At 74.8% G+C, this 114,560-nt stretch carries 96 protein-coding genes and 3 pseudogenes (1 of these 99 only partly in view); 53 read left to right on the forward strand and 46 right to left on the reverse strand.

Annotated elements, in window-relative coordinates; genetic code table 11:
- Window positions 1–191 precede the first annotated feature (191 nt).
- Entirely contained in the window at window positions 192–845 is a 654-nt protein-coding gene (locus tag IE225_RS21000) for a Tat pathway signal sequence domain protein (RefSeq protein WP_190059135.1), read from the forward strand.
- 18 nt (window positions 846–863) lie between these two features.
- Here IE225_RS21000 and IE225_RS21005 read toward each other — a convergent pair whose 3' ends face one another.
- The 3 genes from IE225_RS21005 to IE225_RS21015 all read right to left on the reverse strand — a co-directional run bounded on the left by IE225_RS21005 (window position 864) and on the right by IE225_RS21015 (window position 3,607).
- Complete coding sequence (locus IE225_RS21005) at window positions 864–1,880, reverse strand: lytic polysaccharide monooxygenase auxiliary activity family 9 protein (RefSeq protein ID WP_190059136.1); 1,017 nt, start codon at window positions 1,878–1,880, stop codon at window positions 864–866.
- Between the two features lie 222 nt (window positions 1,881–2,102).
- Complete coding sequence (locus IE225_RS21010) at window positions 2,103–2,963, reverse strand: SDR family oxidoreductase (protein WP_190059137.1); 861 nt, start codon at window positions 2,961–2,963, stop codon at window positions 2,103–2,105.
- Window positions 2,960–3,607: a ScbR family autoregulator-binding transcription factor gene (locus IE225_RS21015; RefSeq protein ID WP_190059138.1), complete on the reverse strand. Its 648-nt coding sequence runs from the start codon at window positions 3,605–3,607 to the stop codon at window positions 2,960–2,962. The genes IE225_RS21010 and IE225_RS21015 overlap by 4 nt, the downstream gene beginning before the upstream one ends.
- A gap of 176 nt (window positions 3,608–3,783) precedes the next feature.
- Between IE225_RS21015 and IE225_RS21020 the strand changes: the two genes are divergently transcribed.
- The 8 genes from IE225_RS21020 (at window position 3,784) to IE225_RS21055 (ending at window position 14,716) form a co-directional block, all read left to right on the forward strand.
- On the forward strand, window positions 3,784–4,680 hold the full coding sequence (locus IE225_RS21020) for a ScbA/BarX family gamma-butyrolactone biosynthesis protein (protein ID WP_190059139.1): 897 nt from the start codon (window positions 3,784–3,786) through the stop codon (window positions 4,678–4,680).
- Window positions 4,681–4,753: 73 nt separating this feature from the next.
- The gene (locus tag IE225_RS21025) at window positions 4,754–5,404 is read left to right on the forward strand and encodes a ScbR family autoregulator-binding transcription factor (RefSeq protein ID WP_190059140.1); all 651 of its coding nucleotides are present in this window, start codon (window positions 4,754–4,756) and stop codon (window positions 5,402–5,404) included.
- Between the two features lie 156 nt (window positions 5,405–5,560).
- Entirely contained in the window at window positions 5,561–6,736 is a 1,176-nt protein-coding gene (locus tag IE225_RS21030) for a damage-control phosphatase ARMT1 family protein (protein ID WP_190059141.1), read from the forward strand.
- Window positions 6,737–7,238: 502 nt separating this feature from the next.
- A complete protein-coding gene (cyc2, locus tag IE225_RS21035) occupies window positions 7,239–9,476 on the forward strand; it encodes a germacradienol/geosmin synthase Cyc2 (protein WP_229879849.1) in 2,238 nt (745 codons plus the stop codon).
- A 53-nt stretch (window positions 9,477–9,529) separates the two neighbouring features.
- Window positions 9,530–11,395, forward strand: coding sequence for an O-aminophenol oxidase PhsA (phsA, locus tag IE225_RS21040; protein WP_229879872.1), 1,866 nt, complete (start codon window positions 9,530–9,532; stop codon window positions 11,393–11,395).
- Window positions 11,396–11,657: 262 nt separating this feature from the next.
- Window positions 11,658–12,227, forward strand: coding sequence for a PDZ domain-containing protein (locus tag IE225_RS21045; protein WP_190059143.1), 570 nt, complete (start codon window positions 11,658–11,660; stop codon window positions 12,225–12,227).
- A gap of 299 nt (window positions 12,228–12,526) precedes the next feature.
- Complete coding sequence (locus tag IE225_RS21050; protein WP_190059144.1) at window positions 12,527–13,654, forward strand: aminopeptidase P family protein; 1,128 nt, start codon at window positions 12,527–12,529, stop codon at window positions 13,652–13,654.
- A gap of 78 nt (window positions 13,655–13,732) precedes the next feature.
- Window positions 13,733–14,716 carry an aminoglycoside phosphotransferase family protein gene (locus IE225_RS21055; RefSeq protein WP_190059238.1) on the forward strand — a complete coding sequence of 328 codons (984 nt, stop codon included), beginning with the start codon at window positions 13,733–13,735 and terminating at the stop codon, window positions 14,714–14,716.
- Between the two features lie 60 nt (window positions 14,717–14,776).
- On the opposite strand, the gene treZ is transcribed toward IE225_RS21055, so the two are convergent.
- Window positions 14,777–16,528 (reverse strand): malto-oligosyltrehalose trehalohydrolase, encoded by a 1,752-nt coding sequence (gene treZ / locus IE225_RS21060; protein ID WP_190059145.1) that lies wholly within the window; start codon window positions 16,526–16,528, stop codon window positions 14,777–14,779.
- Window positions 16,529–16,832: 304 nt separating this feature from the next.
- Here treZ and IE225_RS21065 point away from each other — a divergent pair, with 304 nt between their 5' ends.
- The 3 genes from IE225_RS21065 to IE225_RS21075 all read left to right on the forward strand — a co-directional run bounded on the left by IE225_RS21065 (window position 16,833) and on the right by IE225_RS21075 (window position 19,613).
- Entirely contained in the window at window positions 16,833–17,384 is a 552-nt protein-coding gene (locus tag IE225_RS21065; protein WP_190059146.1) for an FHA domain-containing protein, read from the forward strand.
- Between the two features lie 274 nt (window positions 17,385–17,658).
- Window positions 17,659–19,008 (forward strand): M14 family zinc carboxypeptidase, encoded by a 1,350-nt coding sequence (locus IE225_RS21070; protein WP_190059147.1) that lies wholly within the window; start codon window positions 17,659–17,661, stop codon window positions 19,006–19,008.
- Window positions 19,009–19,076: 68 nt separating this feature from the next.
- A complete protein-coding gene (locus tag IE225_RS21075) occupies window positions 19,077–19,613 on the forward strand; it encodes an SSI family serine proteinase inhibitor (RefSeq protein WP_190059148.1) in 537 nt (178 codons plus the stop codon).
- Window positions 19,614–19,896: 283 nt separating this feature from the next.
- Here the strand turns inward: IE225_RS21075 and treY are convergent, their stop codons facing one another.
- Both treY and glgX read right to left on the reverse strand, forming a co-directional pair.
- Entirely contained in the window at window positions 19,897–22,284 is a 2,388-nt protein-coding gene (gene treY / locus IE225_RS21080) for a malto-oligosyltrehalose synthase (RefSeq protein ID WP_190059149.1), read from the reverse strand.
- 235 nt (window positions 22,285–22,519) lie between these two features.
- Complete coding sequence (gene glgX / locus IE225_RS21085) at window positions 22,520–24,637, reverse strand: glycogen debranching protein GlgX (RefSeq protein ID WP_190059150.1); 2,118 nt, start codon at window positions 24,635–24,637, stop codon at window positions 22,520–22,522.
- Between the two features lie 182 nt (window positions 24,638–24,819).
- Between glgX and IE225_RS21090 the strand changes: the two genes are divergently transcribed.
- The 4 genes from IE225_RS21090 to IE225_RS21105 all read left to right on the forward strand — a co-directional run bounded on the left by IE225_RS21090 (window position 24,820) and on the right by IE225_RS21105 (window position 29,430).
- The gene (locus IE225_RS21090) at window positions 24,820–25,641 is read left to right on the forward strand and encodes a Tat pathway signal sequence domain protein (RefSeq protein ID WP_190059151.1); all 822 of its coding nucleotides are present in this window, start codon (window positions 24,820–24,822) and stop codon (window positions 25,639–25,641) included.
- Window positions 25,642–25,904: 263 nt separating this feature from the next.
- Complete coding sequence (locus IE225_RS21095; RefSeq protein ID WP_190059152.1) at window positions 25,905–27,218, forward strand: copper amine oxidase; 1,314 nt, start codon at window positions 25,905–25,907, stop codon at window positions 27,216–27,218.
- Window positions 27,219–27,321: 103 nt separating this feature from the next.
- The gene (locus IE225_RS21100; protein WP_190059153.1) at window positions 27,322–28,560 is read left to right on the forward strand and encodes a DUF5919 domain-containing protein; all 1,239 of its coding nucleotides are present in this window, start codon (window positions 27,322–27,324) and stop codon (window positions 28,558–28,560) included.
- A gap of 147 nt (window positions 28,561–28,707) precedes the next feature.
- Window positions 28,708–29,430: a 3'-5' exonuclease gene (locus tag IE225_RS21105; protein ID WP_190059154.1), complete on the forward strand. Its 723-nt coding sequence runs from the start codon at window positions 28,708–28,710 to the stop codon at window positions 29,428–29,430.
- Between the two features lie 161 nt (window positions 29,431–29,591).
- Here the strand turns inward: IE225_RS21105 and IE225_RS21110 are convergent, their stop codons facing one another.
- Together IE225_RS21110 and IE225_RS21115 are read right to left on the reverse strand one after the other, a co-directional pair.
- Window positions 29,592–30,455 carry a phosphotransferase enzyme family protein gene (locus IE225_RS21110; protein WP_190059155.1) on the reverse strand — a complete coding sequence of 288 codons (864 nt, stop codon included), beginning with the start codon at window positions 30,453–30,455 and terminating at the stop codon, window positions 29,592–29,594.
- 402 nt (window positions 30,456–30,857) lie between these two features.
- Window positions 30,858–33,113: an MMPL family transporter gene (locus IE225_RS21115; protein ID WP_190059156.1), complete on the reverse strand. Its 2,256-nt coding sequence runs from the start codon at window positions 33,111–33,113 to the stop codon at window positions 30,858–30,860.
- Window positions 33,114–33,351: 238 nt separating this feature from the next.
- Here IE225_RS21115 and IE225_RS21120 point away from each other — a divergent pair, with 238 nt between their 5' ends.
- Together IE225_RS21120 and IE225_RS21125 are read left to right on the forward strand one after the other, a co-directional pair.
- On the forward strand, window positions 33,352–33,897 hold the full coding sequence (locus IE225_RS21120) for a DUF1697 domain-containing protein (protein ID WP_190059157.1): 546 nt from the start codon (window positions 33,352–33,354) through the stop codon (window positions 33,895–33,897).
- 86 nt (window positions 33,898–33,983) lie between these two features.
- Window positions 33,984–34,616, forward strand: a complete 633-nt coding sequence (locus IE225_RS21125; RefSeq protein ID WP_190059158.1) for a TIGR03086 family metal-binding protein — start codon at window positions 33,984–33,986, stop codon at window positions 34,614–34,616.
- A 229-nt stretch (window positions 34,617–34,845) separates the two neighbouring features.
- Here IE225_RS21125 and IE225_RS21130 read toward each other — a convergent pair whose 3' ends face one another.
- From IE225_RS21130 to IE225_RS21200, 16 genes are all read right to left on the reverse strand, one after another.
- Window positions 34,846–35,586, reverse strand: coding sequence for a sirohydrochlorin chelatase (locus IE225_RS21130; protein ID WP_190059159.1), 741 nt, complete (start codon window positions 35,584–35,586; stop codon window positions 34,846–34,848).
- A gap of 6 nt (window positions 35,587–35,592) precedes the next feature.
- Window positions 35,593–36,498 (reverse strand): ABC transporter permease, encoded by a 906-nt coding sequence (locus IE225_RS21135; protein ID WP_190059160.1) that lies wholly within the window; start codon window positions 36,496–36,498, stop codon window positions 35,593–35,595.
- Window positions 36,485–37,270, reverse strand: a complete 786-nt coding sequence (locus IE225_RS21140) for an ABC transporter ATP-binding protein (protein WP_190059161.1) — start codon at window positions 37,268–37,270, stop codon at window positions 36,485–36,487. The genes IE225_RS21135 and IE225_RS21140 overlap by 14 nt, the downstream gene beginning before the upstream one ends.
- Window positions 37,271–37,306: 36 nt before the next feature.
- The gene (locus IE225_RS21145; protein WP_373303244.1) at window positions 37,307–38,455 is read right to left on the reverse strand and encodes an aliphatic sulfonate ABC transporter substrate-binding protein; all 1,149 of its coding nucleotides are present in this window, start codon (window positions 38,453–38,455) and stop codon (window positions 37,307–37,309) included.
- Between the two features lie 206 nt (window positions 38,456–38,661).
- Window positions 38,662–38,793, reverse strand: a complete 132-nt coding sequence (locus tag IE225_RS21150) for a hypothetical protein (RefSeq protein ID WP_190059162.1) — start codon at window positions 38,791–38,793, stop codon at window positions 38,662–38,664.
- Window positions 38,794–38,804: 11 nt separating this feature from the next.
- Window positions 38,805–40,160 carry a sulfate adenylyltransferase subunit 1 gene (locus IE225_RS21155; protein ID WP_190059163.1) on the reverse strand — a complete coding sequence of 452 codons (1,356 nt, stop codon included), beginning with the start codon at window positions 40,158–40,160 and terminating at the stop codon, window positions 38,805–38,807.
- Window positions 40,161–40,162: 2 nt separating this feature from the next.
- Window positions 40,163–41,098 (reverse strand): sulfate adenylyltransferase subunit CysD, encoded by a 936-nt coding sequence (cysD, locus tag IE225_RS21160; RefSeq protein WP_190059164.1) that lies wholly within the window; start codon window positions 41,096–41,098, stop codon window positions 40,163–40,165.
- On the reverse strand, window positions 41,095–41,631 hold the full coding sequence (gene cysC / locus IE225_RS21165; RefSeq protein ID WP_190059165.1) for an adenylyl-sulfate kinase: 537 nt from the start codon (window positions 41,629–41,631) through the stop codon (window positions 41,095–41,097). The genes cysD and cysC overlap by 4 nt, the downstream gene beginning before the upstream one ends.
- Before the next feature lie 110 nt (window positions 41,632–41,741).
- Window positions 41,742–42,452 (reverse strand): phosphoadenylyl-sulfate reductase, encoded by a 711-nt coding sequence (locus IE225_RS21170; RefSeq protein ID WP_190059166.1) that lies wholly within the window; start codon window positions 42,450–42,452, stop codon window positions 41,742–41,744.
- The gene (locus tag IE225_RS21175; protein ID WP_190059167.1) at window positions 42,449–42,628 is read right to left on the reverse strand and encodes a hypothetical protein; all 180 of its coding nucleotides are present in this window, start codon (window positions 42,626–42,628) and stop codon (window positions 42,449–42,451) included. The genes IE225_RS21170 and IE225_RS21175 overlap by 4 nt, the downstream gene beginning before the upstream one ends.
- The gene (locus IE225_RS21180) at window positions 42,625–44,322 is read right to left on the reverse strand and encodes a nitrite/sulfite reductase (protein WP_190059168.1); all 1,698 of its coding nucleotides are present in this window, start codon (window positions 44,320–44,322) and stop codon (window positions 42,625–42,627) included. The genes IE225_RS21175 and IE225_RS21180 overlap by 4 nt, the downstream gene beginning before the upstream one ends.
- A 126-nt stretch (window positions 44,323–44,448) precedes the next feature.
- Window positions 44,449–44,532 (reverse strand): putative leader peptide, encoded by an 84-nt coding sequence (locus IE225_RS34090; RefSeq protein ID WP_373303250.1) that lies wholly within the window; start codon window positions 44,530–44,532, stop codon window positions 44,449–44,451.
- Window positions 44,533–44,668: 136 nt separating this feature from the next.
- Window positions 44,669–45,241 (reverse strand): GNAT family N-acetyltransferase, encoded by a 573-nt coding sequence (locus IE225_RS21185; protein WP_190059240.1) that lies wholly within the window; start codon window positions 45,239–45,241, stop codon window positions 44,669–44,671.
- A gap of 150 nt (window positions 45,242–45,391) precedes the next feature.
- On the reverse strand, window positions 45,392–46,759 hold the full coding sequence (locus IE225_RS21190) for a hypothetical protein (protein ID WP_190059169.1): 1,368 nt from the start codon (window positions 46,757–46,759) through the stop codon (window positions 45,392–45,394).
- Between the two features lie 159 nt (window positions 46,760–46,918).
- Window positions 46,919–48,199 carry a GAF domain-containing protein gene (locus IE225_RS21195; RefSeq protein WP_190059241.1) on the reverse strand — a complete coding sequence of 427 codons (1,281 nt, stop codon included), beginning with the start codon at window positions 48,197–48,199 and terminating at the stop codon, window positions 46,919–46,921.
- 452 nt (window positions 48,200–48,651) lie between these two features.
- Window positions 48,652–50,286: an acyl-CoA dehydrogenase family protein gene (locus tag IE225_RS21200; RefSeq protein ID WP_190059170.1), complete on the reverse strand. Its 1,635-nt coding sequence runs from the start codon at window positions 50,284–50,286 to the stop codon at window positions 48,652–48,654.
- A 224-nt stretch (window positions 50,287–50,510) separates the two neighbouring features.
- On the opposite strand from IE225_RS21200, the gene IE225_RS21205 reads away from it, so the two are divergent.
- Window positions 50,511–51,662 (forward strand): YihY/virulence factor BrkB family protein, encoded by a 1,152-nt coding sequence (locus tag IE225_RS21205; RefSeq protein ID WP_190059171.1) that lies wholly within the window; start codon window positions 50,511–50,513, stop codon window positions 51,660–51,662.
- A 134-nt stretch (window positions 51,663–51,796) separates the two neighbouring features.
- Entirely contained in the window at window positions 51,797–52,522 is a 726-nt protein-coding gene (locus IE225_RS21210) for a helix-turn-helix transcriptional regulator (RefSeq protein WP_190059172.1), read from the forward strand.
- On the opposite strand, the gene IE225_RS21215 is transcribed toward IE225_RS21210, so the two are convergent.
- Together IE225_RS21215 and IE225_RS21220 are read right to left on the reverse strand one after the other, a co-directional pair.
- The gene (locus IE225_RS21215; RefSeq protein ID WP_268250009.1) at window positions 52,508–52,903 is read right to left on the reverse strand and encodes a VOC family protein; all 396 of its coding nucleotides are present in this window, start codon (window positions 52,901–52,903) and stop codon (window positions 52,508–52,510) included. The genes IE225_RS21210 and IE225_RS21215 overlap by 15 nt on opposite strands.
- 261 nt (window positions 52,904–53,164) lie before the next feature.
- A complete protein-coding gene (locus IE225_RS21220) occupies window positions 53,165–53,713 on the reverse strand; it encodes a hypothetical protein (RefSeq protein ID WP_229879859.1) in 549 nt (182 codons plus the stop codon).
- Between the two features lie 161 nt (window positions 53,714–53,874).
- Between IE225_RS21220 and IE225_RS21225 the strand changes: the two genes are divergently transcribed.
- A complete protein-coding gene (locus IE225_RS21225; protein WP_190059174.1) occupies window positions 53,875–54,579 on the forward strand; it encodes a ThuA domain-containing protein in 705 nt (234 codons plus the stop codon).
- Here the strand turns inward: IE225_RS21225 and IE225_RS21230 are convergent.
- Entirely contained in the window at window positions 54,522–55,184 is a 663-nt protein-coding gene (locus tag IE225_RS21230; protein ID WP_190059175.1) for an O-methyltransferase, read from the reverse strand. The genes IE225_RS21225 and IE225_RS21230 overlap by 58 nt on opposite strands.
- 75 nt (window positions 55,185–55,259) lie before the next feature.
- Between IE225_RS21230 and IE225_RS21235 the strand changes: the two genes are divergently transcribed.
- Entirely contained in the window at window positions 55,260–55,895 is a 636-nt protein-coding gene (locus IE225_RS21235; protein ID WP_190059176.1) for a TetR/AcrR family transcriptional regulator, read from the forward strand.
- A 74-nt stretch (window positions 55,896–55,969) separates the two neighbouring features.
- On the opposite strand, the gene IE225_RS21240 is transcribed toward IE225_RS21235, so the two are convergent.
- Complete coding sequence (locus tag IE225_RS21240; protein WP_190059177.1) at window positions 55,970–56,749, reverse strand: SDR family NAD(P)-dependent oxidoreductase; 780 nt, start codon at window positions 56,747–56,749, stop codon at window positions 55,970–55,972.
- A 288-nt stretch (window positions 56,750–57,037) separates the two neighbouring features.
- Between IE225_RS21240 and IE225_RS21245 the strand changes: the two genes are divergently transcribed.
- Window positions 57,038–58,618 carry a carboxylesterase/lipase family protein gene (locus IE225_RS21245; protein WP_190059178.1) on the forward strand — a complete coding sequence of 527 codons (1,581 nt, stop codon included), beginning with the start codon at window positions 57,038–57,040 and terminating at the stop codon, window positions 58,616–58,618.
- 65 nt (window positions 58,619–58,683) lie between these two features.
- Here IE225_RS21245 and mmuM read toward each other — a convergent pair whose 3' ends face one another.
- Both mmuM and IE225_RS21255 read right to left on the reverse strand, forming a co-directional pair.
- Window positions 58,684–59,628 (reverse strand): homocysteine S-methyltransferase, encoded by a 945-nt coding sequence (gene mmuM, locus IE225_RS21250; protein WP_190059179.1) that lies wholly within the window; start codon window positions 59,626–59,628, stop codon window positions 58,684–58,686.
- Between the two features lie 237 nt (window positions 59,629–59,865).
- Entirely contained in the window at window positions 59,866–60,477 is a 612-nt protein-coding gene (locus IE225_RS21255) for a dihydrofolate reductase family protein (protein ID WP_190059180.1), read from the reverse strand.
- 317 nt (window positions 60,478–60,794) lie between these two features.
- Between IE225_RS21255 and IE225_RS21260 the strand changes: the two genes are divergently transcribed.
- Window positions 60,795–61,229: a VOC family protein gene (locus tag IE225_RS21260; RefSeq protein WP_190059181.1), complete on the forward strand. Its 435-nt coding sequence runs from the start codon at window positions 60,795–60,797 to the stop codon at window positions 61,227–61,229.
- Window positions 61,230–61,358: 129 nt separating this feature from the next.
- Here IE225_RS21260 and IE225_RS21265 read toward each other — a convergent pair whose 3' ends face one another.
- From IE225_RS21265 to IE225_RS21295, 7 genes are all read right to left on the reverse strand, one after another.
- On the reverse strand, window positions 61,359–61,649 hold the full coding sequence (locus IE225_RS21265) for a hypothetical protein (RefSeq protein WP_190059182.1): 291 nt from the start codon (window positions 61,647–61,649) through the stop codon (window positions 61,359–61,361).
- The gene (locus tag IE225_RS21270; RefSeq protein WP_190059183.1) at window positions 61,637–62,050 is read right to left on the reverse strand and encodes an MFS transporter; all 414 of its coding nucleotides are present in this window, start codon (window positions 62,048–62,050) and stop codon (window positions 61,637–61,639) included. Before IE225_RS21270 ends, IE225_RS21265 begins: the two co-directional genes overlap by 13 nt.
- A gap of 141 nt (window positions 62,051–62,191) precedes the next feature.
- Entirely contained in the window at window positions 62,192–63,301 is a 1,110-nt protein-coding gene (locus IE225_RS21275; RefSeq protein WP_229879861.1) for a glycosyltransferase family 4 protein, read from the reverse strand.
- Between the two features lie 443 nt (window positions 63,302–63,744).
- Window positions 63,745–65,880 carry an amylo-alpha-1,6-glucosidase gene (locus IE225_RS21280; protein ID WP_190059184.1) on the reverse strand — a complete coding sequence of 712 codons (2,136 nt, stop codon included), beginning with the start codon at window positions 65,878–65,880 and terminating at the stop codon, window positions 63,745–63,747.
- A 230-nt stretch (window positions 65,881–66,110) separates the two neighbouring features.
- The gene (locus IE225_RS21285; protein WP_190059185.1) at window positions 66,111–66,701 is read right to left on the reverse strand and encodes a TetR/AcrR family transcriptional regulator; all 591 of its coding nucleotides are present in this window, start codon (window positions 66,699–66,701) and stop codon (window positions 66,111–66,113) included.
- A 77-nt stretch (window positions 66,702–66,778) separates the two neighbouring features.
- A complete protein-coding gene (locus IE225_RS21290; RefSeq protein WP_190059186.1) occupies window positions 66,779–67,030 on the reverse strand; it encodes a DUF397 domain-containing protein in 252 nt (83 codons plus the stop codon).
- On the reverse strand, window positions 67,027–67,872 hold the full coding sequence (locus IE225_RS21295) for a helix-turn-helix domain-containing protein (RefSeq protein ID WP_190059187.1): 846 nt from the start codon (window positions 67,870–67,872) through the stop codon (window positions 67,027–67,029). Before IE225_RS21295 ends, IE225_RS21290 begins: the two co-directional genes overlap by 4 nt.
- A gap of 161 nt (window positions 67,873–68,033) precedes the next feature.
- Here IE225_RS21295 and IE225_RS21300 point away from each other — a divergent pair, with 161 nt between their 5' ends.
- On the forward strand, window positions 68,034–68,504 hold the full coding sequence (locus IE225_RS21300; protein ID WP_190059188.1) for an ATP-binding protein: 471 nt from the start codon (window positions 68,034–68,036) through the stop codon (window positions 68,502–68,504).
- A 146-nt stretch (window positions 68,505–68,650) separates the two neighbouring features.
- Here IE225_RS21300 and IE225_RS21305 read toward each other — a convergent pair whose 3' ends face one another.
- Window positions 68,651–69,286, reverse strand: coding sequence for a TetR/AcrR family transcriptional regulator (locus IE225_RS21305; protein WP_190059189.1), 636 nt, complete (start codon window positions 69,284–69,286; stop codon window positions 68,651–68,653).
- 88 nt (window positions 69,287–69,374) lie between these two features.
- On the opposite strand from IE225_RS21305, the gene IE225_RS21310 reads away from it, so the two are divergent.
- Together IE225_RS21310 and IE225_RS21315 are read left to right on the forward strand one after the other, a co-directional pair.
- Entirely contained in the window at window positions 69,375–70,907 is a 1,533-nt protein-coding gene (locus tag IE225_RS21310) for an FAD-dependent oxidoreductase (protein WP_268250010.1), read from the forward strand.
- A 342-nt stretch (window positions 70,908–71,249) separates the two neighbouring features.
- Window positions 71,250–72,017 carry a DUF6585 family protein gene (locus tag IE225_RS21315; RefSeq protein WP_190059190.1) on the forward strand — a complete coding sequence of 256 codons (768 nt, stop codon included), beginning with the start codon at window positions 71,250–71,252 and terminating at the stop codon, window positions 72,015–72,017.
- A gap of 66 nt (window positions 72,018–72,083) precedes the next feature.
- Here the strand turns inward: IE225_RS21315 and IE225_RS21320 are convergent, their stop codons facing one another.
- Together IE225_RS21320 and IE225_RS21325 are read right to left on the reverse strand one after the other, a co-directional pair.
- Window positions 72,084–74,993, reverse strand: coding sequence for a glycoside hydrolase family 2 TIM barrel-domain containing protein (locus IE225_RS21320; protein ID WP_190059191.1), 2,910 nt, complete (start codon window positions 74,991–74,993; stop codon window positions 72,084–72,086).
- A gap of 207 nt (window positions 74,994–75,200) precedes the next feature.
- Window positions 75,201–76,445, reverse strand: a complete 1,245-nt coding sequence (locus tag IE225_RS21325; protein WP_190059192.1) for an FAD-binding protein — start codon at window positions 76,443–76,445, stop codon at window positions 75,201–75,203.
- Window positions 76,446–76,819: 374 nt separating this feature from the next.
- Between IE225_RS21325 and IE225_RS21330 the strand changes: the two genes are divergently transcribed.
- The 4 genes from IE225_RS21330 (at window position 76,820) to IE225_RS21345 (ending at window position 83,234) form a co-directional block, all read left to right on the forward strand.
- On the forward strand, window positions 76,820–78,139 hold the full coding sequence (locus IE225_RS21330; RefSeq protein WP_190059193.1) for a radical SAM protein: 1,320 nt from the start codon (window positions 76,820–76,822) through the stop codon (window positions 78,137–78,139).
- 414 nt (window positions 78,140–78,553) lie between these two features.
- Window positions 78,554–80,086: a cellulose binding domain-containing protein gene (locus IE225_RS21335; protein WP_190059194.1), complete on the forward strand. Its 1,533-nt coding sequence runs from the start codon at window positions 78,554–78,556 to the stop codon at window positions 80,084–80,086.
- A 260-nt stretch (window positions 80,087–80,346) separates the two neighbouring features.
- Window positions 80,347–81,465 (forward strand): ribosome small subunit-dependent GTPase A, encoded by a 1,119-nt coding sequence (gene rsgA, locus IE225_RS21340; RefSeq protein ID WP_373303252.1) that lies wholly within the window; start codon window positions 80,347–80,349, stop codon window positions 81,463–81,465.
- 359 nt (window positions 81,466–81,824) lie between these two features.
- Complete coding sequence (locus IE225_RS21345; RefSeq protein ID WP_190059246.1) at window positions 81,825–83,234, forward strand: DNA-3-methyladenine glycosylase 2 family protein; 1,410 nt, start codon at window positions 81,825–81,827, stop codon at window positions 83,232–83,234.
- Window positions 83,235–83,254: 20 nt separating this feature from the next.
- Here the strand turns inward: IE225_RS21345 and IE225_RS21350 are convergent.
- Window positions 83,255–83,620, reverse strand: a pseudogene (locus IE225_RS21350) (PPOX class F420-dependent oxidoreductase); the annotation flags it as partial.
- A gap of 185 nt (window positions 83,621–83,805) precedes the next feature.
- On the opposite strand from IE225_RS21350, the gene IE225_RS21355 reads away from it, so the two are divergent.
- Window positions 83,806–85,209, forward strand: coding sequence for an SGNH/GDSL hydrolase family protein (locus tag IE225_RS21355; protein WP_190059195.1), 1,404 nt, complete (start codon window positions 83,806–83,808; stop codon window positions 85,207–85,209).
- 10 nt (window positions 85,210–85,219) lie between these two features.
- Here the strand turns inward: IE225_RS21355 and IE225_RS21360 are convergent.
- Window positions 85,220–85,671: pseudogene (locus IE225_RS21360) on the reverse strand (DUF456 domain-containing protein).
- A 253-nt stretch (window positions 85,672–85,924) separates the two neighbouring features.
- On the opposite strand from IE225_RS21360, the gene IE225_RS21365 reads away from it, so the two are divergent.
- Together IE225_RS21365 and IE225_RS21370 are read left to right on the forward strand one after the other, a co-directional pair.
- Window positions 85,925–87,307: a protein phosphatase 2C domain-containing protein gene (locus IE225_RS21365; protein ID WP_190059196.1), complete on the forward strand. Its 1,383-nt coding sequence runs from the start codon at window positions 85,925–85,927 to the stop codon at window positions 87,305–87,307.
- Between the two features lie 1,101 nt (window positions 87,308–88,408).
- Window positions 88,409–88,792: an ATP-binding protein gene (locus IE225_RS21370; protein WP_373303246.1), complete on the forward strand. Its 384-nt coding sequence runs from the start codon at window positions 88,409–88,411 to the stop codon at window positions 88,790–88,792.
- Window positions 88,793–88,917: 125 nt separating this feature from the next.
- On the opposite strand, the gene IE225_RS21375 is transcribed toward IE225_RS21370, so the two are convergent.
- Entirely contained in the window at window positions 88,918–89,958 is a 1,041-nt protein-coding gene (locus IE225_RS21375; protein WP_190059198.1) for a DUF2637 domain-containing protein, read from the reverse strand.
- A 582-nt stretch (window positions 89,959–90,540) separates the two neighbouring features.
- On the opposite strand from IE225_RS21375, the gene IE225_RS21380 reads away from it, so the two are divergent.
- Window positions 90,541–91,401 carry an FCD domain-containing protein gene (locus IE225_RS21380; protein ID WP_229879864.1) on the forward strand — a complete coding sequence of 287 codons (861 nt, stop codon included), beginning with the start codon at window positions 90,541–90,543 and terminating at the stop codon, window positions 91,399–91,401.
- A 249-nt stretch (window positions 91,402–91,650) separates the two neighbouring features.
- Here IE225_RS21380 and IE225_RS21385 read toward each other — a convergent pair whose 3' ends face one another.
- Window positions 91,651–92,418, reverse strand: a complete 768-nt coding sequence (locus tag IE225_RS21385; RefSeq protein WP_190059199.1) for a hypothetical protein — start codon at window positions 92,416–92,418, stop codon at window positions 91,651–91,653.
- A gap of 141 nt (window positions 92,419–92,559) precedes the next feature.
- Complete coding sequence (locus IE225_RS21390) at window positions 92,560–94,308, reverse strand: PucR family transcriptional regulator (protein WP_190059200.1); 1,749 nt, start codon at window positions 94,306–94,308, stop codon at window positions 92,560–92,562.
- Between the two features lie 281 nt (window positions 94,309–94,589).
- On the opposite strand from IE225_RS21390, the gene IE225_RS21395 reads away from it, so the two are divergent.
- The 6 genes from IE225_RS21395 (at window position 94,590) to IE225_RS21420 (ending at window position 101,400) form a co-directional block, all read left to right on the forward strand.
- Window positions 94,590–95,489 (forward strand): FAD binding domain-containing protein, encoded by a 900-nt coding sequence (locus tag IE225_RS21395; RefSeq protein WP_190059201.1) that lies wholly within the window; start codon window positions 94,590–94,592, stop codon window positions 95,487–95,489.
- A complete protein-coding gene (locus IE225_RS21400) occupies window positions 95,489–96,136 on the forward strand; it encodes a (2Fe-2S)-binding protein (RefSeq protein ID WP_190059202.1) in 648 nt (215 codons plus the stop codon). Before IE225_RS21395 ends, IE225_RS21400 begins: the two co-directional genes overlap by 1 nt.
- Before the next feature lie 2 nt (window positions 96,137–96,138).
- Window positions 96,139–98,520, forward strand: a complete 2,382-nt coding sequence (locus IE225_RS21405; protein WP_190059203.1) for a xanthine dehydrogenase family protein molybdopterin-binding subunit — start codon at window positions 96,139–96,141, stop codon at window positions 98,518–98,520.
- A 77-nt stretch (window positions 98,521–98,597) separates the two neighbouring features.
- Window positions 98,598–99,731, forward strand: coding sequence for an XdhC family protein (locus tag IE225_RS21410; protein ID WP_190059204.1), 1,134 nt, complete (start codon window positions 98,598–98,600; stop codon window positions 99,729–99,731).
- 273 nt (window positions 99,732–100,004) lie between these two features.
- The gene (locus IE225_RS21415) at window positions 100,005–100,466 is read left to right on the forward strand and encodes a pyridoxamine 5'-phosphate oxidase family protein (RefSeq protein ID WP_190059205.1); all 462 of its coding nucleotides are present in this window, start codon (window positions 100,005–100,007) and stop codon (window positions 100,464–100,466) included.
- Window positions 100,467–100,755: 289 nt separating this feature from the next.
- Window positions 100,756–101,400, forward strand: coding sequence for a LysE family translocator (locus IE225_RS21420; RefSeq protein ID WP_190059206.1), 645 nt, complete (start codon window positions 100,756–100,758; stop codon window positions 101,398–101,400).
- Window positions 101,401–101,553: 153 nt separating this feature from the next.
- Here IE225_RS21420 and IE225_RS21425 read toward each other — a convergent pair whose 3' ends face one another.
- Entirely contained in the window at window positions 101,554–101,994 is a 441-nt protein-coding gene (locus IE225_RS21425) for an SRPBCC family protein (protein ID WP_190059207.1), read from the reverse strand.
- A gap of 231 nt (window positions 101,995–102,225) precedes the next feature.
- Between IE225_RS21425 and IE225_RS21430 the strand changes: the two genes are divergently transcribed.
- The 12 genes and pseudogenes from IE225_RS21430 to IE225_RS21485 form a co-directional block, all read left to right on the forward strand.
- Complete coding sequence (locus tag IE225_RS21430) at window positions 102,226–103,194, forward strand: UDP-glucuronic acid decarboxylase family protein (RefSeq protein ID WP_190059208.1); 969 nt, start codon at window positions 102,226–102,228, stop codon at window positions 103,192–103,194.
- Between the two features lie 120 nt (window positions 103,195–103,314).
- Window positions 103,315–104,952: a carbamoyltransferase family protein gene (locus tag IE225_RS21435; RefSeq protein ID WP_190059209.1), complete on the forward strand. Its 1,638-nt coding sequence runs from the start codon at window positions 103,315–103,317 to the stop codon at window positions 104,950–104,952.
- Window positions 104,949–105,950, forward strand: a complete 1,002-nt coding sequence (locus IE225_RS21440) for a glycosyltransferase family 2 protein (protein ID WP_190059210.1) — start codon at window positions 104,949–104,951, stop codon at window positions 105,948–105,950. The genes IE225_RS21435 and IE225_RS21440 overlap by 4 nt, the downstream gene beginning before the upstream one ends.
- Window positions 105,947–106,870 carry a D-glycero-alpha-D-manno-heptose-1,7-bisphosphate 7-phosphatase gene (locus IE225_RS34095; RefSeq protein ID WP_373303248.1) on the forward strand — a complete coding sequence of 308 codons (924 nt, stop codon included), beginning with the start codon at window positions 105,947–105,949 and terminating at the stop codon, window positions 106,868–106,870. Before IE225_RS21440 ends, IE225_RS34095 begins: the two co-directional genes overlap by 4 nt.
- Window positions 106,867–107,847 (forward strand): annotated as a pseudogene (locus tag IE225_RS21450) (glycosyltransferase family 9 protein); the annotation flags it as partial. The gene IE225_RS34095 and the pseudogene IE225_RS21450, both read left to right, overlap by 4 nt.
- A gap of 212 nt (window positions 107,848–108,059) precedes the next feature.
- Window positions 108,060–109,022, forward strand: coding sequence for a glycosyltransferase (locus IE225_RS21455; RefSeq protein ID WP_190059211.1), 963 nt, complete (start codon window positions 108,060–108,062; stop codon window positions 109,020–109,022).
- Window positions 109,019–110,236 (forward strand): glycosyltransferase, encoded by a 1,218-nt coding sequence (locus tag IE225_RS21460; RefSeq protein WP_190059212.1) that lies wholly within the window; start codon window positions 109,019–109,021, stop codon window positions 110,234–110,236. The genes IE225_RS21455 and IE225_RS21460 overlap by 4 nt, the downstream gene beginning before the upstream one ends.
- On the forward strand, window positions 110,236–110,904 hold the full coding sequence (locus IE225_RS21465) for a D-sedoheptulose-7-phosphate isomerase (protein WP_190059213.1): 669 nt from the start codon (window positions 110,236–110,238) through the stop codon (window positions 110,902–110,904). Before IE225_RS21460 ends, IE225_RS21465 begins: the two co-directional genes overlap by 1 nt.
- 2 nt (window positions 110,905–110,906) lie before the next feature.
- Window positions 110,907–112,415 (forward strand): D-glycero-beta-D-manno-heptose 1-phosphate adenylyltransferase, encoded by a 1,509-nt coding sequence (gene rfaE2 / locus IE225_RS21470; protein WP_190059214.1) that lies wholly within the window; start codon window positions 110,907–110,909, stop codon window positions 112,413–112,415.
- Window positions 112,416–112,483: 68 nt separating this feature from the next.
- Window positions 112,484–113,521, forward strand: a complete 1,038-nt coding sequence (locus IE225_RS21475) for a glycosyltransferase family 9 protein (RefSeq protein ID WP_190059215.1) — start codon at window positions 112,484–112,486, stop codon at window positions 113,519–113,521.
- A gap of 4 nt (window positions 113,522–113,525) precedes the next feature.
- On the forward strand, window positions 113,526–114,401 hold the full coding sequence (locus tag IE225_RS21480) for a glycosyltransferase family 2 protein (RefSeq protein WP_190059216.1): 876 nt from the start codon (window positions 113,526–113,528) through the stop codon (window positions 114,399–114,401).
- Window positions 114,398–114,560: the 5' portion of a glycosyltransferase family 2 protein gene (locus IE225_RS21485; protein ID WP_190059217.1), read on the forward strand. Its footprint extends 821 nt past the window's final position; the window shows 163 of its 984 coding nt (coding positions 1–163); its start codon is at window positions 114,398–114,400; the stop codon falls past the right edge of the window. The genes IE225_RS21480 and IE225_RS21485 overlap by 4 nt, the downstream gene beginning before the upstream one ends.

The following is a 114,560-nucleotide window of genomic DNA, read 5'->3' on the forward strand; positions in this document are numbered from 1 at the left end:
CCACGACGTGCGGAGAAGACGTCGTGACCGGTGCCGGCGGACGCCCGACGGCCCACTCCCTTCCGCTCCGCGGAGTCTCCGCTCCGCGGAGCCTCAGCTCCAGCGAGTCCCCGCTCCGTCGAGTCCGACGGGCACCCACCCCACCTCACCCCCACCAACGGCGCACCCCCACCCGAGAAAGAGGCACCCGCATGCGTACGCGCACTCTCCTCACCCTCGCAGCCGCCGTCGCCGCGCTCGCCCTTCCGGCAGCCGGCTCCGCCTACGCCGACGGCGCGGCCGTCCTCACCACGGGCGCCGCCGGCGGCACGCCCGTCGCGGTCGGCGACGTCCTCACCGCGCCCCTGGCGAGCGGCACCAGCGCCACCTTCTACTCCAGCGCGACCGGCACCAGCGGCGTCTCCTGCACCTCGTCGCAGTTCACGGCGACCGTCACCGACAACCCCGCCGCGCCGGGCACCGCCACCGAGTCGCTGACCGGGCACAGCTTCGACAGCGGCTCCTGCACCAGCAACGTCACCGGCGTGCTCGGCGTCAGCGGCATCACGGTGGACAACCTCCCCTACACCACCACCGTCACCTCGGACGGCACCCTGTCCGTGGCCCCGGCCGCGGGCTCCGCCATCCAGTCCACGGTCAAGCTGCGCACCCTGCTCGGCACCATCACCTGCGTCTACCGGGCGTCCGGCCTGTCCGGCACGGCGAACAACGCCGACAACAGCATCACCTTCACCAACCAGCAGTTCACCAAGGCGTCCGGCCCCTCGCTGTGCTTCAACAACGCCTACTTCACGGCCAAGTACGCCCCGGTGACCGACGCGGGTGCCAACGTCTTCGTCAACTGACGGACGCAGGAAGGAGGTTCACCGGCGCCGCAGCCGCAGCACCAGGGCGGTGCCCCCGGTGAGCACCAGCACCGCGGCGGCGCCGCCCACGAGCAGCGGGGCGGAGGGCCCCGGCGCGGCGGCGTCCCCGGACGCCGCCACCGGCGTGCTCGCCGGCCGGGCGGGCGCGGACCGGTCCTGCGCAGCGGCGGTTCCGGCGGCCGGAGAAGCGGCCCGTGCCGCGTGCGACGCGGGGCCGTGCGAACCGGGGTTGCGCGAACCGGGGTTGTGCGAACCGCCGGACGGCGCGGCCGGGGCGGGGCCGCCGGACGGCGCGGCGGTGACGGAGCCGCCGAACCGCTTCGGGAACACCACGTCCGAGCAGGAGTAGTAGGTGTCCGGCGTACTGCTGTTCTGCCACACGGTGAACAGCACATGCCGCCCGGTGCGGTCGGCCGGCAGCGTGGCCCGGATGCGGTAGGCGCCGTCGGTCAGGGGCGGGTCCGTGACCTCGGCGAACGGCCGTGCGGGCAGGTCGGACCAGGTCAGCGGCTTCGCGGGGTCGTAGCCGGGCTTGGTCAGGTAGAGCCGGAAGGTCCCGGTGTGCGGGATGGTCGAGGCGTACGTCATCGTCAGCCTCGCGCCCGGGGAGAGCCGGGTGGCCGGCCAGTCGGTGCGGGCCAGGTCGAGGCCCCGGTAGGCGGAGAGGCCTCCGCTGCACAGGTGCCCGTCGGGAATCACCTGCCGGTCGCGGCCGTTCACGCCCGCCACCCGCAGGTTGTCCCAGGCGGTGAAGGGCGCGCCGTTCGCGGCGACGGCCGCCCGGCAGGCGGCCGTCGCGGCCCGGCTGCCGCCCTCCGGCGAGCAGGCCACCACCCGGCTGACCGGATCGGTCGGGGCACCGTGCGCCCGGGCGGTGCCCGCCGTTCCCACGGTGAGCAGGCCGGACGCCGCGACGGCGGCTCCTGCCGCGGCCAGAGCCCTGCGGATCCTCCCGCTCGTCCATGCCCTCCGGGCCGTCCATGTCCTCCGGGTCGTCCGTACTCTCCGGGTCATCCGTGTCCTGCGGGCCATCCGGGCCATCCGGAACGCCTCCTCGGCCGGCGCGTCGATACTGCTGCGCCCAGCAGTACGCACCGGCGGCCGGGCGCGTTCACGCACCGCCGGGCCGTCGCCCCGCGTCCGACGCCGTCCCCCGCGGACCGGGCTCGCGCCGGACCTGCGCCGGACCTGCGCCGGATCTGGGCCGCGCCGGGGCAGGACAGTGGGCCTGCCCCGTCACCTCCCCCGGAACTGCTCCAGATGGTCCCGCGCCCACTCCCGGTAGCCGCGTGCGGGCCGCCCCAGCAGCCTCTCCACCGTCGGTTCCACCCGCGCCTTCGCCCCGGTGCGCCCGTGTGCGGCGCTCTCCAGCAGGGCCCGGGCCACCGGCTCGGGGTACCGGGCCCGCAGCCCGCGCAGCGCCTGTTCCTCCGTCAGCTCCACGAATTTCAGTGGTCGGCCGAGCAACTCGGCGAGCATGTCGGTCTGTTCGAGGGCCGTGACGGCCACCGGCCCGGTCAGCGGGTACACCCGGCCGGCGTGGGTGTCCGGGGCGGTCAGCGCGCGGACCGCCACGTCCGCGATGTCGCGCGGATCGACGACCGCGTTCGCCGCGTCGCCGTACGGGGCGCGCACCACACCCTCCGCGCGGATCGAGGCCGCCCAGCCGAGGGTGTTGGACATGAAGGCCCGGGGCCGCAGCAGCGTCCACGACAGGCCGGAGGCGCGCAGCAGGCGCTCGTTCTCCCGCTGCCACTCGGTGACCAGGTCGGTGGCCCCGGGATCGGCGACCGCCTGGGCGGACAGCTTCACCACATGGCGGACTCCCGCCGAGCGCGCGGCCGTCAGGAAATTCGCGTCGTGGGTGTGGGTGAGCGGGTCCACGGTGACGAGCAGCGCGGCGCGCACACCGGTGAGAGCCGTGCGCAGACCGGCCGGATCGGCGAGGTCGCCGGCCCGCACCTCGGCGTCCGGCGGCAGGGCGAGGGCGGCGGCGCGGCGCGGATCACGGGTGAGCAGGCGCAGGGGCGCGACCGCGCGGAGGCGTTCGGCCACCAGCCGGCCGACGGTGCCGGTCGCCCCGGTCAGCAGGATCACGACTCGGACAGCTCCAGCGAGGAAAGGACGCGGACGCCGCGGTCGGCCTTGCTGTCCAGGCCGAGCAGCAGACCCGGCACCGCGATGCTGGGCAGGATGTGCGCCCACAGCACCGAGACCCGGTGGGCGAGGTCCTCCCGGTTGGTCAGCGCACGGGACATCAGCTGGATGCCGGCGAACCCGCCGACCAGCAGCTCCACCGTGTCCCGCGGCTCCACCGTGGGCAGCAACTCGCCCTGCTCACGGGCCTGTTCCATGAGCGTCATGAGCCGTTCCGCCCACTGCCGGAACGGTCCGGCGTGATCGACGCCGACCGGTGTCGCCTGATCGACCGTCAGCCGCACGCTGCCCCGCAGCAGAGGGTTGGTCAGCAGCCGTTGCGCGACCACGAAGGTCATGTCGATGATCTCCTGCAGCTTGCAGGGCTGCGGGGGAACGGCGCCGAACGGCACCTGCTCGTCGAGCACCGCCTGGGCCAGGGACTCCTTGGAGGGGAAGTGGAAGTAGAGGGCACCTTTGGTGACTTCGGCTCGTTCGAGCACCATGGAGATGGTCGTGGAGGCGTAGCCGTACTCGTCGAAGACGGCCCCCGCTGCTTCCAGGATCGCCCTGCGCGTCCTGATGGCGCGTTCCTGTTTCGCCATAAGAGCCCTTCCACCGCGCCGACTTGGCCGGTCCGCGATCGTCTGCCGGAACGCCCCGATCATAGAGCGCGGCAGTTTGATCTCATTGAAAACAAACCGGACGCCTCGTACTCTAGCGCTCACTCGGGCGGGCGCATCCCGTCTGCCGTGGCCTTCGGGACTCCGTGGGGAGAGAGATGACTCAACTGCGGCAGCTCGCAGAAACCGCCACCATGACGGCGACCGTTCCCCGTCAACTGGTGCACCGGGCGGCGATCGCCGAAACCTTTCTCACCGGTTGGCGCAGGACCGGCGACGACCGGTTCTGCGTCACGGCGCAGTGGCCGCGCGGCCACGCCTTACACGTGTCGCCGGAGCGGTCCCACTACGAGCCGCTGCTTGTCGTGGAAACGATTCGCCAGGCCGGCACGCTGATCTCGCACACCGAGTACGACGTGCCGCTCGGGCACCACTTCGTGCTCCAGCGCTTCGACGTCGAGACCCGCCCCGAACTCCTGGCCGTGGGCGCGCTGCCGGCCGAACCGGTCGTCGAACTCGCCTTCCCCGACGTGCAGTATCGCGCCGGCCGCCCGGCCGGGGCCCGCTACGAGGCGGAGGTCCTGCTCGGCGGGGAACGCGTCGCGCACGCGTCCCACGTCGCCTACACCTGCGTCGCCGAGCCGGTCTACCGGCGGCTGCGCGGCGGCCGCACCCCGGGCCGGGTCACCGCCGTGCCCACCCCGCCGGGCCTGCCGCCCGCCGCCGTCGGCCGGGTGCTGCCGGAGGACGTCGTGCTGGCCGCCACAACCCGCGCCGATCGCTGGCAGGTGCGAGTAGATACCGCACATCCCGTTTTCTTCGACCATCCCCTGGACCACATACCCGGCATGCTTCTGCTGGAGGCCGCCCGCCAGGCCGCGTGGGCGCGCGGCCGCCGCCCGGTTTCCTTCCACGCTCTCTTCCACCGGTACGCGGAGCTGGACCAGCCCACATGGATCGACCTGACCAGTGAGAACGGCCGCGAGTTGCGCGTGGTCGGGACCCAGGGCGACGCCCCGGTCTTCGAGTGCACGGTAGGGATCTCCGGGAAGTGAGTTATGGTGTACGGGGATTGAAAAACAAACGGCGTGTCCCGTTCTTTTTCCGGCCCCGGGGAGCGACCAGTCGATGCCCAGGCAGTTACGAGCCGAACAGACCCGTGCGACGATCGTCGTCGCCGCCGCCGATCTGTTCGACCGCTATGGGTATGAACGGACCAGCCTGAGCGACATCGTCGAGCACGCCCGTGTCACCAAGGGCGCTCTCTACTTCCACTTCGCGGCCAAGGAGGATCTCGCCCACGCCATCATGGAGTTGCAGGCAAGGGCGGTCCGTCAGGTGACCCGCGCGGCCGAGGAGTGCGGCGGCTCCTCCCTGGAGTCGCTCATGCGCATCACCTTCGGCCTGGCCCGGCTGGCCGTCGAGGGGCCCGTGGCGCGGGCCGGGATGCGGCTGGCCCTGTCGGGTGTGGAGCTGCGGCCCCCGCTGCGGCACCCGTTCACCGAGTGGCGGGAGATCGCCACGCGCAAACTCGTCGGCGCGGTCAAGGAGGCCGACCTCCACCCGGACATCGATGTGGACGCCGCCGCCCACTCCCTGGTCAGCTTCTTCATCGGCACCCGGGTGGCGGTGCGGTCCCTCGATCCCGTGGCCCGGCTCCCGCGCCGCATGGCGGAGATGTGGCACATCCTCATACGGGGCCTGGTGCCGGTCCCGCGCCGCCCGCGCTACCTGGCGCTGGCCAAGCAACTGGAGCGGGAGGCCATGGCCGCGGTGTGAGACCGGCACACGGGGTGAGGCCGACGCGCGGGGTGAAGTCGGTGCGCGGGATGAGACCGGCGTACGGGGATGAGGCGCGGCGCGGGCCGTACGGGCGCGGCGGCGCCCCCCCCCGCCCGGCCGGTGCCGTACCGGACGCGCGGTACGGTGAGCCGCATGCCCGAGACCCCCTCCGCGCCCGTGCTCCTCGCCGACCGGCCCGGCTCGTTCCCGCACGGCGTGCTGGCCGAACGGCACCCGGCGATCATCCGGCAGGTGCGGGAGGCGTTCCCCTACGGACCCGACCGGCGGCGGGCCCTGGACGCGCTGCTGGAAAGCTGCACCGAGGGCGTGATCGAGCCGCTGCCCGCCGACGCCCCCGACCGCGGGCGCTGGCTCGCGTGGGGACTGGCCGAGTACGCGGGCCGGTCCTGGTTCGAGGTGCCGTGGCTGTGGTCCGAGAGCTACTTCTACCGCCGCCTCCTCGACGCCGTCGGCCACTTCGGACCGGGGCCCTGGCAGGGCGTCGACCCGTTCCGCCCGGTCAAGCTCGCCGAGCTCGACGCGTCCGAGACGGACGAGGAACTCGCCGCGCTGGACGCGCTGGAGGACCGCCCCGCCGAGGAACGCGCGCAGGCCCTGCTGCACGGCTCGCTGTGGGGCAACCGCGCCGACCTCGGCTTCCGGCTGTCCGCCGGCGGCGATCCGGCGGACCCCGCCCCCGGCCTGGTCGCCGACGACAGCGCGCTGCTGTGGAAGCTGCTGCCGCCCTCCGGCGGCGGCACCCTGGCCCTGGTCGCCGACAACGCCGGCCGCGAACTCGTCCCCGACCTGCTGCTGGTCTCCCACCTCCTCGCCCACGGGCACGCCGAGCGGGCCGTGCTGTACGTCAAGCCGTACCCGTACTACGTCTCCGACGCCACCACCGCCGACGTGGTGGACGCCCTGCGCCGGCTCGTCCGGGCACCCGGGGCCGCCCGGGCCCACGGCCGGCGCCTGTGGGCCGCGGCGACCGACGGCCGCCTGTCGATCCGCACCCACCCCTTCTTCTGCGCGCCGCTGCCCTACGCGCGGATGCCCGACGACCTGCGCGCCGAGTTCGCCGCGGCCACGCTGACCGTGCTCAAGGGCGACCTCAACTACCGCCGCCTGGTGGACGACCGGCTGTGGCCGCCGACGACGCCGTTCGCGGACCTCACCGCCCACTTCCCCGGCCCGGTCGCCGCACTGCGCACCCTGAAGTCCGACGTGGTCTGCGGCCTCGACCCCGCCACGGTGGAGCGGCTGACCGCCGCCGAGCAGCAGCGCTGGCGCACCAGCGGCACCCACGCGCTCATCCACGTCCGGCGCTGACACGCGCCGCCGCCGACGGGCCGGCGAGGCGCGCACCGGCGGTGCCGGGCGACGGCCCGGGACAAGGTGGCCGCTCCCGCGCCGGCGAGGCGCGCATCGCTCCCCAAGAGGGGAGCCGGTGGCCGGTCGGCCCGGCCGCGGCGCGGCCGGTGCGCGGGACCGGGCACTCGGTCCAGGCGCACGCCCTGCCGCACCGGCCGGCGGTCCGGCGCCGGCCCCGCCCTGGCGGCGCGCCGCCTTTGCACCCCGGCACCGGTGGGCGGCGGCCGTATCAGGTGGCGCGGCCGTCGGCAGGAAGGCGGGAACGGCACGGCGGGAGAAGGCGGTTGGCTGGTGCATGGGGGCCTCCGGAGCGGAACGGGACACGGCGGAACGGTCTGCGTGTGCAGGGATGAACGCCGCAAGGGCCGCGGGTTCTCCCGGTTCGCCGTCGGTTCACGCGATGGTGTGGTCACGTCCGGGCCCGCGGATGGCACGCGGAGCCCGCGGGTAGGGCCCGGCCATGACGCAGCCCTTCGAACTGCCGCACTTCTACATGCCGTATCCCGCGCGGCTGAACCCGCACCTGGACGAGGCCCGCGCGCACTCGACGCGCTGGGCGCGCGAGATGGGCATGCTGGAGGGCTCCGGGGTCTGGGAGCAGACCGACCTGGAGGCGCACGACTACGGCCTGCTGTGCGCCCACACCCACCCGGACTGCGACGCCGAGGCCCTCTGCCTGATCACCGACTGGTACGTGTGGGTCTTCTTCTTCGACGACCACTTCCTGGAGAAGTACAAGCGCACCCAGGACCGCGCCGCCGGCAAGGCCCACCTGGACCGGCTGCCGCTGTTCATGCCGCCGGACCCGGCGACCCCCGTGCCCGAGCCCGGGAACCCGGTCGAGGCGGGCCTGGCCGACCTGTGGGCGCGCACGGTGCCGGCCATGTCGGCCGACTGGCGCCGCCGGTTCGCGGTCGCCACCGAGCACCTGCTCAACGAGTCCCTCTGGGAGCTGTCCAACATCAACGAGGGGCGCGTCGCCAACCCGGTCGAGTACATCGAGATGCGCCGCAAGGTCGGCGGCGCCCCCTGGTCGGCGGGTCTGGTGGAGTACGCCACCGCCGAGGTGCCGGCCGCCGTCGCCGGCACCCGGCCGCTCAGGGTGCTGACGGAGACGTTCTCCGACGCCGTGCACCTGCGCAACGACCTGTTCTCCTACCAGCGGGAGGTGGAGGAGGAGGGTGAACTCAGCAACGGCGTACTGGTGCTGGAGAAGTTCTTCGGCTGCACCGCCCAGGAGGCCGCCGACCTCCTCAACGACGTGCTGACCTCCCGCATGCAGCAGTTCGAGCACACCGCGCTCACCGAAGTGCCCGCGCTGGCCGTGGACCAGGGGCTGACCCCCGGCCAGGTCGCCGCGGTGGCCGCGTACACCAAGGGCCTGCAGGACTGGCAGTCCGGTGGCCACGCCTGGCACCTGCGCTCCAGCCGCTACATGAACGGCAACGCCCGCGCCTCGTCCCCCTGGCGGCCGCCCACCGGGCCCGGCACCTCCGCCGCCGACGTCCGCACGCTCCTGGCCGCCGCGGGCGCCGGGAGACTGCGCGCGCACACGCACGTGCCCTACCGGAAGGTCGGCCCGTCCCTCCTGCCCGACTTCCACATGCCTTTCCAGGTGCGGCTCAGCCCGCACCTGGAGGGCGCCCGGCGCCGCCTGTCCGACTGGTCCCACCGCATGGGCCTGCTGCGGGAGGGCGTCTGGGACGAGGACAAGCTCGCCGCCTTCGACCTGCCGCTGTGCGCCGCGGGCCTCGATCCGGACGCGACCCCGGAGGAGCTCGACCTCGCCTCCCGGTGGCTCGCCTGGGGCACCTACGGCGACGACTACTACCCCCTGGTCTTCGGCCACCGCCGCGACCTGGCCGCCGCGCGCCTGACCACGGCGCGCCTCTCGGCGTGCATGCCGCTGGACGGCGGGACGCCCCCGCCGCCGGCCAACGGCATGGAGCGCGCCCTGATCGACCTGTGGACGTGCACCACGGCCGGCATGACCGCCGAGCAGCGCCGGCCGCTCAGGGCGGCCGTGGACACCATGACCGAGGCTTGGGTGTGGGAGCTGTTCAACCAGCTCCAGCACCGCATCCCCGACCCGGTGGACTACCTGGAGATGCGGCGCGCCACCTTCGGCTCCGACCTGACCCTGAGCCTGTGCCGCGCCGGCCACGGCCCGGCCGTTCCGCCCGAGGTCTACCGCAGCGGCCCCGTGCGCTCCCTGGAGAACGCGGCCGTCGACTACGCGTGCCTGCTCAACGACGTCTTCTCCTACCAGAAGGAGATCGAGTACGAGGGGGAGATCCACAACGCGATCCTCGTCGTGCAGAACTTCTTCGGCGTCGACTACCCGGCGGCCCTCGCCGTCGTGCACGACCTGATGACCCGGCGTATGCACCAGTTCGAGCACGTCGTCGCGCACGAACTGCCGGTCGTGTACGACGACTTCGGGCTGTCGGAGGAGGCCCGCGCGATCATGCGGGGCTATGTGGACGACCTGCGCAACTGGCTGGCCGGGATCCTCAACTGGCACCGGAACGTGGACCGGTACAAGGCCGAGTACCTCGCACGCCGGGCCCACGGCTTCCTGCCGGACCGGCCTCCGGCCCTGCCGATCGACCGAACCGGGGCGTCCGCACCGTTGTGCGAAACAAGCCGCGGAATGCGGCATTCCGGGAACTTTGCCGGTGCGTCGGGAGTCCTTTGATGTGAGAGCACGGCAATCCGGAAGACTCACGGGGGAGTTCCACGTTGACCGACATCATCGACCGGGCCGCCGACGCCGGGACGCAGCAGCGGAAATCGACCGAGGGGGAGCTGAGGCCGTACGTCGCACCGCTGCCCGTCCCGCCCGTCCTGCGCCCCGCGTCCGACGACGTCCTGCACGAGACCGAGATCGCCCTGCGCCCCACCTGGGTGCGCCTGCACCCCCAGCTGCCGCCGACCCTGATGTGGGGCTACGACGGCCGGGTGCCGGGCCCGACCATCGAGGTGCGCCGCGGGCAGCGCGTCCGCATCGCCTGGACCAACCGCATCCCCAGGGAGAGCGAGCACCCGGTCACCTCCGTCGAGGTGCCCGCCCGCGACCGCAGCCTGCCGCCCGCCACCACCGAGCCCGGCCGGGGCGGCGCCGAGCCGAACAAGGACGTGGCCGCCCTGCCCGCCTGGTCGGTGACCCACCTGCACGGCGCCCAGACCGGCGGCGGCAACGACGGCTGGGCGGACAACGCGGTGGGCTCCGGCGACGCCCAGCTGTCGGAGTACCCCAACGACCACCAGGCGGTTCAGTGGTGGTACCACGACCACGCCATGAACATCACGCGGTGGAACGTGATGGCGGGCCTGTACGGCACCTACCTCGTCCGCGACGACGAGGAGGACGCCCTGCGCCTCCCCTCCGGGGAGCGGGAGATCCCGCTGCTGCTGGCCGACCGCAACCTGGACACCGACGAGGACGGGCGCCTCAACGGCCGGCTGCTGCACAAGACCGTGATCGTCCAGAATCCCAACCCGGAGACCGGCCGCCCGGTCACCCTGCCCTTCACCGGGCCCTACACCACGGTCAACGGCCGCATCTGGCCGTACGCGGAGGTGGACGACGCCTGGTACCGCTTCCGCCTGGTCAACGCCTCCAACGCCCGCATCTACGACCTGGTCCTGCTCGACGAGGACGACAACCCGGTCCCGGGCATCGTCCACCAGATCGGCAGCGACGGCGGGCTGCTGCCGCGCCCGGTGCCGATCGACTTCGACGCCGTCATGCCGACGCTCACCGCGGCCCCGGCCGAGCGCTTCGACCTGCTCGTCGACTTCCGCGGTCTGGCCGGCCGCCGGCTCCGCCTGGTCAACAAGGGGCGGGGAGCGGAGCCGGGCGTCCCCGACCCGGTCAACGACGTGCGCTACCCGGCGGTCATGGAGTTCCGCGTCCGGGAGTCCTGCACGGCGGACACTTTCGAACTGCCCGAGGTGCTCTCCGGCTCCTTCCGCCGCCTTACGCACGACACGCCGCACGGCCACCGCCTGATCGTGCTGACCCCGCCCGCCACCAAGGGCGCCGGCGGCCACCCCGAGATATGGGAGATGACCGAGGTCGGCGACCCCGGCGGGCTGCACCTGCCGGCCGACGGCGTCATCCAGGTCACCGGCCCGGACGGCACGACCAAGACGTACCGGCGCACGGCACGGACGTTCAACGACGGCCTCGGCTTCACCATCGCCGAGGGCAGCCACGAACAGTGGAGCTTCCTCAACCTGGCACCCATCGTCCACCCCATGCACATCCACCTGGCCGACTTCCAGATACTCGGCCGGGACGCCTACGACGTCTCCGGCTTCGACCCGGCGGTGGGCGGCACCCGCACCCCGATCGCCTTCGACGCGGGCACGCGGATACCGCCGGCACCCAACGAGGGCGGCCTGAAGGACGTGTTCCGGGTGCCCGGGAGCCAGATGCTGCGCGTCATGGGCCGGTTCGACGGCGCCTACGGGCGGTTCATGTACCACTGCCACCTGCTGGAGCACGAGGACATGGGCATGATGCGGCCCTTCGTCGTCATGCCGCCCGAGGCCCTGAAGTTCGACCACGGGGGCGGCCACGGGGAGCACGGGGAGGGCCACACGGGCTGACACGGGCCGCACAGGGCTGACACGGGCCGCACGGCGGCGCTCCCGCCGCTCCGGGGCGGCGGGAGCGGGATCCAGGGGCCACCGGCAGCGGAGGCCGATCAGCCCCAGTCGGTCCCGGCCGGTTCCGGTCAGCCCCAGTCGGTCCCGGCCGGTTCCGGTCAGCCCCGTCGGGCCCGGCCGGTCCCGTGAGGCCGGGCAGTCTCACTCTTTCGTGGCTCGTCGCGGGCCGGTGCGCAGGGTAGGCACCCGCCGGGGGTGAACCATGGATCAGACTGCGTTGCGGCCCAGGCCGCTGCCGGGCCGGGGGCCGGGCGGCGGCACGCGCGGCTCCGCCCGGCGCCCGCACGCCGCGCACCGGCGCGGCCGGCGCCTCGGCACCCTGCTGTTCGCACTGTCGGTCGGCACCGCCCTGGTGCTGACCGGGGTGGGGCTGGGCACGATGGGCGCCGCGGTGATCGGCACGAGCCGGGTGGCCCAACTCCAGCGAGAGACGGGCCGGCACCCCGGCCCGCCCCCCTCGGCCCCGGCAAGCCCCGCCACGCCCCCGCCCGGCCCCGCGGGGTTCCCCGCCGCCGGCCTCGGCGTGGAAGTGGCGGACACCGGGAGACCCGGGGCCCTGGTCGTCGGTGTCCACGTGCCCGGACCGGGCTGCACCGCCGGGCTGGTCCGCGGCGACCTCCTGCTCGCGTTCGGCGGCACCCGCATCGACCGCGCCGCCGACCGCGCCGCGGCCGTCGCCCGCACCCGCCCCGGCACCCGGGTCACCCTGACCGTGCGGCACGCGACCGGCGGCTACCAGCAGCTCACGGCCGTGGCGTCCGTCCTGACCTGAGCCCGCCCGCCACGCTCCGCACGGTCTCCGGCGTGTCCGACTCGCACCCGTGTGCCGCGCGGCCTCCCGCGGCAGCCCGGAAACCGCTGGTCGTACGCCGCCGCACCGGCCGCGAGGGCCCGCCGCGTGCGGGTGCCGGGACGGCGCCGGTGCGGAAGATCCGGTGACCGGCTCGCGCCGGCCTGTGCATGGGGGCAGGATGCTGCCCGTAGTTCCCTCATCGGTGGTCCCCTCACCGGCACACGGATCACTGGCACATGGATCACTGGCACACGGATCACTGGCACACGGAGGCCCGGATGACCGGCACGACGCCCGCGTTGTTCACCGTCGACGACTACCGGGCCCGGATGGAGCGCGCCGTACGGGCGGCCGCGGACGCCGGGCTGGCCGGGCTGCTGGTGGCGCCGGGCCCGGACCTGGTGTGGCTGACCGGCTACGAGCCGCCCGCGGCCACCGAACGGCTGACCCTGCTGGTCCTGACCGCCGGGCACGACCCCGTCCTCGTCGTCCCCGCGCTGGAGGCACCCGACGCCGCGGCGGCCCCGGGCGCGCCCGCGCTGGACCTGCGGGACTGGACCGACGGCAAGGACCCCTACGCGCTCACCGCGGCCCTGCTGGAGGACCGTGCCGGCTACGGCATCAGCGACAACGCCTGGGCGCTGCACCTGCTGGCGCTGCAGAGGAAGCTGCCGGACGCCTCCTTCGCCTCCCTCACCGACGCCCTGCCGATGCTGCGCGCCGTCAAGGACGAGGCGGAACTGAAGCTCCTGGCGGCCGCGGGTGCCGCCGCCGACGCGACGTTCGAGGAGATCCGCAAGGTCCCCTTCGGCGGGCGCCGCGAGGCCGACGTCGCCGCCGACCTCGCCGACCTGCTGCGCCGCTTCGGGCACTCCCGGGTCGACTTCACGATCGTCGCGGCCGGCCCCAACGGCGCCAACCCGCACCACGAGGCCGGCGACCGCGTCATCGAGCGCGGCGACATGGTCGTCCTCGACTTCGGCGGCCTGAAGCAGGGCTACGGCTCCGACACCACCCGCACCGTGCACGTCGGCGAGCCCACCGGGGAGGAGCGGCGCGTGCACGCGGTCGTGCGCGAAGCCCAGGAGGCGGGCTTCCGGGCGGTGCGGCCCGGCGTCGCCTGCCAGGACGTCGACCGCGCCGCCCGTGCGGTCATCGCGGACGCCGGGTACGGCGAGTACTTCATCCACCGCACCGGCCACGGCATCGGCGTCACCACCCACGAGCCGCCCTACGTCGTGGAGGGCGAGGAACAGCCCCTGGTGCCCGGGATGTGCTTCTCCGTGGAGCCCGGGATCTACCTGCCCGGCCGCTTCGGCGTGCGCATCGAGGACATCGTCACCGTGACCGGGGACGGTGGCCGGCGCCTCAACGACACCACCAGGGAACTGGTCGTGGTGGACTGACCCGGCGCGGCCCACCGCCCCGCCCCGCCCCGTCCCGAGTCCCGACATCCCCCGTACCCGAACGACGACGGCATGACGATGACCCAGGCACCGACACCCACGGCGGACACCGTCCGCCAACTGGTCAGCTCCCTGGCGCGGGACGGCCTCCACAAGGCCGTGAGCGGCCGGGGCGGCCGCGGCCGCACGGACACCGAGGCCGCCCCGGAAGTGCGGCCCGTGGCCGTGGGCGGCGGGCACTCCACCTGGTGGGTCGGTGCCCGCCACGTGCTGCGCCTGGCGCCCGACCGGGAGGCGGCGCTGCGACAGCGCCGTGAACTGCGGCTGCGCGACCTGGTCCGCCCCCACCTGCGCGTCGCCGTCCCCCGGAGCGTCGCGCACGGCGAGTGGGCGCCGGGACTGACGTACACGCTGGACACCCGGATCCCGGGCGGCACGGCCGCCGAGCACGAGGTCTCCGCCGTCGGCGAGGACGACCTGGCGGGCCTGCTCGCCGGGCTGCGCGAGGTGCCCGCCCGCCAGGCGGAGGCGCTCGGTGTGCCCCGCCTCGCCCCGCGCCCCCTGGAGGCGCTGCGGCAGACCGCCGTACGCGCCGCCGAACACCTGGCCGCCGCCGACGAGTTCGACCCGGCGCGCCTGAGGCAGCTCACCCCGTCGGCCACCGCCCAGCTCGCCGCGCAGCCCGGTGCCGCCGTCCTGGTCCACCACGCCCTGACCGCCGAGCACCTCGTGGTGAGCGCCGACGGGCGGGTGCGCGGCGTCCTGGACTGGACCGGCGCGGTCCTCGGCGACCCGGCCGAGGACATCGCCGGACTGGCCCTGGCCGTCGGCGCGCCCGCCGCCGTACGCGCCGCCACCCTCGCCGGCTACGGCGCCCGCCCCTGCCTGCGCGGCCTGTGGCTCGCCCGCTGCGACACCGTCGTCCGCCTCGCCGGCCGCCTCCGGGGCCGCGGCGACACGCCCCCGCCGCTGCTGCGCGACCACCTGCGCAACGCCTGGGAGCCGATCCTCCTGGAGAGGGTGACGGATCTCGGGGGCGCCGGCCCGGACGACGAACCGTAGGCGACGCGGCCGGCGGGGACACGCCCCCTCACCCCGTCCGGCCGGCGCCCGGGCCGCCGGTCACGGCTGCAGCAGTACCACGCTCGTCTCCCCGGGCAGGTGCAGCATCCCGTCCGCCCCCGGCGCCCGCACCGGCTCCCAGGCGGCCAGCACCTCGGCCCGGCGGGCGCCCAGCGGAATCGCGGCGGGCTCCTTGCCGAGGTTGACGGCGACACACACGTCCCCGCGCCGGAAGGCGAGCCAGCGGGCCTGCTCGTCGTAGGCCACCCTGGTGTCGGACAGGTCGGGGTCGGTCAGGTCGGGCTGCTCGTGGCGCAGGGCGATCAGCCGGCGGTACCAGGCGAGCATGCGCGCGTGGGGCTCCCGCTCCGGCTCGGACCAGTCGAGGCAGGAGCGGTCGCGGGTCGCCGGGTCCTGCGGGTCCGGCACGTCCTCCTCGGCCCAGCCGTGCGCGGTGAACTCCCGCCGCCGGCCCTGCCGCACCGCCTCCGCCAGCTCCGGGTCGGTGTGGTCGGTGAAGAACTGCCACGGCGTGCCCGCCGCCCATTCCTCCCCCATGAACAGCATCGGCGTGAACGGCGCGGTCAGCGTCAGCGTGGCCGCGCAGGCCAGCAGGCCCGGCGCGCCGGACAGGAGCGCCGCGAGGCGGTCGCCGACGGCGCGGTTGCCGACCTGGTCGTGGGTCTGGCTGTAGCCGAGCAGCCGGTATCCGGGCACCCGGGTGCGGTCCAGCGGGCGGCCGTGGCGGCGGCCCCGGAAGCTGGAGTAGGTGCCGTCGTGGAAGTAGCCGCCCTTGAGGGTCTTGGCGAGGGCGGCCAGCGGGGCGCGCGCGAAGTCGGCGTAGTAGCCCTGGGACTCGCCGGTCAGCGCGGTGTGCAGGGCGTGGTGGAAGTCGTCGTTCCACTGGGCGTGCAGACCCAGGCCGTGCTCCTCGCGCGGGCTGATGAGGCGCGGGTCGTTCAGGTCCGACTCGGCGATCAGGAACAGCGGCCGCTCCACCTCGGCGGCGAGCGCGTCCACGGCCGCCGACAGCTCCTCCAGGAAGTGGCACGCGCGCGTGTCCCACAGCGCGTGCACCGCGTCCAGGCGCAGCCCGTCCAGCCGGTAGTCGCGCAGCCACGCCAGCGCGCTGCCGATCAGGTAGGCGCGCACCTCGTCCGAGCCGGGCGCGTCCAGGTTGACGGCGGCGCCCCAGGGGGTGTGGTGGGTGTCGGTGAAGTACGGGCCGAACATCGGCAGGTAGTTTCCGGACGGGCCGAGGTGGTTGTGCACCACGTCCAGCACCACGCCCAGGCCCAGCTCGTGCGCCCGGTCGACGAAGCGCTTCAGCGCCTCCGGTCCGCCGTACGGTTCGTGCACCGCCCACAGCGAGACGCCCTCGTACCCCCAGCCGTGCCGGCCGGGGAAGGGGCACAGCGGCATCAGCTCGACGTGGGTCACGCCCAGCGCGGCCAGGTGATCCAGGCGCGCGGCGGCCGCGTCCAGGGTGCCCTCGGGGGTGTACGTGCCCACGTGCAGCTCGTACAGGACGGCGCCGCGCAGCGGGCGGCCCGCCCACTCGGTGCGCCAGGCGTACCGGCCGTGGTCGACGACGGCGCTCAGGCCGTCCGGCCCGTCCGGCTGACGGCGGGAGCGCGGGTCGGGCAGGACGGGGCCGCCGTCCAGCGCGAACCCGTAGCGGGAGCCGTCCTGCGCCTCCGCCTCGCCCGTCCACCACCCCTCGCGCTCCGTGTCGCGCTCCAACGCGCGCGTGGTGCCGTCGCAATGGAGCGTCACGCGGCCGGCCTGCGGTGCCCACACCTCGAACTGCACGGACGGTTCCCCTTCGTCTGCTCACCGTGATCTAGCCCCGTCCATGGTGCTTCAAACGTGATCCGGTCGCTGCCGGATGAGCTGCCGGATGCGTTTTCGATGAACTGCCGGGTGAATTGCCGGATGAGCTGTCGGATGAGCTGTCGGATGCGCCGTCGGTGAGCCGCCGGGTGCGCCGCCGGGCGCCCTGCCGGATCCCCGCCCGGTTTCTTCCCCGCGGCGCACGGCACCGGCTGTACGCGCGCGTGGCCGGTGTTCCCGGGTTTTCTGGACACCCGCCGTCCGCTGACCGACAATCACCTGCGTGACGTCGTCCTTCGAGTTCCACACCTACCCCGCGCGGCTGTCGGACGCGGAGCGCGACAAGGCGCTGAGGGTGCTGCGGGACGGCGTGGCGGCGGGACGGCTGTCCCATGACACGTTCATCCGCCGCATGGAGCTGGCGCTGGCGGCCCGCCGCGCGGACGAGCTCGCCGCGCTCACCGCCGACCTGCGCACCGAGGGCCGCCTGGCACGCGCGGTGTTCGGCGCCGTGGAGGCGGTCTCCGGCTTCACCGTACGGCTGCGCCGCGCCTGGCAGGCCGAACGGCTGCCCAAGCTGCTGCTGCCCCACCCGGACACCGGCCACCCGCTGCGCATAGGCCGCGACCCCGCCAACGGGCTCAGGCTGACCCACGAGACCGTCTCGCGGGTGCACGCCGAACTGAGCCGCCGCGGCGGCGTGTGGATCCTGCGCGATCTGGGCTCGACCAACGGCACCACCGTCAACGGGCGGCGCGTGGTCGGCGCGACCGTGGTGCGCGAGGGCGACCAGGTGGCCTTCGGGCAGGTGGCCTTCCGGCTCGCCTCCGGCTGAACGGCGGCCGCACGCGCCGTCTGAGCGGCGGCCGCACGCGGGGCGGGGATGACGTAGGCGGGACGGGGAGACGGGCGCGGACCGGGGACGACGCAGCCCGCCCTCACCTCTGGCCTGGGCCTTACCCAGTGAGATGGGTGAAGTGCCTTTCCATCCAACGGTGTTGACGTACCACCGAAGTCGTGACTGACTGTCGTAGACCGTGCACATAAGGTGAAGCTACGGCTCCGGATCGTGGAGGTGTGTCCTGCCGCCACTCCTCCGCTACCCGTCCGTGGACGAGCTGGGCGCCCGGGCGGCCGCGCTCGTCGCCCGCCACCCCGGCCGGGCCCGGCTGCGCCGGATCGGCACCTCCCGCGCGGGCACCCCGCTGTGGCTGCTGTCCGTCGGGCACGGCGGCCGCCAGGCCCTCGTCGTCGCCGGACCGCACGCCAACGAGCCCGTGGGCGGCGTGACCGCGCTGTGCCTGGCCGAACGGGTCCTGGCCGACCCGTCCCTCGGCGACGGCGCCGACACCACCTGGAACCTGCTGCTGTGCCTCGACCCCGACGGCTCGCGCCGCAACGAGGGCTGGCTCGGCGGCCCGTACACCCTCGGCCGCTACTTCCGGAACTTCTTCCGGCCCGGCTTCCTGGAGCAGCCCGAGTGGCTGCCCGACGGCGCGGAGGCCGCCGCGCTGCCCGAGACCCGCGCCCTGCTCGCCCTCCAGGACGAACTGCGGCCCTTCCTCCAGTGCTCCCTGCACGGCGTGGACGTCGGCGGCGGCTTCGTGGAGCTCACCCGCGACCTGCCGGGCCTGCCCGAACGCCTCGCGCACACCGCGGCCCTCCTCGGCATCCCGCGCGAACTGGGCGCCTACGACGCGCTGTACTGGCCGGGCCTGGGACCGGCCGTGTACCGGATACCGCCGCCGCACCGGGGCGACCTGGCCGCCGCCATCACCGAGGCCGCGGTGGAGTCGACGTGGGTCCACCCGCAGCGGCACGGCACCGTCACCGCCGTCGTCGAGGCGCCCATGTGGGGCGTGGCGGCCGTGGAGGACGGCTCGGCGCCCGCGGACCGGGACGACCGGGACGCCGCGTTGCGCGCCGTCAGCCGCGCCCTGCGCCACGACATGGGGCTGCTGGAGCACCTCCTGGCCGGTCTCCGGCCGCATCTGGCCGCCACGGCCGACACCGCCCGCCTCCTCGCGCCCGTCGGCGACTACCTGTTGGTCTGCCCCGGCCTCGCCGACGCCTGGGACCCCGGCACCGCGCGCGGCTCCGGACGGTCGCTGCCACCGCTGAGCAGCGGGCACCTCGCCGCGCTGCGCATCGCCGGACGGCGGCTGGCGCTGCGCACGGCCGGGCTGCTGCACCAGCTCGCGCGTGGCGCCGGCCACGACCCGGCCGGCGCCCTGCCCGACCTGGAGCGGCTCATCGACCTGTGGTGCGCCGACTACCGCGACGGCTGCCGGGCGCGCTGGATCCCGGTGGCGCGGCAGGCCGAGTACCAGGCGCGCGTGGTGCTCGCCGCGTTCGAACTCGCCGTACGGCACGCGCCCGCGCGCCCCGGTCCGAGTGCGTCCCGTTCGGGTGAGCCGGACTGGAGAGCCCGGGCCGCCGTGCCGATGCACCAGGAGTGACACACACCAGGAACACCAGAAGCGCCAGAAGTACCAGAACCACCAGGGACATCGAAAACACAGGGCACATGAGGCACCCGGTCGCGGCCGCGGTGCGCGGCGCGGCCCGGCGCGCGCTGGTGGCCGCCGCCGCCCTCCTCGCCGCGGGCACGGCCCCGGCCCAGGCCGCCGCCGCGCACACCGCCCCCGGCGACTGGCTCTACCTCACCGTCACCCGCGCCGACACCCGGCCTCCCCTCGACCACGCCGGCACCCGGCCCCCCTTCGGCCACGGCGACGCCCGGTCCGCCCCCACCCGCGCCACCCTGCTGCTGTGCGACCCGCCGCAGGGTCACCGCCACGCGGCCGAGGCCTGCGCGCAGCTCGCCGCGGCCGGCGGGGACATCGCCCGCATCCCGCACCGGGACATGTTCTGCTCCATGGTCTACGCCCCGGTGACCGTGCACGCGCGCGGCGAGTGGTCGGGCCGGCCCGTCGACTTCACCAGGACCTACGCCAACCCGTGCGTCATGATCGCCCGGACCGGCGACGTCTTCCGCCTCGACGGCACCGAGCACGACCGCCGGGGCCAGGGCGCCGCGCGTCCCCCGCGTCTCCGGCCGTAGGGGTAGGGACGTCCCCGCGCGCGTGCCTCCGCCTCGCCCGGTCCCACGGACGCCGCCTGCGGCGACCTGCTGCGCGGGGCGTGGCCCGCACCGGGAGCGCACGGGCCGCGACCGGCACCGGCCGACCGCACGCGGCCCGCGACGGCCGACCGCGCGCGGCCCGCGACGGCCGACCGCGCGCGGTCCGCTCCCGCCCCCGCGGCCGCGGCGGGTGCCTGATCGCGGCGCCCCGGGCCTTCCCGGCTCAGTCCTCCCGGCTCAGTCCTCGCCCACCCGTTCCGGCTCAGTCCTCGCTCACCCGTTCCAGCAGGGCCACCGGCAGCGTCTCGAACAGTTCCGCCACGCGCACTTCCCCCGTGAACGCGCGGTCCGGCGCCAGCACGTCGGTCCAGCGCCCCGGCGGCAGCGGCAGGCGGGTGTCGCGCCAGCCGCCCGCCTCCGCGAGGCGCAGCGACAGGCGGGTGACGGCCGTGACGACCTCGCCGGAGCGGACGAAGGCCGTGCAGTGGGCGCCGGCCGGGCCCCGCGCGGCCAGCGGCTGGTACGTCGCCCGCGCGCCGAACACCTCGGGCCGCCGCCGGCGCAGCCGCAGCGCCGCCGCCGTCACCGCGCCCTTCTCACCGGGTTCCGGGGGCGGGAAGGGGACCGGGCGGCGGTTGTCGGGGTCCACCAGGGCCCGGTACTCGGCCTCGGTGCCCTGGTAGACGTCGGGGACGCCCGGCATGGTCAGGTGCAGCAGGGCCGTGCCGAGCACGTTGGCCCGCACGTACGGCTCCAGGCTCGCGCGGAAGGCGGTCACCCGGGCGCCGGGCGGTCCGCAGGGGCCGGCCGCGACGAAGCGGGCCACGGCCTCTTCGTAGGACGGGTTCTGCTCGGTCCAGCTGGTGTGCAGGCCCGCCTCGCGCACATGCTTCAGCAGGGCCTGCCGGACGCGGTCCTCGGGCGCCTCGCCGAGCCCGAACACCGTCTGCCAGGCCGCCCACGCCAACTGGCCGTCGGGCCCGTCCCCGCTGTCGGGCCCGTCCCCGCCGTCGCGTACGGCCGCCGCCAGCACCTCGGCCCAGCGGTGCGGGCACTCGGTGAGCACGGCCAGGGCCGCGCGCACGTCGGCGCTGCGCTTGGTGTCGTGGGTGGAGGCGACCGTGCCGGTGAGCGGCCAGTCGCGCTGCACGCGCGCGCAGTGGGCGTGGAACTCCTCCGGGGCGAGGGCCGGGCGCCCCGGGTTCCCGCCGACCTCGGTGGCCGACAGCAGCGGCACGTAGCGGTAGAACGCGGTGTCCTCGACCGACTTGGCGCGCAGCGCGGACGCGGTCTGCGCGAACCGGGTGCGGAACTCCGTCTGTTCCGGCCCCTCGCCGCCGCGCCGCCCGAGCAGCAGGTCGCGCACCACGTCGACCGCGCCCGCCTCCTCCGGCACCACGAACGCCCGCCGGGCCTGCGCGGCGGCCTCCTCGCTCACCACCGCGGCGACGTCCCCGGCGGCGTAGTACGGCCGGTACACCTCCAGGCGCACCAGGAGTTCCCGCAGGGCCGTGCGCAGCGCCCAGGGCGCGCGGTCGCGCAGCCCCGGGTCGGGCGAGGCGGCGCACAGGCGGCTCACCACCCGGGTCAGCCGCTCCATCTCGGCCGCCAGCTCGTGGTCCAGGACGAGGTACGCCGCCCGCCGCGCCGTCGCCGCCCACTGCCCGCCCCCGTCCGCCCGCGGCGCCGCGAACCGCCGGTACGCGGCGAGCAGCTCCGCCGCCCCCTCCGGGTCCGTGAACAGCCCGTCCACGTGGCGCAGGGCGTCGTAGCCGGTGGTGCCGGCGACCGGCCAGGCGGCGGGCAGCCGCTCGCCGTCGGAGAGGATCTTCTCCACGACCGTCCAGCGCCCGCCCGTCGCCTCGTGCAGCCGCGCGAGGTACGCGCCGGGGTCGGCGAGCCCGTCGGGGTGGTCGACGCGCAGCCCGTCGATCACGCCCTCGTGCAGCAGCCGCAGGATCGTGGCGTGGGTGGCGTCGAACACCTCCGGATCCTCCACCCGCACCCCGATCAGCTCCGAGATGCTGAAGAACCGCCGGTAGTTCAGCTCGGTGCGGGCCAGCCGCCACCACACCGGGCGGTACCACTGCGCGTCCAGCACCTGCGGCAGCGGCAGCTCCCCGGTGCCCTCGCGCAGCGGGAAGACGTGGTCGTGGTAGCGCAGCACGTCCCCGTCGACGCGCAGGTCGCCGAGCACGTCGCCGAGCGGGCCGCCGAGCACCGGCAGCAGCACCTGGCCGCCCTGCGCCTCCCAGTCGATGTCGAACCAGCGCGCGTACGGCGACTTCGGGCCCTCCCGCAGCACCTCCCACAGGGCGCGGTTGTGCCGCGGGGAGGCCGCCATGTGGTTGGGCACGATGTCCACCACCAGCCCCAGGCCGTGCTCCCGCGCGGTGCGCGCCAGCGCCCGCAGGCCCTCCTCGCCGCCCAGCTCCTCGCGCACGCGTGCGTGGTCGACGACGTCGTAGCCGTGCGCGGAGCCCGGCACGGCCTCCAGGACGGGGGACAGGTGCAGGTGGGAGACGCCCAGCGACGCCAGGTACGGCACGGCCGCCGCGGCGGCCGCGAACGGGAACGAGGGCTGCAGCTGCAGCCGGTAGGTGGCCGTGGGGGCCGTGGGGGCCTCCGGGGCGGGGGGCTCAGGTGTCATGGTGAGCTACGTACCCGCCTGGCGGTCTTTCGTGTCAGCGACTCCCCCACGCGCGGGCCCCCACGCGCGGGCCCCCGTGCGCGGCTCCCCACGCGCGGCCCCCTACGCGCCCCCACGCGCCCTCCACGCACGGCCTGGCGCGGATTCCGCCACGCGCGCGGGGGCCTTCCCCCGCGCCCCAGGGGCCTTCCCACCGCGCCTCGGAACCCCTGGAACCCTCTCCGCTGGGTTGTGCCTAGGCGGGCCGCTGCAGCACCGTCAGGCTGCGGTCCGGCAGCGTCAGCCGGTCCCCGGCCTGCACCTTGGGGCCGGTGCCGGGCGGTACGGCGTCCGCGCGGGAGGTGTCGACGACCACCTGCCACTGCCGGCCGTGGTTGACCGGGACGACGAAGTCCAGCGGCTCGGGGGAGGCGTTGAACATCAGCAGGAAGGAGTCGTCGACGATGCGCTCCCCGCGCGGACCCGGCTCGGAGATCGCGTTGCCGTTGAGGAACACCGCCAGGGCCGACACGTGCGCCGATTCCCAGTCCCGCTGCGTCATCTCCCGGCCGTCCGGCCTGAACCAGGCGATGTCCGACAGCTCGTCGTGGGTGCCCTCCACCGGCCGCCCGTGGAAGAAGCGCCGGCGCCGGAAGACGGGGTGCTCCTTGCGCAGCGCCACCACCGCCCGCACGAACTCCAGCAGCTCGCCGCCGTCCTCGCCGGGGTCGGGCCAGTCCACCCAGGAGATCTCGTTGTCCTGGCAGTAGGCGTTGTTGTTGCCGTGCTGGGTGCGGGCGAACTCGTCGCCGTGGCTGATCATGGGCACGCCCTGGGACAGCATCAGGGTGGCGAAGAAGTTGCGCATCTGCCGCAGGCGCAGCTCCAGCACCGCGGGGTCGTCGGTGTCGCCCTCCACGCCGCAGTTCCACGACCGGTTGTGGCTCTCGCCGTCGCGGTTGTCCTCGCCGTTGGCCTCGTTGTGCTTCTCGTTGTAGGCGACCAGGTCGTGCAGCGTGAAGCCGTCGTGGCAGGTCACGAAGTTGATGGAGGCGAGCGGCCGGCGTCCGTCGTCCTGGTACAGGTCGGAGGAGCCGGTCAGCCGGGAGGCGAACTCCGCCAGGGTGCGCGGCTCGCCGCGCCACAGGTCGCGGACGGTGTCGCGGTACTTGCCGTTCCACTCCGTCCACAGCGGCGGGAAGTTGCCCACCTGGTAGCCGCCCTCGCCCACGTCCCACGGTTCGGCGATCAGCTTCACCTGGGAGACCACCGGGTCCTGCTGGATCAGGTCGAAGAACGCCGACAGCCGGTCCACCTCGTGGAACTGGCGGGCCAGGGTCGCGGCGAGGTCGAAGCGGAAGCCGTCGACGTGCATCTCGGTGACCCAGTAGCGCAGCGAGTCCATGATCAGTTGGAGCACGTGCGGGGACCGCATGAGCAGCGAGTTGCCGGTGCCCGTGGTGTCCATGTAATAGCGCGGGTCGTCGGTGAGCCGGTAGTACGACGGGTTGTCGATGCCCTTGAAGGACAGCGTCGGGCCCAGGTGGTTGCCCTCGGCGGTGTGGTTGTAGACCACGTCGAGGATGACCTCGATGCCGGCCTCGTGCAGCGCCCGCACCGCCGACTTGAACTCCAGCACCTGCTGGCCGCGGTCGCCCCAGGAGGCGTAGGCGTTGTGCGGGGCGAAGAACCCGATCGTGTTGTAGCCCCAGTAGTTGTTCAGGCCCATGTCCACCAGGCGGTGGTCGTTGACGAACTGGTGGACGGGCATCAGCTCCAGCGCCGTCACCCCCAGCTCCACCAGGTGTTCGATGATCACCGGGTGGGCCAGGCCCGCATAGGTGCCGCGCAGCTCCTCGGGCAGCCCCGGGTGGCGCATGGTGAGGCCCTTGACGTGCGCCTCGTAGATCACCGTCTCGTGGTAGCCGTGCCGGGGCGGGCGGTCGTCGCCCCAGTCGAAGTACGGGTTGACCACGACGGACGTCATCGTGTGCGGCGCCGAGTCGAGGTCGTTGCGCCGGTCGGGGTCGTCGAAATGGTAGCCGTAGACCTCCTCGCCCCACCGGACCGAGCCGCTGATCGCCTTCGCGTAGGGGTCCAGGAGCAGCTTCGCCGAGTTGCAGCGCAGCCCGCGCTCGGGGGCGTACGGACCGTGCACGCGGTAGCCGTACCGCTGTCCGGGCATGACGCCGGGCACGTACGCGTGCCGTACGAAGGCGTCGCTCTCCCGCAGCTCGATCGCCGTCTCGGAGCCGTCGTCGTGCAGCAGACACAGCTCGACTCGGTGCGCGGCCTCCGTGAAGAGCGCGAAGTTGGTGCCGGCGCCGTCGTACGTGGCGCCCAGTGGATATGCCTCTCCGGGCCAGACCTGCATGGATACGACTCTTCCAGGTGTCGGACGGCGCGGGGAGCGCCTGAACCTTGAGTCTCCCCAAAAGTGAGGGAACCACGTATGACATACGTCCCTCTTACCGGGCGACCAGTGCACACCTCGGTGTGCCGAACCTAGTGGGGCAAACGAATACTCCCGGGACTGAGGGGGAGTAGGGGGAAAATGTGCGCACGATAGTGCACCGCCATCTGGGGAAGGTGGTGGCCGGTGCGGCCCTGGCGGTCGCCGGCACCGCCGTGATGGTGGGGATCACCCTGCCCGGTACGGCCGGGGCCGACGACACGGGAGGGGCGGCGGGCGGCGGTGCCGGCCGGGCCGCCCGGCAGGCGGCCGGGCAGGACGTGGCCGGGGCCGTCGCGCCGGGCGTCGTCGAGCGGGCGCCCGCGGAGGGCGACCGGGGCACCGGCAGCGATCCGCTGACCGACGACGAGATACGGCGGGCCGAGAAGATCGCCCTGAACCGGCAGATGCTCGCCTCCGGCGAGAACGTCGAGGGCGAGCGCGGGCCGCAGCGCCTCGGCGTCGAGCTCGCCGCGCCGGACGCGGCCGAACTGGACGACCCCGGCGCGCCGCGCCGCGCCGACGTGACGTTCTACGACTACAAGGAGGACCGGCTCGTCACCCGCACCGTCGATCTGGACAGCGGCAAGGTCGAGCACACCGGCACCCAGCGCGGTGTCCAGCCGCCGCTCAGCCGTGCCGAGACCGCCGAGGCCGCCCGGCTGCTGATCGCCGATCCGCTGGGCGCCGGCCTGCGCGCCGACTACCGGGACGCCACCGGCCGAACGCTCATCTCGCCGGACCAGCTCGAGCTGGACAGCATGATCTACAAGGCCGTGCCGGGGGCCCAGCCCGCCGTCCTCGACCGGTGCGGCGAGCACCGCTGCGTCCGGCTCTTCCCGAAGGTGCGCAACGGCCCGTGGATCGACGCCCGCGCCTTCGTGATCGACCTCAGTGCCCGCAAGGTGGGCCGGCTGGCCCACTGAGGGGCGCGGGCGCGCCGGCCGTCCGGTTTTCCTGAGCCTTCCGGCTCACCCGGCCGTCCGGGGTTCCCTGGGCGCTTCGGCTCGCCCGGTCGCCGGTCTCCTGAGTCCCGGCCCGCCGGTCGGCCGTCACCTCTTCGCAGGCGCTTCCGCAGGCACTTCAGGCACTACCGCAGGCGCTTTCGCAGGTGCTTTCGCAGTGCGCGGGCCCTGCTTCCGCGCAGGCATCCTTTCGGTCTTCCTTCCCGCACAGGAGTCAATAAGTCATGCCCATGGCAAGAAAGGGGCGCGCTCGCAGGCGCGCCGCCCTCGGCCTGTCCCTGGCCGCCCTCGCCGCCGCCGGCGCGGCCACCGGCACCGGCCCGGCCGCCGCCCAGCCCAAGGCGGCCTCCGCCGCGGCCGCCGAGTGCAGCGCCGCCTACCGGATCGAGCAGAAGCTCTCCACCGGCACCACCTGGCGGATGTGCTGGCACTACGAGCGCGAGGCCGGCCTCGTCCTGGAGCACGTCTCCTACCAGCCGCCCGGCGAGTCCCACCCGATCAAGGTCCTGGCCACCGCCAAGCTCGCCCAGATCCACGTTCCCTACGACGACGGCTCCGTCGAGTACAGCGACCTGACGGAGGCCGGCTTCGGCGAGGGCGTGCAGAACCTCTCACCCGCCGAGTGCCCCGGCGGCACCATCAAGACCGTCCGCGTCCCCGGCGCCGAAGGACAGGCCGACGCCAAGGGCCTGTGCACCACCACACGCGCGCGCGGGCACGCCTACCGCATGCAGAGCGACTCCGGCCGGGTCTACCAGGAGCAGGGCAAGGACCTGCTGGTCTACACCGTCAACAAGGTCGGCTGGTACGAGTACATCACCGAGTGGCGCTTCCAGGACGACGGCACCATCGGCATGAACGTCGGCGCCACCGGCAGCCTCTCGCCCTACGACTACGACGCCGGCGACGGCCGCGGCTGGCCGCTGGGCAACGGCGCCCGCGCCTACGCCACCAGCCACAGTCACAACGTCTTCTGGCGGCTCAACTTCGACCTCGACGGCTCCGCCAAGGCGAAGGTCGAGCAGTACGACTCCACCGTCAGCGCACCCGCGCACGGGCAGCAGGCCCCCAGCAACAAGACCACCCGCACGAAGATCACCAAGGAGCTCGCCGGCGACGCGAAGAACATGCGCTGGTGGCGGATCGTCAGCGCGACCGGCCGGAACAAGGACCAGCACCCGCGCTCCTACGAGATCGTCCCCGGCGCCGGCGCCAAGTACCCCGCCCGCGGCTACACCCGGCACGACGTGTACTTCACCGAGTACAACAAGTGCGAGCAGTTCGCCAGCGACAACCTGCGCGACTGCGGCGCCGGGCACGGCAAGTCCGTCGACACGTGGGTCAACGGCCAGACCCTCACCCACCCGGTGGTGTGGGTGAACGTCGGCTTCCACCACGTCGCGCGCGACGAGGACCAGCAGCCCATGCCCGTCCACTGGCAGGGCTTCTCCCTGGTCCCGCGCGACGTCACCGCTATGAATCCGCTCACTCCGGCGGATCTCGCGGACCAGAACGGGCGCCCCCGCGAAGGAAGTTGAGAAACATCCCGGCCCATCCGGCTGCAACGCCACCCCCATGCGGAGTACTCTTCCTTGATCGTTGAGACGGGGAGAGCCCGGGGGAGCGGAAGGCGGTGCACGGGTGGGCTCGGGAGGGCTGGAGCTGCCCCCTGGTGACGAGGGTCACGAGGGAAACTCCGCGGACGTCCCGCCCGGCGCGGTGTCCCTGGCCCGGCCGATGGACGCGGGGTCCATCGGTCCGGAGCTGGAGTGGGACGCCGACGCCTGGCGCGAGGTGCGGACGCGCGCCCAGCGGGCCGGCCGGGCCTACATCTGGCTGAACCTCGTCGAGCAGCGGATGCGCGCCGTCGTCGCCGCCGTGCTGCGCCCGGTCTACGAACCCGTGCACGGCGGCGACTGGGTGGTCGCCGCGGCCGGCCCCAGCGGCCAGGAGTGGGTGCAGCGCGCGGCCGCCGTCCGCGAGGTCAGCCGCCGCAAGGGCTACCTGCTCGACCCGGCCGACGACAACGTGCTCAGCTTCCTGACGCTGCCGCAGCTGCGCGAGCTGATGGTGCAGCACTGGCCGTGCTTCGAGCCGTACATCGACGACCGCCGGGACGTCGAACTCGCCCTGGACGAACTCGAGGTCACCCGCAACGTCGTCTCCCGCAACCGCGCCCTGTCCGAGGCCGTCCTCGCCCAGGCGGAGCGGGCCTCGGCCCGGCTGCTGGAGCTGCTCGGCGCCGGCGGCGACGTGCCCTCCGCGCGCCGGCTGCCCGTGGACGCCGTCGAGGACCTGGTCGGCGACCGGTATGCCGACGTGGTCGCCGTGCACCCGGACCGGGTGCGGCTGCTGCGGCAGTTCCCCGCCGAGGACATCTTCGGCGGTGCCCGCCGGCTGGACGCCATGGGCATCGGCCTCAACCTGCTCGTGCAGAACTTCTCCGGCCGCCGCCTGGTACGGGTCGCCGAGGCCGGCTGCCGGGTGCGGCTGCTGTTCCTCAACCCGGCCTCCAGCGCGGTCAAGCGGCGCGAACGCGAACTCGGCATCAAACGCGGGGAGCTGGCGCGCGCCGTGGAGACCAACATCCTGCACATGCGCCGCGTGCGCTCCCGGCTGCGCGACCCGGGCGCCTTCGAGATCCAGGTCTACGACGAGACGCCGCGCTGCACCGCCTACCTCGTGGACGGCGACGGCCCCGACGGCATCGCGGTCGTCCAGTCCTACCTGCGCCGGGCCCGGGGCATGGAGGCGCCCGTGCTGGTGCTGCGCAACGGGACCAGGGTGGTGAAGTCGGGCCAGCCGGACGAAGGCGGTCTTTTCTCCGCATACCGCGAGGAGTTCGAGCTGATGTGGGCGGATTCGCGGCCGGTGTCCTGACGATGGTTCGTCGCGGGCCGATCACTGCTCGGGGGGCGGTGCGCCGGCGCGGGGCGCGGCGGGGCGGGAGGCGGCCCTTCGAATGTCAGTGGCGCGTGCGATCGTGGAGGCCACCGGGGGAGAGCACCACCGAGGAGGGGGACCGCCATGGGCTGGCACCGTGAGCTGCTGATCGGCTTCGACCTGGAGACGACCGGCACGGATCCGCGCGAGGCGCGCATCGTCACCGGCGCGGTCGTCGAGGTCAGGGCGGGCGAGCCGGTCGGGCGCCGGGAGTGGCTGGCGGACCCGGGCGTGGAGATCCCCGCGGACGCCCAGGCCGTGCACGGCATCAGCACCCAGCGCGCCACTGCCGAGGGCCGGCCCGCCGACCGGGTCGCCGACGCCATCGCCGACGTCCTGACGGGCTACTGGAAGAAGGGCGTGCCGGTGGTCGTCTACAACGCCGCCTTCGACCTGACGCTGCTGTCGGCCGAGCTGCGCCGCCACGGCCTGCCGTCCCTGAGCGACCGCCTCGGCGGCGCGGCCCCCGCCCCGGTCGTCGACCCGTACACCATCGACCGCTGGGCCGACCGCTACCGCCGCGGCAAGCGCACCCTGGAAGCGGTCTGCGCCCACTACGGCGTCCCCCTCGACGCCGCCCACGACGCCACCGCCGACGCCCTGGCCGCCGCCCGCCTCGCCCACGCCCTCGCCGTCCACCACCCCGGGATCGCCGCGCTCGGCCTCGCCGAACTGCACCGGCGCCAGATGGTGTGGCACGCGGAGTGGGCCGCCGGCCTGCAGTCCTTCCTGCGCCGCAAGGGCGACGCGACGGCGGTCGTCGACGGGGGGTGGCCGGTGCGGGAGACGGCGGACGAGAGGGTGTGACGGTGGACGAGAGGGTGGGACGGCGGTCCGGGCACGGGCGGGCGTCCAGGTCCATGCGCCGGTCGCCGGGGACGTGCCTGCCACCGGAGACATGCCTGCCGCCGGGGACGGCCGCGGGGACGTGCCGCGCGGCGCGCCGGTCCGGCTCCGGCAGGCGGGGTTCAGAACGGGTACCAGCGCACCGTCTCGTCCCCGTCCCGCAGCGACGCCACCCGGCGGCGGAACTCGGCCAGCGCCTTCGGGTTGGCGGGGGCGTGCTGGGCGACCCACGCGCAACTGGCGGTCTCGCGGGCGCCGCGCAGGACGGAGCAGCCCTCCCACGCGCGCACGTCCCAGCCGTAGGCGCCGGTGAAGGCGTCGTACGCCTCGGTGGACAGGCCGTAGCGGTCGTGGGAGAGGGCCATGACCACCAGGTCGTGCTCGCGCAGGTCGGCGGAGAAGGTCTCCAGGTCGACCAGGACGGGCCCGTCGGGGCCGACGTGCACGTTGCGCGGGAGGGCGTCGCCGTGGATGGGGCCGGGCGGCAGGTGCGGGGTGAGCGCGGCGGCCTGCGCGGCGTAGGCGTCGCGGCGCTCGCGCAGGTAGGCGGCGTCCCCCGGGTCGATCGCGTCGCCCGCGAGCCGCAGCCAGCGCTCGACCCCACCCAGCAGGTCGCGGGCCGGCAGCGGGAACGGAGGGGCGGGCAGGGCGTGCACGACGCGCAGCAGCTCGGCAAGGTCATCGGGGCCGGCGGGCCGCACCGCGTCGGGCAGGCGGTGCCACACGGTCACCGGGTGCCCGTCGACCAGCAGCGCCTCCGGCTCGGCCGCCCGCACCGCGGGGACGCCCGCCTCGGCGAGCCAGAGCGCGACGGCGAGTTCGCGGCGCGCCCGGTCCAGGAGCTCCGCGTCGCGGCCCACCTTGACCACGAGGTCGTCCGCGGCGAACACCGCGTTCTCGCCCAGGGCGAGCAGCCGGGCCTGTGCCGTCCGGCCCGGCAGCACCCCCGCCGCGGCCAGGACGTCCCGCGCCCGTGCCTCGTCCATCGTCCGCCTCCCCGTGTCCCCTGTCGGTGGCCTGTCCGTGCCTGTCGACGCCTGTCCGTGTCTGTCCGTCGTCGTACGGCCCCGTCGTCGTACGGCCCCGTCGTCGTACGGCCCTGTCCGCCGCCGTCCGGCATCCGGGCGGCGCACCCGTCGCGGCGGCGGCCCGCCGGAAAGTGTCGCATTCGGGGCGGGGCGCGGCGCACGGCGGTACCCGGCGGACGGACGGTGGGCGGGCGGCGCGGCGTCGCAGGAAGCCGCAGGAAGCCGCAGGAAGCCGCAGGAAGTCGCAGGAACAGCAACCGGGCGTGACCGGACGGAAAGCGGGGTCCGTCGGCTCCCCCGTGACCGACGGGCCCCGCGCGGGCGGCGGGCGGCGTCCGGATGCCGCCCACCGCCCCGGTATCACACCGGCAGCCGCTCCCCCTCCCGCCGGTCCGCCGCGGCGGCGAGCGCCGCGGGCGACTCGTCGTGGGTGAGGTCGGGCAGGCGGTGCAGCCAGCGCGGCAGGTACCAGTTGCGCTCGCCGAGGAGGGCCATCACCGCGGGCAGCAGCACACCGCGGATGACGGTGGCGTCGATGAGGACGGCGGCGGCGAGACCCACGCCCATCTGCTTCATCGACTGCATGGACAGCGTGCCGAAGATCGCGAACACCGCGACCATGATCACGGCGGCGCTGGTGACCACCCCGGCCGTGGTGACCACGCCGTGCCGGATGGCGTCCCGGGTGGTACGGCCCTGCAGTCGTGCCTCGCGGATGCGGGAGACGACGAACACGTGGTAGTCCATCGACAGGCCGAACAGGATCACGAACAGGAACAGCGGCAGCCAGGTGATGATGGCGCCCACGCCCTGCGCGCCCACCAGCGAGGCGCCCCAGCCGTGCTGGAAGACGGCGACGAGGATGCCGTAGGCGGCCGCCACCGACAGCAGGTTGAGCAGGATCGACGTGATCGCCACGGTCAGCGAGCGGAACGACAGCAGCATCAGCAGGAAGGCGAACACCACGACGAACACGAACACCGGGGCCACGGAGCCGACCAGCTGGTCGTTGAAGTCGTGCGAGCCGGCGACCTCCCCGGTGATGGGCGCCTGGACGCCCGGCACCCTGCCCAGCGTGGCGGGCCGCACCTCGTCGCGCAGTTTCTCCAGGCCGGTGCCGGCCTTGTCCAGGTCGGAGCCGCCGACCAGCGGGACGTCGACGACGGCGACGTTCTGCGCCGCGTGCACCTTGATCTCCACCGGGCCGCGGGAGGCGCCGGAGCTGACGGCCGCCTCCTGGAAGCGGGCCAGTGCGCCGCGCACCTCGGGGGCCTGGATGTCCTTCGCCCTGACGACGACCTCGGCCGGCTGCGACCCGCCGGGGAAGGCCGCGTTGACCCGCTGGTAGGTCGCGACGATCGGCAGGGAGTCGCCGAACTCCTGGTCCAGGGTGAGGTTCTGCGTCTTCATGCCGACCGCGGGCGCGGCCACGGCCAGCAGCGCGCCGGCCGCGACGAGCACCGACACCAGGGGGCGGGCGAGCACCCCGCGCAGCACGGTGTTCCAGAAGCGGCTGCCCTCACCGCGCGCGGTCCGCCGCCGCTGCGCCCGGTGCAGGAACGGCACGCGGCCCTTCTCCACCCGCTCGCCCAGCAGGGACAGCAGCGCCGGCAGCACGGTCACCGAGCCCACCATGGCCACCGCGACCACGATCAGCGAGGCCAGGCCCATCGCCTCGAAGTCGGCGAGCCCGGTGAAGAGCATGCCCGCCATGGCCACGCACACCGTGACACCGGAGACGACGATCGCGCGGCCGCTGGTGGCGGCGGCGATCCGCAGGGCGGTGCGCGCGTCCCGGCCGGCGGCGCGCTCCTCGCGCTCGCGGCGCAGGTAGAACAGGCAGTAGTCGACGCCGACGGCCATGCCGACCAGCAGCATCACCGAGTTGGCCACGTCGCTCATCGGCATCAGGTGGCTGACGACGCCCATCAGGCCCATCGTGGCCATGATCGCGGTGAGGGCGAGCGCCACCGGCAGCAGCGCCGCCACCAGGGCGCCGAACGCGATCAGCAGGATGCCGAGGGCGACCGGCACCGCCGAGTACTCGGCCTTCTGGAAGTCGTCGCCGAAGGCGTCGTCGAAGGTCTTCTGCATGCTCGCGCCGCCGATCTCCTCGATCCGCACCGAGGAGTGGTCCCGCTGCACCCCGGCGACGGCGTCGAGGACGGGCTCCACCCGCTCCCCGGCGGTGTCCGCGTCGCCCTTCACGTCGAACTGCACCAGCGCGCTGCGGCCGTCCTTCGAGATCGTCCGCGTGTCGTAGGGCGAGCGCACGTCCGTGACGCGGCCGGTGGACCGCACCGCCCGCACCACGTCGTCCACCGCGGCCCGGAACCCGGCGTCGGTCGCCTTCGGACCGGGGCCCTTCGCCTGGACGAGGACGGTCTCGCCGGCCGGTTCCTCGATCCCCGCGTCCTCGATGATCCTGGCGGCGGTGTGCGTCTCTCCGCGGAGCTGGTCGCTGTCCTTGACGTCGACCCGGCCGGCCGCCGAGCCCAGCCCCATGGCCAGGACGACGAACAGCACCCAGATGCCCACGGCCGCCCATCGGTGCCGCGCGCTCCAGCCGCCGGCCCGGGCGGCGAGGCCGCGTACCTGATGTGGTTCCTTCCCCATGACGGGCTTGCCCCCTCGAGCGGGGCGGCGGCCCCCTGCCACCGCCTGACCTCTCGACCGTATGGGCCGGACAAGGACGTCTCGTCGTGCTGCCCGGTGACATCCCCGCAGGTCCGGCTCCTCCCGCCGGAGGCCGCCGCTCACCGCGCGGGAGGACTCCGGTCCCTTACACCTATCGGTGCTTCTCGGGGTCACCACTCAGGGAGTCACCGCTCGGGGACGGCCCTAGGGTGGGCCCATGACGATGTACGCGGCGCTGCTGCGCGGGGTCAACGTGGGCGGCAACCGGAGGCTCCCGATGGCGGAGCTGCGCACCCTGATGCAGCAGCTCGGCCACGACCGGGTCCGCACCCACCTGCAGAGCGGACAGGCCGTCTTCGCCGCCGCGCACGGCGACGAGGACGTTCTGGCCGCCGAGCTCGCGGACGCGATCGAGGAGCGGTTCGGCTTCCGGGCCGGCGTGATCGTCCGCGGCCACGCCTATCTGGCCTCCGTCGTTGCGGCCTGCCCGTTCCCGGCCGCCGAGCCGGCGGCGAGGCAACTGCACGTCACCTACTTCGACCGGCCCGTCGACCCCGGCCGCTTCGCCGGCATCGACCCGGACGCCTTCCGGCCCGAGGAGTTCCGCCTCGGCGACCGCTGCCTGTACCTCCACGCCCCCGGCGGCCTGGGCCGCTCCCGGCTCGCCGCGCGGCTGGCCCGGCCCCGGCTGCTCGACGGCCTGGTCGCCACCACCCGCAACTGGAACACCGCCGTCAAGCTCGCGGAGCTGACGGACGACTGAGCGCGGGCGCGGGCCGCGGGTGCCGGACGGCACGGGCGTCGCGTTTCTTCAAGAACCCCGGGCGCGCCGTTCCTAGCGTGGGGCGCATGAACGGCAACGACGCGAACCGCCCGACACGGCAGGACATCCACCGGTACATGACCGAGTGCGCCGCCGAGGCCGCCCGCATCGCGCGCGGCGTCCCGGCGGACCGCCTCACCGAACCCACGCACTGCCCCGACTGGGACCTGCGCGACCTGGTCAACCACTGGGTGCTGTACACCTCGTACGGTCTGGAGCACCGCGCCCGGCGCACCCCGCTGCCCGAGGAGCTGACCGCCCGGGACTTCACCGCCGACCCCGGCTGGGCCGAGGCGTACGCCGCTCAACTCGACCGCGCCGTCGCCGCCTGGGCGGACCCGGCGGTGTGGGAGGGCGAGGTCGACCTGGGGCCGGCGGCGATCCCGGCCGTCGACATCGCCTCGATGATCGTCAAGGAGATGGCGGTGCACGGCTGGGACGTCGCCGTCGCGACCGGGCAGGAGGTGCGGATCTCCGACGAGGCGGCCCGCTTCGTCCTCGACGTCGTCCTCACCCACGGCGACCTCTACCGCAGGTACGGCGGCTTCGCCGACCCGGTGCCCGTCCCCGGCGACGCCCCCGCCTTCGACCGCGCGCTCGCCGCCAGTGGCCGCGACCCGCGGCGGGCGTCCCCCGCACGCCCGGCCCCGCACCTGTGACCCTTACGGGCCCAACACCTGTGACATTTACGGGCCTTGTGACGCTGAAGAGAGAAACGGGCCGTCTGCGGACCGGTACGGCGGGGGAGCGCCGGACCGCGGGCGGCCCGTTCCGCACCCGGACGGGCGGCGCACGGCACCGGATCCGCCGGGGTGTCAGGGCGTCGGGGGAGCCGCCCGGCGCGTTCCGGCGGGGCGTGCCCCCGCCGGAACGCGCCGTTGACGGCTGTCAGGCTCCGACGGCCGCCAGCGCCGGGGTGCGGGCGGCGTCGTAGCGCCGCAGCAGGACGCGGGCCACCTCGGGTGCCGGACCGAGCACGTCGGCGAGCACGTCCGCCTCGGCCGCGCCCCGCGCGATGCGGTCCGGCAGGAAGCCGGGGGCCAGGACGTACGGGGCGACCGCGACCTTCGCGCAGCCCAGGGCCCGCAGCTCGCGCACCGCGTCCTGCGTGCGCGGAAGGGATGCGGAGGCGAACGCGGGTCGCACGGCGCACCAACCGGTGTGCCGCCACTCCCGCGCGATACCTGCGATCACCGCGATCGCCTCCGGGTCGGAGGACCCCGCCGAGGCCAGCACGACCCCGGTCGAGGGCTTGTCGGCGGGCGTCAGCCCCGCCTCGTACAGCCGCCGCTCCAGCGCGGACAGCAGCAGCGGCGAGGGCCCCAGCACGTCCGCCTGACGGATCCGCAGCCGGGCCGGGGCCTCGCGCAGCACCGCCGGGATGTCCGCCTTGGCGTGGAACGCCCGCGTCAGCAGCAGCGGCAGGGCGACGACGTCGCGCACCCCCTGCGCCGCCAGGGACTCCAGCACCCCGTGCACGGACGGGACGTTGAAGTCCAGAAAGCCGGTCTCCACGCGCAGCCCCGGCCGCAGCGAGCGGACCCGGCGCACCAGGGCGTGCACGGTGGCGGCGTGGCGCGGGTCGCGGCTGCCGTGGGCGATGACGAGAAGAACCGGGTTCTCGGGCATGGGAGGTCAGCCCTTCACCAGCAGGCCGCGGCTGCGCAGCACCCACCGCTCCAGCGGACTGAAGATCAGCAGGTCGATGGCGATGCCGACGAACAGGATCAGGAGGATGGCCTCGAAGACCATGGACATGGAGCTGGCGTTGCGGCCGTTCTCCAGCAGCGCGCCGAGGCCGATGCCCAGGTCGGGGGAGGAGGCGATGATCTCCGCGGCCATCAGCGAGCGCCAGGAGAACGCCCAGCCCTGCTTCAGGCCGGCCAGGTAGCCCGGCAGGGCGGCCGGCATGACGATGTGCCAGGCGCCCCGCAGGCCGGTGGCGCCCATCGTGCGGCCGGCCCGCAGGAACAGCGGGGGCACCTGGTCGATGCCGGAGACCAGGCCGTTGGCGATGGACGGCACGGCGCCGAGCAGGATCACCGCGTACATCATCGAGTTGTTCAGGCCCAGCCAGATCACCGCCGGCGGCACCCACGCCACCGACGGCAGGGACTGCAGGCCGGACAGGACCGGGCCGATCGCGGCGCGCACGGCCTTCACCCGGGCCACCAGCAGTCCCAGCGGGGTGCCGAGGGCGAGGGCGAACAGGAAGCCGAGCAGGCCGCGCGAGACGCTGGTCCAGATGTAGCCGAGGAGCTCGCCCTTCAGCCAGGCGTCCCGGAACTCGCCGCCCACGTCCGCGGGCGAGGGCAGCTTCGTCGGATCGTCGACGATCCGCAACGAGATCAGTGCCTGCCAGACGGCCAGCACCACGGCGACGGCGACGACCGGCGGCAGGATCTTGTGGAAGAGGGTCTGCCGGAACGGCGGCCGGCTCGCCGCCTGGACCTCCAGGGCGTCCAGGCCCGCCTCCAGACCGCCGAGGCCGTCCTCGACGGAGGCGCCCGGCGCCGTGCCGGTCGTGTCAGTGCTGGCCATGACGGCGGATCTCCCCACGCAGTACTTCGGTGATCTCGAGGGACAGTTCGGCCACCGGGGCGTCCTCGATGCGGCGCGGCTGGGGGATGTCGACCCGCCACTCGCGCGCCACCCGGCCCGGCCGGGACGACAGCAGCACCACGCGCTGGGCGAGCCGGACGGCCTCGCGCACGTTGTGCGTGACGAACAGGACCGACACGCCCGTCTCCTGCCAGATCCGGGTGAGTTCGTCGTGCAGCACGTCCCGGGTGATGGCGTCGAGCGCCGCGAACGGCTCGTCCATGAGCAGCAGCCGGCTGTCCTGCGCGAGCGCGCGGGCCATCGCCACGCGCTGGCGCATGCCGCCGGACAGTTCGTGGACGCGCTTGCCGTGGGCGCCCTTGAGCCGGACCAGTTCCAGCAGCTCCTCGGCGCGGCCCCGCCGGTCGCTCTTCGGAACGCCCCTGAGTTTCAGGGCGAGTTCGATGTTCTTGCCCGCGGTCAGCCACGGGAACAGGGCGTGCTCCTGGAACATCAGGGCCGGCCGCCCGTGGGTGGTGATGCTGCCGGCGGAGGGCTCGTCCAGGCCTGCCACCAGGTTCAGCAGGGTGGACTTGCCGCAGCCCGAGGCACCCAGGAGGGTGACGAACTCGCCCGGCGCGACATCCAGCGTGATGTCGTCCAGCACGAGCTGCCGCCCGGCGGGCCCGGTGAAAGACTTCGAGACGTGCTCAATGCGGGCGGCGTGGTCGACCGACTCGGCGTCGGCGGCCTTGGCGAGGGCTGTGGCCATGGTCGTCACCTCCTGGGAACGCTCGGACAATCGGGCTCACCGGACGCCGAGACCGGCGTCGGAGACGGCGGGCTCGCCCTCGGCCTTGAGGATCTTGTTCAGAAGCGTCAGGTCGTAGATGCCGTCCAGCTTCGGCTGCTTCAGCAGGCCGGCCTTGACGGCGTGCTCGGCCTCGGTGTCGAGGGTGGAGGCCAGCGGGTCGTCGGTGATCCGGATGGACTTCCACGCCGGGTCGAGGACGTCGGCCGGCAGGGTCTTGCCGGAGTCGGCCTCCAGCTGCCGGTTCGCCGCGGCCTTCGCCGCGTCGGGGTGGGCGTTGATCCACTTGTTGGTCTCGACCGAGGCCCTCAGCACGGCCTCGACGACCTTCGGGTGCTCGGTGAGGAACTTCTGCGACACGACGACGTTCGTGATCACGAACTTCTTGCCCGGCCACAGGTCGGCCTCGTCGAGCAGCACCTTCGCACCCTCGGCGACCAGCTTGGACGCGGTCGGCTCGGGCACCCACGCGCCGTCGATGGAGCCGGACTTGTAGGCGTCCGGGGTGACCTTGTTGTCGGTGCGGACCACCGAGACGTCGCCCTTGCCGCTCTGCGCGCCGACCTTCCAGCCCTGCCGGGCGATCCAGTCGAGGAACGCCACGTCCTGCGTGTTGCCGAGCTGCGGGGTGGCGATCTTCTTGCCCTTGACGTCCTTCAGCGACTTGATCTTCTTCGGGTTGACGACGAGCTTCACGCCGCCGGAGGCGGAACCGGAGACGATGCGCAGGTTCTTGCCGCCGGACTTGGTGTAGCCGTTGATCGCCGGGGACGGGCCGATCCAGCCGATGTCGATGGATCCGGAGTTCAGCGCCTCGATCTCGGACGGACCGGCGTTGAAGACCTGGTACTTGGCCCGGGTGGCGCCCAGCTCCTTCTGGAAGAAGCCCTTCTGGACGCCGACGAGCGCGGTGGCGTGGGTCAGGTTGCCGAAGTAGCCGATCCTGACGGAGTCGAGACCGTCGATCTTCTCGGCTCCGGCGGCGATCTTCTGCTGCGAGGTGCCGTCGTCGGCCTGGGAGCCGTAACCGCAGGCGGTCAGGGCGAGGAGGGGGAGGGCGGCGAGCGCCGCGAGGCCGCGGCGGAGCAGGGCGGCGGGGGTGCCCCCGTCCGAGCGGGTTCGGGAAGGGGGAAGAGTGGCAGGCACGGGAGGCTCGTCCTCTCGTTGGCCCGGCGGTCACGGCCCGTCAGGTCGTGGCCGGGAAGTCGGCAAAGGTCTTCGTCGCTTCCGGGACGGTGGGGGTACCTCCCTGCTCGTGGGGGTCCCCCCGCTCGAGCGGAGCCGAGAGCGGGGGAGAAGCCGAGAGCTTGGGGGAGGGTGGGGGGATCGGGCGCGCGGGCGGTGCGCGTACGTCAGCGCGCACATCGCGCCACTCCGCCCTGCCCGCTGCCCAGGGCGCCTCCCCCGTACTTCGTCCGGGGGGACCCCCAGCCGACGCGGCCGCCCTCCTTCGCGAACGTCGAGGAGAAGTCGGTGGTCGTCATGCCGGCGGTCCTCAGAAGTCCCAGCCGTCGTCGTCGGCCCGGTCCTCGACCGGCTCCGGGGAGCCGAACGACTCGCCGACCATGCCGGCGGTCAGCGTGGTGCCGTCGGCCGGGTCGAGGAGGATGAACGAGCCGGTGCGGCGCGAGTCGGCGTAGGAGTCGAGCGGCAGCGGCTCGGCGGTGCGGATCTTGACGCGGCCGATGTCGTTGGCGACGAGCCGGCCCGGGTGCGGGTGCAGGGACAGGTCGTCGAGGGTGAGCCGGGACGGGATGTCCTTGACGATCGCCTTCACGGTGCGGGTGCCGTGCTTGAGCAGCACCCGGTGGCCGACGGTGAGCGGGATGTCGGCCACGTGGCACACGGTCGCCTCCACGTCCTGCGTGGTGGCGGGCGCGTCCTTGCTCGGTACGATCAGGTCGCCGCGGGAGACGTCGAGGTCGTCCGCCAGCAGCAGTGTCACCGACTGCGGTGTCCAGGCCACGTCGACCGGCGTGCCCAGCAGGTCGATCCCGGCGATGGTGGTGGTCCGGCCGGAGGGCAGGACGGTGACCTGTTCGCCGACCCGGAAGGTGCCGGCGGCGATCTGCCCGGCGTAGCCGCGGTAGTCGGGGTGCTCGGGGGTCTGCGGGCGGATGACGTACTGCACGGGGAAGCGGGCGTGGCAGTGCGCCAGGTCGTGGCTGACCGGGACGGTCTCCAGGTGCTCCAGGACGGTGGGTCCGCCGTACCAGTCCATGTGCGCGCTCGGTTCCACGACGTTGTCGCCGTTGAGTGCCGAGATCGGGATCGCGGTGACCTCGGGCACGCCCAGCTCGGTGGCGTACGCGGTGAACTCCTCGGCGATGGCCGCGAAGACGGACTCCTGGTAGCCGACGAGGTCCATCTTGTTCACCGCCAGCACGACGTGCGGCACGCGCAGCAGGGCGGCGATGGCGGCGTGGCGGCGGGTCTGCTCCACGACGCCGTTGCGGGCGTCGACGAGGATCACCGTCAGCTCGGCGGTGGAGGCGCCGGTGACCATGTTCCGGGTGTACTGCACGTGGCCCGGGGTGTCGGCGAGGATGAACCGGCGGCGCGGGGTGGCGAAGTAGCGGTAGGCGACGTCGATGGTGATGCCCTGCTCGCGCTCGGCGCGCAGGCCGTCGGTGAGCAGCGCCAGGTCGGGGCCGTTGTGGCCGCGGGAGGCGGAGGCGCGCTCGACGGCCTCCAGCTGGTCGGCCAGCACCGACTTGGAGTCGTGCAGCAGGCGGCCGACGAGCGTGGACTTGCCGTCGTCGACGGAGCCGGCGGTGGCGAAGCGCAGCAGGGTGGTGGCCGACAGCTGGTCGACCGACAGCGGCTGGGCGGGTTCGGTGGTGCTGGTCATCTCTAGAAGTACCCCTCGCGCTTGCGGTCCTCCATCGCGGCCTCCGACAGCTTGTCGTCGGCGCGGGTGGCGCCGCGTTCGGTGAGCCGGGAGGCGGCGATCTCGGCGATCACCTTCTCGATGGTGTCGGCGTCGGAGTCGACGGCACCGGTGCAGGACATGTCGCCGACGGTGCGGTAGCGCACCCGCCGCTTCTCGACCCGCTCGCCCTCTCTCGGGCCGCCCCACTCGCCGGCCGTCAGCCACATGCCGTTCCGCTGGAACACCTCGCGCTCGTGCGCGAAGTAGATATCGGGCAGCTCGATGCCCTCGCGGGCGATGTACTGCCACACGTCCAGCTCGGTCCAGTTCGACAGCGGGAAGACGCGCACGTGCTCGCCGGGGGCGTGGCGGCCGTTGTACAGGTTCCACAGCTCGGGGCGCTGGCGGCGCGGGTCCCACTGGGAGAACTCGTCGCGCAGGGAGAACACCCGCTCCTTGGCCCGGGCCTTCTCCTCGTCGCGGCGGCCGCCGCCGAACACCGCGTCGAAGCGGTGGTGCCGGATGGCCTCGGTCAGCGGCAGCGTCTGCAGCGGGTTGCGGGTGCCGTCCGGGCGCTCCTTGAGCACGCCCCGGTCGATGTAGTCCTGCACCGAGGCCACGTGCAGCCGCAGCTTGTGCCGGGCCACCGTGCGGTCGCGGTAGTCCAGCACCTCGGGGAAGTTGTGCCCGGTGTCCACGTGCAGCAGCCCGAACGGCAGCGGGGCCGGCGCGAACGCCTTCAGCGCCAGGTGCAGCATGACGATGGAGTCCTTGCCGCCGGAGAACAGCAGCACCGGGTTCTCGAACTCGCCCGCCACCTCGCGGAAGATGTGCACCGACTCCGACTCCAGCGCGTCCAGGTGCGACAGGGCGTACGGACTGTCGGTCTCCTCGTGCACGGCAGCAGCGATGGTCATGCCAGGCCCCTTTCGGTGAGCAGCGCGTACACCGCGCCCGCGGACTCCTGCACGGTCTGGTGCTGGGACTCGATGCGCAGATCGGGCGCCTCGGGCTCCTCGTACGGGTCGTCCACGCCGGTGAGCCCCGTCAGCTCGCCCGCCGCCTGCTTGGCGTACAGGCCCTTCACGTCCCGCGCGCTGCACACCTCCACCGGCGTCGCCACATGGACCTCCAGGTACGGCGTGCCGTTCTCCTCGTGCCGCTTGCGCACCGCCTCCCGGCTGTCGGCGTAGGGCGCGATGACCGGGACGAGCGCCTTGACGCCGTTGCGGGCGAGCAGTTCGGCGACGAAGCCGATGCGCTGCACGTTGGTGTGCCGGTCCTCGCGGGAGAAGCCGAGGCCCGCGGAGATGAACTCGCGGATCTCGTCGCCGTCGAGCACCTCCACGCGGTGGCCCTCGGCGCGCAGTCGGCCGGCCAGCTCGTGGGCGATGGTGGTCTTGCCGGCGCTGGGCAGACCGGTGAGCCAGACGGTGGCTCCGCTCGTCACGTCAGTCTCCAAGGTCGCAGTGGTCGCGGTGGTCGCGGTGACGGCACCGGCTGTAGCAGCCGTGGCTGTGGATGCCGTGTGCGTCGCGGTGGTCATTGCGGTGGTCGCCGTCATCCGTGCAGCCCGCACTCGGTCTTGGCGCGGCCCGCCCAGCGGCCGGCGCGCGCGTCCTCCCCCTCCAGGACGCGGCGGGTGCAGGGGGCGCAGCCGATGGAGGCGTAACCGTCCATCAGCAGCGGGTTGGTGAGCACGCCGTGCTCGGCGACGTAGGCGTCGACGTCGTCCTGGGTCCAGCGGGCGATGGGGGAGACCTTGACCTTCTGCCGCTTGGCGTCCCAGCCGACGACCGGGGTGTCCGCCCGGGTCGGGGACTCGTCGCGGCGCAGCCCGGTCGCCCAGGCGTCGTAGCCGCGCAGCCCCTCCTCCAAGGGCTTGACCTTGCGCAGGAAGCAGCACAGGTCGGGGTCGCGGTCGTGCAGCTTCGGGCCGTACTGGGCGTCCTGCTCGGCGACGGTCTGCCGCGGGGTGAGGGTGATGACGTTGACGTCCATCACCGCCTCCACCGCGTCCCGGGTGCCGATCGTCTCGGGGAAGTGGTAACCGGTGTCGAGGAAGACGACGTCCACGCCGGGCATGGCGCGGGAGGCGAGGTGGGCGACCACCGCGTCCTCCATCGAGGAGGTCACGCAGAAGCGCCTGCCGAAGGTCCGCGCGGCCCACCGCAGAATCTCCAGCGCGCTGGCGTCCTCCAGCTCGCGCCCGGCCCGCTCGGCCAGATCCTTCAACTCGTCGGCCGTCCTCGGCTCCTGAGTGGTCGTCATATGCGGTCCCCTCCCGGGTCGGTGTGCCGAAGTCCGCGGGCGAGCAACCCGAGGAACCTCAACTGGAAGGCGCGGTTGCACGCCGCGCACTCCCAGGCCCCGTGGCCTTCCTCACCGGGGCGCAGGTCCTCGTCGCCGCAGTAGGGGCAGTAGAAGGGCGCGGCACGCTCACTCACGACAGCGCCTCCTCGGAAGCCCGGGCCACCCAGGCGGCGAAGCGCTCGCCCTCCTCGCGCTCGGCGAGGTAGCGGCGCAGCACGCGCTCGACGTAGTCGGGCAGCTCCTCGGAGGTGACCTTCAGGCCGCGCACCTTGCGGCCGAAGCCGGGCCGCAGACCGAGGGCGCCGCCCAGGTGCACCTGGAAGCCCTCGACCTGCTCGCCCTTGTCGTTCATCACGAGCTGGCCCTTGAGGCCGATGTCGGCGACCTGGATGCGGGCGCAGGCGTTGGGGCAGCCGTTGAGGTTGATGGTGAGCGGCTCGTCGAAGTCGGGCAGGCGGCGCTCGAGTTCCTCGATGAGGGAGGAGCCGCGCTGCTTGGTCTCGACGATGGCGAGCTTGCAGTACTCGATGCCGGTGCAGGCCATGGTGCCGCGCCGGAACGGGGAGGGCCGCACCTGCAGGTCCAGCGCCTCCAGGCCCTCGACGAGGGAGTCGACCCGCGACTCCTCGACGTCCAGGACGATCATCTTCTGCTCGACGGTGGTGCGCAGCCGCCCCGAGCCGTGCGCCTCCGCGAGGTCGGCGATCTTGGTGAGGGTGGTGCCGTCGACGCGGCCGACGCGCGGGGCGAAGCCGATGTAGTAGCGGCCGTCCTTCTGCCGGTGCACGCCGATGTGGTCGCGCCACCGGTCGACGGGCTGCTCGGGCGCGGGGCCGTCGACCAGCTTGCGCTTGAGGTACTCGTCCTCCAGCACCTGCCGGAACTTCTCCGCGCCCCAGTCGGCGACGAGGAACTTCAGGCGGGCCCGGTTGCGCAGCCGCCGGTAGCCGTAGTCGCGGAAGATCGACAGCACGCCCTCGTAGACGTCCGCGACCTCCTCCAGCGGCACCCAGGCGCCCAGCCGCACGCCGAGCTTGGGGTTGGTGGACAGGCCGCCGCCGACCCACACGTCGAAGCCGGGGCCGTGCTCGGGGTGCCGGACGCCGACGAAGGCGACGTCGTTGATCTCGTGCACCACGTCCAGCAGCGGCGAGCCGGAGATCGCCGTCTTGAACTTGCGCGGCAGGTTGGAGTACGCCTTGTTGCCCAGGACCCGGCGCTTCATCTCCTCCAGCGCGGGCGTGGCGTCGATGATCTCGTCCTCGGCGATGCCGGCGACCGGGGAGCCGATCATCACGCGGGGCGTGTCGCCGCAGGCGGTGACCGTGGACAGGCCCACGGACTCCAGCCGGTTCCAGATCTCGGGCACGTCCTCGATGCGGATCCAGTGGTACTGGATGTTCTGCCGGTCGGTGATGTCGGCGGTGCCGCGGGCGAACTCCTGGGAGATCTCGCCGATGACACGCAGCTGCCGGGTGGTGAGGGCGCCGCCGTCGATGCGCACCCGCATCATGAAGTAGGAGTCGTCCAGCTCCTCCGGCTCCAGGACAGCCGTCTTGCCGCCGTCGATCCCGGGGCGGCGCTGGGTGTACAGGCCCCACCAGCGCATCCGGCCGCGCAGGTCGTTCGGGTCGATCCCGTCAAAGCCCGTCTTGGAGTAGATCGTCTCAATGCGTGTCCGCACATTGAGACCGTCGTCGTCCTTCTTGACCTGCTCGTTGCCGTTGAGCGGGGTGAAGTGACCCAGGGCCCACTGACCCTCACCGCGGTGACGGCTCACCTTGCGGCGGACAGGCGCGGTGGCAGGGTTCTGCGGGGTGGCGGCCATGGCTGATACGTCCTTCGGGACCAGGGAAAGCGGCTCTGAGCTGTGCGTTCGCGCGTAAGAAGGCAGGCGTGCGCGTCGTTGCGCAACGGCGGCGAAAGCAGGGGGGAACGGCGTGCTGAAGGGGCCTCAGCGCGCCGGACAGATGGCGCTGGAGACGCGGAGAAGGTCGACGTGCCGTCGACTCACCAGGGCGATCCCAGTTCCAGACATGACGGAAGCGTGTCACGGCGATCTGGACAGAGTCCAGCTTCGTCCGTCATACGGACACCCCTGTCCCAAGGTACGGAACAGGGGTGGGGTTGGTCACATCGTGTTTCAGGGCGCGGAAACGGGAGGCCGGCGCAGGTCAGGCCGGGTGGGCCCCCGGCCATGGACCGGGCGCCGCCACCTCCGGCAGCTCCTCGACCTTGGTGTCGAACAGCTTGAACCCCCGGCTCTGGTAGTTCGCCCTCGCGAACTCGCCGTCCAGGCTGCACGTGTGCAGCCACACCCGCTTCGTCGTCGGCAGCTCCGGCCAGCGCTCGGCCAGGTCCCAGGCGCGGGCGGTGCCGTACGCCAGCAGGTGCCCGCCGATGCGGCGCCCGCGGAAGGCGGGGATCAGGCCGAAGTAGGCGATCTCCACGACCCCGTCCTCCGCCGGGTCCAGCTCCACGTACCCGGCGGGGGTGCCGCGGTCGTAGGCGACCCAGGTCTCCACGCCGGGCCGCGCCAGGTACTCCTGCCACCGCGCGTACGGCCAGCTCAGCCGGTCCACCCACCGCACGTCACCGCCGACCGCCGTGTACAGGAAGCGGCTGAACTCGGGCGAGGGCACCTCGGCGCGGACGATGCGGACGTCGCCCTCCGGGGCGGCCGCGGGGAGCAGGTCGTCGGGGGAGGTCTGCTCCAGGGACCAGGTGGTCACGGTGACCGTGTTCATGGGGGCGTTCATGGCGGCAAGGGAACCATCCGGCTCCGCGATCTGTCGACCGGCTCCCTGCCCGCGCCCGCCCATGTCCGCCCACGTCCGCCCCAGCCCGTCGCGTCCGCCCGCGCCCGCCCCAGCCTGTCGCGTCCGTCGGCGTCCGCCTCAGCCCGTCGCGGCCGTGAGCGCGCGCAACGGCACCGCGAACAGGGCGCGCTCCGTCACCGACCACACCTCGCCGGTGGCCGGCGCGTACGACAGCGCGCCGGGGTCCTCGCCCCAGCAGTGGCGCGAGTCGCCGGTGCCGCCGCACCGCGCGCCCCGCGCGCCCCGGGTGTCCTGCCGCCACAGCGAGCCGCGCCGGTCCGCCGGGTCGGCGGCCGTCCGGCCGACGTACCAGCCGTCACCGTCCGCCGGCGGGGCCAGCACGCCGCGCACCCCGGTCGCCTTCGTCTCGTAGGCGGCCACGGCGTCCGCGTATCCGGCGGCGTCCGTGGCGAGCAGGCCGGAGCGGGCCGGATCGGCGCTGAAGTCGTAGCGCCACAGCCGCGTGTGCCGTTCGCCGCCCGCGGGCACCCACTCGCCCGCCACCAGGCTGTCCGGCGCCGAGCCGCGGTCCAGGGACAGGGCCGCCGGGCACGGGGTGCCGGAAGCGGAGCCGGACCCGGACCCGGACCCGGAGTCGGGGTCGGAGTCGGCGGCCGCGGGGCACGCGCCGCGCGCCGGGCGGTAGGCGGCCACCGCGGGCATCACCCACCGGTAGCCGTGCGCCGACCAGCCGCCGGGCACCCGGCCCACGGCGTCGGCGGTGACGCCGGCCCGCTGGATGCGGTGCAGGTCGTACACGTACAGCGCCGCGCGGTCCGGGCCGGAGGCGGTGACCAGCAGCTTGTCCTGGTACCAGACCATGCCCGTCAGCCGGGAGGCGAGGCCCTCGTAGTCGCGTCCGCCGTCGACCGGGACGGCGAGCAGCACCCAGGTGTAGGTGAGGCGGTGCGGATCGTCGGCGTTCACGAACGCCACCCGGGCCGGGCCCCCGGGCCCGTCGCCCTGGCTCCCGCCGACGAGGAGCACCCGGTGCGGTCCCCAGCGGCCGTCGTCGTCCGCGTCGCCGGAGGTGGTCACCGACCGCGGCCGCCAGCCGCGCAGCGCGGGATCGGTGCGGTCCCAGCAGTAGACGCGGGTGGCGGCGGGCTCCACCGGCAGCGTCTCCTTCTCGGCGGCCGTGCAGCTCGCGGCGGTGCGCAGGGTGCGGTCCGCGCCGTCCAGGACCGCCCGGACACCGACGGGGCGGCCCATGGCGGAGGCCAGCCGGTCCAGGGAGGCCCGGGGCACCTGCTCCTCCCGCAGTCGCAGGGGGGCGAGCGCGGCGGGCGAGGTGAGCGGTTTCAGGGCGCCCGGGTCGTGGGCGACCGTGGCCTGTGAAGCGCTGATCAGGGTGGCGGCGGCGGTGAGCGCGAGCCCGGCTCCGGCCAGGGTGGCGCGCAGTACCCTGCCCCGCCTGCGCCGACGGTGTCTGCCCCGATGCCTCATCGATCCTCCAGACCCCGGTCAACTGCTGCTGCTGATCCTTGCGTTGACCATGAAGCAGGTGGGATGGCCCCTTGCCGATGCTACGGCAGTGCACGGGGCCGGATGGCGAAGACCCTGCAAATATGCGGGAAGATGCCCCGTAGTGGTCACCCGTGGCGGTCACCCGGAGTGTGCCCCGGGGGTGCGCCGGGCCGCCACGACCGCGGGCGCCGTCGAGTGCGGCAGCAGGTCGCGCGGGTCGTCCGGGAGGAGCACCTCGACCTCCGCGTCGTCGCGGAAGCGGTAGGGCCGGTGCGCCAGGAACGCCCCGAGATAACGCCGCACCCGCGACATCTCGGCCCGCACCGTCACCGTCCGCGCCGGGTCGCCGAACAGGTCCGCGGCCAGCCGGGCCGCCGTGCACCCGGCGCGGCGCCGCGCCAGCAGGAACAGCAACTCCGCGTGCCGAGGGCTCAGTTCGTGGCTCCAGGAACCCGCGTCCCCGCTCACCGTGACCGACCAGCGGCGCGGCTGCGCCAGGTCCAGCACGATCCGGGCGGCACCCGGCGGGACCGGCTCGGCGCGGGCGCGCAGCAACCACCCGTCGGTCAGCGGCTCCAGCGTGCACGGGCCGAGCGCGGGCAGCCAGTGCCGGCCCGGCGCGGGCGCGGCGGGCAGCGCGATCCGCTGCGTGTACGGCATGCCGGTGACCGCCGCGGTCCAGCCGTGCCGGTCCACCACCGCCGCCGGGCCCGAAAGGCCCGCCAGCATGGGCGCCGCCACCGCCCGCAGCCGCTCCAGCGCCGCCAGGTGCTGTTCCCGCAGCCGCGCCTCGGCGAGTTTGGCCACCGAGGCCACCCAGGCGAGCGTGGCCGGGTGCATCGTCTCCAGCGGCCCGCTGACGTCCACCACGCCCAGCAGCCGCCCGTCGCGCGGGTCCGTGATGGGCGCGCCGGCGCATGTCCAGGCGGTGTGGGAGCGCACGAAGTGCTCCGAGGCGAAGACCTGCACCGGCCGGCGCACCACCGCCGGGGTGCCCAGGCCGTTGGTGCCGACGACCTCCTCCCGCCAGTCCGCGCCGACCTCCAGGCCCAGTCCGTCGGCCCGGCGCAGCACCGCGGGACTGCCCTCCCGCCACAGCACCCGGCCCTCGCCGTCGGTGACGACCATGATGTGCTGCGCCACGTCCGCCACCGACAGCAGCCCCTGCCGCAGGACCGGCAGCACGTGCCGCAGCGGCGACGACTCCCGGCGGCGCCGCACCTCCTCGCGGCTGAGCAGGTCGCTCCTGACGTCGTGCTCCGGGTCCACCCCGCTGCGCAGCATCCGTTCCCAGGACTGCCCTATCACCGGGCGCGGGGTGAACGGGGCGTGCCGTCCGGCGAGCGTCGCACTGCGCACCTCGGCCAGCACCCGCGCCGCGCGCACCGCGTCGACGGCGGCGAGGCGCGTCACGTCCATCGGCGAGTTCACCACGGGTCCTCCCGGAGTACGGCCGCGGACAACCTGGCTGTTCCTGACTGTCCGTCTCATAGTGCCGTCCCCATAGTGCCGTCCCCATGGTGCCGTCCCCGCGGTGCCGTCCTCAGGGAGTCGCCGATTCCCGGGCGGGCGCTCCCCGGTCACCGGACGGCGCCGCCGGGGCGTTGCAACCCTCCGCAACCCTGGCGGAACGGGGCCCAGTTGGTTGAAACTTGTCCGGCGTCGCCCGTGCGGCGCCCTGGCCTCAACGGGCCAAGCGAAGCGGGGGTGGTGCCGTGTCGGCGCAGCACCACCCCCGCGGTCCGCCGCCTGCTTCGGGTCGCCGTCGTCCCGGTCCGCCGCCCGCCGCGGACCGCTGTCGTCCCGGTCCGCCGCCTGTTTTTGGGTCGCCACCGCCCCCGTCCGCCGCCCGTTTCGAGCCGTCGCGGCCGTCAGTCCACCGGCCGTGCCCTGCGCACCACCGCGGCCGTGTCCAGCCCGGTGGGCAGTGTGCCGAACGCCGCGCCCCACTCGCCGCCCAGCCGGGAGGCGCAGAAGGCGTCGGCGACCGCCGGGGGCGCGTACCGCACCAGCAGCGCGCCCTGCAGGACGGTGGCGAAGCGCTCGGTCAGCCGCCGTGCGCGCCCCTCGATGCCCTCCAGGTCGGCGAGGTCGGTCAGCAGGTTCTTGATCGCCCCGTCCAGCCGGTGGTCGGCGCCGCGGGCCTCGCCGACCTCGCGCAGGTAGGCGTCGAGCGCCTCCGGCTCGCGCCGCAGCGCCCGCAGCACGTCGAGCGCCTGGATGTTGCCGGCGCCCTCCCAGATCGAGTTCAGCGGCGACTCGCGCACCAGCCGCGGCATCCCGGAGTCCTCGACGTACCCGTTGCCGCCCAGGCACTCGGCGGCCTCCACCGCCACCGGTGCGCATCGCTTGGTCACCCAGTACTTCGCGGCCGGCACCGTCAGCCGCAGCAGCGCCCGCTCCGTCTCGCCGCCGTCGTCGTACGCGGCCGCCAGCCGCAGCGCCAGCGCCGTCGCCGCCTCCGACTCGACGGCGAGGTCGGCCAGGACGTTGCGCATGAGCGGCTTGTCGACCAGCCTGCCGCCGAACGCCTCCCGGTGCGTGCAGTGGTGCACGGCCTGCGCGACCGCCTGCCGCATGATCCCGGCGGAGCCGAGCACGCAGTCCAGCCGGGTGGCCGCGACCATCCCGATGATGGTGCGCACCCCGTGCCCCTCCGCACCGACCCGCCGCGCCCAGGTCCCGTCGAACTCGACCTCGGCGGAGGCGTTGGAGCGGTTGCCCAGTTTGTCCTTCAGCCGCTGGATGAGGAAGACGTTGCGGCTGCCGTCCTCCAGTACGCGCGGCACCAGGAAGCAGGTGAGGCCGCCGGGGGCCTGGGCCAGCACCAGGAACCCGTCCGACATCGGCGCCGAGCAGAACCACTTGTGCCCGGTCAGCTCGTACGCCCCGTCCTCGGCCAGCGGCCGTGCCGCGGTGGTGTTGGCCCGTACGTCGCTGCCGCCCTGCTTCTCCGTCATCCCCATGCCGAACAGCGCCCCGGCCTTCAGGCGGGCGGGCCGCAGGTCGCGGTCGTAGACCGTGGAGGTCAGCCTCGGTTCCCACACGGCGGCGAGCTCCGGGTCGGTGCGCAGGGCCGGCACGGCGGCGTGGGTCATCGACAGCGGGCAGCAGTTGCCCGCCTCGACCTGCGTCCACAGCAGGAACGCGGCCGCCCGCCGCACATGCCCGGCCGGGCGCGTCCAGGCCGCGGTCAGGCCGGCGGAGACGCCCTTGCCGAGCAGCCGGTGCCAGGCCGGGTGGAACTCGACCTCGTCGACGCGGTGGCCGTAGCGGTCGTGCGTGTGCAGGCGCGGCGGGTGGTCGTTGGCCAGCCGGCCCCACTCCTGCACCTGCGCCGAGCCGCAGGTGCGGCCGAGCCCGGACAGCTCCTCGCGGACCTCGTCGCGCAGCGCGGGGTCGGTGTGCCGCTCCACCGCCTCCACCAGGGCGCGGTCGGCGGTGAACAGGTCGTAGCCGGTCAGCGGGGGAGCCTGGTTGGCCACGGTGTGGGTGCTGGCTGCCATGACCGGAACGTACCCCGCCGCACCCCCATGGTCACCCGCGGCCCCGGCCGGAACGCACCCGGCCGCACCCCGTGGTCACCCGCCGCCCCGGCCGCGCCCGCCCGCGGCGCGTCGTGGCCGGTGGCCGGGCCCCCGGCGTGACCGGTGACCAGGCCCCGGTGCGACCGGTGAGAACAGGACCCCGGAGAGTGAGTGCGGGTCGGGGCGGCGGATACCTTGGAAGCGTGCAGCCAGCAAGTGACACCCCCGACACGCCGCCCGCCGGCCGCCTCCACCGGGCCCGAGCCCTCTACCGCGACGTCTCCAAGCGCAGGGTCGCCTGGCTGCTGCTGAAGGACACCGTCAACTCGTGCATGGAGTACCGCATCCTCGGGCTCGCCGCCGAGGCCGCGTTCTTCACGCTGCTGTCCGTGCCGCCGCTGCTGCTGTGCCTGATCGCGCTGCTGTACTACGTCGACGCCTGGACCGGCGCGGACACCATCAGCAGCCTCGAGCGCAACATCCTCGACGCCTCCCGCACCGTCCTGTCCGACCAGGGCGTGAAGGAGATCGCCGAGCCGATCCTGCGCGACGTGCTCAAGAGCGGCCGGCCCGACATCATCTCCATCGGCTTCGTCTTCGCCCTGTGGTCCGGCTCGCGCGCGGTGAACGTCTTCATCGACACCATCACCGTCATGTACGGCCTGGACGGCGTCCGGGGCATCGTCAGGACGCGGCTGCTGTCCTTCGTGCTGTTCATCGTGGCGCTGCTCATCGGCTCGGTCGCGCTGCCGCTGATGGTCGCCGGGCCGGACGCGGTGGTGCGCGTCGTCCCGTGGTCGACGACGGTCGTGCAGGTGCTGTACTGGCCCGTCGTGCTCGTCCTGTCGGTCGCGTTCCTGACCACCCTCTACCACGTGTCCGTGCCGGTCCGCTCCCCGTGGATCGAGGACGTGCCCGGCGCGCTCGTCGCCCTCGCGATGTGGGTCGTCTGCAGCTTCCTGCTGCGCATCTACCTCACCAGCACCGTCGAGGGGCCCACCATCTACGGTTCGCTCGCCGCGCCCGTCGCCGTGCTGCTGTGGATCGGCGTGTCCGCCTTCGCCGTGCTGGTCGGCGCGGCCGTCAACGCCGCCATCGACCGCGTCTGGCCCGCCGCCGCCACGGCCGCCGCCCGCGCCGCCAACGAGCGGATGCGGCAGGCCCAGATCGCCGAGTACGTGGCCCGCGCCGCAGCGGCGGCCCGCGAGACGGACCCCGACGACCCCGACATGCCGTCCGAGTTCCCCGAGCGCTGGTCCCGCTTCCTGCCCCCGGAGGACGTCACCGCCCGCCTGCGCGCGCACGTGCGCAGCACCCACAAGGCGGCGCAGGACGTGCCGTCGTCGGACAAGTGAGCACGGGCGGGTAGGCAGGGGCGGGCACGGGTGAGCCTGCGCAGGTGGGCGGGCGAGCGGAGCTGCGCAGGCGGCACGCAGGACGCGTCCGGGCCGCCGTGCGCGCCCCGCGCCCCCGGCGTAGCCTTCCTGCCGTGACCGGCGAGCAGCACGCGCACCCCGCCTGGCCCGCGGGGTACGCCGAGCGACCCTCCCGCCTGACCGGGGCGGTCGTGTGGCACCGGAGCGCCGAGGACGATCCCGCGGTGCGTCCCGTCCTGCCCGACGGCTGTATGGACCTGCTGTGGAGCGAGGGACGGCTGCTGGTCGCGGGCCCGGACACCCGCCCGTACGTCCCCGCCGGGGCGCCGCGCCGCTGGGCGGGCGTCCGCCTCGCCCCCGGCACCGCCCCGCCCCTGCTCGGCGTGCCGGCGCACGAGCTGCGCGACCTGCGCGTCGACCTCGCCGACCTGTGGCCGGCCGCGGCGGTACGGCACCTGCGCGCCCGGGTGGACGCGGCAACCGACCCGGCGGGCGCGCTGGAGGAGGCGGTCCTGCGGCGGGCGGCCGAGGCCGGACCGCCCGACCCCTTGCCGGCGCACCTCGTGCGGGCGCTGGAGGCGGGCCGCCCGGTCGGCGCCGTGGCGGACGAGACCGGCCTGAGCGCGCGGCAGCTCCACCGCCGCTCACTGGCCGCCTTCGGCTACGGCCCCAAGACGCTGGCCCGGATCCTGCGGCTGCAGCGGGCCCTCGCCCTGGCCCGCGCCGGAGTGCCGTACGCCGAGACGGCCGCCCGGTGCGGCTACGCCGACCAGGCCCATCTGGCGCGCGAGGTCAGGCAGTTGGCGGGCATGCCGCTGACCCGGCTACTGGGCCGCTAGCGGCGCGTACAGGTCCACGCCGGTGCCGTCCGGGTCGTGCACGACCGCGTACCGCTGCCCCCAGAAGGCGTCCCACGGCTCAAGCTCACCGTGGTACCCGGCGTCGACCAGGTCCCGGTAGACGACGTCCACGTCCGCGGGGGAGGCGCACCGGAAGGCCGGCGCGGTGCGGTACCCGCCGGCCGGCGGACGCCACCCGGCATGGAACGACCGGACGGTCTCCTCGGTGTCCAGCAGCAGCCGTAGCCCGCCGCCCACCTCGGCCTCCGCGTGCGGCTGCGCCTCCGCCCCCTCGGGGAACACCAGCCCCAGCCGCCGGTAGAAGGCGACGGAGGCGGCCATGTCGGCCACGACGAGGCCGACGGCGTCGCAACGGACCACCGGGGACGCCCCCGGCGTCTGCGCTGTCCATGCTGTCTGAGCTGTCTGAGCTGTCTGCGCTGTCTGCGCCGTCTCTGTCCGTGCTGCCTCTGCCTGTGCTGCCTGTGCTGCCTGTGCTGTTTCTGCTGTCTTCGATGTGCTCATACGGCGACGCTAGGCGGCATCGGGACGGCCGGTCTTGAAGGAATCGGCCGCGCGACCGGAACGGAGCCGGCCGTGCGACCGGAGCGGAAAGGAACCGGCCGTGCGGTCCGGCCCTGCTCACGGGCGCGGGGCCGTCGCCGGGCCCGGGGCGCCCTGCGCCGCGCGCAGCCCGTCGCGCAGCCGCCGCAGGTCGTCCGCGGGCCGGCCCAGGCCGTTGAGCTGGAGCCGGGCGGCCTCGGTACGGGGTTCGGGGTGCACGCTGAAGGCCAGGTTCAGCGCCTGGTGCACCATCCACTGGTCGTAGGCGAGCAGCCGTCCGGCGTGGGCCTGCGCCCGGGCGAGGTCGGGCGCGGTGAGGGTGAGCCCGTGCAGTTCGGCCCGCAGCCGGTGGAAGGCCGAGCAGACGCGCCCGCAGTCCTGTGCGGCCTGCCCGGTGGGGCCGTCCGGCGCGCCGCAGGCGGCCACCGCCGCGTCGGCGGCCGGCTGGGCGGCGACCGCCTGGTCCAGCACGTCCAGCAGGGCCCGCACCTGCACGGGATAGGGCGGGGCGGCGGGCCCGGAGCGGCGGCGCGCGCCCGCCGGGCGCCGGACCGCGCGCCGCCACACGGCGGCGCACCGCAGCAGGGGCCGCGGCAGATGCCGCAGGAGCGCTCCGGCTGTCGGCATGGCCCTCCTCCCCTCCGGCTGCCGTCCGGCTCTTCTCCAGTGTGCGCCCCCGCCCCGGCCCCCGCCCCTGCCCCGGTCCCCGCCTCGGCCGCAGGCCCGGCGACCGGGACGGGGGCCGGGGCGGGACCGGGACGGGCCCGGCCCCCGTAGTCTCCGGGGACATGGCATCCCGGCTGCTGCTCCACACCCGTACCGCCGACTACCGGTACGACTCCCTCCCGGACGCGGTGGCGGCCGTGCGGGCGCTCGGCGGCTTCGACGTGGAGCACACGGAGGACCCGGCGGCATTCCAGGAGCCGCTGGACGGGTACGCGGCCGTGGTGTTCCTCTCCACGAGCGGGGAGGTGCCGACCCCGGCCGGGCGGGAGCGGCCGGCCGGGTACGTCGAGGCCGGCGGCGGGTTCGTGGGGGTGCACGCGGCGGCCTGCACGGAGTACGGGTGGCCGTACTACGGGGAGCTGCTGGGGGCGCGCTTCACCCGGCACCCCGAGTACCAGCCGGGCCTGGTGGTGGTCGGGGACCGGGAGCATCCGGCCACCCGGCACCTGCCGGCCGTGTGGCGGGTCACGGACGAGTGGTACGACTTCGACGCCCGCCCGCGTGGTCGGGTGCGCGTGCCGGCGTCGGCGGACGAGTCGTCGTACCGCGGCGGCGGCATGGGGGAGGACCACCCGCCGGCGTGGTGCCGGCGGCAGGGGCGCGGCCGCGTCTTCTGCACGGCCCCGGGCCACGCCGCGCAGGTGTACGGCGACCCGGACTTCCGGGCGCACCTGCGCGGCGGGATCGGATGGGCGGCGCGACCCGGAGGTCACAGGCGGCAGCTGATCTCCATGCCGTCCTCGACGGGGAAGGTCACGCTCCGGTAGCCGTTGGCCGGGTCGCGCACGTACTCCAGGTACGGCTGCAGTCCTTCCAGGACGACATCGTCGGCGACGACGAGCGCGCCGGGCGCCAGGTGTGGTTCGAGCAGCCGCAGGACGGGCAGGCAGAGGTCCTTCCAGCCGTCCAGCAGCACGAAGCCGATCGGGCCGGACAGGTCGGCGAGGGTTTCGCGGGCGTCCCCCTCCAGCACGGTGATCAGATCGTCCAGGCCGGTCTCGGCGAAGGTGCGCCGGGCCGCGGCGGCCTTGTCCCGGTTCAGCTCGGTGGTGACGACGCGTCCGGTGCCGTTGTCGCGGACGGCGGCCGCCAGGTGCAGCGTGGAGATGCCGTAGGAGGTGCCGAACTCCACGACGGTGGCGGGCCGGGTGGCACGCACCAGGTTGTAGAGGAGCTGCCCGCCGGTCGCGGAGACGGGCATGTAGATCGGCGCGGCGGCGTCCGCCTGCTCCTGCGCGGTCAATGACGTGAAGTCCCCCGGCAGTTCGGTGGCCAGGCGGGCGAAGGCGGCGTCGTCCCGGGCCGCTTCGGCGAACATCCGGTCGAGCGCGGCGGCGACCCGGGGGTCGCCGAGGGTGTCGGTGAGGGTCATGCCATCCAGAATAGACGCAACGTTGCGTCTTATCTAGAGGAGCGGTCCGCCTACGCTGGGACACCGGGAGGCGAGATGGAACGCAGGACGCGGACCGCTGCGCAGGACACCGCCGGCCGGACGGCGCGGCGTCACCACGGCAACCGGCACGGGCGCAGCGAGGAGGCCCGGCGGGCGATCCTGGAGGCGGCCGACGACCTGCTGGTCGAGAAGGGCTTCGCCGGGGTCACGGTGGAGGGCATCGCGGCGCGCGCCGGCGTCGCCAAGCAGACCGTCTACCGCTGGTGGCCCACCAAGACGGACGTCCTGCTGGACGCCTTCCTCGAGGACATGGCCGAGGACCTGGTCCCGCCCGACCACGGGGACGTCGCCCGCGACCTGCGCACCTACCTGCCGTGGCTGGCGTACATGCTGAGCTCCACCGACACCGGAGCCGTCTTCCGCGCCCTGGTCGCCCAGACGCACCACGACCCCGCCTTCGCCGCCGTCTTCCGGGAGCGCTGTCTCGACGAGCAGCGCCGCCGCGACCGCCTGCCCCTGGAGCGCGCGGTGCGGCGGGGGCAACTGCCCGCCGACCTCGACACGGCCGCCGAGACCGACCTGCTCGTCGGCCCCCTGTACTACCGGGTCCTGGTCACCGGCGAGCCGGTCGGCCGGGAGTTCACCGACCGCCTCGTCGACGCCTTCCTGCGCCGCACGGGACTGGCCTGAACCTTCCTGCACCGCACGGGTCCTGCACCGCACGGGACTGGCCTGAACCGCCGGCGCCCGGGCGTGCCCGGTGCTCAGTGCACCGAGAACCCCCCGTCCACGAAGATCGACTGGCCGGTGACGTACGCCGAGGCGCCGCTCGCCAGGAACACCGCCGCACCCGCGAAGTCCTCCGGCAGACCGTTGCGGCCGACCATGGTGCGCTCGGCCAGCGCCGCCACCACGGCGGGATCGGAGGAGAGACGCTCGTTGAGCGGGGTCATGACGAAGCCGGGAACGAGGGTGTTGCAGGTGACGCCGTACGGGGACCACGCCTCCGCCTGGGAGCGGGCCAGGGATTCCAGGCCGCCCTTGGAGACGCCGTAGGCGCCGCTGCGGACGAAGGCGCGGTGGGCCTGCTGGGAGCTGATGTGGATGATGCGGCCGAAGCCGCGCTCGGCCATGCCGGGGCCGAAGCGCCGCCCCAGCAGGTGGGGCGCCTCCAGGTTCACCGCCAGGGTCCGGTCCCACACCTCGTCCGTGAGGTCGTCCAGCGGCGGGCGCAGGTTGACGCCCGCCGAGTTGACGAGGATGTCCGGCTCCCCGAAGACCGCGGCCGCCTCCTCGGCCGCCGCGCGCGTCCCGTCCCGGGTGCCCAGGTCGCCGCTCACCCAGGCCGCCGTGGCGCCCTGCGACCTCAACGCCTCGACCGTGGCGGCCAGTTCCGCCTCCCTCCGGGCGACGACGACCACCCGCGCGCCGGCCCGCGCGAGCGCCTCGGCGATGGCCCGGCCGATACCGGAGCTGCCGCCGGTGACGAGCGCGGTGCGGCCCTGGAGGGAGAAGAGGTCGGCGAGGTAGGACTGTGTGATCATCCGCTCAGCCTAGGGGTGCCGCACGGCCGGGCCGCGGTGCACGCGCCGCCGCCCCCGGCCCGCGGCGAGCCGGACACGGCACGGCAGAAAGCGCTTCCTGTCGTAGGCGGTCCACAGGGCGGCGGGAAGACGACGGCCGAGCGGCCCGGCCGCCATGCGCGCCACCGCGTCCGCCTCCGCGCCTCCCGCCGGAATATCCCGGGCGGACGCGGTGCTCTGGTGTCACCTGGGCGGATGCGGTGCTCTGGTGTCGCCGGGGCACCTGCGCGGCGAAAGGCTGGTGGGCGGATGACGGCAGACCGCACGCACCCCGTGGTCGACACACCGTACGGCGCCGTGCGCGGACGGTACGAGGACGGCGTCGCCGTCTTCCGGGGCATCCCGTACGCGGCACCCCCCTTCGGCCCCCGCCGGTTCCGGCCCCCGGTGCCGCCCGAACCGTGGGACGGGGTGCGCGACGCCGGCTCCTTCGGGCCGACCGCGCCCAAACCCCCGTACTCGCAGGTCTTCGCGCGCTACCTGTCGGACCCGGTGGTGCCGGGCGACGACTGCCTCAACCTGAACGTGTGGACCCCCGAGCCCGGGCCGGGCGCCCGGCTGCCGGTCCTGGTGTGGCTGCACGGCGGTGCCCTCACCCGCGGCTCCTCGGCCGTGCCCGTGTACGACGGGCGCTCCTTCGCACGCGACGGAGTCGTGCTCGTCTCGGTCAACTACCGGCTCGGCGTGGAGGGGTACGGCCTGTTCCCGGACGCCCCCGCCAACGCCGGCCTGCGCGACCAGCTCGCCGCCCTGCGGTGGGTGCACGAGGCGATCGAAGCCTTCGGCGGCGACCCCGGCCGCGTCACCCTCGCCGGGCAGTCCGCGGGCGCCATCAGCACCGGCGCGCTCCTCGCGGCCCCGCAGGCGCAGGGGCTGGTGCGGCGGGCGGTGCTGCAGAGCGGGCCGCCGGAGGCGTCCGAGCGGGAGAAGGTGCGGCGCATGGTGCGCCGCATGGCCTCCCGGCTGAAGGTGCCCGCCACCGCGGAGGCCTTCGCCGCCGTCGACCGCGACCTGCTGCTGCGCGCCCAGGCCGAGGCGGGCCGTCTCAGCGGCCCGGTGCTGGGCGGGCCCGCCTTCGGCATCGTCGTCGACGGCGACCTGGTGCCCCGCGATCCCCTCGGCGCCCTGCTCTCCGGCGAGGCGGCCCGGGGCGTCGACCTGCTCATGGGCTGGACCCGCGACGAGTACCGGCTGTGGCTCGTCCCCGGCGGGCTGCTGGAGCGCGTCGACCGGCTCGGCGCGGTCGCCCTGGCCGCCGGCCGGGCCCGCTGCCGCTGCGGCCCCGAGGTGCTGCGCGGCTACCGCACCCTGTACCCCGACGCCGGCCCCGCCGAGATCGTCGGCCAGATGGTCACCGACCACCTGCTGCGCGTCCCCCTGCACCGCCTGGCCGACGCCCGCCCCGGCTCGTCGTACGTCTACGAGTTCGCCTGGCCCTCGCTGCTGCCGGACCTCGGCGCCTGCCACGCCCTGGAACTCGGGTTCGTCTTCGACACCGGCGACCTGCCCGAGTCCGCCCGGCTCGCCGGGCACGGTGCGCCGCAAGAGCTGGCCGACGCGATGCACGCCGCCTGGGTGCGCTTCGCCGCCGACGGCGACCCGGGCTGGCCGGCGTGGGACGCCACGCACCCGGTGCGGATCTTCGGCGACGGCGCGCCGCACACCGCGTACGGCCCGCGCGACCGGGAACTCGCGCTGTGGGCCGCCGACGTCACCGCCCGGGAGTCCCCACCCGCATCGGTCCCGCGCGACGGCCGGCCCGCCCGTGGTACGGAACTGCGGTCGGTCGTACGGCGCCTGCGCCGCTCCGCCCTTGTCCGCCGGCACTGATCACGCTCGCCCCGCCCGGCGGCTCCGGCTCGTGCCGGACGGCCGGGCCGGTGCCGTGCCTACGCCTACGCCTGCGCCAGCGCCTCCGCGACCCCCCTGATCGTCTCCGGCCCCACCCGGCAGCACCCCCCGATCAGCCGGGCGCCGGCGTCGACCCAGCCGGTGACCCGCTGCGGCGTGAAGGTGGAGCGGCCGCTCCAGGCGCGGGCCGCGGCGTCCCAGGTCTCTCCGCTGTTGGGGTAGACGACGACCGGCCTGCCGGTGACGCGGGCGGCGACGGCCACGGCGCGGTCGGCGTCCTCGGGGGCGCAGCAGTTGACCCCGACCGCGAAGACCTCCTCGGCGTCGGCGGCCAGGGCGAAGGCCTCCTCCAGGGGCTGCCCGGCGCGGGTGCGCCCACCGGCCACGGTGTACGACAGCCAGGCCGGCACCCCGAGCCCGCGCACCGCGCGCAGCAGCGCCCGCGCCTCGTCGGCGTCCGGGACGGTCTCCAGGGCGAACACATCGGGCCCGGCGGCGGCGAGGGCCTCCAGCCGGGGGCGGTGGAAGCGTGCGAGCTCGTCCACCGTCAGGCCGTAGCGGCCGCGGTACTCCGAGCCGTCGGCCAGCATCGCGCCGTACGGACCGGCCGAGGCGGCCACCCACAGGGGACGGGCGGCGCCCGCGGCCCGGGCCCGGTCGGCGGCCTCCCGCGCGAGCCGCACGCTCAGCGCCATCAGCTCGGCGGCGCGCGCACGGCCGATGCCGCGCCGCGCGAAACCCTCGAACGTCGCCTGGTAGCTGGCGGTGATCGCCACGCTCGCGCCCGCCTCGAAGTAGGCCAGGTGCGCCTCGGCGACCGCCTCGGGCCGCTCGGCGAGCAGCCGGGCCGACCACAGCTCGTCGCCCAGGTCGTGCCCGGCGGACTCCAACTGGTTGGACATGCCGCCGTCCAGCACGACGGGACCGGCGGCGAGAGCGTCGACGAGAGCGGGGAAGGGGGAGGGGGAAGAGGTACGGGTGCTGGTCATGCCATCGACGCTAGAACGCTGGAACCGGTCCGGCCGTCCGGGCGATTTTCCGCCGCCGGGCACCCGAGGCGGACGCACCCGGCGGAAACCGCCGCCGGGCCGGCCCCCGGCACGAGCCCAGGGCCGCCGAGGCGCGAGGACCGCCGAGGCACGGAGGCCGGTGCGGTCCGTGCCGCGGCCCGCCCTGCCGATGAGCGACCGACTCTCCCACCGGACACGGCACCCGTGTCACGTGCCTCAGTCCGTGGCCGTTGCGTACTGCGGGCGCCCGGTGGGCCGGTAGACCTGGATGGACACCCCCTTCGGGGTGGACCGCGAGTCGACCAGTTCGAGCGCCGTGTCCGGGCCGGCGGCGGGGAACAGCCGCGTGCCCTGGCCGACGACCACGGGATAGACGAGCAGGATGATCTCGTCGACCAGGCGGTCGCCGAGCAGCCGGCGGACCAGGTCGCCGCTGCCGTGCACTTGCAGCTCGCCCCCCGGCTTGGCTTTCAGTTCGCCGACGGCGGCCGTGACGTCTCCGGAGAGGACGGTCGTGTCCGCCCACCGCGGGTCGGTGAGCGTGGTCGACGCCACGTACTTGGGCCGCGTGTTCAACGCCGCCGCGATGGGGTTGCCCGTGTCCGCCATGGCTCCCCAGTAGCCGGCGAAGATCTCGTAGGTCCGCCGGCCGAACAGGAAGGCGTCGGCGCGCCGGTAGACCGCGGCGAGGAACGCCTCGGCCTCGTCGTCGAAGAGCGGCAGGGCCCATCCGCCGCGCTCGAATCCGCCCCGGCGGTCCTCGTCCGGCCCGCCGCACCCCTGCATCACACCGTCGACGGAGACGTTCGTGAGGGTCGTCAGCTTCATGGCCGCAGGTCCCTTCTCGTCGGTTCGGCCGTCATCAGGTAGGACCGGACCGCCGCACCGGACTCATCGGTCACCGCGCCCGCCGTGCGGGACGGCAACGGAAGCGACATCCCTGCGCACGGTCCGGTCGGCCCATGTCGAGCGGCGTGGCCGCTTCCGGCTCCTGCGTGACCATCGGGTGCCGCACGGCTCGGGGTGGGTTCGGTCCACTTCCCGCGGCCGCACGGCACGGCAGCGGCTCGTAAGGGGCGCCATCTCGCCAACTTGCGGATTCCCTAAGGTAATTGAGTGACAAAGTCCCCTGTTAGGGTGGGCCAATGGCAGCGGTCAAGAAGTTCCAGGTCACCTTCGACTGCGCGGAACCCGAGCGCGTCGCTCGTTTTTGGTGCGAGGTGTTGGGGTACGTCGTACCGCCGCCGCCAAAGGGGTTCGCCACTTGGGACAATTATCAGCGCTCGCTGCCGCCCGAGAAACGGGGTTCATGGTTCGCGTGCATGGATCCCTCGGGTGTGGGCCCGCGCCTGTACTTCCAGCGCGTTCCCGAAGGCAAGGTCGTCAAGAACCGGGTGCATCTCGACGTGCGGGTCGCCACCGGGCTCGTGGGTGAAGAGCGCCTCGCCGTCCTCGAGGCCGAGTGCGCACGGCTGGTCGCGCTCGGTGCGGCGCGCGTGCACCTCATGCTTGCCGATGAGGAGAACGAGTCGTGCATCTGGATGCAGGACATCGAGGGCAACGACTTCTGTCTCGACTGAGCACCCTCCGGGCCGGCGAGGCGGGGAGCCGTCCTTTTCGGGTCCTTCCTCGAAATCCGGGCCCTTCCTCGAAATCCGGGCCTCTCCTCGAAAGCAGTCCGGCGCGGGGCGGGACGGGCGGCCAGGAGGTCAGGTGGCGCGCGCCTGTTCCCGTGGCGCCCGCCCCACCACCGTCACGGCCGGCAGCACGCCGGCCGGGAAGCAGCGGGCACTGATCACCGACCCGGTCCGCATCCCCGCCTCGAAGCGGGCCGTCCCGGCGACGAGCGAACCCAGCAGGGCCACCCCGACCGCACTGCCCACCTCACGGCCGGCGTTGAGCACGCCCGAGCGCTCCGGCGGCGCCGGCTCCACCACCGCCGCCACGGCCGCGGGCATGGTGAACGCCGTACAGAAGCCGATCGCGGTCAGGGGCGGCACCAGTACCAGTACGGGGTCGAACGCCCCGCGACGAGGAGGGCGGGGAATCCGGCCGCGCCGACCAGCAGCCCCGGGGCCATGGGGGTGCGGGGACCGGTGCGGGCCGTCATCCGCCCGCCCAGGGCCGAGGCGACCCCGGTCATGGCGGTCTGCGGCAGGAGGGCGAGCCCGGCCCACAGCACGGCGTAGTGCCGGTACTGCTGGAAGGAGGAGAAGGAGAAGGTGACCACGGACAACTGGCCGTAGAAACCGATGGTGAGCGGCAGGCCGACGGTTGTGGCGCCGCAGAAGGCGGGACGGCGGAACAGCGGCAGCGGCAGCATGGCGTTGCCGGCGCGCCGCCCGGTCAGCGGAAAGGCCGCTCCGCACAGCGCGAACAGGCCGAGCCCGGCCTGGAACACCGGTTTGCCGCCCAGTCGGTCGCCGAGCGGGCCCGCCGACAGCAGCAGCCCGGCGAAGACGACGGTGTAGCCGTCGGCGACCCACTGGGCGCCCGTCAGGTCCCCGCCGCCGGCCGCCTGATCCGGCGGCGGGGTGCCGGGTCAGGCCACCGGTGCCATGTCGGCCTGGGTGGGTGCCGGGGTGACGGCCGCCGGTGTGCCGGGGGTGTCGCCGGAGCGGGTGATCACCTTGCGGTAGACGGCCTCGTAGCCGGCCGCCATGGTCTCCGGCTGGAAGTGCTCGATGACGTGGTTGCGGCAGGCGCGGGAGTCGATCGCGTCCACCGCCTCGATCGCCTCGGGCAGGTCGGCCACGTCGTCGCGGACCAGGCCGGTGACGCCGTCGGCGACGACCTCCGGCACCGAGCCGCGGCGCAGGGTGACCACCGGCGTGCCGCACACCATGGCCTCGATCATCACCATGCCGAACGGCTCCTCCCACTGCAGCGGGAAGAGCAGGCAGCGGGCGCGGGCCAGGAGCTGCTTCTTGCGGTCGCCGTTGACCTCGCCGAGCCACTCCACGCCCGGGCCGAGGCGCGGCTTGATGTACTCGTCGAAGTAGGCGTGTTCGGCGGGCTCGCTGCACTTGGCGGCCAGTTTGATCTCCCGGCCGGCGGCGCGGGCGGCGTCGATGGCCAGGTGCATGCCCTTGTCGGGGGTGCAGCGGCCCAGGAAGAAGACCCAGTCCTCCTTGTCGCGCCGGTAGGGGAAGTCGCCGGCGCGCAGCGCGTTGTGCACCGTGCCCGCCCAGTTGAGGTCCGGGGCCTGGGAGCGCTGCGACTCCGAGATCGCCACCAGGTGCACGCTGTCGCCCAACTGCCGGTAGTAGTCGCCCGGTTCGCCGTCCAGCGGGCCGTGCGTGGTGACCACCGTCGGCACGTCGCGGCCGCGGGCGAGCAGCGGGCCGGCGAGCGTGTGGTCGTGCACCACGTCGACGTCGAGGTCCTCCAGGATGCGGGCGGTGGCCGCGGTGTGCCACACCTCCGGCAGCGGCTCGCCCAGCCGCTTGCCCTGCGGCACGTCGTAGGTGCGCAGCATCCGCCGGGCCCGGGTGCCGTTGCGGCCCGCCGCGATCAGCGTCACGTCGTGGCCGCGTTCCACCAGCGCGTCGGTGAGGTCGGCGCACATCGCCTCGATCCCGCCGTAGCCGCGCGGCGGGAGCTCGAACCACGGCGGCGCGACCATGGCGATGCGAAGCGGCCGGTTGCTCACGACAACAGCTCCTTTCTCTGGTGCGCGCACCGCCGGGACGCCGGGGCCGGGTCCGGGCGTACGGCCGGGTGCGGCCCGTCGGGCCTGCGTGGCCGTACGCCCCGCCCGGCGTGCCCTGCGGCGCGCGCGAGCCGGTCGCGCCCGTGCCTCAGCGCACGGCACGGCTGCGCCGTGGCGCGGCCGAGCCGCGTGCCGGCCGTACGGCCGTGAGCACGACCGTGAGTACGGCCGTGCGTACGGTCGTGCGTACGGTCGGCACGGCGTGCCGTGTCGGGCCCAAAAGCGCGGGCGATGGTCGGGGAGGGCCGGCCGTGGGCACCGTCGACCACGGCGGCGGGCGCGGGCGGCCGCGCGGGGGGTGAGGGACCGGGCGGCCGGACCGCGGGTGGTGCGGGAAAGCTCGAATAAGGTGACGGCCCGTCAGGAAAAAATGTGACGCCCCGTCAGGTAACTGTTCGCCAGGTGTTGCAGGGGCACGGCTCTTGGGTGAGCCGCAGGGTGGAGGGCAGCCCGGTGACGTGGACCTCGCCGTCCTCCGTCACGGTGACGGCCGCCCGCGCGGTGCCGAGCGGCACGTCGGTCAGGCGCAGCGCGCCGAAGCGGGCGGGCAGGTGCGGGTCGAGGCGCAGTACGCCGTGCGGGACGCACACCTCGGCGCCCAGCAGGACGCGCAGCAGGTACAGGGGGGTCGCCGAGGCCCACGCCTGCGGCGAGCAGGCCGCCGGGTAGGGCACCGGCTGGGCGTACTCGGCGCGGTCGAAGCCGCACAGCAGCTCCGGCAGGCGCCCGCCGAAGGCCGCGGCGGCGTCCAGGACGGCCTCGGCGACGCGGCGGGCGTGGTCGGCGAAGCCGTAGCGCATCAGGCCGGCGGCGACGATGCCGCTGTCGTGCGGCCACACCGAGCCGTTGTGGTAGCTCATCGGGTTGTACGCGGCCATGGAGGTGGCCAGCGTGCGCACGCCCCAGCCGCTGAACATCTCGGGGGACAACAGCCGTTCGGCGACCAGCGGGGCCTTGTCGGTGTCGACGATGCCGGTCCACAGGCAGTGGCCCATGTTGGAGGCGAGCGCGTCCACGGGCCGCTTCTCGCCGTCGAGCGCCTCGGCGTACCAGCCCCGTTCGGGCAGCCAGAACCGTTCGTTGAAGCGCTCCTTGAGCGCGCGGGCCTTCTCCCGCCACCGCGCGGCGCCGTCCGGGTCGCCGGTCTGCTCGGCGAGCAGCGCGCGGGCCGTGTAGGCGGCGTACACGTATCCCTGCACCTCGGCGAGGGCGATCGGGGGTTCGGCGAGCCGGCCGTCGGCGCCGTTGACGCCGTCCCAGGAGTCCTTCCAGCCCTGGTTGGCCAGGCCGCGGTCGGTGGCGCGCCGGTACTCGACGAAGCCGTCGCCGTCGCGGTCGCCGTACTTCTCCACCCACTCCAGGGCCCGGTCGGCGTGCGGCAGCAACTCCCGTACGGCGTCCGGGTCGACGCCCCAGCGGCACAGCTCGCCCAGCAGCATCACGAACAGGGGCGTGGCGTCGATGGTGCCGTAGTACACCGTGCCGCCCAGGGACAGCGACGCCTCGACGCCGAAGCGCAACTCGTGCGGGATCTTGCCCGGCTCCTCCTCGGTGACCGGGTCGGTCTTCACGCCCTGGTAGCGGGCGAGCACCTGGGCGGTGCTGAGCGCCAGCCGGGGGTCGAGCGGCAGCGCCATCAGGGAGGTGAGGATCGAGTCACGGCCGAACAGCGCCATGAACCAGGGGGCGCCGGCCGCCACGACGGGCGTGTCGGGCCGCTGCGGGTCGAAGATGCGCAGCGCGCCCAGGTCCTGGCAGCTACGGCGCAGCGTCAGCGCCAGCGACTCGTCGCCGACCTTCACCCGCGGCCCCGACGCGCGCCACTCGGTGGTGCGCACCGACGGCCCGGCCTGCTCCACGGGCCGTTCCAGCGGGAACGACGTCGGCGTCTCCACCCCGTCGATCACCGGTGTGACCAGGATGGACGCCCGCCAGGTGCCGCGCGGCGGGACCACGGCGCGGAAGGTGAGCCGGTCGGGGGAGCAGATGGCGTCCTCGGCGACGATCCGCACCCCGCGGCTCTCGCCCCGCCACTGGCGGCTCAGGGCGAGGACCCCGTCGCCGTAGTCGACGCCGTACTGGCCGCGCGGTGCGACCCGGCCCTCCTTCACCTCGAACAGGTCGGCGAAGTCGGCCTCCACGCGCAGGGTGAGCACGCAGGCGGCGGCCTCGTTGCCGAGGTTGCGCAGCACCAGGTCCTCGCGCATGCCGGCGCCGACGAACCGGCGCCGCTCGACGAGGACGGTGGCCTCGCTGTTCCCGGGGCGGGGCCGGGCGCGGCCGAGGAACAGCGCCTCGTACGGCTCCTGGGCGATGACCGTGAGCGGGTCGACCTCCTCCTCGTCCAGGCGGAGCTGCCAGACGGACAGGATGCGGGTGTCGCGGTGGAAGAGCCCTTGGGGTGTGCCGGGCACGAGGTCCCCGCCCCGCTCGGACAGGCAGAACGACGATCCTTCGATCAGTGTCACCGAGTCGCCGCTCTGCGTCGCCTCACCGGCGAACGTCCAGCCCTCGCCCATCGATCACCTTCCCGGTCACGATCTGCAGACACGTGAGCATCAGAGCCCGTGAGAAAGACGGTCGATCGGAAATTTTTATACGACGCAGCTCAACTTTCCTGCAAGTGAGGCGAGGGCATTCCCGAGCCCGCGCGACTGACCTCCGTGTCGGCCGTCGCAGGACGGGGCCGCTGCCGGTGATGCCGGTGATGCCAGTGAGGCCGGTGATGTCGGTGGTGTCGCAGTGCTGCTCAGGTGTGCCGCCCGTCCTTGCCGGCGCGGGGCCAGTTCTCCAAGGCGATGTGCAGCGCGTCGACCGCCTTCTCCCAGGAGGCCTGCACGTCGCGCGGGGCATTGAAGCCGCCGCCGGCCTCCAGCACGCAGTAGCCGTGGAAGGTGCTGCGCAACAGGCGGACGGCGTCGGTGAGATCGGGTTCCTCGAGGCCGTAGGCGCGCAGCATGCCGTAGGTGATCTCGGCGGTGCGGCGCATGGCGGGGGAGTCCGCGGCCAGGGACTGGTCCAGGCGGATCTGCAGCGCCGCGTACCGCCCCGGGTGCGCGAGCGCGTACGCCCGGTACGCCCCGGCGAACGCGGCCAGCGCGTCCCTGCCCGCCCGCCCGGCCACGGCTGCCGCGATCTCGTCGATCATCTCGCCGCCCGCGTACAGGGCGAGCCGGGTGCGCAGGTCGTGCAGGTTCCTGACGTGCGCGTACAGGCTCGCGTCCTTCACGCCGAAGCGGCGGGCCAGGGCGGAGAGGGTGACGTTCTCGAAGCCGACCTCGTCGGCGAGTTCGGCGGCGGCCGCGACGAGGCGGTCGGCGGTGAGGCCGGCGCGGGGCATGGGGGACCTCCCGGAAACCTAGGGCGCCTAGGAAGCAGCCTAGCGCAGGAAGGTTCCCGGGAGGTCGGGTCCGGCGGTCAGTCCCGGCCGCGGGCGGCGAACTCCACGAACTCCGTCCAGGCGGTGGGGGAGAGGGCGAGCCGCGGACCCTCGGTGTTCTTGGAGTCGCGGACGTGGACGGTGGTGGGGCAGGCGGCGACCTCGACGCAGTCGCCGGAGCTGCCGCTGCTGTATGTCGACTTGCGCCAGTCCAGAGCGACTTCGACGCAGTCGCCCGAGTCGTCGCCGCTGTAGCTGCTCTTGAACCAGGCCAGTTCGGTGGTGCTCATAGCACTCCTCGCAGTCGCTCCAGCAGGCTCCGGGAATCCTCCGGGGTCAGAGCCTGTGAGCGCAGTTTCGCATAGCGCATGTGCAGCACACTGATCGTCTTCGGGTTGACGATGAACTGGCTGCTCTCCTGGCCCTCCAGGTAGGCGAACCACTCGTTGTCCGGTGTTTCCAGGAGTCGGATGGGCCCGTTCAGGCCGGGGTGGAAGCCGCGCGACATCGGCATCACCTGGACCTCCACGTTGCGCGGCTCCGTGGCCTCCAGGATGTGGTCGATCTGCGCGCGCATGAGCTCCTCCCCGCCGGTCGGCCGCCGCAGGACGTGCTCCTCGACGATGAAGCTGAACGCCGTGTGCGGCCGCTCCGCGAACAGGGACTGCCGTTCCAGACGGGCCGTGACCTGAGCCTCGATCTCCGATTCCGTGAGCAGTGGCACCCGCGCTTGGAACAGCGTGAGCGCATACGCCTCCGTCTGCAGCAGTCCCGGAACGAACCGGTTCTCGTACGTGTAGAGGCTGATCGCCTGCTCCTCCAGCTCCGCCCACTGGCGGAACCACGACGCCAGTCCCTTCTCCCTGCTGACGTGCTTGTAGACCCCCTTGAGGGCGCCGAACGCGTCCAGGACCTCCTCCGCCCGTTCGACGAACACGCGCGGCGGGAAGCGCCGCCCCTGTTCGATCGACGCCACCGTCGACGGCTGGTAGCGGACGAGCGGCGCGTACTCCTCCTGCGTGTAACCCGCCCGCTTGCGGAAGGCCTTGTGCGCGGCCCCGAAGGCCTTCAGGCTGTCGGACGGCTCGGGCTCGTTCGAGGTGTTCTCGACACTGATGGTGCTGTCGGTCATACGGGAACTCCCGGGTGCATGGTGGTGCATGGTGCCAACCCCGCCAAGTCCCCCATGGTCACGGTCGGTTACGCGCACTGTCCACAGCGTGAACTCGTACAACGCGCAGCGTACGAGTTTCGTCCCTGGGCGACTCCCGTGCCGCGCGGGACGGTTGGGGCATGCAAGGAGAGACCCGGGTCCACCCGCCTGTCACCGTCAGCACGTTCACGCAGTTGTTCAGCCCGACTCCGCGCGGCGCCCGGCTCGCGCGGCGGCTGGTCGCCAACCGGATGGACGTGTGGGGATATCCGTACGACGGCGAGGCGAACGAAACCGTGACCCTGGTCGTGGCCGAACTCGCCGCGAACGCCGTACGGCACGGGCGGGTGCGGGGGCGCGACTTCCGGGTGCGGCTGGTGCTGCGCGGGGACGTCGTGCGGGTGGAGGTCACCGACGCGGCGGTGGAGCGGCTGCCGGTGCCCGGGAAGCCGTCGGGTGAGGGTGAGGGAGAGGGCGACGGGGAGGACGAAGGCGGTCGCGGGCTGGTGCTGGTCGCCGCGCTGTCCCGGGCGTGGGGAGTGGACCGCCACCCGCAGTCGACGTACAAGACCGTCTGGGCGGAGGTCCCGGTGCCGGGCCGGGCCGGCTGACCGGCGCGTGCGGCCCCGGGTGCGCCGCCCTGTTCACCGGCCCCACCGGCCCCACCGGCTCGACCGACTCCACCGGCCTCACAGGCCGGCCGGCTTCACCTGTGGTGACTTCCCGTCCGAGGCGGTGCGGGTCATGCTCCGCGCCGTCACGAGGCCAGGCGGTGCAGTCCGTTCTCCAGCAGGGCGAACGCGTGCTCGGCGTCCTGCACGGCGCCCGCGTAGCGCTCGTCGGCCGGCTCCCCGTACGCCAGGCGCTCGGCGTTGTCGTTCGCCAGCGCCCACTGCACCGCGACGATCTGGGCGGCGGCGAGGCGCGCGGTGAGTTCCGGAGTGGCCGCGGTCTCCCGCAGTGCCTCGGCGAGCGCGCGTTCGGCGCCGGTCTTGAACCGTTCCATCCGGGCCACCAGCGAGGGCGTGTCGAGGATCATCCGGTGGAGCGCGAGGATGCCGGGCCGGTCGTTGAGCCCGGTGATCGGGTCCCGCTCACGCAGCCCCCTGAGGAAGTGCTCGCGCAGCGCGGTCAGCGGGGTGGTGCCGGCCGGGCGGGCCCGCACCACCCGGGCGGCCTCGGTCTCGTGGTCGGCGAAGCGGTGCACCACGAGGTCTTCCTTGGTCGGGAAGTACGCGAAGAGCGTGCGTCTGGACACTTCCGCGGCCTCGGCCACCTGGGCCACCGAGACCCGGGTGAAGCCGTGTTCGAGGAACAGCGTGATCGCCGCCTCGGAGATCGCCGCGCGGGTCCGCTGCTTCTTGCGCTCCCGAAGCCCCGGCTTGCTGTTCATGGCGCCCACGGTAGCAAATAACTGCCTTGAGGCGATTTCTGCACCAGGTATAGTTTTGCCCTCAGGCGAGAAACGAGGTGGAGCGAAGGTGCTGACGGAGATCGAGATCGAGAGCGAGAACGAGAACGAGACCGAGATCGAGACCGAGGTCGTCGTCGCGGGCGCCGGTCCGACCGGGCTGATGCTGGCGTGCGAACTGGCTCTGGCCGGGGTCGAGACCCTGGTACTGGAGAAACTGCCCCGGCGCGTCGAGCAGGTGAAGGGCGGCGCGATCCAGCCCCGCACCGCCGAACTGCTGGAGCTGCGCGGGCTGCTGGAGCCGTTGCTGAAACGGGCCGCGCCGCGTGAGCCGGTGGGCGGGCACTTCGCGGGCCTGCCGGTGCCGTTGGACTGCGCCCCGTGGCGCACCAGACACCCTTTCCCGATCATGATTCCCCAGTGGGAGATCGAGGAGGTGCTGGAGGAACGGGCGATGGCCGGCGGCGTGCGGGTCCTGCGCGGCAGCGCGGTCTCGGGAGTCGAGCAGGACGACGACGGCGTGACCGTGACCGCGGACGGCCTGCGGGTGCGGGCGCGTTATCTGGTGGCGTGCGACGGCGGGCACAGCACGGTGCGCAAACTGCTCGACCTGCCGTTCCCCGGCAGGCCCGGGACCCATCAGGCGGTGCTGGCCGACATCCGTCTGTCCGCCGTGTCGCCGCTGGTGCCGCGGCAGATGGGGCACATGAGCACCCTGACCCGCCATGCGGGCGGCTACTGGTCCATGCTGGTGCCGCTCGGCGGGGACCGGTACCGGCTCACCTTCGGGCGCACGGACCAGGCGGACACCACCCGGGACACTCCCGTCACCCGCGAGGAGATCACCGCCGCGCTGCAGGCGGTGTACGGCGAGGAGACCGTCCTCGGCGCGGTGGACAACTCCTCGCGGTTCAGCGACGCCACGCGGCAGTTGGAGCACTACCGCGTGGGCCGCGTCCTGTTCGCCGGGGACGCCGCGCACATCCACCCGCCGCTGGGCGGCCAGGGACTCAACCTCGGTGTGCAGGACGCGTTCAACCTCGGCTGGAAACTGGCCGCGGCCGTCCAGGACCGGGCGCCGAGCGGCCTCCTGGACAGCTACCACGCCGAACGGCACCCGGTCGCGGCCCAGGTGCTGCACCACACCTCGGCCCAGCGGGTCCTGGCCCAGCCGAATCCGAGCGAGGACGTGGCCGCCCTGCGCGACATCGTCACCGACCTGCTGCGGCTGCCCGACACCAACCGCCACCTCGCGGGACTGATGTCCGGCCTGTCGCTGCGCTACGAGCTGCCCGGCGAACACCCGCTCACCGGACGGCGGATACCGGACGTCGACCTGGTCACCCAAGCCGGCCCCACCCGGCTGTCGGCGCTGTTCGCCTCGGGGCACGCCGTCCTGCTCGACCTGGCCGGAGCCGTCCCGGCCGACCTGCGCCTGCCGGCCCGAGTCGACCTCGTCCGCGCCGCATGCGCCGACGACGTGGGCGCCGCCGCCCTGCTCTTCCGGCCCGACGGCTACGTCTGCTGGGCCGCGGACGAATCCGCCGCCTGCGGCGAAACCCTGCTCGCCACGATCACCGGCGCCCTGACGAAGGCGCCCTGACGAAGGCGTGCCGGCGGAGGCGCGCTGACGGAGGCGTGCTGACGGAGGCGTGCTGATGGAGGCGCGTCGGCGGAGGCATGCTGACGGAGGCGTGCTGCCCTCCTGTCCGCCATGGACCGGCTGCGCCCGCGGCGCCCGGGTCGGGGAAGCCGTCGAGGCGTTCGCGGCCCGGGCGTCGGCGTGTCCGCTCACCGCGGCTCCCGCCGCTTGGCCTCCCGGCAGGCGGGAACGGCCACCGTGGCGCGATGATCCACCCCCCCGGTGCGTCCAGGCGTCGGCCCCGGCCGCAGAATGGTGGCCGAATTTCTACCTTCTGCATCACCACGGCAAGGAGCACGGCTCATGGCAGGATCCACCGCTCGGCAGGACCCCGGGCAGGACCCCGGGCAGGAAGCGGCCCAGCAGGCGGCGCTCCCGGGGACCGAAGGGCTCGGGCAGTTGCGGGAGACGTTCCTGCCGAAGCGCGTCGGCGCGGTGCGGCTGGCCGCCCTCCTGCTCATGGGAACCGTCGGCCTGATCCTTCCTCCCCTGGGCGCCTACTTCCTCTGGCTCGCCGCCCAGACACCCAATCTCTCGCGCAAGCAGGCCGCCCGCCGACTGCACCTCTTCGAGCACGGCCTGGCCGAGGTGGGGAAAAACGGTGAGGTCTCCGTCTTCCGCTGGGACGCGATGACGGCGCTCCAGGAGATCACCGAGCGGTACGCGAACGGCGTCTACGTCGGCACCACCTACGTCTACACGCTCCACCGCGAGGACGGTACGACGCTCAAGGTGACCGGCTTCTACGACCAGCCCGAGCGCTGGGGCCCGGCGCTCCAGCAGGAGATCACCCGGGCGCAGCTGCCCGGACTGCTCGCCAAGCTGGAGCAGGGCGGGACCCTGACCTACGGGGACCTCTCGGTGAACCTGGGCGGTGTGGCCACGGCCAAGGGCAGCCTGACCTGGCCGGAGATCGAGAAGGTCGAGATCTCCCAGGGGGTGCTGGTGCTGCGCAGGACCGGCAAGAAGCTGCCCTGGGCGAGGGTGCCGGTCAAGAAGATCCCGAACTTCTTCCTCTTCCTCGCCCTGGTCGACCGGCTCCGGAACGGCGACCCGCACCAGGCCGCCTGACCGCCCGAGCACGGCCGCCCGCCCGGGACCGCTCGGGCCCCGGGCGGGCCCGCTGCTGCCACCGGCTCAACGGACCCGCGAGAGGACGAAGGAGAACTCCGTCGGTCGCGGCCACAGGAAGTACCGCGGCAGCGGGCCCGGGCCGCAGGACTGGGAGCCGATGCCGTGCTGGCCGTGGTCCAGGTGGACCCACACCGTGTCCCCGGGCACCAGGTCGCCGCGGTGCCGGGCCGCGTCGAGCTGCTCGGTGGTCCAGCGGCGGGCGGTGAGGAAGAACTCCGGGTCGCCCTCGATCCTGAGGCCGCCGATCTCAACCCAGCGCACGTCGGCGCGGGCGCCGTTCTCCTGCGGGCGGACGTAGGGCGTGTGCAGCTCCTCCAGCGTGGCCTCCCAACGGCCCAGCAGGGAGGCGCACTTGGTGTCCGGGTAGGCCTCGCCGGGCCCGCCGCCGAACCAGCGCACCCGGTCCACCGTCGCCGCCGGGAGGCCGAAGCGGACGCCGAGCCGGGGCAGCGGCACCCTCCAGTCCCCCTCGGGCCGGACGGACACCGTCAGCCGCAGCCGCTCCCCGTCCGACGTCCACCGGTGGACGGTGGCCAGGCCGATCTCGCAGCCGGCCGGCGCCACCCGGGTGCGCACGGTCAGCGCGTCCCCGCCCGCCTCCACGGCGTCCAGCCGGTGTTGCGCGCGGTGCAGGCCGAGGGTGCGCCACAGCACGCCGTGGCGGGTGTCCGACTGCCACGGGGCGCCGTCGTCGTTGTCGGTGGTGGCCCGCCACACGTCCAGCCGCAGGCCGCCGGTGACCTCGATGTCGCCGACGGTCAGCAGGGCGCCGGTGCGGGCGTCGAAGGAGGCCGGGCCGAGCGTGACGCGCCGGTCGCCGGGAACGGGAGCGGCCGTCGGCGTGAGCGACGGCACCCGCCGCCCGGTGAGGGGGAACTGGCCCCAGGCCACCACGTGCCCGCGCGGCGCCCACGCGGTGTCCACCGCGAGCACCGCCCGCACGGTGGCGTGCATCTCGCCCGGCCGCCGCGGCGGTTCGGGCAGCTTCACCTCCGCCGCCTCGCCCGCCGCGAGCGCCGGCACCGGCAGCGGACCGGAGGCGACAATCTCGCCGTCCACCTGGTACGACCATGCGAAGGCGAGCGCGGACAGGCCGGCGAAGTCGTACCGGTTGGTGATCCGCACGGTGCCGCCGGCGCCTCCCCGAGCCCCCCGGCCCTCGATCCGCACCGGCTCGATGACCTTCTTGTACTCGACCAGTCCCGGCGACGGCGTGCGGTCGGGGAAGACCAGCCCGTCGCAGACGAAGTTGCCGTCGTGCAGCTCCTCCCCGAAGTCGCCGCCGTAGGCGAAGCCCAGCTCCGGATGGCGGATGCCGTGGTCGATCCACTCCCAGACGAAGCCGCCCTGCAGCCGGTCGTGGGCCTCGAACAGCCGCTGGTAGTCGGCGAGTCCGCCGGGGCCGTTGCCCATGGCGTGCGCGTACTCGCACAGGAGGAAGGGGAGTTCGCGGCGTTTGCGGGGGCCGCCGTCCAGGCCGCGCCCGATCCGCTCCACCTCCTCGTGGGAGGCGTACATCCGCGCGTACACGTCCGTGTCACGGCAGGTGGCGTCGCCCTCGTAGTGCACCGGGCGGGACGGGTCGCGGCCGTGGATCCACTCGGCCATCGCGGTCAGGCCGCGGCCGGTGCCGGCCTCGTTGCCCAGCGACCAGATCACCACCGACGGGTGGTTCTTGTCCCGTTCGACCATGCGGGCGGCGCGGTCCAGCAGGGCCGGGGTCCAGCGGTCGTCGTCGACGGGGTTGTCCCGCCAGCCCTGCCCGGTGAAGCCGTGGGTCTCCAGGTCGCACTCGTCGATCACCCACAGCCCGTACGCGTCGCACAGGTCGAGGAAGGCCGGGTGGGGCGGGTAGTGGGAGGTGCGCACGGCGTTGACGTTGTGCCGCTTCATCAGCAGCACGTCCTCGCGCATGGTCTCCGCGTCGAGGGCGCGGCCCGTGTCCGGGTGCCACTCGTGCCGGTTGACGCCCTTGAACAGGACGGGCCTGCCGTTGACCTTGATCAGGCCGTCCTCCACGGCCACCGTGCGGAAGCCGATCCGCAGCGGCACCCGCTCGCCGCTCGTGGCGAGCACACCGTCGTACAGCCGCGGGACCTCCGCCGACCACGGCTCGACGGGGACCGTCACCGACGCGCCGGTGGCGGCGTCGACGCCCAGCTCCGGGACGGTCACCCGGCCGTCGACGTCGGAGTCGACACGCAGGGTGCCCTCGCCGGTGAGGTGGTCGTAGGAGGCGTGCACGAAGAAGTCGAGCACGCAACCCGCCGGGCGGTGCAGCAGGGTCACGTCGCGGAAGACACCCGGCAGCCACCACTGGTCCTGGTCCTCCAGGTACGACCCGGCCGACCACTGGTGGACGCGGACGGCGAGCACGTTGCCGGACGGCTCCAGCAGGTGCCCGACGGCGAACTCGTGCGGCAGGCGCGAGCCCTTGAACTCGCCCAGCCGCGTGCCGTTCAGCCACACGCGGGCGCAGGACTCCACCCCGTCGAAGCGCAGCACCGCGTCCCCGTCCGCCGGCCAGTCCGCCGGCAGGTCGAAGACGCGCAGGTGGTCGCCGGTCGGGTTCTCGGTCGGCACCCGCGGCGGATCGACCGGGAAGGGGTAGAGGTGGTTGGTGTAGATCGGGGAGCCGTGGCCCTGGAGCACCCAGTGGCCGGGGACGGACACCTCCGCCCAGCCCCCGGCGTCGTACCCGGGCTCGGCGAAGACGTCGTCCTCGGCGTCGGCGGTCGGCGACAGGCGGAAGCGCCACTTTCCGTTCAGCGAGAGGGACTTCGCGTCCGAGGACGCGTACCGGGCGCGGGGCGGCAGGGTCCCGCTGCCCGGGGAGACGTCCTCGACGTAATCGGTGGAGGCGGTGGAAGCGGTGGAGGCGGTGCAGTCGGTCGCGGGGGCGCGGAAAGACATCGGTCTCCAGGTCGTGAGAGGGAGCGTCGGCCCTTGACGCCGACCGGTGCGATCCCCCCCCCGCACCGGCCGGCACCGCGGGAAGCCGCAAGAAGCCGCAGAAAGCCGCAGGAGAAGAGGAACACGAACGGCAGGGCGGGGTCGAGAGGGCGGCGGCCGCCACGGCCGGCTCACCCGCACCCGACAGCAGGCCGACCGGCCCGGCGGTCACCCGCCGAGCACGTCCCGCACGAACGCGTTGCTGAACTTCCCCGCCGGATCGAGCTCCCGCGCCAGCGCCCGGAAGTCGCCGATGCGCGGGAAGCGCTCCCGCAGTACGGCCGGCGGCACGGTGAACACCTTGCCCCAGTGCGGCCGCGGGTCGAACGCGTCCAGCGCCTCCTCCAGCCGCCCCACCACCGGCAGCACCGCCTCCGTGTCCGCCACCCAAGTGAAGTGCAGCGCCACGCTGTCGCGCCGGTACGCCGGGCTGAGCCACTGCGCGTCCGCGGCGACCGCCCGCACCTCGCACACCCGCAGCACCGGCGCCACGGCGTCCCGGATCGCGTCCAGGGCGTGCAGCGCGTCCAGGGCGCGGGCCCGCGGCAGCAGGTACTCGGACTGCAGCTCGGCGCCGCTGCTCGGGGTGAACTCCGGCCGGAAGTGCGGCAGCCGCTCGTGCCACGGCCCCGGCACGCCGAGCTGCTCGGTGCAGTTGCGCGCGGGCATCCCCGGCACCGGGTGCAGCGGCACGGTCGCGGGCGCCGCCCACGGGAAAGCGGCGAGCGGCTGGTCGGTGCGCCGCTTCAGCCACACCTGCCGGAAGCCCGGCGCGGCGAAGTCGGTGAACAGGCTCACGCTGTACGCCGCCGCCGCGACCGTCTCGTAGTCCAGCCCCTGAAGCGGCAGTTCGGTGAAGACGTGCTGCTCCACCTCGTACCCCGGCTCCAGCTCCAACACGAGCGCGGCCACCACCCCCAGGGCGCCCAGCGAGGTCACGGCCCCGTCGAAGCGGGGATCGCCGCGCCCGATCGTCACCACCGAGCCGTCCGCCGTCACCAGCTCCACCTCCCGTACGGAGGCGGCGAGCGGGCCGTTGGCGACGCCCGAGCCGTGGGTGCCGGTGGCCACCGACCCGGCGACCGAGATGTGCGGCAGCGAGGCCATGTTGGGCAGCGCGAGACCCTCGGCGTGCACCCGGCGGGCCAGCTCCGCGTAGGTCACGCCGCCGCCGACGCGCACCGTGCGGGCCGCCGTGTCGACGTCCACCTCGGCGGGCAGGGCCGCCAGCGACACCAGCACCCCCTCGGCGCCCGGCTCGGCCAGCGTGTTGAAGGAGTGCCCGCTGCCCAGCACCCGCACCCGCTCGCTGCCCGCGACCAGCGACCGCAACGCGTCCGGCGTGCGCGGCCGGTGCACCTCCTTGGCGGTGTAGGCGATGTTGCCGGCCCAGTTGGTCACGGTCTCGGCCATCGGGCGTCCCTCCCCGGTGAGTGAAGTGCTTACCGGGCATCCCAGCCGAAGCCCACCCGGCGATCAAGCCCGTTCCCACCCCTCGGACCGCCCGTTTCCGGTGGGCGCCGGCCCCGCTCGCGCCGAAGACCGGCCGGATGCTGCCTCAGAAGCCGTGCAAGCCTTGCCGGAGGCCGGCTCGGAAGCCGTGGAAGCTTTGCCGGAGGCCGGCTCGGAAGCCGTGGAAGCTTTGCCGGAGGCCGGCTCGGAAGCCGTGCAAGCCGTGTCGAAGGCCGACTCGGAAGCCGTGTCGGAGGGGGACCCGGCATCGGGTCCGGACACGTGGGGGCATACCGTGGGGAAGCGAACGCCGAAGCCGGGAGGAGAAGACGTCGATGAGCAGCCGTACCGCGCTGGTCGAGGATCTGATGGAGCGCTTCCCGCACGTGCCGCGGGAGGCCGTCGTCAAGGAGGACCTGCTCCGGGGCGGGATCGCGTTCGACCCGTCGGCGCTCAGCGACAACGAGGGCGGCGAGGTCAAACCGAAGTCCTACTTCATCTTCTCCTTCGACCACGGCACCCTGCCGGAGCTGGGCGAGGCGGCGCTGCGGCGCCCGCCGGAGGAGATCATCCTCACCGGCGGCCCCTACGGGCTGCGCCGCACCGTCGTCTCCGTGCGGGTCAACCCGTCCTCGCCCTACCGCGTCGCCGCCGGCGAGGACGGCCTGCTCGGCCTCTACCTCGACGGCCGCCGCATCGCCGACGTCGGCGTGCCGCCCATGCCCGAGTACTACCGGCACAAGCTGTCCAACGGAAAGTCCGTCATGGAGGTCGCCCCCACCATCCAGTGGGGCTACCTGATCTACCTCACCGTCTTCCGGGTCTGCCAGTACTTCGGCGCCAAGGAGGAGTGCCAGTACTGCGACATCAACCACAACTGGCGCCAGCACAAGGCCGCCGGCCGGCCCTACACGGGCGTCAAGGACGTCGAGGAGGTGCTGGAGGCCCTCGACATCATCAACCGGTACGACACCCAGAAGGCGTCCACCGCCTACACCCTCACCGGCGGCGCCATCACCAAGACCGTCGCCGGGCGCGACGAGGCCGACTTCTACGGCCACTACGCCAAGGCCATCGAGGAGCGCTTCCCGGGCCGCTGGATCGGCAAGGTCGTCGCGCAGGCGCTGCCCAAGGCGGACGTGCAGCGCTTCAAGGACTACGGCGTCAAGATCTACCACCCCAACTACGAGGTGTGGGACCGCCGCCTGTTCGAGCTGTACTGCCCGGGCAAGGAGCGCTACGTCGGCCGCGACGAGTGGCACCGCCGCATCCTGGACTCCGCCGAGGTGTTCGGCCCGCGCAACGTCATCCCCAACTTCGTCGCGGGCGTCGAGATGGCCGCCCCGCACGGCTTCACCACCGTCGACGAGGCCATCGCCTCCACCACCGAGGGCCTGCGCTTCTTCATGTCGCACGGCATCACGCCCCGCTTCACCACCTGGTGCCCGGAGCCCACCACCCCGCTGGGCCGGGCCAACCCGCAGGGCGCGCCGCTGGAGTACCACATCCGCCTGCTGGAGGCCTACCGCGCCACCATGGACGACTTCGGCCTGTCCTCCCCGCCCGGCTACGGCCCGCCCGGCCCCGGCCGCGCGGTGTTCTCCGTCAGCTCCTTCATGGACAGCCTTCCGGCGGAGGAGACCGCCGCGGTGTAGCGGTGCCGGCGGCACGGCGGACGGCGGCACCACGGCATGGTGGGCGCGGCGGTACCACGGCACGGCGGCACGGCGGCACGGCGGCACGGCGGCACCACGGCATGGTGGGCGCGGCGGCACGGCGGCACGGCGGCACGGCGGCACGGCGGCACCACGGCATGGTGGGCGCGGCGGCACGGCGGCACGGCGGCACGGCGGCACGGCGGCGCGAGCGGTGAGTCGTCGGGCCGCCGCCGTCCGTATCCAGGGGCGGAGTACGGGTGACGACTCCGGCGCCCGGACCGCCGGCGACGACATGTGAAAACGGCGCTTGTCAGTCGTATCGGAGGCGTGAAAGGCTCTTGCCTGCCGCGAGGGTTCCCCAACTCCAACGCCAGTACGTTGAGTTGACCTCGCTCGTGATGCAGGAGACCCATGCCCGACCTGCCGAAGCCGAAGGACGACACCGAGGCCGCGCTGTTCTCCGAGTGCTGGGACGCGGTGCTGTCGTACGCCGACCTGTGCACGGCCGGCTCCACCGCCGCCCAGGAACTGGCCACGGAGGCGTTCGCGCTCGGCATGCGCGGCATCCGCGCCGCCGACGCCGGCCCCGGGCGCACCCCCGGACGCCGCACCGGCCGGCTGCCCAGGATCCCGCAGCTGCTGACCGCCGTCCGCGACACCGCGGCGGCCTGGGAGGCGGGCGGCCAGGGCCACCGGCTCGACCCCGACCTGCGGCTGTGGCTCCACTCCGACAAGGCCGCCCGCTACACCGGGCCGCCCCTGGAGCGGCCGCTGGCGCTGCGCGCCCTGAAGGACCTGCAGGAGGCGGACGCGACACTGCTGTGGCTGGCCGAGGTGGAGGCGCTGCCGGCCGCCGCCGCGGCCCGCCGCCTCGGCCTCGACCCGGCCACCGCACCCGACGACCTCGACGAGGTCCGCGGCCTGTTCCGGGACCGCTGCCGGAGCAACCACCTGGACTCGCCGCTCGCCCCCGAGTGCCGCAGCTACGCCCGCCTGCTGGACGCCGTCACCCGCTCCCCCGGCACCGAGACCCCTGACGACCTCTCCCGGCACCTGGCCACCTGCGTGCGCTGCGCGGAGGCCGCCGCCTGCCTCAGGCTGCACGGCGGCGGACTGCCCGCGGCGCTCGCCGCCGGCGTCGTCGGCTGGGGCGGCCTGGCCTACCTGGAGCGCCGCCGCCGCGCCACCGACGTACGGCTGGGCGCGCCGCGCCCCGCGCGGCGCGAGAAGACGGACACCGGCGACCCCGAGGGCGGCGCGGGCCGGGCCCGCGCCGCCCGCAACGGGCTGCTCGCCGCCGCCGTCCTGCTGTCCCTGGTCGCGCTCGCCGTGTCGATGATGCCGCTCGGCGGCTCCGGCGGCTCCGGCGACGACACCGCCGCCCGCGACGGCACCGGCAGCCAACCCGTCGCCGAACCCCGCCCCTCCCTGCCCGCCGTGGATCCGGCGACCGGAACGACGCCCGCCTCCCCGCGGCCCACCGCGCACCGCACCACCCGCACGGCCGGCACCCCCGGCGCGCGGCACGCCGACCCCGAGCCCCAGGGCACCTCCTCCACGGTCGCCGCCGGCCCGACCCGCACCGGCCCGTCCTCCGGCGGCTCCACGCCCACCGTCACCGCCGGCCCGCCCCCCTGCACGGTCGAGTACCGCCTCGTCGACCAGTGGCCCGACGGCTTCCAGGCCACCGTCGCCGTCACCACCGTCGCCGCCCTCGACGACTGGCGCGTCACCTGGTCCTTCCGCGACGGCCAGAGGATCGACCGGATGTGGGACGCGGACTTCACCCAGAGCGGCTCCCGCGTCACCGCCGCCGCCACCGACTACAACCGGTCCGTCGCCGCCGGCGGCCGAGTCGCCTTCGGCTTCATCGCCTCCTGGCGGGAGAAGAACTCCGCGCCCTACGGCTTCGCGCTGAACGGGCACGGCTGCAAAACCGGTTGACCCCCGCGGGGCGCGTCCCGCTAGGGTGGGGCGACCCGTGCGGCGGCCGACCGCTGCCGCACCCGCCAGCCGCGTACGTATGAGGAGGTGTCGACCGATGGCCGTCGTTGTGTCGGGCGCTGCCCGCTTCCAGGAACCCATCCCGTCCACCTCCGTGGCCGCCGGCTGACACCTCCTTCCGCTTTCCGCCGCGCTCGTGCGCGCCTGCCGGGGGCCGCCCCTCAGCGAAGGGTCACCCCTTGACTTCCGCTTCCTCCCCGCTGTCCTCCTCCCCTCTGTCTTCCTCCTCGCTGTCCTCTGCGCTGTCCTCCGCGCTCGCCCCCTACGGCTGGGACGAGACCTGGGCCGGCGCGTTCGCCCCGTACGCCGCCGACGGGCTGCTGCCCGGCCGGGTCGTGCGCGTCGACCGCGGCCGCTGCGACGTCGTCACCCCGGACGGCACCGTGCACGCCGACACCGAGTTCGTCACCCCCCGCGACCCGCTGCGGGCGGTGTGCACGGGGGACTGGGTCGCCGTCGACCCGGACGGCGACCCGCGCTACGTACGGGCGTACCTGCCGCGCCGTACCGCCTTCGTGCGCGCCACCTCCTCCAAACGGTCCGAGGGACAGATCCTCGCCGCCAACGTCGACCACGCGATCGTCACCGTGTCGCTCGCCGCCGACCTCGACCTCGGCCGCATCGAGCGCTTCCTCGCCCTGGCCTGGGAGTCCGGGGCGCAGCCCCTCGTCGTGCTCACCAAGGCCGACCTCGTGCCCGACCCGGCGACCCGGGCGTACCTCGTGCAGGACGTGGAGACGAGCGCGCCGGGCGTGCCCGTCCTCACCGTCAGCGCCCGCACCGGGGACGGACTCGACGTCCTCACCGCCGTCCTGTCCGGCGGCACGGCCGTACTGCTCGGGCAGTCCGGCGCGGGCAAGTCCACCCTCGCCAACGCCCTCCTCGGCGAGGACGTCATGGACGTGCAGCAGGTCCGCGACACCGACGGCAAGGGCCGGCACACCACCACCACCCGCAACCTGCTGCCGCTGCCCGGCGGGGGCGTGCTCATCGACACGCCGGGACTGCGCGGCGTCGGCCTGTGGGACGCCGAGAGCGGCGTCGGCCAGGTCTTCGCCGAGATCGAGGAACTCGCCGCGCACTGCCGCTTCCCCGACTGCGCCCACGACACCGAGCCCGGCTGCGCCGTCCGCGCCGCCCTCGACGCCGGCCGGCTGCCGCAGCGGCGGCTGGACAGCTACCGCAAGCTCCAGCGCGAGAACCAGTGGATCGTCGCCAAGAGCGACGCGCGGGCGCGAGCCGAATTGCGCAAGGAAGGGAAGCGCAGGGGCGCGCAGGGCAGGGCGGCGATGGAGGCCAAGCGGGGGCGGTGGCGGTAGGTCCTTCCGGGGGCCCGGCCGGGTGGTTCTCCCGGGTCCGGGGCGGGCTCTTTGGGGGGCCCGGCCGGGCGGCGGCTCTCCCGCGCCCCCGGCCGGGTGCCCCCCCGGGACCCGCTCGGGGGGCACGGGTCCCGGGCGGGAGCGCGGGTCCCGGGCAGGAGCACGGGTCTCGGTTGGGAGCGCGGGTCTCGGTTGGGAGCGCGGGTCTCGGTTGGGGGCACGGGTCTCGGTTGGGAGCGCGGGTCTCGCTCGGGAGCGCGGGTCCCGGTCGGGTCCCCGGCCCCCGACCGGGCAGCCACGTGTCCGATTCCCGCCAGCGGCCCGGCCGGTCCGCGCCCACACTGGAAGACGTGAGGGACGTGTGGGACGAGGACAGCCGCTACGAAGCCGTCCGCAGCCGCGACGCGCGGTTCGACGGGGAGTTCTTCTTCGCCGTCGAGACCACCGGCATCTACTGCCGCCCCAGCTGCCCGGCGGTGACGCCGAAACGGCGCAACGTGCGGTTCTTCCCCACTGCGGCCGCCGCCCAGGCGGCCGGCTTCCGGGCCTGCCGCCGCTGCCGCCCCGACGCGGTGCCCGGCTCGGCGGAGTGGAACGCGCGCGCGGACGTCGTCGGCCGGGCCATGCGGCTGATCGGCGACGGCGTGGTGGACCGGGAAGGCGTCGCCGGACTCGCCGCCCGCCTGGGCTACAGCGCCCGGCAGGTGCAGCGGCAGCTCACCGCCGAGCTCGGCGCCGGCCCGATCGCCCTCGCCCGGGCCCAGCGGGCGCACACCGCGCGGGTGCTGCTGCAGACCACCGACCTGCCGGTCACCGAGATCGCGTTCGCGTCCGGGTTCGCCAGCGTGCGGCAGTTCAACGACACCATCCGCGCCGTGTACGCGGCCACGCCGACCGCGCTGCGCCGCGCCGCGGGCCGGGGCAGCCGGCGCCGGACGGCCGCGCCGGGCGGCGGGGTGCCGCTGCGGCTCGCCCACCGGGGCCCCTACCAGGCCGGTGCCGTCTTCGACCTGCTGCAGCGGGAGGCCGTACCCGGTGTGGAAGAGGTGACCGGGCCGCGCGGCCGGCGCACCTACCGGCGCACGCTGCGGCTGCCGTACGGCACCGGGATCGCCGAGGTCGAGGAGCAGCCCGGCCCGCCCCCGGGCACCTCGGCGGCCGCGCACCCCGGCGGCTGGCTGCAGGCCCGGCTGCACCTGACCGACCTGCGCGACCTGACCACGGCGGTGCAGCGGCTGCGGCGGCTGTTCGACCTGGACGCCGATCCGTACGCCGTCGACGAGCGGCTCGGCGCCGACCCCGAACTGGGCCCGCTGGTCGCCGCCCGGCCCGGGCTGCGCTCGCCCGGATCGGCCGACCCGGAGGAGACGGCGGTGCGCGCCCTGGTCGGCCGCGCCGGCGCGGAGCTGCTGGTGCGGCGCTACGGCAAGGCGCTGGACGCCCCCGACGGCACCCTCACCCACGTCTTCCCCGACCCGGCCGTGCTGGCGGAGGCCGAACCCCACGGCACCCTCGGCGCGCTGACCGCCGCCCTCGCCGACGGCCGGCTGCGGCTCGACCCCGGCGCCGACCGGGACGACGCCGAGCAGGCCCTGCGCGCGCTGCCCGGCCTGGACCCGGCCACGGCCGCCGCCGTGCGCGCCCGCGCCCTCGGCGACCCCGACGTCGCCCCGCCCGGCCTGCCCGTCCCCGACCGCTGGCGGCCGTGGCGGTCGTACGCCGTCGAGCACCTGCGCGTCGCGGGACGCGTGGGACCGGCGCGGGTATGAGCCTTCTCCTTCCAGGCGTCCTCCTCCAGGACCCAGCTGTGGATCCGCTTCGGGTGGATGCGGATCACCTCCTCGCTGAAGTGCGGCCCCAGGTCGTGCGGGCCGACGAGGAGTTCCGCCTCGCCGCGGATGTCGACGCCGCGCACCCGCCAGGGGCTGACGCTGACGACGTCGTCCACGACCAGGGCGACCTTCGGGTTCTTCTGCAGGTTGCGCCACTTCTTGGTCCGGCCCATGGCGTACCCGCCGACCAGGATCGTGCCGTCGTCCCGCGGGAAGAACCCCACGGGGTTGGCCTGCGGCCGGCCGTGCGGGTCGACGGTGGCCGGCCGGCCCAGGCGCTGGGTCCTCAGACAGGCGCGTTCGGCCTCGGTGAACTCGGTCATGACACCAGCCAAGCACCGGGGACCGCCGCGCGCATCGGAACGCGGTCCCAGGTCCGCGGGCCGATGCGGCACGGCGCCCGTCCGGGTGGTTCCGGGCATGACGGCGGGTCAGCCCCGGACCGGATGGGGCACGTTCGTCTGCGGGGCCCGCAGCGGTGCGGGCCGGCGGAGGAACGGACGCGCACATGGTCACGGCCGGGCGGATCCTCGCGGCGCTGCCGCTGCCGTCGTCGTCGTTGTCGCTGCCGTTGTCGCTGTCACTGTCGCTGCTGCTGGGCGCGGCGACCGGCGCCGCACCGCGGCCGGCCGAGGCCGCGCCCCGGTCGGCCGTACCTCAGTCGGCCGTACCCCGGTCGGCCGTACCTCGGTCGGCCACGCGCCAGTCGGCCGTATCCCGGTGGGCCGCGCCCCGGTGGGCCGTATCCCGGCCGATCACGCCCCAGGCGGCCGTGCGGAGCGGCCCGCGGCCCGGCTGGACCGGCACCTGGGAGGCGGCGCCCTCCGCCACCGCGCCCGCGCTGCCGGACACCACCGTGCGCAACGTCGTCCACGTCAGCGTCGGCGGCACCGCCCTGCGGGTCCGCCTCACCAACCGGCTCGGCACCGCGCCCCTGGTGCTGGACGCCGTCACGGCGGGCCGGCAGCGCCCGGGGGCACCCGGCAGTCCCGCCGCCGTGCCCGGCTCGCTGCGCGCCGTCACCTTCCACGGCGCCCGCACCGCCGTCCTCGCGCCGGGCGCGGACCTGACCAGCGACCCGGTACCGCTGGCCGTGCCCGACGGCGCCAACCTCCTCCTCAGCGCCCACACCCCGGCCGGCGCCGACGCCCCCGTCACCCTGCACCGCGCCGCCCTGCAGACCAACTTCCTCGCCCCGCACGGCGACGCCACCGCCGACCCGGACGGCACCGCGTACACCGCCACCACCACCGCCTGGTACCACGTCACCGGCGTCGACGTGCTGCGCGCCCCCTCGGCGGGCAGCGTCGTGGCCCTCGGCGACTCCCTCACCGACGGCACCGGCTCCACCCGCGACGCCAACCACCGCTGGCCCGACCTGCTCGCCGACCGCCTGCGCGCCCTGCCCACCACCCGCCGCCCCGGCGTCCTCAACGCCGGCATCGGCGGCAACCGCCTGCTGCACGACGGCACCGGCCCGAGCGCCCTGGCCCGCCTCGACGGCGACGTCCTGACCCGGGCCGGGGTACGGGTGCTGGTGGTCCTGGAGGGCGTCAACGACCTGAACCACACCCCGCCCGAGGCGCTGGACCCGGCGCCCGTCCTGGCGGCGTACCGCACGATCACCGCCCGCGCCCACGCGCACGGCGTCCGCGTCGTCGGCGCCACCCTCACCCCGTACGCCGGGCACCGCGCCTGGACCCCGGCCCGCGAGGCGACCCGGCAGCGGATCAACGCCGCCCTGCGCGCCGGCGGCCTCTTCGACGCCGTCGCCGACTTCGACGCCGCCGTACGCGACCCGGACCGGCCCGAGCGGCTGCTGCCCGCCTACGACTCCGGGGACCACCTGCACCTCGACGACGCGGGCATGTTCGCCCTGGCCGGCGCGGTCGACCCGGCCCGGCTGCGCTGACCGGCCCGCCTCAGCCCAGGAACACCGCGCCCACCCACGCGCCGGCGATCAGCAGGCAGGTGAACAGCTCCACCAGCACGTCCGAGCCGCCGTGCCGCAGCACCGTGCGCAGCGCCGCCCACGCCTCCCGGCGCCGGCCGAAACGGCGCCACTCGTGCGGGTACACCCCGGCGAGGAAACCCGGCACCGCGCCGAGCACCGGCAGCAGCACGAAGCCGAGCAGGGCGCCGACGCCGTCGTGGACGAGCAGGCGGGTCGTCGCGCCGCCGGCGCGCAGCCGCCGCGGCGGCAGCGTCCAGCGCACCACCCGGCTCAGCAGACGGCGGTGGCACCCGCCAGCACCGCCCACGCCACCGGGCGCGGGTCCTTCGGCGCCCACCACAGCACCGCCGCCCACACCAGCAGCGATTCCGGCACCCCCGGCACCCCCGGCACCAGCACCCCGCACAGGCCGAACGCCATGACCACCCCGACCGGCAGGAGTTCCCACACTCCCCTCAGCCCAGCCTGCCGGAGACCCGGGCGGGACGCAGGTCAGGGAGAGAGCCGGGAAGGGGGTCGGGAAGAGAGCCGGGAAGGGGGTCGGGAAGAGAGCCGGAAAGGGGGTCGGGAAGGGAGGGGCCGGCCCCGTCCGTGTCCCCCCGTTCCCCATGACGCGTCCGGTTTTCACCGACCTCCCGTTTCAACACCGCTCGTGCGGTCGACAATTGGGGGCATGAGCCAGCAGGGGGGCAGGCCCGCCGGACACGACGACGACTGGTGGGGGCAGCTGTACGACGACTCCGCTCCGGACACGGGCCCCGCGCCCACGGCGGACTCCGTCGACGACCGCTTCGCCTCCGCGGTGGGCGCCGTCGGTGGCGACCCGGCCCCCGGCGACCCGGCTTCCGGCGACCCGGCCGACACCTCGCCGCATCCGCCGCCTCCACCGCCCTCGCAGTGGCCCCCTCGCCCCGGCGGCCCGCAGTACGCCCCGGTGCCGCCCGTCCCCGGGACCGCGCCCACCGACCCGCGCACCGGTCCGGTCGCCCCCACCCCCGGCGGCGCCCCACCGGCCCCCTCCGCCCACGGCCCGGAACCGGTGACGCCCGCGGCAGGCGCCGGCACCCCGCCCGCCGGCCGGGAACGGCCGCCCGCCGTCCGCCACGTCGGCGCCCGCCCCCCGGCCCACGAACCCGCGCCCACCGCGCTGCCCTCCGCGGACCCGGACGACCTGGGGGCCCTGGTGCCGGACACGGTCCTGGACGAGGCCCGGTACGGCACCTGCACGCTGCGGGCGGCCTCGGTCCGGGGGGACTCGGCGCGGTCCCGGGGGGAGCCGCGGCGGGACGCGCTGCTGGCGGCGCGGTTCGGGACCGGCGAGGAGGCGCTGATCCTGGTGGCGATGGCGACGGGCGCCCGCACGGCCCCGGATGCGCCCCGGGCGGCCGCCGAGGCCTGCCGGTGGATCGGCCGGGCCGTGGGCCGCAGCCACGCCCGGCTGGTGCGGGACATCAGGGCCGGTCGGCGCGGCGACCTGAAGGCGGGCCTGCACCGGCTCACCGACCGCAGCCTGGGCCGGCTGCGCGCCGACGCGGCCGAACAGGGCGCCCGGCCCGAGGAGTACACGGCGGCCCTGCGCTGCCTGCTGCTGCCGGCCGATCCGCGGTGCCGCACGCGGGTGTTCTTCGGGGTCGGTGCCGGCGGCCTGTTCCGGCTGCGGGACGGCGTGTGGCAGGACATCGAGCCCCCGGCCGGCGAGCTGTCCGGCGGCCCGGTCGTGGGGTTCGGAGGGCCGCCGGCCGAGACGCCCGAGGGGGACCGGCTCACCCTGGACCTGGGGATCCCCAGACCGCCGAGCCCGTACGAGCCGGCCGCCGCCCCGCCCCGCGAGCCCTTCCGCTTCCGCGCCTCGATCGCCCGCCCCGGCGACACGCTGCTGCTGTGCACCGGCGGCCTGGCGGACCCGCTGCGCGACGAGCCGGGACTCGGCGCCCACCTGGGCGCGCGGTGGTCGGCGGCCGGGCCGCCGGACCTGGCGGCGTTCCTGACGGACGTGCGGGTACGGGTCGAGGGGTACGCGGACGACCGTACGGCCGCCGCCGTGTGGGAGGCGTGAGCCGCCGCGACGTCCGGACCGCGTGACCGTCGCGACGTGCCGTGATCGGCGTGGCGTGTGGTGATCGGCGGAGTGCGCCGTGGTCGCCGGGGCGTGTGGTGATCGGCGGGGTGCGCCGTGGTCGCCGGGGCGTGCGGTGATCGGCGGGGTGCGCCGTGGTCGCCGGGGCGTGCGGTGATCGGCGGGGTGCGCTGTGGTCGCCGGGGCGTGCGGTGATCGGCGGGGTGCGCCGTGGTCGCCGGGGCGTGCGGTGATCGGCGGGGTGCGCTGTGGTCGCCGGGGCATGCCGCGACCGTCGTGGCGCGGCGTGGTCGCCGGGGTGTGCCGTGGCCGTGGGGCGTGTCGTGGCCGCGGGGGTGCGTCGGCCGTTCCCGCCGCCGTGCCGGAGGGCGGTGTTCCCGCCGCGCGCCCCGCGCGGTTCGTCGTCCGCGAGCGCGGTGCGGGGCGCGCGGACCGCCCCGGCGGACGACGACTTCCGGCCAGAACGCCGTTCGGTGCGCGCATGTGGCGGCAGGGGGAGCGCGCGGTGGCCGAGGCGGTGCGCGAGGGGCGTGCTCGGGGGCGTCCGCGGAGGGCGGTCGGCGCCCTGTCCGGGACTTCGGCAGGTGTCCGACGGGCCGTCGGGCCGGGCCGGGTCCCCCGCGGTGGTCCGACGCGCCGGGCCGACCTGGGGATTTGTGCGGGACGGCGGGGCCGGGCGGGGCTTCGGCCCGGTGGGACGCGGCGCGCGGGGAGCGGCGTCGGGCCCAGTCCCCGCGCGAGGGGCGCCCGGCCGGGCGTACGGCGTGCGACCGGCGCCCCGGCGGGCGCGTGCCGGCCGATACGGCGGCGCGCACCGGAGGTGACGGACCGTCAGCGGGGTGGCGCGGTGGCCGAACATCCGGCCGTCGCGCCGCGCGCATGACTGGCACGTGGCTCACGGGGCATGGATTCCCGTGAACGTGTTCGAGCAGGAGGGAAACCGACATCGGCACGCGGGCGGGGGACATGGAGAGGCAGGTACGAGGAGGCGGCGGCGGTCCCGGCACCATCGGGGCCTCCTCGGCGAAGACGGTGGAGGATCGGGTCGACGGCACCGCGGAACGGGTACAACCGCCCCGGATGACACGCCGGTTGGGGCGGTCGGACCTGCGGGCGGTGCCCGAGGCGCGCCGGGCGCTGCGCGAACTGCTGCGGCACTGGGGCCGGCCCGGAACGTCGGAGATAGCGGAACTGCTCACCAGCGAACTCGTCACCAACGCGCTCGTGCACACCGGCCAGGACGCGGTCCTGACCGCGGTCGTCGAACCGCGCCGGCTCCGCGTGGAGGTGCAGGACTTCACGGCGCGCCGGCCGAGGCCGCGCCTTCCCGAGGTCCCGGACGACGAGGGCACGAACGGGCGGGGCCTGGTCCTCGTGCAGTCCCTCGCGGACGCGTGGGGGGTACGGCCGCAGGGGCCGGGCAGCAAGGTCGTGTGGTTCGAACTCGGCGCCGACGCCGCCTGAGCGCGGCCGACGGCCCGAACGGCGCGCAAGCGGAAGGGGCGCGGCAGTCACTGCCGCGCCCCTTCCGCGCGCCGGCGCCCGGAGAACGCCCGGAGAGTGCCCGGAGAACGCCCGGGACGCCGTGTCTAACCGAACTGCTGCTCAAGATCCTTGAGCTTGCGCTCCAGGGAGTCCAGGCGCGGCAGCGCCATGGTGTCGTCCTCCGCGGTGAGGTCGACGGTGACCGGCTCGGAACCGGACCGCACCGGCTGCAGGGAGGCCCGGGCGCGCACCGGCAGCGGCTCCGCGGTGGATATGGCGGGCTCCGCGGAGGCCCGCTCGGCACCGCGCTCGGCGGCCGGCGCCTCCAGCTCCCGGCCGCCCCGGCCGATGAGACCGCGGTGACCCCGGCTGAGCGCCTTCAGGTGCGCCCGCTCCACACGCTGCTGCTCGCGGCGCAGCCGGCGCGCCTCCTCCTTCTGGCGCTTGTCCTCGCGCACCTCCTCCACGGCCTCGTCCAGGCTGCGCACGCCCTCCAGGAGCATCAGCGACCAGGCCCGGTAGGTCTCGCGCGGCGCCCGCAGCCAGCGCACGATGCGGATCTGCGGCAGCGGCCGCGGAATCAGGCCCTGCTCGCGCAGCGCGGCCCGGCGGGTCTGCTTCAGCGCCCGGTCGAACAGCACCGCCGCGGACAGGGACATGCCGGCGAAGAACTGCGGCGCCCCCGCGTGGCCCAGGCCCCTGGGCGCGTGCACCCAGTTGAACCAGGCCGCCGCGCCCGCGAACGTCCACACGAGGATCCGGGAGCCGAGCGCCGCGTCACCGTGGCTCGCCTCGCGCACCGCGAGCACCGAGCAGAACATGGCCGCCCCGTCCAGGCCGAACGGCACCAGGTACTCCCAGCCGCCGGTGAGGCCGAGGTTCTGCCGGCCGAAGCCGACCAGGCCGTGGAAGGAGAGGGCGGCGGCCACCGCCGCACAGCAGAACAGCAGCACGTAGGAGGCCGTGCCGTAGATGGCCTCCTTGCGCCTGCGGCGCTCCTCGGCGCGCTCCCACGAGTCTTCCGTCTTCGCGTGCTCCCCGGAGGAGCGCTTGCCGCGCGCGAGCACCGCCACCGCCGCCAGCATGCCCAGGAGCAGCACGGCGCCCGGAAGCAGCCAGTTCAGCGATATGTCGGTCAGTCTCATCTGGGGTCCCTTGCATTGGGATAGGGCGTAACGCCCGCCATAGTGGCCCAATCCCGCCGTCCCTCAGGGGGTTTCGGGGCAAGAGGCCGCCAACGAGGTGCAAGGGGTTGCCCAGGGCAGCGTTCCGCTCGAACTGCCGCTTGAGGGGCGGGAGTTGAGTTCGAATAAGAGTACCGGTACGAGCGGTTCCCGGGAAAGTTCCCGCGACAGGTGAGGGAAGGGTGAATCACCTGTGATCGAAGGTGCTTCCGGGACCGGGGTGATCTTACGGGGTCCTCGCCGGGCGGGCGAACCAGTCCCCTCGTCCGGGCGCGGCCGAAGCCGGGGCCGGGGTCGGGGCCGGGGTCGGGGCCGGGATCGGGATCGGGATCGGGGGAACGGTCGAACGGCTGCTGAACGGCTGAACGGCCACGGGTGCACGCCGTCGCCCCGCCGCGCCGGGGACCGGTTCCGGACGGCAGGGCCCGCCCCGTTCGGGAGGTCCGGATTTGAACTGTCGCGTTCTGCGCCTAAGGTGCTTGACGGCTGAGTAACAACCGGCCGTAATGACCCCAAGTACCGACAAGCCCGGAGGAGGACCCCGTGAACCAGGGCGTGCAGGGCTCCACCGGGACGGGGATGCCCCGGGCGCGGAGCCGCGACGACCTCGGCAGCCGGCCCCGGGACGCCCGGCCGGCGCCCCGGGTCCCGCCCCAGCAGCCGCGCGCCCCGGAACCGGAGCGCGAGCGCACGGCGGCCGCCTCCGGGGCGCGCGGCGAGCACACCCACGCCGAGCGGCCCCTGCGGACACCCGGGAGCGAGCCGGCGCGGCCGGTGGTGCAGCGCCCCTCCGTGCGCGGGCAGATCCTCGCCGCCCTGCGCGCCGCGCTCGTCTCCGGCGAACTGCGTCCGGGCGAGGTGTACTCCGCCCCCGCACTCGGCGACCGCTTCGGCGTCTCCGCCACGCCCGTGCGGGAGGCCATGCAGCAGCTCGCCCTCGAGGGCGCCGTCGAGGTGGTGCCCAACCGCGGCTTCCGCGTGGTGCGCCGCGGCGCCCGCGAACTGGCCGAGCTGGCCGAGGTGCGGGCCCTGATCGAGGTGCCGGTCATGCTGCGCCTGGCCCGTACGGTCCCCGCCGAGCGGTGGGCCGGCCTGCGTCCCCTGGCCGAGGCGACCGTGCGCGCCGCGTCCACCGGCTGCCGGGCCACCTACGCCGAGGCCGACCGCGCCTTCCACCGCGCCGTCCTCTCCCTCGCCGGCAACGAGCAGCTGGTCCGTATCGCCGAGGACCTGCACCGCCGCGCCCAGTGGCCCCTGGTCGGCCCCGGCACCGGCCCCCACGCCCGCGCCGCACTCGTCGCCGACGCGCACGAGCACACCGCCCTCCTCGACGCCCTGATCGCCCGGGACGTGGAGGTCGTACGGGAACTGGTGCGGGAGCACTTCGCGGGGGCGGCGGGCTGAGCACTTCCCCCGTGCCCGAGGCGGCCTCCCTCGTGCCCAGGGCGGGCCTCCCTCGTGCCCAGGGCGGGCCTCCCTCGCGCCCAGGGCGGGCCTCCCTCGCGCCCAGGGCGGGCCTCCCTCGCGCCCGGGGCTTCTTCCCGGACCCGGGCACGAGGGGAGCACCCGGCCCGGCCGGTGGGCCCCTGACCGAAGCACATCCCGCATCCCGGATCCGGGCGCGAGGGGAGGCCCCGGATGCTCCGCGGCGGCTCAGGCCGTCGCCGCGCCCGCCGCCGGCGGCGCGAGCTGCCGGGCCAGCCAGGTCGGTACGCCCCCGAGCAGCCGGAACAGCCGGCGCGCCTCCGCGCGCAGCCGGGACGCCTCCGGGTCGGACTCGGTGTCGGCGAGCGAGACCAGCGCCGGGGCGGTGCCGACGAGATAGCCCAGCTCCTCGCGGATGCGCAGGGACTCGGAGAAACCGTGGCGCGCCTCGGCGAGGTCGCCGTCGCGCAGCGCGAGCCCGGCGAGGTGGCGCCAGGTGAACGACAGCAGCAGCGGGTCGGCGTGGGCGATGGCGCCGGCGTGGGCGCGCCGGTAGGCGGCGAGGGCGGCCTGCGGGGAGCGGGTGAGGTTCTCGGCGAGCAGGCCGCGGCGGAAGTCGAGCAGGGCGCGGGCCGGCGCCTCCGGCGGGATCAGCGCCGCCGCCCGGCCGAGCGCGGCACGCGCCTCGTCGGCCCGGTCCCGCACGCCGTGCAGCGTGGCGGCGTAGGCCAAGTACCCGCGTTCACAAGCGGCCGCGCCGCGCTCCTCGTCGTCGTGGGCCAGCGCCTCCGCCGCGCGCAGCGCGTCCTCCGCCTCCGCCCAGCCCGACTCGGTGTACAGACACCGCTCCACCAGCAGCGACGCCCGCTGCAGCGCGGCCGCGGCGGTGACCGGCCGGAGCAGTGCGGCCGCGTCGGCCCAGCAGCCGCGCGAGCGCAGCCGCCATACCGCGGTCTGGAGCGGATCGTCACCGGCGGTCGTTCCCGTACCAGACATGGCGGTATGCGCCACGTTGCCCTCCCGAGCGCGCCTTTGAGCTTTGGTTGGTGGCGGCATTCCAGCACCAATCGCCGGGGCGGGCCAAGGGGGCGGGTGAAGGATTTCACAAAGTCCGGGGGCGCCGGGCCGTCCCGGCGGTCAGCTCATCCGCAGCGCCAGGAAGAAATCGAGCTTGTCCTCCAGGCGGGAGAGGTCACGCCCCGTCAACTGCTCGATCCGGCCGATGCGGTAGCGCAGCGTGTTGACGTGCAGGTGGAGCCGGGTCGCGCAGCGCGTCCAGGAGCCGTCGCAGTCGAGGAAGGCCACCAGGGTGGGGATCAGCTCGGCGCGGTGCCGCCGGTCGTAGTCGCGCAGCGGGTCCAGCAGCCGCGCGGTGAAGGCACGGCGCACGTCGTCCGGCACGAACGGCAGCAGCAGCACGTGCGAGGCCAGCTCCTGGTGGCCGGCGGCGGTGACCCGGCCGGGGCGGGCGGCGGCCACCCGGCGGGCGTGCCGGGCCTCCTCCAGCGCGCCGCGCAGCCCCTCCGCCGAGTGCACGACCGCGCTCACGCCGAGCGTGATGCGCCCGTCCTCGTCCAGACCGGCGGCGAGCGCGTCCCGCACCGGGGCCGGCAGCGCCTCCGTGACGGCGCCCGTCTCCGCGCCGCCGTGCTCCGCGCCGTCCGCCGGGAGCGGGACGAGGGCGACGGCCTCGCCGCCGGTGTGGGCGACGGCGACACGGTCGGAGGGGTCGGAGCCCGGGGCGGGGGAGTAGCCCCCGTCCGGGGAGTCCGCGCCGGCCGGGACGAGACCGACGAGCAGCTCCTCCAGCAGCGCCTGGGCGACCGGGCCGCTGCCGGCGTCGTCCCCGGTGTCGTCCCCGGCGCCGCGCCCGGACCACTCGACGCGGGCGACGACCACCTGCCAGTGCGGGGCCGTGCCCAGCCCGGGCAGCAGCACCGGGGCCGCGACCCGCAGGCGGGCGGCGATCTCGGCGGGCGCCGCGCCGGTCTGCACCAGCTCCAGCACCTCCTGCGCGAGCCGCCGCCGCACCGTGCGCGCCGCGTCCCGCCGGTCCCGCTCGACCGCGATGAGCTGCGTGACCCCGTGCAGCAGATCCAGCCGTTCCTCCGGCCAGTCCCCGGCGTCCGCCTCGACGGCCAGCAGCCAGTCCGACAGCACCGTCCCGCGCACGTCCCGGACGGTCTCGCGCACGTCCCGGGCGGCCTGCGGGTCGCGACCGCCGCGCACCGGGAAGAGTGAGTACGTCGTGCCGCCCACGGTCACCCGGTGCGGGCCGCGGCGGCCGGCGCGGGCGGCGGCCAGGTGCTCCGCGGCCAGCCTGCCGCACAGCTCGGCGGGCAGCGCGGGCCCCGCCTCGCTGGGCCCGGCGACCAGGCGCCCGGTGGGCGACAGCACCCAGGCCCGCAGGTCCAGGTCGGAGCGGAGCAGGTCGAGGACGACATCGGCGCCGGCCGGGCCGGAGGTCATCATCCGCCGGTGCCGGTCGACGACGGCCGCGAGGTCTCCGGCGCGCTCCCCGGACACCTGCCGCACGATGTGCTCGGTGATCGTCGCGAACGCCACCGACTCGTGCACCGAGAACAGCGGCAGCCGGTGCTTGGCGCAGGCCGCCACCAGGTCCTCGGGAACGTCCCCGAGCTCGGCCTCGCCCGCCGCCAGCGCCGCCACCCCGTTCCGCACCAGGATCCGCACGAACGGCTCGGAGTCCGCGGCGTCCCGGCGCCAGGCCAGCCCGGTCAGCACCAGTTCGCCGCCGGAGAGGTAGCGGCTGGGGTCCCGCAGGTCGGTGGTCATCACCCCGCGGACGGTACGGTCCAGTTCGTCCTCGCCGCCGAGGAGCTTCAGGCCCAGCGCGTCGGTCTCCAGCAGTGCGCGCAGCCGCATTCTCGTCGCCGCCGTTCCTTGTCTCGCATCAGTCGCCCGCTTCTTGTGCTTCCGCAGGAGCGCACAAGGGTCACCGTGGGCATCTCTTCGGACGAATCTACAAGACGATCTCGCCGACCAGCCAACTCCTTCATGGCTTCGGTGACTGACCCCTGTGGAGTACGGAGCGGTGTACTGAGGCCATTCCCCGTGAACAGCACATGAACGAGCCGGGCCCGCCGCGCCCGATCCGGCTCGATCCGTACGACCGACGAGCAGACGAGCAGAGGAAAGAGCCGGTCATGGACTTCCTGCGCCCCGCCAGCTGGGAGGAGGCGCTCGCCGTGAAGGCCGAGCATCCCTCCGCCGTGCCGATCGCGGGCGGCACCGACGTGATGGTCGAGATCAATTTCGGCCACCGCCGGCCCGAGTACCTGATGGACCTCAACCGCATCGGCGACCTGTACGCGTGGGAGGTCGGCGAGGACACCGTGCGGCTCGGCGCCGGTGTGCCGTACGCGCACGTCATGGAGCACCTGCGGGCCGAACTGCCCGGCCTCGCGCTCGCCTCGCACACCGTGGCCTCCCCGCAGATCCGCAACCGCGGCGGCGTCGGCGGCAACCTCGGCACCGCCTCCCCGGCCGGCGACGCCCACCCGGCTCTGCTCGCCGCCGGCGCCGAGGTCGAGGCGCAGTCGGTGCGCGGCACCCGCATGATTCCGATCGACGCGTTCTACACCGGCGTCAAGCGCAACGCGCTCGCCCCGGACGAGCTGATCCGCGCCGTGCACGTCAGGAAGGCGGACGGCCCGCAGCAGTACGCCAAGGTGGGCACGAGAAACGCCATGGTGATCGCCGTGTGCGCCTTCGGCCTCGCCCTGCACCCCGCCACCCGCACCGTGCGCACCGGCATCGGCTCGGCCGCGCCCACCCCGATCCGGGCGCGGGCCGCCGAGGAGTTCCTGACCGCCGCGCTGGAGGAGGGCGGCTTCTGGGACAACGGCAGGCCCGTCCCCCCGTCGGTCGCCGGACAGTTCGCGCGGCTGTGCTCGGCCGCCTGCACCCCGATCGACGACGTGCGCGGCACCGCGGGCTACCGCCGCCACGCGGTCGGCGTCCTGGCCCGCCGCACGCTGGCGTGGACCTGGGAGTCCTACCGCGGCACCGCCCGCACCGCACACCGGAAGGGAGGCGCCGCGTAATGCGCGTCAGTTTCACCGTCAACGGACGACGCCAGGAGGCCGACGACGTGTGGGAGGGCGAGTCCCTGCTGTACGTGCTGCGCGAGCGCCTGGGCCTGCCCGGCTCCAAGAACGCCTGCGAGCAGGGCGAGTGCGGCTCCTGCACGGTCCGCCTGGACGGCGTGCCGGTGTGCGCGTGCCTGGTGGCCGCCGGGCAGGCGGAGGGCCGCGAGATCCTGACCGTGGAGGGGCTCGCCGACCACGCCCGGCGGCGCGCCCGCGGCGCCCGCGCCCGGGACGGGCGGCCGGACCCGCGGACCGGCGAGGGAACCGGGCTCTCTCCGGACCCGCGGACCGGCGAGGGAGCCGGCCTCTCTCCGGACCCGCGGACCGGCGAGGGCACCGGACTTTCCCCGGACCCGCGGACCGGCGAGGGCACCGGCCTCTCCCCGGTCCAGCAGGCGTTCGTCGACGCCGGCGCCGTCCAGTGCGGCTTCTGCACCCCCGGCCTGCTGGTCGCCGCCGACGAGCTGCTGGAGCGCCACCCCGACCCGACCGACGCCGACATCCGCGAGGCCCTCTCGGGCAACCTGTGCCGCTGCACCGGCTACGAGAAGATCATGGACGCGGTCCGCCTCGCGGCCGCCCGGCAGGCCGGGGAGGCGTGACGATGGCGGCCAACGCACCCACGAAGATCACCCAGGGCGCGCGGACCAGGGGCGGCGTCGGCGAGTCCACGCTCCGCCCGGACGGCGTCCTCAAGGTCACCGGCGAGTTCGCGTACTCGTCCGACATGTGGCACGAGGACATGCTGTGGGGCCACATCCTGCGCTCCCCGCTGGCCCACGCCGAGATCGTCTCCCTCGACACCGGCGAGGCCCTCGCGCTGCCCGGCGTGTACGCCGTCATGACCTACGACGACCTGCCGACCGAGGTGCGGCACTACGGCCTGGAGATCCGGGACACCCCGGTCCTCGCGCACCGCAGGGTGCGCCACCACGGCGAGCCGGTCGCGATCGTCGCCGCCGACCACCCGGAGACGGCCCGCCGCGCCGCCGCCAGAATCAGGGTCGGCTACCGGGAGCTGCCCGTCGTCACCGACGAGTCCTCCGCCCTGGCCCCGGACGCCGTCCTGATCCACGACAACCGCACCGACGACCACGCCGGCCACGTCCCGCACCCCAACATCGTCCACCGCCAGCCCGTCGTGCGCGGCGACGTCGAGGAGGCACGCCGGCGCGCGGACGTGATCGTGACGGGCGAGTACCACTTCGGCATGCAGGACCAGGCCTTCCTCGGCCCCGAGTCCGGCCTCGCCGTGCCGGAGGAGGACGGCGGCGTCCACCTCTACATCGCCACCCAGTGGCTGCACAGCGACCTGCGCCAGATGGCGCCCGTGCTGGGCCTGCCCCCGGAGAAGATCCGCATGACGCTGGCCGGCGTCGGCGGCGCGTTCGGCGGCCGCGAGGACCTCTCCATGCAGATCCACGCCTGCCTGCTGGCGCTCCGCACCGGCAAACCCGTCAAGATCGTCTACAACCGTTTCGAGTCCTTCTTCGGCCACGTCCACCGCCACCCGGCCACCCTGCGCTACGAGCACGGCGCCACGAAGGACGGCAGACTCACCCACGTCAAGGCCCGCATCGTCCTCGACGGCGGCGCGTACGCCTCCTCCTCTCCCGCCGTCGTCGGCAACGCCGCCTCGCTCGGCGTCGGGCCGTACGCCGTCGACGACGTCGACATCGAGGCCCTCGCCCTCTACACCAACAACCCGCCCTGCGGCGCCATGCGCGGCTTCGGCGCGGTCCAGGCGTGCTTCGCCTACGAGGCGCAGATGGACAAGGTGGCGCAGCGGCTCGGGATGGACCCGGTGGAGTTCCGGCGGCTCAACGCCATGGAGCAGGGCACGCGGATGCCCACCGGGCAGGTCGTCGACTCCCCGGCGCCGGTCGCCGAACTCCTGCGCCGGGTCAAGGCGATGCCGATGCCGCCGGAGCGCCAGTGGGAGAGCAGCGAGGGCGTCGACGTACGGCAGCTCCCCGGCGGCCTGTCCAACACCACGCACGGCGAGGGCGTCGTCCGCGGGGTCGGCTACGCGGTCGGCATCAAGAACGTCGGCTTCTCCGAGGGCTTCGACGACTACTCCACCGCGCGGGTGCGCCTCGAAGTGGCCGGCGGCGAACCGGTCGTCACCGTGCACACGGCGATGGCGGAGGTCGGCCAGGGCGGCGTCACCGTGCACGCGCAGATCGCCCGCACCGAGCTGGGCGTGGCGCAGGTGACGATCCACCCCGCGGACACCCGGGTGGGCAGCGCCGGCTCCACCTCGGCCTCGCGGCAGACGTACGTCACCGGCGGCGCGATCAGGAACGCCTGCGGCCTCGTCCGCGAGAAGGTGCTGGAGCTCGGCCGCCGCAGGTTCGGCTCCCGCCACCCGGCCTGGGCCACGGCCGAGTTGCTGCTGGAGGGCGGCAAGGTCGTCACCGACGGCGGCGAGGTGCTCGCCGACCTGGTGGACGTCCTCGGCGAGGAGGCCGTCGAGGTCGAGCAGGAGTGGCGGCACCGCCCCACCGAGCCCTTCGACCCGCGCACCGGCCAGGGCAACGGCCACGTCCAGTACTCCTTCGCCGCGCACCGCGCCGTCGTCGAGGTCGACACGGAGCTGGGCCTGGTGAAGGTGATCGAACTCGCCTGCGCCCAGGACGTGGGCAAGGCGCTCAACCCGCTGTCGGTGGTGGGCCAGATCCAGGGCGGCACCACCCAGGGCCTGGGCATCGCCCTCATGGAGGAGATCGTCGTCGACCCGCACACGGCGAAGGTGCGCAACCCCTCCTTCACCGACTACCTCATCCCCACCCTCCTCGACACGCCGACCATCCCCGTCGACCTGCTCGAACTCGCCGACGACCACGCCCCCTACGGGCTGCGCGGCGTCGGCGAGGCCCCGACCCTGTCGTCGACCCCGGCCGTCCTCGCGGCGATCCGGAACGCCACCGGGCTGGAGCTGAACAGGACGCCGGTACGCCCCGAGCACCTGACCGGAACCGCGTGAGACGCGCGGCGGCACCGGCGCGGGTGCCGCCGCCCGCAGCCCGCCCCGCCGCCGCAGTTCTCGAAGGAGACCGAGACATGCTGGACATCGCCGAGGAGTTGCACCGGTGGGTGGCGCAGGGCCGTGACTTCGCCGTGGCGACCGTGGTGGCGGTGGGCGGCAGTGCGCCGCGCGGTGTGGGGGCGGCGCTGGCGGTGGACGCTGAGGGCACGGCGGTCGGCTCGGTGTCCGGCGGCTGTGTGGAGGGCGCGGTCTACGAGCTGTGCCGGCAGGCGCTGGCGGACGGCGCGGTGCGGGTGGAGCGCTTCGGCTATAGCGACGACGACGCCTTCGCCGTGGGCCTGACCTGCGGCGGCACCGTCGAGGTCCTGGTCACCCCGGTGCGGGCGGCCGATCCGGCGCGCGCGGTGCTCGCCCGCGCGCTGGCCGCCGCCGCGCGCGGCGAGCCGGCCGCGCTGGCCCGCGTCGTGGCCGGCCCGGCGGACCGACTGGGCGGGGCGCTGCTGGTGCGCCCCGACGGGAGCCACACCGGCGGGCTGGGCGGCGGCGCGGCGCTGGACCGCACGGCCGCCGCCCAGGCCCGGGCCCTGCTGGCGGCCGGCCGCACCGGCACCGTGGAGCTCGCGGCGGACGGCTCCGGCTGCCCCGGCGGCCTGACGGTGCTGGTGGAGGTGAGCGCCCCGCCGCCGCGGATGATCGTCTTCGGGGCGGTGGACTTCGCCGCCGCGCTGGTGGGCATCGGCCGGTTTTTGGGCTACCGGGTCACGGTGTGCGACGCCCGCCCGGTCTTCGCCACCGCGGCCCGCTTCCCCGACGCCGACGAGGTGGTGGTGGACTGGCCGCACCGCTACCTGGCGCGCACCGGGGTGGACGCCCGCACCGTGCTGTGCGTGCTCACCCACGACGCCAGGTTCGACGTGCCGCTGCTGCGGCTGGCGCTGCGGCTGCCGGTCGCCTACGTCGGCGCCATGGGCTCGCGCCGCACCCACCGCGACCGCGCCCGCCGCCTGCGCGAGGCCGGCGTGAGCGAGCGGGAGCTGGCCCGGCTGCGCTCCCCGATCGGCCTGGACCTGGGCGCCCGCACCCCGCAGGAGACCGCGGTGTCGATCGCGGCGGAGATCGTCGCCGCCCGGCACGGCGGCAGCGGCACACCGCTGACCGGCGGCACCGCACCCATCCACACCACACGGCACCCGGAGGCGGTGGCGTAGGCGGGTGAGCCCGAGCGGATCCAGCAGCCGACCGGCCACCGCTCCACTACCGGAGACAAGCATGGCCACTACCGGAGACAGGCATGGCCACTACCGGAGACAAGCATGGCCACTACCGGAGACAAGCATGCACACATGACCGAGCACTGCAGCCGGCCACCCCGAGCACCGAAGTCGGTCGCCCCGAGCCGAACGCCGAGGGGTCCATCGGTCGCTGGGAGTAGGTCCTGCGCCTCAGGCGCGCTTCGCGCCTGCTGGCTGGGGTCGGACCCCATGGAGACCACGGGAACCGTTCGTCGCCGGACGGCGGAGCGTATACGCGACACTCTGGAGCGGCTCGTCACCGAGCGGGACGTATGGGTGTCGACGGCTCACCCTGATCACGGGCCGCACCAGGTGCCGCTGTGGTTCTCGTGGGACGGGCGAGCGGTGTGGATGTGCACCAGCGCCGCTTCCGCGACTGCGCGGAACGTCCGCAAAGAGCCGCGCGTACGCCTGGCGCTGCCGGACACCTTCGACGTGGTGCTCCTCCAGGGCGAGGCGGAGTGCTTCCCGGACCAGGAGGTGCCCGAAGACGCAGCGGAGGCGTTCACCGACAAGTTCGGGTGGGATCCGCGCGTGGAGGAGGGGTCCTTCCTGTACGTACGCGTGGTCCCGGGGACGGTGCGCGCTTGGCGCGGCGAGCCGGAACTGCGCGGGAGAGTCGTCATGCGCGACGGAACGTGGCCGGCATAACGGCCGTCTCTTGCCGACGGGCCCGTCTCGGATCACGATCCACAGGTGGAGTCCACTGGCGGCGCAGGCTCGGCGAGCTCCACGGCGACACGTGCTACGACTGCTCCCACCTGCGGCGGTGGTTACGCGGACGCGGCGTCGAAAGCGGCGACCGCTCCTGCGGCGAACCCAGGGTCCCCCCACGATCGCCGGTGCCCGCCGGCCGGACCAGGGCGATGCCGCGGGGGCGGATGGCCGAGTGCGGAAAAAGGCTTGCCGCCAGGGACGGTTCCCGTGCTTGCATGCATCCATGGTTCCCACCGACCGTCTGCTCGCCTTCGCGGCGATGTCGTTCCTGCTGATCGTGATTCCCGGTCCGAGCGTGCTGTTCGTCATCGGGCGCGCCCTGGCGCACGGGCGCCGGGCGGCGCTGACGACCGTGGTCGGCAACACGCTGGGCGCCTACGTGCTGGTCCTGGCGGTGGCGCTGGGGATCGGGACGGTGGTGGAGCGCTCGGTGCTGGTCTTCACCGTGCTGAAGCTCGCGGGCGCCGCCTACCTGGTGTACCTCGGCGTCAAGGCGTGGCGGCGGCGCGGGTCGCTGCGGGCCGCGTTCGCCGCCGAGGGGGTGCCCGCGGCGCGCGGCGGGCTGCGCACGCTGGGGGAGGGGTTCGCGGTGGGGGTGGCCAACCCGAAGACGATCGTGTTCTTCGCCGCCGTACTGCCCCAGTTCGTGGACCGCGACCGCGGGCACGTCGTGCTGCAGATGCTGCTGCTCGGCCTGGTCTTCAACGCCATCGCGATCGCGTCCGACAGCGTGTGGGGGCTGGTCGCGGCCGGCGCGCGGGAGTGGTTCGCGCGCTCCCCGCGGCGGCTGTCCGCCGTCGGGGGCATCGGCGGGCTGACCATGATCGGCCTGGGGGTGACGGTGGCGGCGACGGGCCGCAAGGACTGACGCCGGAGAACTGACGCCGGACCCGGACCGGGGCCTCAGCGCGGGGCTCCGGCACCGGGATCTCTGCGGCGGGGCTCCGGTGCCGGGGGCCTCGGCTGCAGACCTCCGGCACCGGGACCTCAGCGGCAGAACCCCGGTGCCGGAGCCTCCGTATCAGGGCCGCCGCAGCAGCCGGTTCACCGCCCGGCCGAACACCGCCCGGGACGTGGCGCGCAGCAGCCCGTCGAAGGCGGAGGGCAGGAACCGCACCCGCAGCTCCTCCCGCCACACCACGCGGGTGCGGCCGCCGGGCCCCGGCCGCACCTCGATCTCGGCCCAGCCGAGGACCACCCGGCCGCGTTTCTCCAGGCGGCACAGGCCGTCCGTGCCGTCCGCGGGCGGCCGCCAGACCGTCACCTCCATCGGGTCGGCGAAGGCGAACGGGCCGATCCCCGAACGCGCCACCACCAGCGTGCCCTCGCGCGTGGGCGGCCCGGGCGCCACGGTGACCCGGGTCAGGGGGACGGCGTCGCCGTGCCGGGGCCACTCGGTCAGCCGGCGCCAGGTCTCGTCGAGGGGGAGCGGCACCGTGCGTTCGAGGCGGAAGTCGACCATGGAGTGATCGTAGAGAAACCGAGGGCCCGCACGGCGCCATATCGGCGACTGACAGCGATCGAACGGTCACGCACAGCTCTCCAGTTCTTCGGTCGCTCGTGCGTCACCGCCCTCCCTGCCGGACAAAAAATCGCACGAGTGATCGAATGAGGGTGGCGTCATGTGTGCGCACCCCGTCACAGGGTTACTCGCGCCGACACGCAAGTGTCGGGCGAGAGGGAGGAGAGCCCCGTGAACGGACACGCATGGCGCCGGGCTCTGGTCACCGGCGGAGCCGGATTCGTGGGGTCGCACCTGTGCGCACGGCTGGTCGAGCAGGGCACCGAGGTGGTGTGCCTGGACAACCTGTGCACCGGCTCCCGCGTCAACGTCGTCGAGCTGGAGCAGCGGCCCGGCTTCCGCTTCGTGCACGCCGACGTCACCGACCCGGCGGCCGTACGCGCCCTGCCCGGCCGGTTCGACCTGGTCCTGCACTTCGCCTGCCCCGCCTCACCCGCCGACTACCTGCGACTGCCCCTGGAGACCCTGGAGGTGGGCAGCACCGGCACCCGCAACGCGCTCGAGCGCGCCCGCGCCGACGGGGCCCGCTTCCTGCTCGCCTCCACCTCCGAGGTGTACGGCGACCCGCTGGAGCACCCGCAGCGGGAGACGTACTGGGGCAACGTCAACCCGATCGGCCCGCGCAGCGTGTACGACGAGTCCAAGCGGTTCGCCGAGGCCCTGGTCACCGCGCACCGCCGGGCGCACGCCACCGACACCGCCATCGTCCGCATCTTCAACACCTACGGCCCGCGCATGCGCACCGGGGACGGCCGCGCCGTGCCCACCTTCATCGCGCAGGCCCTGGCCGGGGAGCCGCTCACCGTCGCCGGCGACGGCAGCCAGACCCGCTCGCTGTGCTACGTCGACGACACCGTCGACGGCGTCCTCGCCCTCGCCGCCTCCCACGAGACCGGGCCGGTCAACATCGGCGGCACCGACGAGATCACCATGCTGGAGCTGGCCCGCCGCATCGTCGAGCTCACCGGCTCCGCCTCCCGCATCCGCTTCGTCGAACGGCCCGTCGACGACCCCGGCCGCCGCCGCCCCGACACCACCCTGGCCCGCGAGCGGCTCGGCTGGCGGCCCCGCGTGCCCTGGACCGAGGGGCTGGAACGCACCGTCGACTGGTTCGCGCAGGCCCGTACCGCCGCCGCGTGATCTCTTCATGCCCTCGACGGTGACGCTCTGTAATTGAGCTGGCTTCAGGTGTTTGAGACAACTGCGGCGCGGCACCCGGTGCACCGGAGCCCCAGCAGTCGAACAGGACGGAGCGGCCCCATGCGCATCCTTGGTATCAACGCCCTGTTCCACGACCCGGCTGCCGCGCTCGTCGTCGACGGCCGTATCGTCGCGGCAGCCGAGGAGGAGCGCTTCAGCAGGCGCAAGCACGGCAAACGCCCGGTGCCGTTCTCCGCATGGGAGCTGCCCGAACTGTCCGCCCGCTGGTGTCTGGAACAGGCCGGACTGCGCCCCGCCGACCTGGACGCCGTCACCTACTCCTTCGACCCCGCGCTCGCCCGGCCCGCCCGCGAGCTGGGCCTGTCCGACCCGTGGGACCCGCTGCGCCTGGAATACGCCCGCCGCGCCCCGGAGTTCCTCGCCGAGGCACTGCCCGGCCTGGACCCGGCCAAGGTCGTCTTCGTCCCGCACCACGTGGCGCACGCCTGCTCCGCCGGGCCCGCCTCCCCGCACCCCGACAGCGCCGTCCTCGTCCTGGACGGCCGCGGCGAGGCCGCCTCCCACCTGGCCGGACGCTTCCACGACGGCACCCTCGACACGCTCGCCGCGCAGGCCCTGCCCGACTCCCTCGGCCTGGTCTACGAGGAGCTCACCGAACACCTCGGCTTCCTGCGCAGCAGCGACGAGTACAAGGTCATGGCCCTCGCCTCCTACGGCAAGCCCCGCTTCCTGCCCGAGCTGCGCGAGCACGTGCACGCCACCGGCGACGGCGGCTTCCGCGCCCGTGGCGTCGACTGGGCCGCCCTCGCCCCGGCCCGCGCCCGGGGCGAGCCGTGGACCCAGGACCACGCCGACCTCGCCGCCAGTACCCAGGCCGTGCTGGAGGAGACCCTGCTGGAACTCGTGCACTGGCTGCACCGCGAGGCCGGCGGCGAGTCCCTCACCCTGGCCGGCGGCGTCGCCCTCAACTGCGTCGCCAACTCCAAGATCGCCGCCCGGGGCCCGTACCGGCACGTGTGGGTCCAGCCCGCCGCCGGCGACGCCGGCACCGCCCTCGGCGGCGCCCTGTACCTCGCCTGCGGCACGGAGGCCGCCGTGGAGCCGATGCCCGGCGCCGACCTCGGCCGCGGCTGGAGCGACGAGGAGCTGAAACGGTGGCTGGACGAGGCCGCCGTCCCCTACGACCGGCCCGGCGACATCGCCGAGACCGTCGCCGAGGAACTGGCCCGCGACGGCGTGGTCGCCTGGTTCCAGGGCCGCAGCGAGTACGGGCCGCGCGCCCTGGGCCACCGCTCCCTGCTCGCCCACCCGGGCCGCGCGGAGAACCTGGAGCGGCTGAACCGGGTCAAGGGCCGCGAGGAGTTCCGGCCGGTCGCGCCGATGGTGCTCGCCGAACGCGCCCACGAACTGTTCGACGGCCCGCTGCCCAGCCCGTACATGCTGTTCGTGCACGACGTGCACCGCGACTGGCGCGACCGCATCCCCGCCGTCGTGCACGTCGACGGCACCGCCCGCATCCAGACCGTCGACGAGCGGCAGGAACCGCTGGTGGCGCGGATGCTGCGGGCCTTCGAGCGGCGCACCGGGCTGCCCGTCGTCGTCAACACCAGCCTCAACACCGCCGGCCGGCCCATGGTCGACGACCCCCGCGACGCGCTGGAGTGCTTCGGCTCCGCGCCGGTCGACCTGCTCGCCATCGGCCCGTTCGCGGTGCGGCGCGGGAGGGCCTACACATGAGCGGCTACGCCGTCGTGATCCCCACACTCGCCCGCGCCACCCTCGCGGACTGCCTCGCCGCGCTCACCGCCGCGACGGGGCCCAGGCCGGACGAGATCGTCGTGGTCGACGACCGGCCCGACCCCGAACCGGGCGCCCTGGAACACCCTTTGAGCGAGCTCGACGCCGAGCTGCGCGCCCGCACCACCGTCCTGACCAGTGGCGGCCGCGGGCCCGCCGCCGCCCGCAACACCGGCTGGCGCGCGGTCACCTCGCCGTGGGTCGCCTTCCTCGACGACGACGTGCAGGTCGGCCCGCACTGGTGCGAGCAGCTCGCCCAGGACCTGGCCGCCGCCACTCCCGACACCGGGGGCGTGCAGGGCGTCATCGCCGTGCCGCTGCCCGGCGAACGGCGCCCCACCGACTGGGAGCGCGGCACGGCGGGCCTGGCGCGGGCCCGCTGGATCACCGCCGACATGGCCTACCGCACCGACGCCCTCCAGCAGGTCGGCGGCTTCGACGAACGCTTCCGCCGCGCCTTCCGCGAGGACGCCGACCTCGCGCTGCGCGTGCTGGACGCCGGCTGGCGCATCCGGCAGGGCCGCCGCACCACCAGCCACCCGGTGCGGCCGGCCGACCGCTGGGTGTCCCTGCGCGCCCAGCGCGGCAACGCCGACGACGCGCTCATGCGGTACCTGCACGGCCCCCACTGGTGGGAGAAGGCGGCCGCGCCGCGCGGCCGCATCCGGGCGCACCTGGCCCTCACGGGCGCCGGTGTCGCGGCCGGGGTGCTGGCCGCGGCCGGACGGCGCCGGGCCGCCGTCCTGGCCGGCCTGGGCTGGCTCGCCGGCACCGCCGAGTTCGCCTGGGCCCGCATCGCGCCCGGGCCGCGCACCCGGCACGAGGTCGCCACCATGCTCGCCACCAGCGCCCTCATCCCGCCCGCCGCCACCTGGTACCGGCTGACCGGGCTGTGGCGGCACCGGGGCGCCCGTCCCTGGCGGGAGGTGGCGCGGTGAGTGGGGCCGGGAACCGGGTCAGGGCGGTGCTGTTCGACCGCGACGGCACCCTCGTCCACGACGTCCCCTACAACGGCGACCCCGACCGGGTCCGCCCCGTCGAGGGCGCCCGCGAGGCGCTCGACCTGCTGCGCGCCCGCGGCATCGGCACCGGCGTCGTCACCAACCAGTCCGGCGTCGCCCGCGGCCTGATCACCGCCGCCGACGTGCGCCGCGTCAACGAGCGCGTCGAGAAGCTGCTCGGCCCCTTCGACGTGTGGGCCATCTGCCCGCACGGCCCCGACGACGGCTGTCCCTGCCGCAAGCCCCGGCCCGGCATGGTGCTGTGGGCCGCCGGCCGGCTGTGCGCCGACCCGGCGGAGCTGGTCGTCGTCGGCGACATCGCCGCCGACCTGGAGGCCGCGCGCCGCGCCGGCGCCCACGGCATCCTCGTCCCCAACGAGGCCACCCGCCCGGAGGAGACGGCCGCCGCCGAGCACGTGGCGACCGACCTGCTCGACGCCGTACGCGCCGTGCTGGAGCGCCTGCCCGACGACGCCGGCCCGGCCGGCCCCGGCTGCGGCCCGTCCGCCGCCCGGCACCGGACCACCGGGCACGAACCGCCGGTGGAGCCGGGGCGGTGGCACCGCGCGGCCCACGCGGACCCCGCCGCCGACGAGCCCCGGCCGGCCGGCCGGGGGCCGGCCCCGCGCACCGACGGCCCGCCCGATGCCGCGGCCCGCCCCGCCGCCGACGACCGGGCCACCCCCGACGACCGGGCCGCTCCCGGCACGTGGGTCACCCTCGGCGCCCGGACCACCCCTGGCCCCCGGACCACCTCCGGCGCCCGGGCCGACGACGACGCCCGGGCCGCCGACGACGCCCGGACCGACGGCCGGTTTCCGCCCGTCGGCCGGGACAGCGGCGGGGGGTGGCGATGAGAGCCCTCGTCAGCCGGCTCGACAGCTTCGGCGACGTGCTGCTCGCCGGGCCCGCGATCCGCGCCGTCGCCGCCCGCGCCGACCACGTCACGCTGCTGTGCGGGCCGCGCGGCGAACCGGCCGCCCGGCTGCTGTCCGGCGTCGACGACATCCTCGTCTGGGACGCGCCGTGGGCCGGGTTCGAGCCGCCGCCGGTGGACCGCAAGGACGTCGACGCCCTGGTCGACCGCGTCCACGCCGACGCGGCGCTCGTCCTGACCTCCTTCCACCAGTCGCCGCTGCCCACCGCGCTGCTGCTGCGCATGGCGGGCGTCGGGTTCATCGCCGCCGACAGCGTGGACTACCCGGGCTCCCTGCTCGACGTACGCCACCGGCGCGCCCCGCACGCCCACGAGGCCGAGGCCGCCCTCGACCTCGCCGAGGCCGCGGGGTTCCCGCGCGTCGACGACGGCCGGCTGCGGGTGCTGCCGCCGCCGGACACGACCGACCTGACCGGCCCGGAACCGTACGTCGTGCTCCACCCGGGCGCGAGCGTCCCGGCGCGGGCCTGGAGCCCGCGGCGGTGCGCCGAGGCCGTGCGGGAGCTGACCGCCGCCGGGCACCGCGTCGTGGTGACCGGCGGCCCGGGCGAGCGGGAGCTGACCGCGTACGTCGCCGGGCGGCACGGCCTGGACCTCGGCGGCCGCACCGACGCGGCCCGGCTGGCCGGGGTGCTGGCCGGCGCGCGCGCCGTCGTCACCGGCAACACCGGCCCCGCCCACCTGGCCGCCGCCGTCGGCACCCCCGTCGTCTGCCTGTTCGCGCCGGTCGTCCCGGCCGAGCGGTGGCGGCCCTACGGCGTGCCGTACGTGCTGCTCGGCGACCAGGGCGCGCCCTGCGCGGACAGCCGCGCCCGGCAGTGCCCGGTGCCCGGCCACCCGTGCCTGGACTCGGTGACCGGCACGGACGCGCTCGCCGCCGTGGAGAAGGTGACCGCGGAGAGCACGACCGCGGAGAACTCGGCCGGGGAGCCCGCGAACGAGGAGCGCGCGGCAGGCGCGAAGAGGACCGAGGAACGCGCGAAGGGTGCGAAGACGACCGGGGAGCACAGGGCGGGCGAGAGGACGACCGGGGAGCGCGCGACGGGTGAGAGGGCGACCGAGGAGCGCAGGGCGGGCGAGAAGACGACCGGTGGGAAGGTGAGGCAGGAGTGAGGATCCTGATCTGGCACGTGCACGGCTCCTGGACGACCGCCTTCGTGCAGGGTCCGCACACCTATCTCGTCCCGGTCACCCCCGACCGCGGACCCGACGGCCTGGGCCGCGCCCGCACCTTCGACTGGCCGGACAGCGTGGTCGAACTGCCCCCCGAGCGGCTGCGGGAGGCCGACGTCGACGTCGTGATCCTGCAGCGGCCCCACGAGGCCAGCCTGGCCGAGCGGTGGCTGGGCCGCCGCCCGGGGCGCGACGTGCCGGCCGTGTACCTGGAGCACAACGCCCCCCACGGCGACGTGCCCGACACCCGGCACCCGGCCGCCGGCCTGCCCGGTGTGACACTGTGCCACGTCACCCACTTCAACCGGCTGATGTGGGACAACGGCCCGGCCCCCACCACCGTCATCGAGCACGGCATCGTGGACCCCGGCCCGCTGTGGACCGGGGAGGTCCCGCACGCCGCCGTGGTCGTCAACGAGCCGGTGCGGCGCGGCCGCACCACGGGCACGGACCTGCTGCCGGTGTTCGCCGACGCCGCCCCGCTCGACGTCTTCGGCATGAAGACCGAGGGGCTGGCCGGCCACCTCGGCATCCCGCCCGGCCGCTGCCGCTCGCAGGAGCTGGCGCAGCGGGACCTGCACGCGGCGATGGCACGGCGCCGCGTGTACGTCCACCCGGTCCGCTGGACCTCCCTCGGCCTGTCCCTGCTGGAGGCGATGCACCTCGGCATGCCCGTGGTCGCCCTCGCCACCACCGAGGTCACCGAGGCGGTACCCGAGGGCGCCGGCGTGGTGTCCAACCGGATCGACGTACTGACCGATGCCGTGCGGGACTTCGTCGCCGACCCGCTGCACGCCCGCGCGGTCGGCGAGGGGGCACGAGCGGCGGCGCTCGCCCGCTACGGGCTGTCCCGCTTCCTGGACGACTGGGAGCGGCTGCTGAAGGAGGTGACCCGATGAGGATCGCCATGGTGTCCGAGCACGCCAGCCCGCTCGCCGCGCTCGGCGGTGTCGACGCCGGCGGGCAGAACGTGTACGTGGCCCGCCTCACCGAGGAACTGGCCCGGCGCGGGCACGACGTCACCGTCTACACCCGGCGCGACTCCCCCGACCTGCCCGACCGCGTGCCGCTGCCCGGCGGCGCCGTCGTCGAGCACGTGCCGGCCGGGCCGCCCGAACAGATCCCGAAGGACGCGCTGTTCGCGCACATGCCCGCCTTCGGCGCCCACCTGGCCCGCGCCTGGGCCCGGGAACGGCCCGACGTGGTGCACGCCCACTTCTGGATGTCCGGCATGGCCTCCCAGCTCGGCGCCTCCCCGCACGGCATCCCGCTGGTGCAGACCTTCCACGCCCTGGGCACCGTCAAGCGGCGCCACCAGAAAGACGCCGACACCAGCCCGCCCGAACGCATCGGCATCGAACGGCAGATCGGCCGCACCTGCGACCGGGTCCTGGCCACCTGCACCGACGAGGTCCACGAACTGGCCGCCATGGGCATCCCCGCCCGGCAGGTGTCGGTCGTGCCGTGCGGCGTGGACGCCGGCCACTTCCGCCCCGGCGCCACCGCCCCCGGCATCCCGGAGCGCACCCGGCCGCACCGGCTGCTGGCCTGCGGCCGCCTCGTCCCCCGCAAGGGCTACGACCTCGCCATCCGCGCCCTGGCCCGGGTGCCCGGCGCGGAACTCCTCGTCGCCGGCGGCCCCCCGGCCGACGGCCTGCCCGCCGACCCCGAGGCGCGGCGGCTGCTGGAGCTCGCCGGGACCGAGGGCGTCGCCGACCGGGTCCGGCTGCTCGGCGCGGTCGACCCCGGCCGCATGCCCGCCCTGATGGGCAGCGCCGACCTGGTGCTGTGCACCCCCGTCTACGAACCCTTCGGCATCGTGCCGCTGGAGGCCATGGCGTGCGGCGTGCCCGTCGTCGCCACCGACGTCGGCGGCCACCGCGACACCGTCGCCGACCACGCCACCGGCCGCCTCGTCACCCCGGGCGACCCGGAGGCGGTCGCCGCCGCCGTGCGCGAACTCCTCGCCGCGGACCGGCAGCGCCGCCGCTACGGCCGGGCCGGCCGCACCCGGGTCCTGAACCGCTTCACCTGGCAGCGCGTCGCGGACGGCGCCGAACAGGTCTACCGCCAGGCCCTCGTGGGCCGCGAAGTCCCCTCGGAGGTGGCGTGATGAGCGTCGAGATCCAGCCCGTCACCGAGCACTGCGACGAACTCCTCGCCGCCCTCGGCGAGTTCCGCGCCCGCGCGCACATCACCCAGCGCTGGGGCGAACGCCTGGCCGCCGTCCTTGGCGGCGGCGGACGGCTGCTCGCCGCCGGCAACGGCGGCAGCGCGGCCCAGGCCCAGCACCTCACCGCCGAACTGGTCGGCCGCTACCGCGACGACCGCCCGCCGTTCTCGGCGATCGCCCTGCACGCCGACACCTCCTCCACCACGGCGATCGCCAACGACTACGGCGTCGACGAGGTGTTCGCCCGCCAGGTCCGCGCCCACGGCCGCCCCGGCGACGTGCTGATGCTGCTGTCCACCAGCGGCGCCAGCGCCAACCTGCTGTCCGCGGCGGACGCCGGCCGCGCCGCCGGCCTGCGGGTGTGGGCCCTCACCGGCCCCGCGCCCAACCCGCTCAGCGCCGGCAGCGACGAGGCGCTGAGCGTCGCCGCGCCGACCACGGCCACCGTGCAGGAACTCCACCTGGTCGCCGTCCACATGATCTGCGAGGCCTTCGACGCCGCCGTGGAGCGGCAGCAGCGGCTGCGCCGGCTCGACGGGCAGCGGCGCGGCGGCAAACAGCGCGTGCGGCAGGCGGACGGGAAGAGGCTGGACGGTACCGGGAGGTGAGCATGCCGAAGAAGGCACCCCTCGTGGTCGTCGGCGACGCCCTGCTCGACCGCGACCTGACGGGCCGCGCCGACCGGCTGGCCCCCGACGCGCCCGTCCCCGTCGTCGCCGACTGCGACGAACGGCTGCGCCCGGGCGGCGCCGCGCTCGCCGCATACCTCGCCGCCCGCGACGGCCGCGACGTCACCCTGGTCACCGGCCTCGGCGACGACCCCGCAGCCCGCGCCCTGCGCCGGCTGCTGGAACCCGCCGTCGAGGTGATCGCGCTGCCGGTGACCGGCCCGCTGCCGGAGAAGACCCGCGTCCTGGCCCAGGGCCACCCGGTGCTGCGCCTGGACCGCGGCACCGGCCGCGCCCGCGAGGCCACCGCCAAGGCCCGCGAGGCGGTGCGCTCCGCCGCGGCCGTCCTCGTCTCCGACTACGGCCGCGGCGCCGCCGACGCCCTGCGCGACGTCCTCACCCGCCGCCGCCCCCTCGTCTGGGACCCGCACCCGCGCGGCGGTCACCCCGTCCCCGGCACCCGCCTGGTCTCCCCGGCCCGCGCCGAGGCCCGCGCCTTCGCGGCCGCCGTGGCCGGGGACGGCGACGGCGGCCGGCCGGGCGGGCGCGGCACCGACCTGCGCGAGGCCGCCCGCGAGGCCGCCGCGCTCGTGCGGCACTGGCGGGCCGCTGCCGTCGCGGTCACCCTCGGCTCCCGCGGTGCCCTGCTGTCGTACGGCGACCACCCCCTGCTCGTGCCCGCCCCCGCCGGCCACGGCGGCGACTCCTGCGGTGCCGGCGACCGCTTCGCCGCCACCGCGGCCGGACTGCTCGCCGACGGCGCGCTGGTGGAGGAGGCCGTGGCGGGCGCCGTCACCGCGGCGACCGCCTTCGTCGGCGCGGGCGGCGCCGGGGCGCTCGCCTCGGCACCCGGGCGCACGGCGCACGACGCACACGGCGCGCACGGCGCACACGACGCACACGGCGCACACGGCGCACACGGCGCGGAGGGTGCGGTCGGCGCGGGGGAGGGGCCGCGCGGCGGCGACACGCCGCGCGCGCCCGACGACGCCGTCGACCCCTTCGAGCTGGTCGCCCGGGTCCGCGCCACCGGCGGTACGGTCGTCGCCGCGGGCGGCTGCTTCGACCTGCTGCACGCCGGGCACGTCGGCCTGCTGCAGGCCGCCCGGCGGATCGGGGACTGCCTGGTGGTGTGCGTCAACTCAGACCCCTCCGTACGGCGCCGCAAGGGCGAGGGCCGCCCCGTCAACCCGCTCGCCGACCGCGTGCGGGTGCTGCGCGCCCTGGCCTGCGTCGACGCCGTGGCCGTCTTCGACGAGGACACCCCCGAACGGCTGCTGGCCGAGCTGCGGCCCGACGTGTGGGTCAAGGGCGGCGACTACGCGGGCGCCGAGCTGCCCGAGGCGGCCCTGCTGGAGGAGTGGGGCGGGCAGGCCGTCCTGCTGCCCTACCTCGACGGCCGCTCCTCGACGGCGCTGATGGCGCGGGCGGCGTCGGGAGGCACCGGATGAACGGCCCGCAACGGGCGAGCGTGCCGCGGCGGACGAGTGGATCACCACAGTCGAGCGGGCCGCAGCAGATGAGCGAGCCGCAACGGACGGGCGGACTGCAGCAGAGCAGCGGGCCGTGCCGCGCCGGCGGGTCCGGCGCCGCTGCGCGCGTGCTGGTGCTGCGCGCCCTCGGCCTCGGCGACCTGCTGGCCGGCGTGCCGGCGCTGCGCGCCCTGCGCCGCGCCTTCCCGGCGCACGAGCTGGTGCTGGCCGCGCCCGCCGCGCTCGCCCCGCTCGCCGAGGCGTCCGGCGCCGTCGACCGGCTGCTGCCCGCCTCCGCGCCCGGCCGCGCCGTGCCCCGCCGCCTCGACTGGTCCGGCCCGCCCCCGGACGTCGCCGTCGACCTGCACGGCAACGGCCCGCCCAGCCACCGGCTCCTGCTCGGCCTGCGCCCGAGGCGGCTGCTGGCCTTCGCCCACCCGGACATGCCGGAGCTGGAAGGCCCTGAGTGGCGCGCCGAGGAGCACGAACGCGACCGCTGGTGCCGCCTGCTGGAGTCCTACGGCATCCCCGCCGACCCCGGCGACCTGCTGCTGCCCCGGCCGCGGGTGCCGTCCCCGGCGCCCGGCGCGGTCGTGGTGCACCCCGGTGCCATGGCGCCGTCGCGCTGCTGGCCGGTGGAGCGGTACGCGGCCGTCGCGCGCGTCCTGCGCGAGCGCGGGCAGCGGGTGGTGGCCACCGGCGGGCCGGGGGAGGACGACCTGGTGGCCGCGGTCGCCCGGCGGGCCGGGCTGCCGGACACCGACGTCTTCGCCGGCGGGCTGCCGCTGCCGGTGCTGTCGGCCCTGGTCGCCGAGGCACGGGCCGTGGTCAGCGGCGACACCGGCATCGCCCACCTCGCCGTGGCCCACGCCACCCCGTCCGTGACGCTGTTCGGCCCGGTCCCGCCGAGCCGCTGGGGCCCGCCCGCGCACCCGCGCCACCGCGCCCTGTGGCACGGCGGCCCGGACGGCGACCCGCACGGCCGGCGGCCCGACCCGGGGCTGCTGCGGATCACCACCGGAGAAGTGCTGGAGGCGCTCGACGCCCTGCCCGCACCCGCCCCCTGTGCCGTCCACGCCTGCTGATCCCATGACCCACGCACCCGTCGGCGTCGTCATCGCCACCCGCAACCGCTCCGCGAACCTCGCGGCGACCCTGCGCCACCTGCTCGCGCTGCCGGAGCGGCCGCCCGTCGTGGTGGTGGACAACGCCTCCGCCGACGACACCCGCGCCCTGCTCGCCCGCGACTTCCCGCAGGTGCGCGTGGTCGCGCTGCCCGCCAACCACGGTGCCCCGGCCCGCACCCACGGCGTCCGCGCCCTCGGCACGCCCTACGTGGCCTTCAGCGACGACGACTCCTGGTGGGCGCCGGGCGCCCTGGAGACGGCGGCCAAGCTGTTCGACGCCCACCCGCGGCTCGGCCTGCTCTCCGCCCGCACGCTGGTGGGCCCCGAGGAGCGGCCCGACCCGCTCAACGACGTGCTCGCCGCCTCCCCGCTCGGCCCGGCCGCCGACCTGCCCGGTGTGCAGGTCCTCGGTTTCCTCGGCTGCGCCGCCGTCGCCCGCCGCACCGCCTACCTGGACGCCGGCGGCTACCATCCGCTGCTGTTCTTCGGCGCCGAGGAGACCCTCCTCGCCTACGACCTCGCCGCCCGCGGCTGGGGCGTCGCCCACTGTCCCGAGGTCATCGCCCACCACCACCCGGCCCCCGGCCCGCGGGCCGGCCGCCCCGTCGCCGTACGCCGCAACGAGGTGCTGACGGCGTGGCTGCGCCGGCCGCTGCCGTACGCGCTCGCCCGCACCCGGGAGCTGGCCGCCGAGGCCCGCCACGACCCCGCGGCCCGCCGCGCGTTGCGCGAGGCGCTGGCCCGGCTGCCCGCCGCGCTGCGTGCCCGCCGCCCCCTGCCTCCGCACGTGGAGCGCTCCGCCCGTCTGCTGCAGAAGACCACGAAGGGCCCGGCATGACCGCCCCGCACGACCACACCCCGCACGACAGCACCCCACACGACCGCGTCCCGCACGACCACGCCTCGCACGACCGCACTCCGCCCGGCGACGACCGCACCACCGTCGTGATCATCACCCACAACCGGCGCCACGAGCTGCTGCGCACCCTCGACCGGC

It is taken from the genome of Streptomyces echinoruber, from assembly GCF_014651135.1.
Classification (GTDB): Bacteria; Actinomycetota; Actinomycetes; order Streptomycetales; family Streptomycetaceae; genus Streptomyces; species Streptomyces echinoruber.

Coding starts and splice junctions, on each gene's coding strand:
- IE225_RS21135 (WP_190059160.1), bottom strand. CDS start 36,498: ATGGCCAGCACTGACACGACCGGCACGGCGCCGGGCGCCTCCGTCGAG.
- IE225_RS21170 (WP_190059166.1), bottom strand. CDS start 42,452: ATGACGACCACTCAGGAGCCGAGGACGGCCGACGAGTTGAAGGATCTG.
- IE225_RS21415 (WP_190059205.1), top strand. CDS start 100,005: ATGGAGACCACGGGAACCGTTCGTCGCCGGACGGCGGAGCGTATACGC.
- IE225_RS21155 (WP_190059163.1), bottom strand. CDS start 40,160: ATGACCAGCACCACCGAACCCGCCCAGCCGCTGTCGGTCGACCAGCTG.
- IE225_RS21185 (WP_190059240.1), bottom strand. CDS start 45,241: ATGAACACGGTCACCGTGACCACCTGGTCCCTGGAGCAGACCTCCCCC.
- IE225_RS21480 (WP_190059216.1), top strand. CDS start 113,526: ATGACCCACGCACCCGTCGGCGTCGTCATCGCCACCCGCAACCGCTCC.
- cysD (WP_190059164.1), bottom strand. CDS start 41,098: ATGACCATCGCTGCTGCCGTGCACGAGGAGACCGACAGTCCGTACGCC.
- IE225_RS21245 (WP_190059178.1), top strand. CDS start 57,038: ATGACGGCAGACCGCACGCACCCCGTGGTCGACACACCGTACGGCGCC.
- IE225_RS21370 (WP_373303246.1), top strand. CDS start 88,409: ATGACACGCCGGTTGGGGCGGTCGGACCTGCGGGCGGTGCCCGAGGCG.
- IE225_RS21095 (WP_190059152.1), top strand. CDS start 25,905: ATGCCCATGGCAAGAAAGGGGCGCGCTCGCAGGCGCGCCGCCCTCGGC.
- IE225_RS21300 (WP_190059188.1), top strand. CDS start 68,034: ATGCAAGGAGAGACCCGGGTCCACCCGCCTGTCACCGTCAGCACGTTC.
- IE225_RS21045 (WP_190059143.1), top strand. CDS start 11,658: ATGGATCAGACTGCGTTGCGGCCCAGGCCGCTGCCGGGCCGGGGGCCG.
- IE225_RS34090 (WP_373303250.1), bottom strand. CDS start 44,532: ATGTCTGGAACTGGGATCGCCCTGGTGAGTCGACGGCACGTCGACCTT.
- IE225_RS21015 (WP_190059138.1), bottom strand. CDS start 3,607: ATGGCGAAACAGGAACGCGCCATCAGGACGCGCAGGGCGATCCTGGAA.
- IE225_RS21030 (WP_190059141.1), top strand. CDS start 5,561: ATGCCCGAGACCCCCTCCGCGCCCGTGCTCCTCGCCGACCGGCCCGGC.
- IE225_RS21195 (WP_190059241.1), bottom strand. CDS start 48,199: ATGGACGTGACGCGCCTCGCCGCCGTCGACGCGGTGCGCGCGGCGCGG.
- IE225_RS21440 (WP_190059210.1), top strand. CDS start 104,949: ATGAGCGGCTACGCCGTCGTGATCCCCACACTCGCCCGCGCCACCCTC.
- IE225_RS21365 (WP_190059196.1), top strand. CDS start 85,925: ATGAGCCAGCAGGGGGGCAGGCCCGCCGGACACGACGACGACTGGTGG.
- IE225_RS21230 (WP_190059175.1), bottom strand. CDS start 55,184: ATGACCCTCACCGACACCCTCGGCGACCCCCGGGTCGCCGCCGCGCTC.
- IE225_RS21400 (WP_190059202.1), top strand. CDS start 95,489: ATGCGCGTCAGTTTCACCGTCAACGGACGACGCCAGGAGGCCGACGAC.
- IE225_RS21335 (WP_190059194.1), top strand. CDS start 78,554: ATGCCCGACCTGCCGAAGCCGAAGGACGACACCGAGGCCGCGCTGTTC.
- IE225_RS21420 (WP_190059206.1), top strand. CDS start 100,756: ATGGTTCCCACCGACCGTCTGCTCGCCTTCGCGGCGATGTCGTTCCTG.
- IE225_RS21425 (WP_190059207.1), bottom strand. CDS start 101,994: ATGGTCGACTTCCGCCTCGAACGCACGGTGCCGCTCCCCCTCGACGAG.
- IE225_RS21280 (WP_190059184.1), bottom strand. CDS start 65,880: ATGGGCGAGGGCTGGACGTTCGCCGGTGAGGCGACGCAGAGCGGCGAC.
- IE225_RS21130 (WP_190059159.1), bottom strand. CDS start 35,586: ATGCCCGAGAACCCGGTTCTTCTCGTCATCGCCCACGGCAGCCGCGAC.
- IE225_RS21120 (WP_190059157.1), top strand. CDS start 33,352: ATGACGATGTACGCGGCGCTGCTGCGCGGGGTCAACGTGGGCGGCAAC.
- IE225_RS21405 (WP_190059203.1), top strand. CDS start 96,139: ATGGCGGCCAACGCACCCACGAAGATCACCCAGGGCGCGCGGACCAGG.
- IE225_RS21465 (WP_190059213.1), top strand. CDS start 110,236: ATGAGCGTCGAGATCCAGCCCGTCACCGAGCACTGCGACGAACTCCTC.
- IE225_RS21395 (WP_190059201.1), top strand. CDS start 94,590: ATGGACTTCCTGCGCCCCGCCAGCTGGGAGGAGGCGCTCGCCGTGAAG.
- IE225_RS21075 (WP_190059148.1), top strand. CDS start 19,077: ATGAGGCACCCGGTCGCGGCCGCGGTGCGCGGCGCGGCCCGGCGCGCG.
- IE225_RS21055 (WP_190059238.1), top strand. CDS start 13,733: ATGACCCAGGCACCGACACCCACGGCGGACACCGTCCGCCAACTGGTC.
- IE225_RS21050 (WP_190059144.1), top strand. CDS start 12,527: ATGACCGGCACGACGCCCGCGTTGTTCACCGTCGACGACTACCGGGCC.
- IE225_RS21180 (WP_190059168.1), bottom strand. CDS start 44,322: ATGGCCGCCACCCCGCAGAACCCTGCCACCGCGCCTGTCCGCCGCAAG.
- IE225_RS21295 (WP_190059187.1), bottom strand. CDS start 67,872: ATGACCGACAGCACCATCAGTGTCGAGAACACCTCGAACGAGCCCGAG.
- mmuM (WP_190059179.1), bottom strand. CDS start 59,628: ATGACCAGCACCCGTACCTCTTCCCCCTCCCCCTTCCCCGCTCTCGTC.
- IE225_RS21105 (WP_190059154.1), top strand. CDS start 28,708: ATGGGCTGGCACCGTGAGCTGCTGATCGGCTTCGACCTGGAGACGACC.
- rfaE2 (WP_190059214.1), top strand. CDS start 110,907: ATGCCGAAGAAGGCACCCCTCGTGGTCGTCGGCGACGCCCTGCTCGAC.
- IE225_RS21000 (WP_190059135.1), top strand. CDS start 192: ATGCGTACGCGCACTCTCCTCACCCTCGCAGCCGCCGTCGCCGCGCTC.
- IE225_RS21140 (WP_190059161.1), bottom strand. CDS start 37,270: ATGGCCACAGCCCTCGCCAAGGCCGCCGACGCCGAGTCGGTCGACCAC.
- IE225_RS21110 (WP_190059155.1), bottom strand. CDS start 30,455: ATGGACGAGGCACGGGCGCGGGACGTCCTGGCCGCGGCGGGGGTGCTG.
- IE225_RS21385 (WP_190059199.1), bottom strand. CDS start 92,418: ATGTCTGGTACGGGAACGACCGCCGGTGACGATCCGCTCCAGACCGCG.
- IE225_RS21025 (WP_190059140.1), top strand. CDS start 4,754: ATGCCCAGGCAGTTACGAGCCGAACAGACCCGTGCGACGATCGTCGTC.
- IE225_RS21125 (WP_190059158.1), top strand. CDS start 33,984: ATGAACGGCAACGACGCGAACCGCCCGACACGGCAGGACATCCACCGG.
- IE225_RS21225 (WP_190059174.1), top strand. CDS start 53,875: ATGGCATCCCGGCTGCTGCTCCACACCCGTACCGCCGACTACCGGTAC.
- IE225_RS21305 (WP_190059189.1), bottom strand. CDS start 69,286: ATGAACAGCAAGCCGGGGCTTCGGGAGCGCAAGAAGCAGCGGACCCGC.
- IE225_RS21330 (WP_190059193.1), top strand. CDS start 76,820: ATGAGCAGCCGTACCGCGCTGGTCGAGGATCTGATGGAGCGCTTCCCG.
- cyc2 (WP_229879849.1), top strand. CDS start 7,239: ATGACGCAGCCCTTCGAACTGCCGCACTTCTACATGCCGTATCCCGCG.
- IE225_RS21355 (WP_190059195.1), top strand. CDS start 83,806: ATGGTCACGGCCGGGCGGATCCTCGCGGCGCTGCCGCTGCCGTCGTCG.
- IE225_RS21115 (WP_190059156.1), bottom strand. CDS start 33,113: ATGGGGAAGGAACCACATCAGGTACGCGGCCTCGCCGCCCGGGCCGGC.
- treY (WP_190059149.1), bottom strand. CDS start 22,284: ATGACACCTGAGCCCCCCGCCCCGGAGGCCCCCACGGCCCCCACGGCC.
- IE225_RS21320 (WP_190059191.1), bottom strand. CDS start 74,993: ATGTCTTTCCGCGCCCCCGCGACCGACTGCACCGCCTCCACCGCTTCC.
- IE225_RS21220 (WP_229879859.1), bottom strand. CDS start 53,713: ATGCCGACAGCCGGAGCGCTCCTGCGGCATCTGCCGCGGCCCCTGCTG.
- IE225_RS21020 (WP_190059139.1), top strand. CDS start 3,784: ATGACTCAACTGCGGCAGCTCGCAGAAACCGCCACCATGACGGCGACC.
- IE225_RS21240 (WP_190059177.1), bottom strand. CDS start 56,749: ATGATCACACAGTCCTACCTCGCCGACCTCTTCTCCCTCCAGGGCCGC.
- IE225_RS21260 (WP_190059181.1), top strand. CDS start 60,795: ATGGCAGCGGTCAAGAAGTTCCAGGTCACCTTCGACTGCGCGGAACCC.
- IE225_RS21475 (WP_190059215.1), top strand. CDS start 112,484: ATGAGCGAGCCGCAACGGACGGGCGGACTGCAGCAGAGCAGCGGGCCG.
- glgX (WP_190059150.1), bottom strand. CDS start 24,637: ATGCAGGTCTGGCCCGGAGAGGCATATCCACTGGGCGCCACGTACGAC.
- IE225_RS21435 (WP_190059209.1), top strand. CDS start 103,315: ATGCGCATCCTTGGTATCAACGCCCTGTTCCACGACCCGGCTGCCGCG.
- IE225_RS21410 (WP_190059204.1), top strand. CDS start 98,598: ATGCTGGACATCGCCGAGGAGTTGCACCGGTGGGTGGCGCAGGGCCGT.
- IE225_RS21235 (WP_190059176.1), top strand. CDS start 55,260: ATGGAACGCAGGACGCGGACCGCTGCGCAGGACACCGCCGGCCGGACG.
- IE225_RS21150 (WP_190059162.1), bottom strand. CDS start 38,793: ATGACGACCACCGACTTCTCCTCGACGTTCGCGAAGGAGGGCGGCCGC.
- IE225_RS21390 (WP_190059200.1), bottom strand. CDS start 94,308: ATGCGGCTGCGCGCACTGCTGGAGACCGACGCGCTGGGCCTGAAGCTC.
- IE225_RS21460 (WP_190059212.1), top strand. CDS start 109,019: ATGAGGATCGCCATGGTGTCCGAGCACGCCAGCCCGCTCGCCGCGCTC.
- IE225_RS21190 (WP_190059169.1), bottom strand. CDS start 46,759: ATGAGGCATCGGGGCAGACACCGTCGGCGCAGGCGGGGCAGGGTACTG.
- IE225_RS21325 (WP_190059192.1), bottom strand. CDS start 76,445: ATGGCCGAGACCGTGACCAACTGGGCCGGCAACATCGCCTACACCGCC.
- IE225_RS21315 (WP_190059190.1), top strand. CDS start 71,250: ATGGCAGGATCCACCGCTCGGCAGGACCCCGGGCAGGACCCCGGGCAG.
- IE225_RS21200 (WP_190059170.1), bottom strand. CDS start 50,286: ATGGCAGCCAGCACCCACACCGTGGCCAACCAGGCTCCCCCGCTGACC.
- IE225_RS21375 (WP_190059198.1), bottom strand. CDS start 89,958: ATGAGACTGACCGACATATCGCTGAACTGGCTGCTTCCGGGCGCCGTG.
- IE225_RS21290 (WP_190059186.1), bottom strand. CDS start 67,030: ATGAGCACCACCGAACTGGCCTGGTTCAAGAGCAGCTACAGCGGCGAC.
- IE225_RS21255 (WP_190059180.1), bottom strand. CDS start 60,477: ATGAAGCTGACGACCCTCACGAACGTCTCCGTCGACGGTGTGATGCAG.
- IE225_RS21285 (WP_190059185.1), bottom strand. CDS start 66,701: ATGCCCCGCGCCGGCCTCACCGCCGACCGCCTCGTCGCGGCCGCCGCC.
- IE225_RS21005 (WP_190059136.1), bottom strand. CDS start 1,880: ATGACCCGGAGAGTACGGACGACCCGGAGGACATGGACGGCCCGGAGG.